The sequence below is a fragment of the Janthinobacterium sp. GW822-FHT07H10 genome (assembly GCF_058798675.1).
The window spans coordinates 1-112418 of record NZ_JBXAKS010000010.1; the positions used below are offsets into that span (position 1 = coordinate 1).

102 protein-coding genes and 2 tRNA genes (1 of these 104 running past the window's edge) are annotated in these 112418 nt (G+C 64.4%); 43 read left to right on the top strand and 61 right to left on the bottom strand.

Features of this window, described 5'->3' with window-relative positions:
* The 6 genes from AC1RDJ_RS20800 to AC1RDJ_RS20825 all read right to left on the bottom strand — a co-directional run.
* Nucleotides 1-242: thiamine pyrophosphate-binding protein (locus AC1RDJ_RS20800; protein WP_493028560.1), on the bottom strand; the 242-nt coding region annotated here is incomplete at its 3' end.
* Between the two features lie 226 nt (nt 243-468).
* Nucleotides 469-1479, bottom strand: a complete 1011-nt coding sequence (locus AC1RDJ_RS20805) for a porin (RefSeq protein ID WP_071324526.1) — start codon at nt 1477-1479, stop codon at nt 469-471.
* A gap of 82 nt (nt 1480-1561) precedes the next feature.
* Nucleotides 1562-2377: a thiazole synthase gene (locus tag AC1RDJ_RS20810; RefSeq protein ID WP_071324527.1), complete on the bottom strand. Its 816-nt coding sequence runs from the start codon at nt 2375-2377 to the stop codon at nt 1562-1564.
* Entirely contained in the window at nt 2374-3678 is a 1305-nt protein-coding gene (locus AC1RDJ_RS20815; RefSeq protein WP_493028562.1) for a D-amino acid dehydrogenase, read from the bottom strand. Before AC1RDJ_RS20815 ends, AC1RDJ_RS20810 begins: the two co-directional genes overlap by 4 nt.
* A 16-nt stretch (nt 3679-3694) precedes the next feature.
* Nucleotides 3695-4759, bottom strand: a complete 1065-nt coding sequence (locus AC1RDJ_RS20820; RefSeq protein WP_083411926.1) for a YeiH family protein — start codon at nt 4757-4759, stop codon at nt 3695-3697.
* A gap of 204 nt (nt 4760-4963) precedes the next feature.
* Complete coding sequence (locus AC1RDJ_RS20825) at nt 4964-5833, bottom strand: NAD(P)-dependent oxidoreductase (RefSeq protein WP_071324529.1); 870 nt, start codon at nt 5831-5833, stop codon at nt 4964-4966.
* Between the two features lie 263 nt (nt 5834-6096).
* Between AC1RDJ_RS20825 and AC1RDJ_RS20830 the strand changes: the two genes are divergently transcribed.
* Nucleotides 6097-6750, top strand: coding sequence for a PEP-CTERM sorting domain-containing protein (locus AC1RDJ_RS20830; RefSeq protein WP_493028563.1), 654 nt, complete (start codon nt 6097-6099; stop codon nt 6748-6750).
* 45 nt (nt 6751-6795) lie between these two features.
* Here AC1RDJ_RS20830 and hisC read toward each other — a convergent pair whose 3' ends face one another.
* The 6 genes from hisC to AC1RDJ_RS20860 form a co-directional block, all read right to left on the bottom strand.
* On the bottom strand, nt 6796-7854 hold the full coding sequence (gene hisC / locus AC1RDJ_RS20835; RefSeq protein WP_493028564.1) for a histidinol-phosphate transaminase: 1059 nt from the start codon (nt 7852-7854) through the stop codon (nt 6796-6798).
* Between the two features lie 220 nt (nt 7855-8074).
* Nucleotides 8075-8164: transfer RNA gene (locus tag AC1RDJ_RS20840), tRNA-Ser, on the bottom strand.
* A 269-nt stretch (nt 8165-8433) separates the two neighbouring features.
* Nucleotides 8434-8523 (bottom strand) — tRNA-Ser (locus tag AC1RDJ_RS20845).
* 111 nt (nt 8524-8634) lie between these two features.
* Nucleotides 8635-9924 carry a serine--tRNA ligase gene (serS, locus tag AC1RDJ_RS20850; protein ID WP_071324531.1) on the bottom strand — a complete coding sequence of 430 codons (1290 nt, stop codon included), beginning with the start codon at nt 9922-9924 and terminating at the stop codon, nt 8635-8637.
* 147 nt (nt 9925-10071) lie between these two features.
* Nucleotides 10072-10275 carry a hypothetical protein gene (locus AC1RDJ_RS20855; RefSeq protein WP_493028565.1) on the bottom strand — a complete coding sequence of 68 codons (204 nt, stop codon included), beginning with the start codon at nt 10273-10275 and terminating at the stop codon, nt 10072-10074.
* A 149-nt stretch (nt 10276-10424) separates the two neighbouring features.
* Complete coding sequence (locus AC1RDJ_RS20860; RefSeq protein WP_493028567.1) at nt 10425-11846, bottom strand: aminotransferase-like domain-containing protein; 1422 nt, start codon at nt 11844-11846, stop codon at nt 10425-10427.
* A gap of 180 nt (nt 11847-12026) precedes the next feature.
* On the opposite strand from AC1RDJ_RS20860, the gene AC1RDJ_RS20865 reads away from it, so the two are divergent.
* Complete coding sequence (locus tag AC1RDJ_RS20865; RefSeq protein WP_493028570.1) at nt 12027-12317, top strand: DUF2917 domain-containing protein; 291 nt, start codon at nt 12027-12029, stop codon at nt 12315-12317.
* Entirely contained in the window at nt 12314-13054 is a 741-nt protein-coding gene (locus tag AC1RDJ_RS20870; protein ID WP_493028571.1) for an NAD-dependent epimerase/dehydratase family protein, read from the top strand. Before AC1RDJ_RS20865 ends, AC1RDJ_RS20870 begins: the two co-directional genes overlap by 4 nt.
* A gap of 1 nt (nt 13055) precedes the next feature.
* On the opposite strand, the gene AC1RDJ_RS20875 is transcribed toward AC1RDJ_RS20870, so the two are convergent.
* The 3 genes from AC1RDJ_RS20875 to AC1RDJ_RS20885 form a co-directional block, all read right to left on the bottom strand.
* Nucleotides 13056-14363, bottom strand: a complete 1308-nt coding sequence (locus AC1RDJ_RS20875) for a replication-associated recombination protein A (RefSeq protein ID WP_493028572.1) — start codon at nt 14361-14363, stop codon at nt 13056-13058.
* A 69-nt stretch (nt 14364-14432) separates the two neighbouring features.
* Nucleotides 14433-15089, bottom strand: coding sequence for an outer membrane lipoprotein chaperone LolA (gene lolA / locus AC1RDJ_RS20880; protein WP_289889166.1), 657 nt, complete (start codon nt 15087-15089; stop codon nt 14433-14435).
* Between the two features lie 24 nt (nt 15090-15113).
* A complete protein-coding gene (locus tag AC1RDJ_RS20885; protein ID WP_071324537.1) occupies nt 15114-17468 on the bottom strand; it encodes a DNA translocase FtsK in 2355 nt (784 codons plus the stop codon).
* Between the two features lie 214 nt (nt 17469-17682).
* Between AC1RDJ_RS20885 and trxB the strand changes: the two genes are divergently transcribed.
* The 3 genes from trxB to AC1RDJ_RS20900 all read left to right on the top strand — a co-directional run bounded on the left by trxB (nt 17683) and on the right by AC1RDJ_RS20900 (nt 20071).
* Nucleotides 17683-18636, top strand: coding sequence for a thioredoxin-disulfide reductase (gene trxB, locus AC1RDJ_RS20890; RefSeq protein ID WP_034786153.1), 954 nt, complete (start codon nt 17683-17685; stop codon nt 18634-18636).
* 7 nt (nt 18637-18643) lie between these two features.
* The gene (locus tag AC1RDJ_RS20895; RefSeq protein ID WP_071324538.1) at nt 18644-19318 is read left to right on the top strand and encodes a Smr/MutS family protein; all 675 of its coding nucleotides are present in this window, start codon (nt 18644-18646) and stop codon (nt 19316-19318) included.
* 123 nt (nt 19319-19441) lie between these two features.
* The gene (locus tag AC1RDJ_RS20900) at nt 19442-20071 is read left to right on the top strand and encodes a trimeric intracellular cation channel family protein (protein WP_071324539.1); all 630 of its coding nucleotides are present in this window, start codon (nt 19442-19444) and stop codon (nt 20069-20071) included.
* Nucleotides 20072-20239: 168 nt separating this feature from the next.
* Here AC1RDJ_RS20900 and AC1RDJ_RS20905 read toward each other — a convergent pair whose 3' ends face one another.
* Both AC1RDJ_RS20905 and AC1RDJ_RS20910 read right to left on the bottom strand, forming a co-directional pair.
* Nucleotides 20240-20578 carry a P-II family nitrogen regulator gene (locus AC1RDJ_RS20905; protein WP_034758685.1) on the bottom strand — a complete coding sequence of 113 codons (339 nt, stop codon included), beginning with the start codon at nt 20576-20578 and terminating at the stop codon, nt 20240-20242.
* A 173-nt stretch (nt 20579-20751) separates the two neighbouring features.
* Nucleotides 20752-22368: an NAD+ synthase gene (locus tag AC1RDJ_RS20910; RefSeq protein WP_493028573.1), complete on the bottom strand. Its 1617-nt coding sequence runs from the start codon at nt 22366-22368 to the stop codon at nt 20752-20754.
* An 86-nt stretch (nt 22369-22454) separates the two neighbouring features.
* On the opposite strand from AC1RDJ_RS20910, the gene AC1RDJ_RS20915 reads away from it, so the two are divergent.
* On the top strand, nt 22455-23600 hold the full coding sequence (locus AC1RDJ_RS20915; protein WP_493028667.1) for a GNAT family N-acetyltransferase: 1146 nt from the start codon (nt 22455-22457) through the stop codon (nt 23598-23600).
* A 62-nt stretch (nt 23601-23662) separates the two neighbouring features.
* On the opposite strand, the gene AC1RDJ_RS20920 is transcribed toward AC1RDJ_RS20915, so the two are convergent.
* A complete protein-coding gene (locus tag AC1RDJ_RS20920) occupies nt 23663-24223 on the bottom strand; it encodes a DUF308 domain-containing protein (protein ID WP_083411929.1) in 561 nt (186 codons plus the stop codon).
* A gap of 213 nt (nt 24224-24436) precedes the next feature.
* On the bottom strand, nt 24437-24985 hold the full coding sequence (gene ppa, locus AC1RDJ_RS20925; protein WP_071324543.1) for an inorganic diphosphatase: 549 nt from the start codon (nt 24983-24985) through the stop codon (nt 24437-24439).
* A gap of 294 nt (nt 24986-25279) precedes the next feature.
* Here ppa and AC1RDJ_RS20930 point away from each other — a divergent pair, with 294 nt between their 5' ends.
* Together AC1RDJ_RS20930 and AC1RDJ_RS20935 are read left to right on the top strand one after the other, a co-directional pair.
* Nucleotides 25280-25636 (top strand): hypothetical protein, encoded by a 357-nt coding sequence (locus AC1RDJ_RS20930; RefSeq protein ID WP_493028574.1) that lies wholly within the window; start codon nt 25280-25282, stop codon nt 25634-25636.
* An 18-nt stretch (nt 25637-25654) separates the two neighbouring features.
* The gene (locus tag AC1RDJ_RS20935; protein ID WP_493028575.1) at nt 25655-28099 is read left to right on the top strand and encodes a membrane-bound PQQ-dependent dehydrogenase, glucose/quinate/shikimate family; all 2445 of its coding nucleotides are present in this window, start codon (nt 25655-25657) and stop codon (nt 28097-28099) included.
* Nucleotides 28100-28185: 86 nt separating this feature from the next.
* On the opposite strand, the gene AC1RDJ_RS20940 is transcribed toward AC1RDJ_RS20935, so the two are convergent.
* The 4 genes from AC1RDJ_RS20940 to hemC are packed head-to-tail and all read right to left on the bottom strand — an operon-like array spanning nt 28186 to nt 32317.
* On the bottom strand, nt 28186-29382 hold the full coding sequence (locus AC1RDJ_RS20940; protein ID WP_083411930.1) for a heme biosynthesis protein HemY: 1197 nt from the start codon (nt 29380-29382) through the stop codon (nt 28186-28188).
* 4 nt (nt 29383-29386) lie between these two features.
* Complete coding sequence (locus AC1RDJ_RS20945) at nt 29387-30535, bottom strand: uroporphyrinogen-III C-methyltransferase (protein ID WP_071324546.1); 1149 nt, start codon at nt 30533-30535, stop codon at nt 29387-29389.
* Nucleotides 30532-31314 carry a uroporphyrinogen-III synthase gene (locus AC1RDJ_RS20950; RefSeq protein WP_071326594.1) on the bottom strand — a complete coding sequence of 261 codons (783 nt, stop codon included), beginning with the start codon at nt 31312-31314 and terminating at the stop codon, nt 30532-30534. Before AC1RDJ_RS20950 ends, AC1RDJ_RS20945 begins: the two co-directional genes overlap by 4 nt.
* Entirely contained in the window at nt 31307-32317 is a 1011-nt protein-coding gene (gene hemC / locus AC1RDJ_RS20955) for a hydroxymethylbilane synthase (RefSeq protein WP_493028576.1), read from the bottom strand. Before hemC ends, AC1RDJ_RS20950 begins: the two co-directional genes overlap by 8 nt.
* 249 nt (nt 32318-32566) lie before the next feature.
* Here hemC and ppc point away from each other — a divergent pair, with 249 nt between their 5' ends.
* The 3 genes from ppc to AC1RDJ_RS20970 all read left to right on the top strand — a co-directional run bounded on the left by ppc (nt 32567) and on the right by AC1RDJ_RS20970 (nt 38574).
* Nucleotides 32567-35407: a phosphoenolpyruvate carboxylase gene (gene ppc / locus AC1RDJ_RS20960; RefSeq protein ID WP_493028577.1), complete on the top strand. Its 2841-nt coding sequence runs from the start codon at nt 32567-32569 to the stop codon at nt 35405-35407.
* Nucleotides 35408-35580: 173 nt separating this feature from the next.
* Nucleotides 35581-37341, top strand: a complete 1761-nt coding sequence (locus AC1RDJ_RS20965; protein ID WP_198043749.1) for a PAS domain-containing sensor histidine kinase — start codon at nt 35581-35583, stop codon at nt 37339-37341.
* 93 nt (nt 37342-37434) lie between these two features.
* Nucleotides 37435-38574 carry an HAF repeat-containing protein gene (locus AC1RDJ_RS20970; protein ID WP_493028578.1) on the top strand — a complete coding sequence of 380 codons (1140 nt, stop codon included), beginning with the start codon at nt 37435-37437 and terminating at the stop codon, nt 38572-38574.
* 55 nt (nt 38575-38629) lie between these two features.
* On the opposite strand, the gene rpoD is transcribed toward AC1RDJ_RS20970, so the two are convergent.
* Nucleotides 38630-41176, bottom strand: a complete 2547-nt coding sequence (gene rpoD / locus AC1RDJ_RS20975; protein WP_493028579.1) for an RNA polymerase sigma factor RpoD — start codon at nt 41174-41176, stop codon at nt 38630-38632.
* Between the two features lie 575 nt (nt 41177-41751).
* Here rpoD and AC1RDJ_RS20980 point away from each other — a divergent pair.
* The 3 genes from AC1RDJ_RS20980 to AC1RDJ_RS20990 are packed head-to-tail and all read left to right on the top strand — an operon-like array spanning nt 41752 to nt 43373.
* Nucleotides 41752-42252, top strand: a complete 501-nt coding sequence (locus AC1RDJ_RS20980; protein ID WP_071326597.1) for a ProQ/FINO family protein — start codon at nt 41752-41754, stop codon at nt 42250-42252.
* 9 nt (nt 42253-42261) lie between these two features.
* Nucleotides 42262-42909, top strand: a complete 648-nt coding sequence (locus AC1RDJ_RS20985) for a 3'-5' exonuclease (protein WP_493028580.1) — start codon at nt 42262-42264, stop codon at nt 42907-42909.
* A gap of 35 nt (nt 42910-42944) precedes the next feature.
* Nucleotides 42945-43373, top strand: a complete 429-nt coding sequence (locus tag AC1RDJ_RS20990) for an SMI1/KNR4 family protein (protein ID WP_493028581.1) — start codon at nt 42945-42947, stop codon at nt 43371-43373.
* Between the two features lie 22 nt (nt 43374-43395).
* Here AC1RDJ_RS20990 and AC1RDJ_RS20995 read toward each other — a convergent pair whose 3' ends face one another.
* Both AC1RDJ_RS20995 and AC1RDJ_RS21000 read right to left on the bottom strand, forming a co-directional pair.
* Complete coding sequence (locus tag AC1RDJ_RS20995) at nt 43396-43743, bottom strand: DUF4870 domain-containing protein (RefSeq protein ID WP_493028582.1); 348 nt, start codon at nt 43741-43743, stop codon at nt 43396-43398.
* 87 nt (nt 43744-43830) lie between these two features.
* Nucleotides 43831-45252 carry an aminotransferase-like domain-containing protein gene (locus AC1RDJ_RS21000; protein WP_493028583.1) on the bottom strand — a complete coding sequence of 474 codons (1422 nt, stop codon included), beginning with the start codon at nt 45250-45252 and terminating at the stop codon, nt 43831-43833.
* Between the two features lie 153 nt (nt 45253-45405).
* On the opposite strand from AC1RDJ_RS21000, the gene AC1RDJ_RS21005 reads away from it, so the two are divergent.
* Both AC1RDJ_RS21005 and AC1RDJ_RS21010 read left to right on the top strand, forming a co-directional pair.
* Entirely contained in the window at nt 45406-46140 is a 735-nt protein-coding gene (locus AC1RDJ_RS21005; RefSeq protein ID WP_232250935.1) for a c-type cytochrome, read from the top strand.
* On the top strand, nt 46137-47411 hold the full coding sequence (locus AC1RDJ_RS21010) for a c-type cytochrome (RefSeq protein WP_493028584.1): 1275 nt from the start codon (nt 46137-46139) through the stop codon (nt 47409-47411). The genes AC1RDJ_RS21005 and AC1RDJ_RS21010 overlap by 4 nt, the downstream gene beginning before the upstream one ends.
* A 49-nt stretch (nt 47412-47460) precedes the next feature.
* On the opposite strand, the gene AC1RDJ_RS21015 is transcribed toward AC1RDJ_RS21010, so the two are convergent.
* Entirely contained in the window at nt 47461-48096 is a 636-nt protein-coding gene (locus tag AC1RDJ_RS21015; RefSeq protein WP_492963316.1) for a class I SAM-dependent rRNA methyltransferase, read from the bottom strand.
* A 188-nt stretch (nt 48097-48284) separates the two neighbouring features.
* On the opposite strand from AC1RDJ_RS21015, the gene AC1RDJ_RS21020 reads away from it, so the two are divergent.
* Nucleotides 48285-49070: a head GIN domain-containing protein gene (locus tag AC1RDJ_RS21020; RefSeq protein ID WP_493028585.1), complete on the top strand. Its 786-nt coding sequence runs from the start codon at nt 48285-48287 to the stop codon at nt 49068-49070.
* 60 nt (nt 49071-49130) lie between these two features.
* Here AC1RDJ_RS21020 and AC1RDJ_RS21025 read toward each other — a convergent pair whose 3' ends face one another.
* Nucleotides 49131-49673 (bottom strand): YaeQ family protein, encoded by a 543-nt coding sequence (locus AC1RDJ_RS21025; RefSeq protein ID WP_071324558.1) that lies wholly within the window; start codon nt 49671-49673, stop codon nt 49131-49133.
* Between the two features lie 50 nt (nt 49674-49723).
* Nucleotides 49724-50605: a formyltetrahydrofolate deformylase gene (purU, locus tag AC1RDJ_RS21030; protein ID WP_071324559.1), complete on the bottom strand. Its 882-nt coding sequence runs from the start codon at nt 50603-50605 to the stop codon at nt 49724-49726.
* A 345-nt stretch (nt 50606-50950) separates the two neighbouring features.
* Between purU and AC1RDJ_RS21035 the strand changes: the two genes are divergently transcribed.
* The 3 genes from AC1RDJ_RS21035 (at nt 50951) to AC1RDJ_RS21045 (ending at nt 52909) form a co-directional block, all read left to right on the top strand.
* A complete protein-coding gene (locus AC1RDJ_RS21035; protein ID WP_493028586.1) occupies nt 50951-51460 on the top strand; it encodes a phasin family protein in 510 nt (169 codons plus the stop codon).
* Between the two features lie 35 nt (nt 51461-51495).
* Nucleotides 51496-51891: a KGG domain-containing protein gene (locus AC1RDJ_RS21040; RefSeq protein WP_071324561.1), complete on the top strand. Its 396-nt coding sequence runs from the start codon at nt 51496-51498 to the stop codon at nt 51889-51891.
* 505 nt (nt 51892-52396) lie between these two features.
* A complete protein-coding gene (locus tag AC1RDJ_RS21045) occupies nt 52397-52909 on the top strand; it encodes a YgjP-like metallopeptidase domain-containing protein (protein ID WP_071324562.1) in 513 nt (170 codons plus the stop codon).
* Between the two features lie 91 nt (nt 52910-53000).
* Here AC1RDJ_RS21045 and AC1RDJ_RS21050 read toward each other — a convergent pair whose 3' ends face one another.
* From AC1RDJ_RS21050 to AC1RDJ_RS21105, 12 genes are all read right to left on the bottom strand, one after another.
* Complete coding sequence (locus AC1RDJ_RS21050; RefSeq protein ID WP_071324563.1) at nt 53001-53597, bottom strand: PEP-CTERM sorting domain-containing protein; 597 nt, start codon at nt 53595-53597, stop codon at nt 53001-53003.
* Between the two features lie 368 nt (nt 53598-53965).
* Nucleotides 53966-54511 (bottom strand): LOG family protein, encoded by a 546-nt coding sequence (locus AC1RDJ_RS21055; protein ID WP_289889358.1) that lies wholly within the window; start codon nt 54509-54511, stop codon nt 53966-53968.
* 12 nt (nt 54512-54523) lie between these two features.
* Entirely contained in the window at nt 54524-55297 is a 774-nt protein-coding gene (locus AC1RDJ_RS21060) for a hypothetical protein (RefSeq protein WP_493028587.1), read from the bottom strand.
* 66 nt (nt 55298-55363) lie between these two features.
* A complete protein-coding gene (locus AC1RDJ_RS21065) occupies nt 55364-56035 on the bottom strand; it encodes a TetR/AcrR family transcriptional regulator (RefSeq protein WP_071324565.1) in 672 nt (223 codons plus the stop codon).
* Between the two features lie 141 nt (nt 56036-56176).
* A complete protein-coding gene (locus AC1RDJ_RS21070) occupies nt 56177-56854 on the bottom strand; it encodes a phasin family protein (protein ID WP_493028588.1) in 678 nt (225 codons plus the stop codon).
* 133 nt (nt 56855-56987) lie between these two features.
* Nucleotides 56988-60629, bottom strand: a complete 3642-nt coding sequence (locus AC1RDJ_RS21075) for an EAL domain-containing protein (protein WP_289889180.1) — start codon at nt 60627-60629, stop codon at nt 56988-56990.
* 302 nt (nt 60630-60931) lie between these two features.
* Nucleotides 60932-61891, bottom strand: a complete 960-nt coding sequence (locus AC1RDJ_RS21080) for an alpha/beta hydrolase (protein WP_493028589.1) — start codon at nt 61889-61891, stop codon at nt 60932-60934.
* Complete coding sequence (locus AC1RDJ_RS21085) at nt 61888-63528, bottom strand: GMC family oxidoreductase N-terminal domain-containing protein (protein ID WP_493028590.1); 1641 nt, start codon at nt 63526-63528, stop codon at nt 61888-61890. The genes AC1RDJ_RS21080 and AC1RDJ_RS21085 overlap by 4 nt, the downstream gene beginning before the upstream one ends.
* Before the next feature lie 10 nt (nt 63529-63538).
* Complete coding sequence (locus AC1RDJ_RS21090) at nt 63539-64063, bottom strand: hypothetical protein (RefSeq protein ID WP_493028591.1); 525 nt, start codon at nt 64061-64063, stop codon at nt 63539-63541.
* 72 nt (nt 64064-64135) lie between these two features.
* Nucleotides 64136-65356: an MFS transporter gene (locus tag AC1RDJ_RS21095; RefSeq protein WP_493028592.1), complete on the bottom strand. Its 1221-nt coding sequence runs from the start codon at nt 65354-65356 to the stop codon at nt 64136-64138.
* Between the two features lie 82 nt (nt 65357-65438).
* Complete coding sequence (locus AC1RDJ_RS21100; RefSeq protein ID WP_493028593.1) at nt 65439-66350, bottom strand: LysR substrate-binding domain-containing protein; 912 nt, start codon at nt 66348-66350, stop codon at nt 65439-65441.
* A complete protein-coding gene (locus AC1RDJ_RS21105) occupies nt 66347-67120 on the bottom strand; it encodes an RNA methyltransferase (RefSeq protein ID WP_493028594.1) in 774 nt (257 codons plus the stop codon). The genes AC1RDJ_RS21100 and AC1RDJ_RS21105 overlap by 4 nt, the downstream gene beginning before the upstream one ends.
* A 195-nt stretch (nt 67121-67315) precedes the next feature.
* Between AC1RDJ_RS21105 and AC1RDJ_RS21110 the strand changes: the two genes are divergently transcribed.
* Nucleotides 67316-68098 carry an inositol monophosphatase family protein gene (locus tag AC1RDJ_RS21110; protein WP_493028668.1) on the top strand — a complete coding sequence of 261 codons (783 nt, stop codon included), beginning with the start codon at nt 67316-67318 and terminating at the stop codon, nt 68096-68098.
* A gap of 193 nt (nt 68099-68291) precedes the next feature.
* On the opposite strand, the gene AC1RDJ_RS21115 is transcribed toward AC1RDJ_RS21110, so the two are convergent.
* From AC1RDJ_RS21115 to AC1RDJ_RS21130, 4 genes are all read right to left on the bottom strand, one after another.
* On the bottom strand, nt 68292-68450 hold the full coding sequence (locus AC1RDJ_RS21115; RefSeq protein ID WP_071324575.1) for a XapX domain-containing protein: 159 nt from the start codon (nt 68448-68450) through the stop codon (nt 68292-68294).
* Nucleotides 68447-68653 carry a DUF1427 family protein gene (locus AC1RDJ_RS21120; protein WP_071324576.1) on the bottom strand — a complete coding sequence of 69 codons (207 nt, stop codon included), beginning with the start codon at nt 68651-68653 and terminating at the stop codon, nt 68447-68449. The genes AC1RDJ_RS21115 and AC1RDJ_RS21120 overlap by 4 nt, the downstream gene beginning before the upstream one ends.
* Before the next feature lie 9 nt (nt 68654-68662).
* Nucleotides 68663-70513, bottom strand: coding sequence for an amidohydrolase (locus AC1RDJ_RS21125; RefSeq protein ID WP_493028595.1), 1851 nt, complete (start codon nt 70511-70513; stop codon nt 68663-68665).
* A gap of 71 nt (nt 70514-70584) precedes the next feature.
* Nucleotides 70585-71238: a hydrolase gene (locus tag AC1RDJ_RS21130; RefSeq protein ID WP_289889189.1), complete on the bottom strand. Its 654-nt coding sequence runs from the start codon at nt 71236-71238 to the stop codon at nt 70585-70587.
* A 217-nt stretch (nt 71239-71455) separates the two neighbouring features.
* Here AC1RDJ_RS21130 and AC1RDJ_RS21135 point away from each other — a divergent pair, with 217 nt between their 5' ends.
* Complete coding sequence (locus AC1RDJ_RS21135; protein ID WP_289889190.1) at nt 71456-71749, top strand: hypothetical protein; 294 nt, start codon at nt 71456-71458, stop codon at nt 71747-71749.
* A 2-nt stretch (nt 71750-71751) separates the two neighbouring features.
* Here the strand turns inward: AC1RDJ_RS21135 and AC1RDJ_RS21140 are convergent, their stop codons facing one another.
* The 3 genes from AC1RDJ_RS21140 to AC1RDJ_RS21150 form a co-directional block, all read right to left on the bottom strand.
* Nucleotides 71752-73911 (bottom strand): TonB-dependent receptor plug domain-containing protein, encoded by a 2160-nt coding sequence (locus AC1RDJ_RS21140; RefSeq protein ID WP_493028596.1) that lies wholly within the window; start codon nt 73909-73911, stop codon nt 71752-71754.
* Nucleotides 73912-73993: 82 nt separating this feature from the next.
* Complete coding sequence (locus AC1RDJ_RS21145; RefSeq protein ID WP_493028597.1) at nt 73994-75421, bottom strand: M56 family metallopeptidase; 1428 nt, start codon at nt 75419-75421, stop codon at nt 73994-73996.
* Nucleotides 75422-75424: 3 nt separating this feature from the next.
* Nucleotides 75425-75802 (bottom strand): BlaI/MecI/CopY family transcriptional regulator, encoded by a 378-nt coding sequence (locus AC1RDJ_RS21150; RefSeq protein WP_071324582.1) that lies wholly within the window; start codon nt 75800-75802, stop codon nt 75425-75427.
* A gap of 272 nt (nt 75803-76074) precedes the next feature.
* Between AC1RDJ_RS21150 and AC1RDJ_RS21155 the strand changes: the two genes are divergently transcribed.
* The 6 genes from AC1RDJ_RS21155 (at nt 76075) to AC1RDJ_RS21180 (ending at nt 80710) form a co-directional block, all read left to right on the top strand.
* Nucleotides 76075-77445 (top strand): DEAD/DEAH box helicase, encoded by a 1371-nt coding sequence (locus tag AC1RDJ_RS21155; RefSeq protein ID WP_493028598.1) that lies wholly within the window; start codon nt 76075-76077, stop codon nt 77443-77445.
* A 162-nt stretch (nt 77446-77607) separates the two neighbouring features.
* Nucleotides 77608-78390 (top strand): 2-oxo-tetronate isomerase, encoded by a 783-nt coding sequence (gene otnI / locus AC1RDJ_RS21160; RefSeq protein WP_493028599.1) that lies wholly within the window; start codon nt 77608-77610, stop codon nt 78388-78390.
* Between the two features lie 88 nt (nt 78391-78478).
* Nucleotides 78479-79282 (top strand): hypothetical protein, encoded by an 804-nt coding sequence (locus AC1RDJ_RS21165; protein ID WP_083411934.1) that lies wholly within the window; start codon nt 78479-78481, stop codon nt 79280-79282.
* Complete coding sequence (locus AC1RDJ_RS21170) at nt 79267-79728, top strand: hypothetical protein (protein WP_083411935.1); 462 nt, start codon at nt 79267-79269, stop codon at nt 79726-79728. Before AC1RDJ_RS21165 ends, AC1RDJ_RS21170 begins: the two co-directional genes overlap by 16 nt.
* 80 nt (nt 79729-79808) lie before the next feature.
* On the top strand, nt 79809-80228 hold the full coding sequence (locus tag AC1RDJ_RS21175; protein WP_071324585.1) for a VOC family protein: 420 nt from the start codon (nt 79809-79811) through the stop codon (nt 80226-80228).
* A 110-nt stretch (nt 80229-80338) separates the two neighbouring features.
* On the top strand, nt 80339-80710 hold the full coding sequence (locus AC1RDJ_RS21180; RefSeq protein ID WP_071324586.1) for a TraR/DksA family transcriptional regulator: 372 nt from the start codon (nt 80339-80341) through the stop codon (nt 80708-80710).
* A 273-nt stretch (nt 80711-80983) separates the two neighbouring features.
* On the opposite strand, the gene phbB is transcribed toward AC1RDJ_RS21180, so the two are convergent.
* The gene (gene phbB, locus AC1RDJ_RS21185) at nt 80984-81730 is read right to left on the bottom strand and encodes an acetoacetyl-CoA reductase (protein ID WP_289889199.1); all 747 of its coding nucleotides are present in this window, start codon (nt 81728-81730) and stop codon (nt 80984-80986) included.
* A gap of 232 nt (nt 81731-81962) precedes the next feature.
* On the opposite strand from phbB, the gene AC1RDJ_RS21190 reads away from it, so the two are divergent.
* Both AC1RDJ_RS21190 and AC1RDJ_RS21195 read left to right on the top strand, forming a co-directional pair.
* The gene (locus AC1RDJ_RS21190) at nt 81963-82283 is read left to right on the top strand and encodes a hypothetical protein (RefSeq protein WP_071324588.1); all 321 of its coding nucleotides are present in this window, start codon (nt 81963-81965) and stop codon (nt 82281-82283) included.
* An 85-nt stretch (nt 82284-82368) separates the two neighbouring features.
* A complete protein-coding gene (locus AC1RDJ_RS21195) occupies nt 82369-83235 on the top strand; it encodes a universal stress protein (RefSeq protein WP_493028600.1) in 867 nt (288 codons plus the stop codon).
* Between the two features lie 21 nt (nt 83236-83256).
* Here the strand turns inward: AC1RDJ_RS21195 and AC1RDJ_RS21200 are convergent, their stop codons facing one another.
* From AC1RDJ_RS21200 to AC1RDJ_RS21230, 7 genes are all read right to left on the bottom strand, one after another.
* Nucleotides 83257-83616 (bottom strand): hypothetical protein, encoded by a 360-nt coding sequence (locus AC1RDJ_RS21200; RefSeq protein ID WP_071324590.1) that lies wholly within the window; start codon nt 83614-83616, stop codon nt 83257-83259.
* Between the two features lie 185 nt (nt 83617-83801).
* Entirely contained in the window at nt 83802-84356 is a 555-nt protein-coding gene (locus AC1RDJ_RS21205; RefSeq protein WP_071324591.1) for a glycine zipper domain-containing protein, read from the bottom strand.
* Nucleotides 84357-84458: 102 nt separating this feature from the next.
* Nucleotides 84459-85202 (bottom strand): amino acid ABC transporter ATP-binding protein, encoded by a 744-nt coding sequence (locus AC1RDJ_RS21210; protein WP_071324592.1) that lies wholly within the window; start codon nt 85200-85202, stop codon nt 84459-84461.
* Nucleotides 85199-85891: an amino acid ABC transporter permease gene (locus AC1RDJ_RS21215; RefSeq protein ID WP_493028601.1), complete on the bottom strand. Its 693-nt coding sequence runs from the start codon at nt 85889-85891 to the stop codon at nt 85199-85201. Before AC1RDJ_RS21215 ends, AC1RDJ_RS21210 begins: the two co-directional genes overlap by 4 nt.
* The gene (locus tag AC1RDJ_RS21220; RefSeq protein WP_493028602.1) at nt 85891-86574 is read right to left on the bottom strand and encodes an amino acid ABC transporter permease; all 684 of its coding nucleotides are present in this window, start codon (nt 86572-86574) and stop codon (nt 85891-85893) included. The genes AC1RDJ_RS21215 and AC1RDJ_RS21220 overlap by 1 nt, the downstream gene beginning before the upstream one ends.
* A 114-nt stretch (nt 86575-86688) precedes the next feature.
* Nucleotides 86689-87519 (bottom strand): ABC transporter substrate-binding protein, encoded by an 831-nt coding sequence (locus AC1RDJ_RS21225; protein WP_071324595.1) that lies wholly within the window; start codon nt 87517-87519, stop codon nt 86689-86691.
* A gap of 110 nt (nt 87520-87629) precedes the next feature.
* Nucleotides 87630-89729, bottom strand: a complete 2100-nt coding sequence (locus tag AC1RDJ_RS21230) for a serine hydrolase domain-containing protein (protein WP_493028603.1) — start codon at nt 89727-89729, stop codon at nt 87630-87632.
* 185 nt (nt 89730-89914) lie between these two features.
* On the opposite strand from AC1RDJ_RS21230, the gene AC1RDJ_RS21235 reads away from it, so the two are divergent.
* Together AC1RDJ_RS21235 and AC1RDJ_RS21240 are read left to right on the top strand one after the other, a co-directional pair.
* The gene (locus AC1RDJ_RS21235) at nt 89915-91567 is read left to right on the top strand and encodes a histidine kinase (RefSeq protein WP_493028604.1); all 1653 of its coding nucleotides are present in this window, start codon (nt 89915-89917) and stop codon (nt 91565-91567) included.
* Nucleotides 91564-92265, top strand: coding sequence for a LytR/AlgR family response regulator transcription factor (locus AC1RDJ_RS21240; RefSeq protein ID WP_493028605.1), 702 nt, complete (start codon nt 91564-91566; stop codon nt 92263-92265). Before AC1RDJ_RS21235 ends, AC1RDJ_RS21240 begins: the two co-directional genes overlap by 4 nt.
* A gap of 15 nt (nt 92266-92280) precedes the next feature.
* Here the strand turns inward: AC1RDJ_RS21240 and AC1RDJ_RS21245 are convergent, their stop codons facing one another.
* From AC1RDJ_RS21245 to AC1RDJ_RS21255, 3 genes are all read right to left on the bottom strand, one after another.
* Nucleotides 92281-93153, bottom strand: coding sequence for a M90 family metallopeptidase (locus tag AC1RDJ_RS21245; protein WP_071324599.1), 873 nt, complete (start codon nt 93151-93153; stop codon nt 92281-92283).
* A 346-nt stretch (nt 93154-93499) separates the two neighbouring features.
* A complete protein-coding gene (locus AC1RDJ_RS21250; protein WP_010396453.1) occupies nt 93500-94000 on the bottom strand; it encodes a winged helix-turn-helix domain-containing protein in 501 nt (166 codons plus the stop codon).
* A gap of 296 nt (nt 94001-94296) precedes the next feature.
* A complete protein-coding gene (locus AC1RDJ_RS21255) occupies nt 94297-94491 on the bottom strand; it encodes a hypothetical protein (RefSeq protein WP_156894901.1) in 195 nt (64 codons plus the stop codon).
* Between AC1RDJ_RS21255 and AC1RDJ_RS21260 the strand changes: the two genes are divergently transcribed.
* The 8 genes from AC1RDJ_RS21260 (at nt 94490) to AC1RDJ_RS21295 (ending at nt 102469) form a co-directional block, all read left to right on the top strand.
* Complete coding sequence (locus AC1RDJ_RS21260) at nt 94490-94723, top strand: hypothetical protein (protein WP_071324600.1); 234 nt, start codon at nt 94490-94492, stop codon at nt 94721-94723. The two genes, AC1RDJ_RS21255 and AC1RDJ_RS21260, sit on opposite strands and share 2 nt — an antisense overlap.
* A gap of 449 nt (nt 94724-95172) precedes the next feature.
* Nucleotides 95173-96174 (top strand): ABC transporter substrate-binding protein, encoded by a 1002-nt coding sequence (locus AC1RDJ_RS21265; protein WP_071324601.1) that lies wholly within the window; start codon nt 95173-95175, stop codon nt 96172-96174.
* A 15-nt stretch (nt 96175-96189) separates the two neighbouring features.
* Complete coding sequence (locus tag AC1RDJ_RS21270) at nt 96190-97011, top strand: ABC transporter permease (protein ID WP_071324602.1); 822 nt, start codon at nt 96190-96192, stop codon at nt 97009-97011.
* 11 nt (nt 97012-97022) lie between these two features.
* On the top strand, nt 97023-97814 hold the full coding sequence (locus AC1RDJ_RS21275) for an ABC transporter ATP-binding protein (RefSeq protein ID WP_071324603.1): 792 nt from the start codon (nt 97023-97025) through the stop codon (nt 97812-97814).
* A gap of 243 nt (nt 97815-98057) precedes the next feature.
* Nucleotides 98058-99965, top strand: coding sequence for a sensor histidine kinase (locus AC1RDJ_RS21280; protein ID WP_493028606.1), 1908 nt, complete (start codon nt 98058-98060; stop codon nt 99963-99965).
* Nucleotides 99952-101298, top strand: coding sequence for a sigma-54-dependent transcriptional regulator (locus AC1RDJ_RS21285; protein WP_034758888.1), 1347 nt, complete (start codon nt 99952-99954; stop codon nt 101296-101298). Before AC1RDJ_RS21280 ends, AC1RDJ_RS21285 begins: the two co-directional genes overlap by 14 nt.
* 105 nt (nt 101299-101403) lie before the next feature.
* Nucleotides 101404-101712, top strand: coding sequence for a hypothetical protein (locus tag AC1RDJ_RS21290; protein WP_156894902.1), 309 nt, complete (start codon nt 101404-101406; stop codon nt 101710-101712).
* A 76-nt stretch (nt 101713-101788) separates the two neighbouring features.
* Nucleotides 101789-102469: a hypothetical protein gene (locus tag AC1RDJ_RS21295; RefSeq protein WP_156894903.1), complete on the top strand. Its 681-nt coding sequence runs from the start codon at nt 101789-101791 to the stop codon at nt 102467-102469.
* Nucleotides 102470-102726: 257 nt separating this feature from the next.
* Here AC1RDJ_RS21295 and pbpC read toward each other — a convergent pair whose 3' ends face one another.
* Together pbpC and AC1RDJ_RS21305 are read right to left on the bottom strand one after the other, a co-directional pair.
* Nucleotides 102727-104811 carry a penicillin-binding protein 1C gene (pbpC, locus tag AC1RDJ_RS21300; protein ID WP_493028607.1) on the bottom strand — a complete coding sequence of 695 codons (2085 nt, stop codon included), beginning with the start codon at nt 104809-104811 and terminating at the stop codon, nt 102727-102729.
* A 17-nt stretch (nt 104812-104828) separates the two neighbouring features.
* Nucleotides 104829-110582, bottom strand: coding sequence for an alpha-2-macroglobulin family protein (locus AC1RDJ_RS21305; protein WP_493028608.1), 5754 nt, complete (start codon nt 110580-110582; stop codon nt 104829-104831).
* A 471-nt stretch (nt 110583-111053) separates the two neighbouring features.
* On the opposite strand from AC1RDJ_RS21305, the gene AC1RDJ_RS21310 reads away from it, so the two are divergent.
* Nucleotides 111054-112079 carry an OmpA family protein gene (locus tag AC1RDJ_RS21310; protein ID WP_071324608.1) on the top strand — a complete coding sequence of 342 codons (1026 nt, stop codon included), beginning with the start codon at nt 111054-111056 and terminating at the stop codon, nt 112077-112079.
* Nucleotides 112080-112154: 75 nt separating this feature from the next.
* Nucleotides 112155-112418, top strand: the start of a protein-coding gene (locus tag AC1RDJ_RS21315) for a YihY/virulence factor BrkB family protein (protein WP_071324609.1). It continues 684 nt past the right edge of the window; the window shows 264 of its 948 coding nt (coding positions 1-264); its start codon is at nt 112155-112157; the stop codon falls past the right edge of the window.

Genomic DNA, 112418 nt, shown 5'->3' on the forward strand with positions numbered 1-112418 from the left:
GAGACGCGGGCGTAACCGTCGGCCATGTGACCGGCGCCCTGCTCGTGCACGACGGGGATCAAGCGGATGCCGGCCGGGGCGAAGATATCCATCGGGTCCATGAAGGCCGAGCCCATGATGCCGAACATGTCGGTCACGCCATTGGCGGCCAGGGTTTCCACGAACGCTTCGGACGGCGTCATCTTTTGCGGGCCCACTGGAATGGCAGCGGCGGCGGCTTTTTGGTCGGACAAATCGGTCATGGCTCAGTCTCCTTACAGTTTTATGAAAAATCGGTATATTTTGTTCCGATATTTGAAATACGTGTTCAATTTAACGGTTGCGAAATGCGCTGTCAATGAAAATTCATGAAAAATCGGACTGTTTCATTCCTGAATCCGGAATCCGTAACAAAGTCCCATTCCTGAAACAACAATGGCGGCTTATCCGCAACAGATAAGCCGCCACCGGTGCCGCCAGCCTGAGTCCTTAGAACTTCAGGCGCATGCCGGCCGTGAAGGCGCTCGAGTTATGCCCAGGCAAGGGCACGCTGCCGCCGCTGGAAGCATCGCCGACAAAGTTGGTGCCGGCGCCATCGTTGTTGATGCGGCCGTACGAGGTGTACAGATTCGTGCGCTTGGACAAGGCATAGGTATAGCCGATGGCCAGCTGGCGCCCGCCGCGGCGCGCGTTCGTACGGTCATCCTTGCGGATGTAGGACGCCATCACGCTGCCCGCCGCGCCCACGGGCGCCGACGCGCCCAGCATGTAGTTGCGGAAATCCGTGCCCGCATCGTCCTTGTCCGTCTCATACGCGGCGTGCAGCTTGGCGGCACCGAAATCGTAGGTGCCGCCCAGCAAGGTGACTTTTGCCGTGTTCAGCGGCGTGTCCTTGCGGTTGTCGTGCGCCAGCGTCAGTACAAGCGGGCCGTTGGCATAATCGATGGAAAAGTCGATGGTGCGACCCAGGGTATTGCTGTCCGGCTTTTCGCCGAGGCCGTACATGATGGCGGCCGACAGGCCGTTCACCTTCGGCGTCTCGTACATGATGGCGTTTTTCGTGCGCAGGGTGGCCACGCTCATCAGGTTGATCGAGGCGCCCGTCATGCCCGTCTCGAACGGGTCGATATTGTCCAGCGCGGTGAACAGCGGATTGTGCTGCAAGCCGATATTCACGGCGCCGAAATCGCCCGACAGGCCCACGTAGGCCTTGCGCCCGAACAAGGCGCCCTGGCGGTAGGCACCCGTGTCGAGATCGAGACCGTTTTCCAGCAAGAAGTTGGCTTTCAAATTGTTGCCCAGGTCTTCCGTGCCCTTGAAGCCGATGCGGCTGCCCGACTGCACGCCGGTGGCCAGCTTGGTGACGGAGCCTTCCGCGCCGCCATGCTCGGAGGTCAGGCCCGCGTCGAGCAAGCCGTACACGGTGACCGACGATTGCGCGCTGGCGCCGCCGGCGAAGAGTGTGGCCAGGACGGCCGCCGCTACGAATGTGTGTTTCATGTCATCTCCAGATATTGTGGTTTTTATGGGTGCTTCCAACAAGAATCAACAACGTGCTACAAATTGCGGCAAATGCGGCGGCTCAGGCGATCAGCCCGGCCATCGGCGACGAAGGCGAGGCGCTCATGGCGCCGGCCCTCCGCGGCATGCGCCCGGCCAGGTAGGCCTCGCGTCCGCCCTGCACTGCCAGTTTCATGGCGCGCGCCATGCGTATCGGTTCGCGCGCCGCCGCGATGGCGGTATTCATCAGGATGCCGTCGCAGCCGAGTTCCATGGCGATGGCCGCATCCGACGCCGTGCCGACGCCGGCGTCGACCAGCACGGGCACCGTGGCTTGCTCGATGATCAGCGACAGATTCCACGGATTCAGAATGCCCATGCCCGAACCGATCAATGACGCCAGCGGCATGACGGCGATGCAGCCGATCTCTTCCAGCATGCGCGCCTGGATGGGGTCGTCGCTGCAATACACCATCACCTGGAAGCCATCCTTGACCAGCTGCTCGGCCGCCTTCAAGGTTTCCGGCATGTTCGGGAACAGGGTCTTGTCATCGCCGAGCACTTCCAGCTTGCACAGCGGGTGGCCGCCCAGCAGCTCGCGCGCCAGCTGCAGCGTGTAGACGGCGTCGCGCGCGTTGTAGCAGCCGCCCGTGTTGGGCAAAATCGTGTATTTCGACGGCGGAATAAAATCAAGCAGGTTGGGCTCGCCCTTTTCCTGGCCGATATTCACGCGGCGTATCGTCACCGTGACGATCTCGGCGCCGCTCTCTTCGATGGCCAGGCGCGTTTCCTCGAAATCCCTGTACTTGCCCGTGCCGACCAGCAGGCGCGACTGGTAGGTGGTGCCGGCCAGGGTCAGGCCGCCCGGTGCTAGCCCGGGGATGGCGTCGTCTCTCATCGTGCTGCTCTCCTAAGTTGAATGAACGCGGCCCCCTGCGCGAGGGGTACGCCGCAAAACGCAAAATCGACGTCGGGCCGCCGTCCCGACACGAGGTCCGCCAGCGCCCTGCCCGCGCCGCAGCCCATGGTCCAGCCCAGGGTGCCGTGACCCGTGTTGAGGAACAGCTGGCGGTAGCGCGTGGCGCCGATGTACGGCACGTTCGAGGGCGTGAGCGGGCGCAGGCCGGCCCAGTAGACGGGGTCGCTGTAATCGCAGGCATGGGGAAACAGGGCCTGCACGCGGCGCGTGATGGCGGCGCAGCGCACGGGATTGAGGTCGCGCGTATAGCCGTTCAGCTCGCACGTGCCCGCCACGCGCAGGCGTTCGCCCAGGCGCGAAAACACCAGCTTGTGGCCATCGTCCGTCAGCGACACGGTGGGCGCTGCGGCGGGATCCAGTATCGGATACGTGGCCGAATAGCCCTTGCCCGGATACAGCATCAGGCGGATGCCCAGCGGCTGCAGCAGGGGCGCGGAAAAACTGCCCATGGCCACCACCACGGCGTCCGCGTGTTCCAGGCCGTGGCGCCCGTGCGCATCGATGCATTCCACGCCCGCGATGCGCTCGCCGTCCGCCAGCAGGCGCGTCACCGTCGTGCCGTACCGGAAATCCACGCCGGCCGCCGCCGCGCGTGCGGCCAGCGCCGTGGTAAACAAATGCACGTCGCCGGACTCGTCGCTGGCCGTGAAGTCGCCGCCCACGATCTGGCCGCGCGCATGGGCCAGGGCCGGTTCGATGCGGACCACGTCATCGGCGCTGAGCGTATTGCGCGGGCAGCCCAGTTCACGCAGCAGCGCGGCGCCCGCTTGCGATTTGTCAAACTCCTGTTCATCCGTATAGAAGTGCAGGATGCCGCGCTCGAGGTGGTCGTATTCGATGCCCGTCTCGCGGCGCAAGGCTTGCAGGCTCTGGCGGCTGTACTCGGCCATGGCGACGATCTGGCGCATGTTGCGCGACACGCGCGATGGCAGGCATTCGCGCAGGTAGTGCAGCGCCCACTGCCATTGCAGTGCATCCAGACGGGGACGGAACAGCAGCGGCGCGTCGTCCTTGCCCAGCCAGCGCACGACCTTGCGCAGGGTGGCGGGATTGGCCCACGGTTCCGCATGCGAGACGGAAATCTGCCCGCCGTTGCCGAAGCTGGTTTCCTGCGCGGCGCCCGCCTGGCGCTCGAGCACGCACACATCGTGGCCCGCCTGGCGCAAGTACCAGGCCGTGGCCGTGCCGATCACGCCGGCGCCGAGGACTAGGATCTTCATGGCGGGCCCGGTTCGCTCAGCGCGTCAGCAGCACGGCGATGGCGACGAAGGCGGCGATCCACACCGTTTCCATCACCAGCATGATGACGGGACGCCAGCCCAGCGAGGCCAGCGACTGGAACGAGGTTTTCACGCCCAGCGCGGCGATGGCGATGACGAGGCAGGCGCGCGAGGCATTGTTGATCCAGCCATTCACTTCCTGCGGAATCAGGCCCAGGCTGTTGGTAATGACGAGCCAGACAAAACCGATCAGGAAGAACGGCACCAGCGGCGGCGCGTCGACTTCACTCTTGCCATCCTTGCGCTTGAACATGATCGACAGGCCCAGCACGACGGGCACGAGGCAGGCCACGCGCGTCAGTTTGACGAAGGTGGCGACATCGCCCGTGTGGTTGCTGACCAGATAGCCGGCGCCCACCACTTGCGCCACGTCATGGATCGTGCCGCCGATAAACACGCCCGCCTCGGTCGGGTCAAAACCCAGCAGCCTGACCAGCAGCGGATAAACGATCATGGCCAGCGTCGACAGGGTCGTCACGCCGACCACCGTCAGCAGGGTGAACTTTTCGTTTTCCTTGGTTTGCGGCAGCACGGCCGAGATGGCCAGCGCGGCCGAGGCGCCGCAGATGGCGACGGAACCGCCCGACAGAATGCCTTCCGTGAGGGGGCGCTTCAGCCATTTGGCCAGCAGGTAGCCGAAACCCAGCGTCGCCACCAGGCCGCCGACGACGATCAGCAAGGGCGTCACGCCTACGGAAGCGATCTGGTTGAAGGTGATGCGCGCGCCCAGCAGGGCCACGCCCGTGCGGAGCAGCACCTTGCTGCAAAACTCGATGCCGGGCTTGCAGGTAGGGTCCGATGCCAGGAAGTGGAAGGCCAGGCCGAAGAACAGCGCATACAGCAGCTGCGGGCCGCCGTAATTGCTGGAAATGAAGGTGGCCGACAGCGCGATCACGAGCGCGATGGCCACGCCGGGCCAGCTGCGCAGCACGGCGCGGGGACGCCAGATGGCGACGGCGGATGACAGGTAGGGAATGTTCTTGTCGACAACGCGTGTTATCGCTGAGGAGTTGGTTTTCATGCGGGTCCGCTCATAATGTTTTAAAAATTGGGACATTTCATCTCGTTTTTTAATAATACACGATGAGCTAGCGAAGTCCATGCTTTTCCATGAAAATCGAAACCAGATGTTCCGGAAACTGACGTTTTAATGATGCCGGTGCCGTAAACGACAAGCGGCGCGGCCCTTGGAAGGGACGCGCCGCCGTGGCTGGCGTGTGAGAGATTACTTTTTGTTCAGGCGGGTAATCAGGCTGGACGTGTCGTAGCGGTTACCGCCCGCCTGCTGTACTTCGCCATAGAACTGGTCCGTCAATGTCGTCACGGGCAGGTCGCTGCCGTTGCGCCTGGCTTCGGCGAGGCAGATGCCCAGATCCTTGCGCATCAGGTCGACGGCGAAACCGAAGTCGAACTTGCGCTCGATCATGGTCTTGCCGCGGTTTTCCAGCTGCCACGACTGCGCCGCCCCCTTGGAAATGACGTCGACGACGAGGGCCGCATCGAGGCCCGCGTTTTCCGCAAAGGCGATGCCTTCGCTCAAGGCTTGCACGAGGCCGGCGATGCAGATCTGATTGACCATCTTCGTCAGCTGGCCCGAGCCGGAGGCGCCCATGTAGGTGACGGCGCGCGCGAACAGGGCGATGACAGGCTCGGCCCTTGCGTACGCTTGCGCATCGCCGCCCACCATCACCGTCAGCTTGCCGTTTTCCGCGCCGGCCTGGCCGCCGGACACGGGCGCGTCGAGGAAGAACACGCCCTTCTCTCTGGCTGCCGCATGGATGGTGCGCGCCGCCTCGGCCGAGGCCGTCGTATGGTCGATCAGGATGCTTCCTGGCGCCATGGCGGACAGCAAGCCGCCCTCCTCCAGGATGACCTGGTACAGGTCATTGTCGTTGCCGATACAGGTGAAGACAAACTCGGCGCCCGCGGCGGCGGCGGCCGGCGTGGCGGCGCTGCTGCCCTTGTATTGCGCGAGCCAGGCGGCAGCGCGTGCCGGGTTGCGGTTGTACACGGTGACGTCGTGCCCGCCTGCCGCCAGGTGGCCTGCCATGGGGAAACCCATGACGCCCAAACCGATGAATGCCACTTTTGCCATATTGTCCGTCCTGTCGATGAATGAATCCGATTATTGTTGCACAAATGGCCTGTGCCGGCAGCATGGCGCGGCCAGACGGCCGCCATGGCCGCACCGGCAGTGGCGCAGGGGAGACATCCGCATTTCAGCTATACAAGACGAAAATTATCATAAAGAAACTTTATGTTGCATTTTTTTCTAGCAAATACTATATTGAATTGGCATCAGGAAATCTCGGTTCACGGTGCCCCATCCTTTTCCCAACCCCTGTCAAGGAGTCGATCTTGCAAACTACATTTTCCCGCCTGAAAATCATGAGCGCCGCCGCCCTGCTGCTCGCCGCCAACGCCGCGCAGGCAGACATCACGGTCTTTACCAGCCAGTCCGCCTATCTGGCAGCGGTCGGCAATACCGGCGTCGATACCTTTGATGATTTGCCCATCGATGCGCTCGACGGCCCGCTGAGCCGCAGCGCGGGCAGCTACGCCTACACGGTGAGCAGCGTGGGCACCTCGCCCATCCTGTATGGCGCCGGCACGGGCAGCGACCACTGGCTGAGCACGAACGACCGCAACGACAGCGTGTTGTTCTCCAACTTTTCCGGTGCCGTACGCGGCGTGGGAGGATACTTCTTCGGCTCGAACTTTTCCGGCGAATATGCCGCCGGCCAGAACATCACCCTGACGGCCCGCAATGCGCTGGGCGAGCTACTCAGCTACGAGCTGGCCTTGCCGACGCAAGCCTCGTTTATCGGCTTCGTGTCGTCGGGCGCCTTCTCCGACCTGGCCGTCAGCACGGCCGGACAGATCGGCATCTGGCCAACCATCAATAACCTGACGGTGTCGGCCGTACCGGAGCCCGCCACTTGCGGCATGCTGCTGGGCGGCCTGGGCTTGCTGGGCTTCATGGCGCGCCGCCGCCGGGCCAGCCAGCAATAAACTGGCGCCTGGCACGGCTGCCGGCAGCCGTGCCAGGCCTTGCCCTCACGCCAGCAATGCGCGCAAGGCCGCCATCAGGGCCGCGCATTCGCCCACGTTGCCGATGCTGATGCGCAGATACTGGCTGATGCGCGGCGCGTTGAAATGGCGCACGATCACGGAACGGGCGCGCAAGCCGGCCGCCAGTTGCGCCGCGTCATGCCGCGGATGGCGGGCGAAGATAAAATTGGCCACGGAAGGCAGCACCTCGAAACCCAGCGCCGCCAGGTCCGCCGTCAGCTGTTCGCGGCTGGCGATCACGGCCTGGCGCGTCTGCTGGAAATACGCTTCATCGTGCAGCGAGGCGACGGCGCCGGCCAGCGCCAGCCGGTCCAGCGGATAGGAATTGAAACTGTTCTTCACGCGCTCGAGCGCCTCGATCAGGTCCGGGTGTCCCAGCGCGCAACCCACGCGCAAGCCGGCCAGCGAACGCGACTTCGAGAACGTCTGCACCACCAGCAGGTTCGGATAGCGCTCGACCAGGGCCACGGCGCTCTCGCCGCCGAAATCCACATACGCTTCGTCGACCACCACCACGGCGTCGGGATGCGCGCGCAGCAGGGTTTCCACGCCGGCCAGCGGCAAGTCCACGCCTGTCGGTGCGTTGGGATTCGGGAAGATGATGGCGCCGCACGGCCCCTGATAGTCTTCCGGACGGATGCGCATGGCGTCGTCGAGCGGCACGGTGCGGTAATCGATGCCGTACAGCTTGCAATACACGGGATAGAAGCTGTAGCTGATGTCCGGGAACAGCAGCGGCGCATCGTGCTTGAGCAAGGCCATGAAGGCCAGCGCCAGCACTTCGTCGGAACCGTTGCCGACGAAGACTTGATCGCTGCGCAGGCCGTGATAGGCGGCCAGGGTTTGCTTCAGTTCGCTGGCGGAAGGGTCCGGGTACAGGCGCAGGCTGTCGTTGCTGGCCTCGCGCAGCGCGGCCAGCACCTGCGGCGACGGGCCGTACGGGTTTTCATTGGTGTTGAGTTTGACCAGGTCGGGCAGTTTCGGCTGCTCGCCCGGGACGTAGGGGGTCAGCTCGCTGACGATGTTGCTCCAGAATCGGCTCATTGCATGTGGGGTCGGGGATGGGGATCGGGTAGATTACCATGGACTGATGGGGAGGTTGTTTGCGTCGGCGGAGGCGCTGGGCGTTAAAGCTTGAATGGAGGAAAAGACGCCTTGCGCTGCGCGCTTTGGGCGCTTTTTCTGCCTGGATTGGTGCGCTGGTGGCTCGCCTATATTGCGGGCATAAAAAAAGCTCCCTTGCGGGAGCTTCTCTTATGTATTCTGGCGGAGAGGGTGGGATTCGAACCCACGGTACGATTTAACGTACGCTTGATTTCGAGTCAAGTACATTCGACCACTCTGCCACCTCTCCGTTTACTGCGGTCTATTCATTCAAACTGGCGTGCCTGTTTGAACGAGGCGCTATTTTAGCATGGGCATTGTTCAGTTGGGTAGGGGTTTTATTGGTGATTTGCAACTGAAAGCGGGTAATTCACATCAACATCTGTTTGGACGATTCGGAGAGCCTCGCGCGAGTACGCGCTCGTCTTCGAATCCCACGCGTACGCCCCGCAGGGGCATACTCCTCTTCGCCGCCACAAATAAAAAAAGCTCCCTTGCGGGAGCTTTCTCTATTTGTTCTGGCGGAGAGGGTGGGATTCGAACCCACGGTACGATTTAACGTACGCTTGATTTCGAGTCAAGTACATTCGACCACTCTGCCACCTCTCCATTTGCTGCGGTCTTTTCCCGCATTGCTGCGAGAAGGCAAGATTATAGCAGCCGCTTGAAAAAATGGAAGGACTATTTTAAGCCTTCCATTCATGGGGCCGCCTGAAGCTTTTATGCCTTCAGATGCGTCAGGCCGCCCATGTACGGACGCAGCACTGGCGGGATTTCGACGCTGCCGTCCGCTTGCTGGTAATTCTCCAGCACGGCGACCAAAGTACGGCCCACTGCCAGGCCGGAGCCGTTCAGGGTGTGCGCCAGTTCCGGCTTGCCGGCGGCGTTGCGGAAACGCGCCTGCATGCGGCGGGCCTGGAACGCTTCCGTGTTCGACAGCGAGGAAATTTCGCGATAGGTGTTTTGCGCCGGCAGCCACACTTCCAGGTCGAAGGTCTTGGTGGCGGTGAAGCCCATGTCGCCCGTGCACAGCGACATCACGCGGTATGGCAGGCCCAGGCGTTGCAGGATGGTTTCCGCATGGCCGACCATTTCTTCCAGCACCTGGTACGAGGTGTCCGGATGCACCACCTGCACCATTTCCACCTTGTCGAACTGGTGCTGGCGGATCATGCCGCGCGTGTCGCGGCCATAGCTGCCCGCTTCCGAGCGGAAGCACGGCGTGTGGGCCGTCATTTTCAGCGGCAATTGGTCGAGCGCGAGGATTTCATCGCGGGCGATGTTGGTCAGCGACACTTCCGAGGTGGGGATCAGGTAGAAGGTCTCGCCCTCGCCTTCCACGCCGCCTTTTTTCACCGAGAACAAATCGGCTTCGAATTTCGGCAGCTGGCCCGTGCCGCGCAAGGAATCGGCGTTGACCATGTAGGGGGTATAGCATTCCGTGTAGCCGTGCTCGTCCACGTGCGTGTTGAGCATGAATTGCGCCAGCGCGCGGTGCAGGCGGGCGATGCCGCCCTTCATGACGGAGAAGCGCGAGCCGGTCAGCTTGGTGGCCACTTCGAAATCGAGGCCCAGCGGGGCGCCCACGTCGACGTGATCCTTGACGTCGAAATCGAAGGTGCGTGGCGTGCCGACCTTGCGCACTTCCACGTTGCCCGACTCGTCCGTGCCCACCGGTGCCGATTCGTGCGGCAGGTTGGGTACGGCCATGATGAATTCGCTCAGCTTGGCTTGCACGAGGGTCAGGGCCGCTTCGTCGGCTTTCAATTCATCGCCCAGGCCGGCCACTTGTGCCATCACGGCCGAGGTGTCTTCCCCCTTGCCTTTCAACATGCCGATTTGCTTGGACAGCGCGTTGCGCTTGCCCTGCAGTTCCTCGGTGCGCGTCTGGATCGCCTTGCGTTCGGCTTCGAGGGCATTGAAACCTGCCACGTCGAGCTGGAATTTGCGCGTTGCCAGGCGGGCGGCGACGGTGGCGATGTCTTTACGGAGAAGTTGGATATCTATCATGGGTGGATGGCGGTGCCGATGTATCGAAAGCATCCATTGTACCAAGACCCGTTCAGTTCTTTATGAGTTTTGCACACGGCTGGCCATCGTCATGGCAGCATGGCCGGGCACTCGCGCCCGCTTTACGGCTGGTGCTCAGGCTGGTACTTAAATAAAGGCGGCTTTTTCGGCGGCGGTCAGGCGGCGGGCGCTGACGGTGACGACGGGCATCTTGCTGTCGGCGGCCCTGGCGACCAGGGTCGACGTGGCGCTCACTGCCACCGTATTCGCGCCGGCGGTGGCGAAGCTGCTGCCGATGGCCAGGACGGCGGCGGCGACAAAGGCGATTTCCATGTTTTTCAGTGCGTTCATGATGTGACTCCTGGTTGGTTTGTTCGTTTAACTGCGCTTGGCATGGTGGTACTTTAGCCAATGGCCACGAACAAGGCCACCGGCTTGCGACCGGCGGCGAAAAACAGGGAGCGAACGGTGAAAAACGGGGACTGAAGCGAAAAGCGGCGCTACAGGGATTGCTTGACCAGCCGGCCCAGTCGGCCGATCGCCTGCTCGATGCGCGGCGTCCACGCATTGCCGCAATTGAGGCGCAGATAATTGCCGAACTTGCCCGAGGCCGAGAACAGCTGGCCCGGCATGAAAGCCACGCCGTCGGCGATGGCCTGCCCGTGCAGGGCCAGCGCATCGACTTGCGGCGGCATCTGCACCCACAGCACGAAACCGCCCTGCGGCTCGGACAGCATGCAGTCGGCCGGAAAGTGCACCGCGACGGCGTCGGACATGCGGGCGATGCGCTGCACCAGGGTGCGCCGCATCTTGCGCAACTGCTGGTCGTAGCTGCTACCTTCCAGAAAGTCGGCCAGCACGGCCTGGAAGAAATGGCTGGTGGCGCCGCTCGACACGGTTTTGAGCAGGGCCACCTCCTGCGCGAAGCGCCCGGCCAGCACATAGCCGACGCGCGAGGCGGGTGTGATGGCCTTGGAAAACGAGGAACACAATAAAACATTGCCGCTCGTATCGTAGGCCTTCACGGGCCACGGCCGCTGCGGGGCAAAGCACAGGTCGCCATACACGTCGTCTTCCACCAGCGGAATATTGAATTCCGATAGCAGGCCCGCCAGCCGCTTCTTGTTTGCTTCCGGCATGACGCTGCCCAGGGGATTGTTCGCGTTCGGCACGAACAGGCACGCTTGCACGAGTCCCGCGCGCAGGGCCAGCTCGAGCGCGTCGAGCGACGGTCCCGTCTTCGGGTCGGTGGGAATTTCCAGCGCCTTCATGCCCAGGCTTTCTATCATCTGCAGCAGCACGAAATACGTGGCCGACTCGATGGCGATGGTGTCGCCCGGCCTGGCGACGGCGCGCAGGCACAGGCTGATCGCTTCCGTGCAGGAATTCGTCACGACGATCTCTTGCGGGTCGAGCTTGCCCCAGTCCAGCGCGCGGCGCGTGACCTGGCGCAGGAAGTTGCCTTCGCTGATGTCGTAGCAGCTGACCTTGCTCAACAAGGCGGGCTCGCGCCGGGCCACGGCGCTGATGGTGCGCTGCATGCGCTTGATGGGCAGGATTTCATCGGGTGGCCAGGCCGTGCCCAGCTGCACCACGTCGCGCGTCTCGTTGTCCTTCAAGACGCGCATCAGCAGGTTGTTGATGCCGACAAAGGCCGGCTCCTTCAGGTGCTGGGCGTCGGCGCTGCAGGGCCGGCGCGGCGCGCGGTGGCGCACGAAATAGCCGGACTGGGGCCGCGCATCGACCTGGCCCCGGTCCTCCATCAGGCGCAAGGCTTGCATCACCGTGCTGATGGAGATGCGCTTTTGCTGCGCCAGGTGGCGGATCGACGGCAGGCGGTCGCCGGGCGCGAATACGCGCGAATCGATCAGCGCACCCAGCTCGTTGGCCAGGTGCTCGTACAGGTTCAGGTCGGCGCTCATGTTCATCCCTTCAGTATGCGGCTGCCGCGCGGGGCCGGCACAGATACAGTTGCCGAGTTTTTTGATAAGCACAGTGTACGGCAAAGAGCACTGTGATCATTACAATTTCGTTTTCCTGCATCTGTCATGGTTCGCCGCAAGGGCCTAAGCTGTTCCTGTCTGCACAACAGGAGCGATGCCATGCACACCGACTACGAACTCGCCAGCGCGCGGCCCCTGCGCCTGGAAAAAGCGCATGCCAAGGTGATCGAATGCGTGACGGGCACGGCGTGGATCACGGCCTATGCCCAGTTCGAGGATTGCGTGCTGCGCGACGGCGAGCGCTACACGATACCGAATGACGGCCTGGTGCTGGTCGAAGCCGTGGGCAGCGGCCGCATCCGCGTGCATGGGACTGCCGCACCCCGCCCCGCCCTGCTGCGCTGGCTGAACCTGGCACTGCCTCACACCTTAAATACTAGGAATACATGACTCAAGCACCACCATTGCGCGTCCTCGTCACGGGCGCCGCCGGCGTCATCGGCACCGTTTTCTGGAAGAGCCGGCACGGGGAATTCTCCCTGCGCCTGGCCGACCTGCACACTGACGGGCTGGCGCCAGCACCCTGCCCGTCCATCCAGCTCGACGTGGGCGACTACGCCGCCTGCCTGGCCGCCTGCGCCAACATCGACGTGGTGCTGCACCTGGCCGGCGTGCCGCACGCCGGCGCCGATTTCGATGCGCAGCTGCTGCAGCCCAACATCATCGGCACGCACAACATCTTCCGCGCGGCGCAGGCACAGGGCGTGAAACGGGTGGTGTTTGCCAGCAGCGCGCAAGCCATCGAAGGCTATCCGCTCGACGTGCAGGTGCACGAGCACATGCCGGCGCGGCCGGCCAATATGTATGGGGCCAGCAAGGCCTTTGGCGAAGGCGTGGCCTCCGCGTTCGCCCACCAGCATGGCATGACGGCGATTGCCGTGCGCATCGCCAACGTGGCGCAGTTTGCGCCAGGTCAACAGCACAGCGCGCGCGACATCGCCGCCTTCATCAGCGAGCGCGACGTGGTGCAGCTGCTGGCGCGCTGCATCGCCGCCGACGTGCCGCCCGGCTACCACGTCGTGCATGGCGTGTCGGACAACCGCTATAAACGGCTCTCCATCGCCGCGACGCGCCAGCTCGTCGGCTACGCGCCGCAGGACGACGGCTTTACACTACTGGGACTGTAATTCAGCCCTTGCCTGCTTTCCTGTCCAGCTCGCGCAACCAGGCCAGCTTGTCGGCAATCTTGCTTTCCAGCCCGCGCGGCACGGGCTGGTACCAGCCCGGTTCCGCCATGCCGTCCGGGAAGTAGGTTTCGCCGGCCGCATACGCATCGGGCTCGTCGTGCGCGTAGCGGTAGGCGTGGCCGTAACCGAGTTCCTTCATCAGTTTCGTCGGCGCATTGCGCAAGTGCACGGGTACTTCCTTGGATTTATCTTTCTTGACGAACGCCATGGCCGTGTTGAAGGCGTTGTAGCCGGCATTGCTCTTCGCGGCGATGGCCAGGTAAATCACGGCCTGGCCCAGGGCCAGCTCGCCTTCGGGCGAACCGAGGCGTTCATACGTTTCGGCCGCGTCATTGGCCATGGTCAGGGCGCGCGGGTCGGCCAGGCCGATATCTTCCCAGGCCATGCGCACGATGCGCCGCGACAAATAGCGGGGGTCGGCGCCGCCGTCGATCATGCGGCAAAACCAGTACAGGGCCGCGTCGGGATTCGAACCGCGCACGGACTTGTGCAGGGCGGAAATCTGGTCATAGAAATTGTCACCGCCCTTGTCGAAGCGGCGCGAATTCAATGTGAGTGCATTGTCGACGAAGGCCGCGTCTATCTTTGTCGTGCCCGTCGAGCTGGCGGCCGTCTCGGCCTGCTCCAGCAAGTTCAAAAAGCGCCGCGCATCGCCATCCGCATAGCCGATCAGGGTGTCGGCGGCCGCCTCGTCAAAGCTCAGATGCGTCAAGGCCGTGGACTGCGCCTTGGCCAGCAGCTGCTTCATCTCGTCTTCGTTGAGCGACTTCAACACATACACTTGCGCGCGCGACAGCAGCGCCGAATTGACTTCGAAACTCGGATTTTCCGTCGTCGCGCCGATGAAGGTCACGAGGCCCGATTCGACGAACGGCAGCAAGGCATCCTGTTGCGATTTGTTAAACCGATGGATTTCGTCGACGAACAATAAGGTGTGCTTGCCGAACTGGTCCAGGCTATGGCGGGCCTGGTCCATGGCTGCGCGGATATCTTTCACGCCGGCAAACACGGCAGACAGGGCGATGAATTCGCTGTCGAAGGCGTTCGCCATCAGGCGCGCCAGGGTCGTCTTGCCGACGCCGGGCGGACCCCACAAGATCATCGAATGGGCCTTGCCCGCCTCGAACGCGAGGCGCAGCGGCTTGCCGGCGCCCAGCAGATGCGTCTGGCCAATGACTTCGTTCAGGGTAGCCGGCCGCAGGGCTTCGGCCAGCGGCTGGCGCGGTGCGGTGGAAAAGAGATCCGCCATAATATTTACCGGGTAAGAATGCAAAGGCCCCGCACGATGCGAGGCCGGTCAAAAAACAGCATGAAAAACTTAGTTGTTGATCACATCCGCGCCCTTGGGCATCACGAATTTGAAATGGTTGGCGGACAGCGTCGGGTTTTTCTGGAAGTTCTTGAACGCCAACACCGACGTCTGGCCGAACGAGTCGCGCAATTCCATCGCTTCGGGCACGCCATTGCGCAAGCCGATGCTGATTTCATCGAAGGTCGTGTCCTTGGCCTTCGGCGTCGCTTTCAGCCATTCCAGGCCATCGCGCGTGCCCGCTTCGGCTAGAGTGAAGTTCTTTTCCAGGTCATTGCTGCCAAACAGGATGGCGGCCGGCGAGGAACCGAGGGCGTCTCCCAGTTTCTTCACCGTCACCTGGCTCAAGTCCTTGTCATAGATATAGAGCTGTTCGCCATCGGCTTGCAGCAGCTGCTCGTACGGCTTCAGATACGTCCAGATGAACTTGCCCGGGCGGGCGAATTCGAAGGTGCCGCTGGCGGGCGTCGAGACTTTCGCCTTGCCGCCGGCGTCCGCCTTCTTGACCTGGCGCTGCACGAACTCGCCCTTGGCCGACTTGGTGCCGGCGGCAAAGCTCTTGAATTGCTCGAGCGCGCTGGCCGAGGCGCTGGCCGCGAACAGCAGGCCGCAGGCGACACTGGCCGCGCCGATCATCATTTTTGCTGCGAAAGTCGTGCTCTTCATTCTTCGTATCCTTCGTATTGACTCTTATTCCGCACTTGCCGCCGGCACCAGGATTTCCCGGTTGCCATTGGATTGCATGGTTGACACTACCCCGCTCTGCTCCATCTGCTCGAGCAGACGGGCGGCGCGGTTGTAGCCGATGCGCAAATGGCGCTGCACCAGCGAAATCGAAGCGCGGCGGTTTTTCAGCACCACCGCCACGGCCTGGTCGTACAGGGCATCGGCCTCGCCGCCGCCCTCGCCCGCGGCACCGCCTTCGGCGCCGTCGCCTTCCAGGGTGCCGCCTTCGAGGATGCCCTCGATGTAGTTCGGTTCGCCCTGCAGCTTCAAATGGCTGACGACGCGATGCACTTCCTCATCGGATACAAACGCGCCATGCACGCGCATCGGCAAGCCCGTGCCGGGCGGCATGTACAGCATGTCGCCCATGCCCAGCAAGGTTTCCGCGCCCATCTGGTCCAGGATCGTGCGCGAGTCGATCTTCGACGATACCTGGAAGGCGATACGCGTTGGAATGTTGGCCTTGATCAGCCCCGTGATCACGTCTACAGATGGGCGCTGCGTGGCCAGAATCAAGTGCAAGCCGGCGGCGCGCGCCTTTTGCGCGATACGCGCGATCAATTCCTCGACTTTTTTGCCCACCACCATCATCAGATCGGCCAGCTCGTCGATGATGATGACGATGGTCGGCAGTTTTTCCAGCGGTTCCGGCGAGTCCGGCGTCAGGCTGAACGGATTCGGGATGTGTTCTTCGCGCTTTTTCGCGTCGGCAATCTTCGCGTTGTAGCCGGCCAGGTTGCGCACGCCCATCTTGCTCATCAGCTTGTAGCGGCGCTCCATCTCGTTCACGGCCCAGTTCAGCGCGTGGCCCGCCTGGCGCATGTCGGTGACGACGGGCGCCAGCAAATGCGGAATGCCTTCGTAGACGGACATCTCCAGCATCTTCGGGTCGATCAAAATCAGGCGCACGTCGAGCGGGTCGGATTTGTACAGCAGCGACAGTATCGTCGCATTGATGCCGACCGACTTGCCGGAACCGGTGGTGCCGGCCACCAGCAAGTGGGGCATCTTGGCCAGGTCGGCGACGACGGGCTTGCCGGCGATATCCTTGCCCAGCGCAATCGTCAGGCTGGACACGCCATCGTTGTAGACCTTGGAGCCGAGGATTTCCGTCAGGCGCACGATCTGGCGCTTGCTGTTCGGCAGCTCCAGCGCCATGTAATTCTTGCCGGGAATGGTTTCCACGACGCGGATCGACGTCAAGGACAGCGAACGGGCCAGGTCACGCGCCAGACCCACGATCTGGCTGCCCTTGACGCCCGTGGCCGGCTCGATTTCATAGCGCGTGACGACGGGACCGGGGTAAGCGGCCACTACCTTGGCATCCACGCCAAAGTCGGACAATTTCTTTTCGATCAGACGACTCGTGAATTCCAGGGTTTCCACGGACACCGTTTCCACCACGGGCGGTGCTTCATCGAGCAGGGACAGCGGCGGCAGCTTGCCATCGCCGAGTCCCTCGAACAGATGCGCCTGGCGCTCCTTTTCCACGCGCTCCGACTTCACGACGGTAACCACCTGCGGCTCGATCTTCATCGGTGGCGCGGCCACGTGCTTTTCCACGTGCTTGGCCCGTTCGATGACCACCACCTCGTCGCGGCGCACGGCGGCCACTTCGCCCTGGCGGCGGTCTTCGCGGTCCTGGTAGCGCAGCACGAACCAGTTGAACGCGTCTTCGATGGCGCCGCCGATGCGCTCGGCCACTTGCAGCCAGGACACATGGAAGAACAGGGAAAAGCCAAGGCCGAACAGCAACAGCAGCAGCAAGGTGGCGCCCGTGAAGCCGAAGGCCACATGGGCCGAGTGGCCGATCAGCTGGCCCAGCACGCCGCCCGGATCGCGCGGCAGCTGCACGTGCAGGCTCTTCGCCATGCGCAGGTATTCGAGGCCCATGCTGCCGATCAGCATGATGGAGAAGCCGACGATGCGGATCAGCATCTCGACATGGTGCTCGCGCTCCACCTCTTCCTCTTCCAGCAGGAAGCGCTTACTCAGGCGGCGGTAGCCATTCCACACGGTGCGCAGCAGCCACACGCACCACCACCAGGCGGAAAAACCGAAGATATACAGCAACAAATCGGAAAAGGTCGCCCCCAGCTTGCCGCCCAGGTTGGCCACCTTGTCGACGTTGGTGGCGTGCGACCAGCCCGGGTCGAGCTTGTTGAAGCTGGCCAGTATCAGCACGAAATACAGGGCAAACGCGGCCAGCGCGAACCAGCGCGCCTCGGACAGCAGCCGCACCAGCCGGTTCGGCAGGGGCCGGCGTTCGACCGGTTTACGGGTGTAACTATTCTGGGTGGCCTGGGCTGGTTTAGTCATTCTGGGAAGCGCTGCAAGGTGATAAATGTTTCTGAAAGGGAATTTCCCATAATAAGGATGTATTCTAAGCCATATATGCCGACCACGGCCCCACGATTCGTCGCCACAGGCGGCTTGGTCTATAATCCGGGATTGCTTGCGCAAGCGCAATACGCCCTTGTTCTTCGCGCGTATGCCCCCAATTCGGATAGACCACACTCATAGAGAAGCTCCCATGACTACTACCAAACACGCCCGCGTCTTGATTCTTGGTTCCGGCCCCGCCGGCTACAGCGCCGCCGTCTACGCCGCGCGCGCCAATCTGAACCCGATGCTGGTGACCGGCGTGGAACAAGGCGGCCAGCTGATGACCACCACCGACGTGGAAAACTGGCCAGGCGACCCGATGGGCGTGCAAGGCCCGGACCTGATGCAGCGCCTGTTGCAGCACGCCGAGCGCTTCAATACCGAGATCGTGTTTGACCACATCCACACCACCTTCCTGAATGAAAAACCGATCCGCCTGAAGGGCGACAGCCACGAATACACGTGCGACACCCTGATCATCGCCACGGGCGCGTCCGCGCAATACCTGGGCCTGCCGTCGGAAGCGGAATTCATGGGCAAGGGCGTGTCCGCCTGCGCCACCTGCGACGGTTTCTTCTACCGCAACCAGGAAGTGGCCGTCGTCGGCGGCGGCAACACGGCCGTCGAGGAAGCGCTGTACCTGTCGAATATCGCCAATAAGGTCACCCTGATCCACCGCCGCGACAAGTTCCGCGCCGAAGCGATCCTGATCGACCGCCTGAACGCCAAGGTTGCCGAAGGCAAGATCGTGTTGAAATATAACCACACTCTGGATGAAGTGACGGGCAACGAAGGCGGCGTGACGGGCCTGAACATCAAGTCGACCATCGACGGCAAGGTCGAGGCGCTGTCCGTGCACGGCGTCTTCATCGCCATCGGCCACAAGCCGAACACGGGCATCTTCGAAGGCCAGCTGGAGATGCACAACGGCTACATCAAGACCAAGACGGGCCTGGAAGGCATGGCCACGGCCACAAGCGCGCCGGGCGTGTTCGCCGCCGGCGACGTGCAAGACCATATCTACCGCCAGGCCATCACCAGCGCCGGCACAGGTTGCATGGCAGCACTGGACGCCCAGCGCTACTTGGAAGGCCAGGAGTAAGCGTCGCATGGCGTCGATGAAAGACTTTGCCGACCTGAAAGCGGTCAGCAAGCAGCTCAAGGAACAGGCGGACGCGCGCGCCCAGGCCGAAGCCGAGCGCATCAAGCAGGTCAAGGTGCAGGCCGTGGAGAGCAATCTGTTCAAGGCCAGCATCGGCGGCGTCAAGCGCCTGCCCGAATCGGACCGCTACGTGCCCAGCCTGCCCAAGGCGGGCGCGACAAGCGCCCAGCAGCCGGCGCGCAAGCTGACGCCGGAAGAGGATGATGCGGCCGTGCTGCGCGAGTCGCTGTCGGACTTGTTCGAAGTCGACCATTACCTGGAAAACGATCCGGCCCTGAACTACGCCCGCCCCGGCGTGGGGCCGGACGTGGTGAAGAAGATGCGCAAGGGCCACTGGCCCATCCAGGACGAGCTGGACTTGCACGGCTTGCGCCGCGACGAGGCACGCGACGGCATCGGCGCCTTCCTGAACCAGGCAACGCGGCGCAAGTTGCGCTGCGTGCGCGTGATCCACGGCAAGGGTTTCGGCTCGAAAGGCCAGGAACCCGTGCTCAAGTCCATGGTGCACAGCTGGCTCGTGCAAAAGGATGAAGTCATCGCCTTTTGCCAGGCACGCCGCTCCGAGGGGGGCGATGGGGCGCTCGTCGTGCTGCTCTCCGCAGCCTTGCAGCCCGTCCGCTAGGCTTGTCAGCAAGCAATTTCCATTCAGTCACCCGTTCCACACCGCACACGGCCCCGTTTGTCACCATTCGGGGCCGTGTCATGTTAACCTGTGACAATTATTTCCTGTCCTCGCGCTCCGCCCATGATGCCACCCCAATTGCCGCCTGGCTCGCTGATCAAGATCATCGAGGTCATCGCCATCCTGGTGGGCGCGTTTTCCGGTTTCATCGAAGCGCGCCGCAAGCGCATGGACCTGGTCGGCGTCTTCGTCGTGGCCTTCATCACGGCGTTCGGCGGCGGCACGCTGCGCGACATCCTGCTCGACAAGCGCCCCCTGTTCTGGGTCTCGCACCAGGAATACGCGATTCTGATCTTCGTGCTGGCCCTGACGGCCGCGCCCCTGATCCAGCACCTGCGCCAGATCGTCTCGGAACGCCTGATCGTCGTGGCCGACGCCATCGGCCTGGGCATGTTCGCCATCGCCGGGGTCGCTGAAGCGATGCGCGCCGGCATGCCGATCTTTATCGCCTCGATGATGGGCGTGATTACGGGGATCTTTGGCGGCGTGATGCGCGACATCGTGTGCAACGAAGTGCCGATGGTGTTTCGCGACGGTAAACCCTACGCCATCTGCGCCTTTTTCGGCTGCTGGGCCTATTTGCTGCAGATGCATTTCGGCGCCGAGCACGACTTCGCGCTGTGGACCAGCGCCAGCGGCATCACCATCTTGCGCCTGATCTGCTGGAAATTCGATATGCGGCTGGGGCGCTGACGGCGCTGATGCGTAATCCAGCAATATTACTGGCAACTCATGTCGGATTACGCGCACGCGCTAATCCGACCTACGGCCTGCAAGGATGCGCGATGAATCGCGCAGGTCGGATCAGGCTCAAAGAGCCGTCATCCGACAACATTGTTGGCGTTGCCCCAGCAAGAAAACTTAAACGGCGTCCGGCCCAGTTTCGCCCGTGCGGATACGGATGACCTGCTCCACGTCGCGCACGAAGATCTTGCCATCGCCAATCTTGCCCGTGCGGGCTGCCTTGATGATGGCGTCGACCACCAGTTCCGACACGCTGTCATCGACCACCACTTCCACTTTGACTTTCGGCAGGAAATCGACCACGTACTCGGCGCCACGGTACAGCTCGGTATGCCCCTTCTGGCGGCCAAAGCCCTTCACTTCCGTCACGGTCAAGCCCGTCACGTTCACATCGGCCAACGCTTCGCGTACTTCGTCGAGCTTGAATGGTTTGATGATGGCTGTAATCTGCTTCATGGCTTTCTCCTTATTGATAATCGTCAATTCTTAACTAGCTGGCTTAACGGGATCCTGCAAAACCGTAGCGAGCAAGTGCAATACCGGGTGGCGTAGCGGAGCCGCACTGGAGTACGGCGAGCAACGGCTACCCGGTAGTGAGCTGCGCAGCAGCTTGGGCGGGACTCCCCACGTTATTCATAAAACTTCGACGTAATGGGGTAGCGCCAGTCGCGGCCAAAGCCACGGTGCGTGACGCGGATGCCCACCGGCGACTGGCGCCGCTTGTATTCATTGATCTTGATCAAGCGCGTGACGCGGGCCACATCGGCCGGCGTGTAGCCAGCCTCGATAATCTCGGCGATCGGCCGATTTTCTTCCATATACAGCTGCATGATGCCGTCGAGCACGTCATATGGCGGCAGCGAATCCTGGTCCAGTTGGTCGGCGCGCAATTCGGCCGACGGTCCGCGCGTCAATATGCGCTCGGGTATCACGTCCGAGACGCTGTTACGGTAGGCGCACAGACGGTACACGAGGGTCTTGGCGATATCCTTGATGACGGCAAAGCCGCCCGCCATGTCGCCGTACAGGGTGCAATAACCGACGGCCATCTCGCTCTTGTTGCCGGTCGTCAGCACAATACTGCCATGCTTGTTCGACAGGGCCATCAGCAAGGTGCCACGGATGCGCGCCTGGATGTTCTCTTCCGTCGCATCTTCCGCCAGTCCCGCGAACTCGCCGGCCAGGGTGGCGCGGAAGGCGTCGAAAGTTTGCTTGATCGGAATTTCATCGTAGCGCACATCGAGGCGTTTTACCATGTCGCGCGAATCGATCCACGAGATATCGGCCGTGAACTGCGACGGCATCATGACGGCGCGCACCTTGTCGGCGCCCAGCGCATCGACGGCGATGGCCAGGGTCAGCGCCGAATCGACACCGCCCGACATACCGATCAGCACGCCTGGGAAGCCGTTCTTGCCTATATAGTCGCGCACGCCCAGCACCAGCGCCTGGTACACCTGCGCTTCCGTGCTCAACGGTGCAGCCAGTTGCTGCGGCACGGGCGTGGCGCCGTCGAATTCGACGAGCTGCAAGTCTTCCTCGAAATGGCGCAGCTGGGCGCAGATCGTGCCGGCCGCATCCATGACGAACGAGTCGCCATCGAAGATCAGTTCATCCTGGCCGCCGACCAGGTTGGCATACACGAGGGCCATGCCTTGCGCGCTGACGTTCTTGCGCATGGTTTCATAGCGCAGATGCTGCTTGTTCATATGGTATGGCGAGCCGTTCGGCACCAGCAGCACTTGCGCGCCGGCCGCGCGGGCGCGCATGGGCGCGTGCTCGAACCACGTGTCTTCGCAGATATTGATGCCGAAACGCACGCCTTTCACGCCAAACACGAAAGCCTGGTCGGACGAGGTGAAGTAGCGCTTTTCATCGAATACGGTGGTGTTCGGCAAGTCGTGCTTGCGGTAGGTACCCAGCACTTCGCCGTTCAACAGCACGGAGGCGGCGTTGTGGCGCACGCCCTTCTCGTCCTGCAGCGGCAAGCCCACCACCACGTGCAAATCCTTGAACTGGGCCAGGTCGGCAGCCAGCTCGGCAAACGCCTGCTGCGTTTTTGCGTAGAATGCATTGCGCAGCAACAGGTCCTCGGGCGGATAGCCGACCAGCGACAGTTCCGGCGTGAGCACGATATCGGCTCCCGCCTCGAACGCGCGGCGGGAAAGGTCGAAGATCTTGGCACGGTTGCCGGCCAGATCGCCGACCGTACTATTCATTTGAGCAATTGCGACTTTGACTGTCATGATGATGGATATTTCGCTTATTAAACAAGACGGTGGCGCACAGGCCGATGGTGGCGCCCCGAGAGTGATGAATGCACACTACAACAATGAATTATCGCACGGCTATCGTCTCTACCCTGGCTGAAATTGGCGAAGCGGCCTGGTCCGAACTGCTGGCGCGCCAGCTGGACGCCAATCCCTTCCTCTCCTACACCTTTTTGCACGCGCTGCACGAGTCCGGCTGCGCCAGCGCCGACACGGGCTGGCAGCCGAATTACCTCGTGCTGTGGCAGGGCGAGACCCTGGCCGCCGCCCTGCCCCTGTACCTGAAATCGCACTCGTATGGCGAATATGTGTTCGACTGGGCCTGGGCCGATGCATATCAGCAACATGGCCTCGAATATTACCCGAAACTGCTGTCGGCGATTCCGTTTACGCCCGTCAGCGGCACGCGCCTGCTGGCCCGCGACGGCCAGGCGCGCGCCGCCCTGCTGGCCTTCCTGCAGGCGCAGCAGCAAGCCAGCGAGGTCTCGTCCTGCCACATCCTGTTCCCGCCGGAAAGCGAGGCGCGCCAGCTTACGCAAGCCGGCTACCTGATGCGTAGCGGCGTGCAGTTTCACTGGCTCAATCCCGGCTACACGGATTTCGAACAATTCCTCGCCACCCTGGAACACAAGAAACGCAAGAATATCCGCGCCGAGCGGCGCAAGGTGAGCGAGGCCGGCGTGACCCTACGCCAGGTGCGCGGCGTGGACGCCACGGATGCCGACTGGAAGCTGTTCCACCGCTGCTACAGCAATACCTATGCGGAACACCGCTCCTCGCCCTATTTGTCGCTCGATTTCTTCCTGCGCATAGGTTTCAGCATGCCGCAGAACATTTTATTGGTGATCGCCGAGCGCGAAGACCGGGCCATTGCCGCCTCGCTGCTGATCCACACGGCCGACACCCTGTACGGCCGCTACTGGGGCGCGCTCGAACACGTGCCCTGCCTGCATTTCGAGACGGCGTATTACCAGCCGCTGGAGTTTTGCATCGCCAACGGCATCGCCACCTTCGAAGGCGGCGCGCAGGGCGAGCACAAGATGGCGCGCGGTTTCCTGCCGCAAAAGACGTGGTCCGCCCACTGGCTGGCGCACCCCGCGTTTGCCGACGCCGTGCAGCGCTTCCTCGAGCGCGAACGGGGCGGCATCGATGCCTACCTCGATGAATTGAACGAGCACAGCCCGTTTCGCGCGGCAGCGGCACCCTGAAAGCAAAAGCGCTCCCGGCCGGCTGGCGGGGAGCGCTCGTCATCACGCGTACGCAGACGGAATCAGGCGGCCGAGCGCCCCGAACTGCCGCCGAAGGCGCCATCCTTCTTCAGCTTGTAGGCGCGCCATGCCAAGGTCAGCAGCAAGATGCCCGTCAGCAAGGCATACACGCCGATCATCCACACGAGGGCGAAGGTGCCGGCGGCCGGAAACATGAGGATCAGGATGCCGAAGGCGATGGAAATGAGGGCATTGAGCACCAGCAGCCATTCGCCCTGGATGACCTTGCGCAGGCGGATCGCCAGCACGATATCGAACACGCCCGAGACCAGCGCATTGACGCCGATCATGACGATCAAGGCAAACGTCGTCAGCAGCGGGTTAATGATGGTCAAAATACCCACGGCCAGGCCGCAGATGCCCAGCAGCAGCAAGGCCCACCAGTCGCCGCCATGCTTGCGGTTGCTGAAGGCGCCGACGACGGAAACGCCGCCACCGAGCAGCGCATACACGGCAAACACGGTCAGCAACGACAATACCGTCACGCCGGGCCAGGCCAGGGTAATCGCACCAAAGGCGATCGCCGCCGCGCCGCGCAAGGCCAACACCCACCATGAGCGCATCAATAAATGCTCAGAATACATACCACCTCCCGGTTATCACTACAAATTAACTTTTCGATAATATTTTAGGCGTGAAAAAGCCATCATCCCCATCGGAAAGAGTTATGTTGTGGCAATAAAAAAGCGCACCCGGCCATCATAGCAGGGTGCGCTTTTTACTCGCACACGACAGAAAACCGGCGGCAAGCCGCGGTTGTCCGCGCAGCGTTTTAATTAGGAAGCAGCTTTTTCAGCATCGGCCTTGTAGGCGGCAACGCCGCCGAGGATTTCTTCCTTGGCCACTTCAGGACCATACCAGCCGTCGATCTTGACCCATTTGCCTTTTTCCAGGTCTTTGTAGTGCTCGAAGAAGTGCTGGATCTGGCGCAGGCGCAGTTCGTTCAGATCTTCCGGCTTTTGCCAGTGGCTGTAGATCGACAGCACTTTATCGACTGGCACGGCCAGCACTTTCGCGTCTTCGCCCGACTCGTCGGTCATTTTCAGCACGCCGATAGGACGGCAGCGCACGACCACGCCCGGGATCAGCGGGAATGGGGTGATGACCAGCACGTCGACCGGGTCGCCGTCCGGCGACAGGGTGTTCGGCACGTAGCCGTAGTTGCACGGGTAGTGCATGGCGGTACCCATGAAGCGATCGACGAAGATCGCGCCGCTTTCCTTGTCGACTTCGTACTTGATCGGATCGGCGTTCATCGGGATTTCGATGACGACGTTGAAATCGTTCGGCAGGTCGCGGCCGGAAGAGACGTTATTCAAACTCATGGATTTTCCTTATAGCGGATTGTGTTTTAACCGCGTAATTATAGCGAAGTACAGGGAGCTTGTGCGATGCAGCAGCGGCCCATCAGCGTTTTGCGCCTCCCGCAAGCAACAGCCGCGGGAGGCGCCCGCCGGTGCGCGCGGCCTGTCCCGTTCTTGCCATTCCTGTCCGCCGCAGCTGTTCAGCCAGGGAATAAACGGACTGCGGGAAATAATAAGTAAAAACACGTAAGTAATACTACCGCCGCCGATAATTAATACCAGAACCACTTTTTAAATTTTCATTTCAATATCATCATGCCGAAACAATGGTTATTATCATCGGCATTGCATTTCTTGCAGCCACTTATAACAACAGTTTCACCTTCACCAGTCCCGCAATGCCTCCGCATTATTACGCCGATGCTGCAAGATCCCTTTAACTCCGCGGCCAGCCGGGCTTCCTGCCCAGCGCAGCTCCTCTTCCAGCATAATATTTGCGCTTATTTGAAGAGTTTATTTGATTCAAATGACGACCCGCAAAAAAATAGCGCCAGCAAAAGAAAATCATCAGTTCTGATAAACTGTCACATTCTGGTGATTCCAAACTTTGTATATTCTGCAATCGACGCCTTCCCTGAATCCACTATGGCGCCATCAGCGCGCCACCGATAAATCCTTGCAAAAAGGAATATGATGATTCCCTCTTCCCGGCCCGGGCCTTTATTAAAGGTCACCGGCGTTATTTTCATTCTGTCTGGCCTCGCCCTGCTGGGCGGCGGCATCTGGCTGGCCAGTCTCGGCGGCTCCTGGTACTACCTGCTGGCCGGCATCGGCATGCTGGTTGCGGGCGTGCTCGTCTTCAAGGGCAAGCGCAGCGCACAGCCCTTCCTCGCTTTCTTGCTGACCGCCACCCTGATCTGGTCCCTGATTGAAGTGAAGTTCGACTGGTGGCAATTGCTGCCGCGCCTGGACATCTGGTTTGCCGCCGCCGTCTGGCTGCTGCTGCCCTTCGTCAGCCGCCGCCTGCATCCGCCCGCCGAGGGCGCGGCACAACAGGGACATGCCGGCAAGACCGCGCTCAGCGCCGCCGTGGCGCTGACCGTCGTCGCCGGCGTCATCGCCCTGTTCCAGGATTACCACGACCTGCATGGCGAAGTGCCGGCCGACAGCATGGCAGCCAGCGCCGCCGGCGATTTCGCGCCCGGCGTCGCGCACAATGACTGGTCCGCGTATGGCCGTTCCGGCTATGGCGACCGCTACGCGCCGGCGGCACAGATCACGCCCGCCAATATTTCTGGCCTGAAAGAAGCCTGGACCTATCACACGGGCGACTTCAAGGGACCGAACGACCCGGGCGAGATCGCCAACGAAGTGACGCCGCTGAAGGTCAATGACATGCTGTACCTGTGCACGCCGCACAACATCGTCATCGCCCTGAACCCGGACACGGGCAAGGAGCTCTGGCGCCACGATCCGAAGATCAACCGCGATGCAGCCAGCTACCAGCACATGATCTGCCGCGGCGTCGCCTACTGGGACGTGAACGCGGGCCGCGCCAGGGACAATCCGGCGCCGCAGGCTTCCACCATGGAATGCCCGCGCCGCATCCTGGCGCCGACCATGGACGGCACCATGATCGCCGTGAATGCCGATACGGGCGAGTCGTGCAAGAGCTTTGGCGACAACGGCGTCGTCAACCTGTACAAGAACATGGCCATGATCAAGCGCGGCTTCCTGATGCCGACCTCGCCGCCGGCCGTGGCACAGAACGTGGCCGTCATCGCCGCCAGCGTGACGGACAACCATTCGACGGAAGAACCGTCGGGCGTGGTCCGCGGCTACGATCCCGTCACCGGCAAGCTGCTGTGGAACTGGGACCCGGCCACGCCGGAAGATACGCAACCCTTCCCTGAAGGCAAGAACTACACCAACAACTCGCCCAATTCGTGGGGCGTGGCCAGCATCGATGAAAAGCTGGGCATGGTGTACATCCCGATGGGTAATGAAACCCCCGATACCTGGGGCGGCAACCGCAACAAGAACGGCGAGAAATACAACAGCGCCATCGTCGCGCTGGACCTGGCGACGGGCAAGGTGCGCTGGGCTTACCAGACCGTGCACCACGATATCTGGGACATGGATATCGGCGGCCAGCCGACCCTGGTCGACATCGACACGCCGAAAGGCAAAGTCCCTTCCGTCGTCGCCACGACGAAACGCGGCGACATCTATGTGATCGACCGCCGCGACGGCAGCCTGGTCGTGCCGGCGCCGGAAAAACCCGTGCCGACGAGCCATCCGGCCGCCGGCGACACCCTGTCGCCCACGCAGCCGTTCTCGGCCCTCACCTTCCTGCCTGAGCGCAACATCAGCGAAGCGGACATGTGGGGCACCACGCCGTTCGACCAGCTGGCGTGCCGCATCATCTTCAAGGAACGCCGCTATGAAGGCCCGTTCACGCCGCAAACGGCCGGCAAGGGTGCCGTCATTTCCCCTGGCCCCCTGGGCATCTTCGAATGGGGCGGCGCGGCCATCGACCCCGTGCGCCAGTTGTTGATCGTCAATCCCGACTACATGGGCTTCCTGGAAAAACTCGTGCCGCGCGCGGAAACGACGGCCAAGGGCGGCACCGGCGGCGAAATGGGCTTGCAGCCGCAGACGGGCGTGCCGTTCGCCGTGGAAATCAAGGCCTTCCTCTCGCCGCTGGGCTTCCCATGCCAGGCGCCGCCATGGGGCTATGTGGCCGCCGTCGACCTGCGCACCATGAAGAAAGTATGGATGCACAAGAACGGCACCACGCGCGACAGCGGTCCCTTGCCGATCCCGCTGCCGCTGGGCGTGCCCAGCCTGGGCGGCATGGTCACCACCGGTGGCGGCGTGACCTTCCTCAGCAGCACGCTCGACTACTACATCCGCGGCTATGACGTGCGCAACGGCAAGGTCATCTGGAAAGCGCGCCTGCCGGCAGGCGGCCAGGCCACGCCGATGAGCTATGTGTCGAACAAGTCGGGACGCCAGTTCGTCGTCGTCATGGCCGGCGGCCACGGTTCGCTGGGCACAAAGATGAGCGACACCCTGATCGCCTATGCCTTGCCGGAAGGTACGGCCGCACCGGCAGCGGGACAGAAGAAGTAAGGTAGTAGCGCACTCCGCCATGGAGTGCGCATAAAAAAAGCCGTTCAGTCTGCACTGAACGGCTTTTTGACGTCTGACACCTGCGCTTACAGGATGGTGGCCAGCGCGCACTGGCGGTAATGGGCGGCGGCTTGCTCCGTCTGCTGCAAGGCGTCGTGCATCTGCGCCAGCTTCAGGTGGGCGTCGCGCACCATCTGCGGCTCGTTCGCATCCGACAGCGCCTGCTCCAGGTGGCGCTGGGCCTTGCCCCAGAGTTTTTGCTTGAGGCACAGGGAGCCGAGGGTCAGCGCCAGTTCCGCGTCCAGCGGACGCTGTTTCAGCCACTGTTCGCAATGCTCGATCTGCAGCAGCAGGGCCGGCGTTCCGGCCGGCGCGGCCGCTTCGCGGTAGGCGCGCACGACGCGGTCGTCCCAGTCGGCGGCCAGCGATTCTTCGCACACGAGGCGCGCTTCGTCGTGCAGGCCGCGCGCATTCAGGGCCGTGGCGGCGCGGCAGGCGATGTAGGGCTTGACGCGGTCCGCGTTCGGCACCGTGGACCAGACGCGCAGCAGCGACTCGGCGTCATGCGACGGGTCGGACAGCAAATGGTCGTAGGCCAGCTCGCGCAGGCGCGAGGACAGGGCCGGATGCAGGGCGCGGTGCTTGTCGAGCGAACGCACGAGGCGCAGCACTTCGGGCCAGTTCTTCGCCTGCTGCTCGGCCTTGAGCGACCATTGCAGCGCGTGGATATGGCGCGTGCCGCTGGCGTTCAGTTCGCGCACGGCGGCCAGCGCCGCTTCCGGCTGGTGGTCGTCGACCAGCAATTCCGTCACCGTCATCAGGCGCGCCGTCTTCAGGCTGGCATCGCCTTCGACGCGGGCCAGCCAGCTGTCGCGGCGTTCGGACTGGCGCATGCGGTGCGCGGCGCGCGCGCCGATCAGCGCGGCCAGGCCGGCGTTTTCATCGAGTTCGGCGGCGCGCAAGGCGGCTTTTTCCGCATGGCCGAAACGGCCTTCGAACAGGGCTTTCAAGGCTTCGCGCAAGCCCTTGTTGCCATCGCGTTCACGCTTGCGCTGGCGGTAGGCCGCCACTTGCGCCGGCATGCGCACGGTGGCGCGCACGGCGCGCACCAGCAGGTACAGCAGCACGAACAGCAGCACCTGCAGCAGCAGGAAGAAGTTCAGCGACAGGTCGATGCGGTACGGCGGATAGAACAGCACCACGTTGCCGGGGTTGAAACGGGCCGTCACGGCGATACCGATCGCCGCGGCCATCAGGGCGAGTAACCAGAGAAATAGACGCATGGGCTCAGGACTTCGCTTTGTAGTTGCGCACAGCCGTCAGGCTGTCGGACAAGGTCGGCATTTCGATGGCCAGGTTGCTGGCCTGCACCTGGCGCAGCAGGGCTTGCGCCGTCTGCGTGCTCTTGGCGCGCGTATCGAAATACTTGGCCAGCGCATCCTGGGCGGCGATCAAGTCGTTGCGGAAGGCCGTTTCATTGCGCGACAACAAGGCCATGCGCGCATTCAGCAGGCGCAGCTTGACGTTTTCGCGCAAGAAGTACGATTGCGTCGGCGACAGCATCAGCGCTTCCGGCGTATCGACTCTGCGGATGCGGATCAGCTGGCGCACGTCGTTCCACATGTCGCCGCTCCACGTATTCCAGCCGTCGCGCACTTTTTGCAGCAGCGGTTCCGGCGCCGGCGGTCCCACCAGCTTGCCGGCGGCGTCGCGCACGGGCTTGGCCTTGCCCGGCTTTTCCGGCGCGGCCGGCAGGGCCGGCGTTTCGTCGGACAGCATCGGCAGGGAGTCGATCTGGGCGATCACGGCATCGAGGCGCAGGGCCACGCCCGTCGAATCGACGCTGGGCAGGGCCTTGAGTTTTTCCATGTCGCGGCCGATGGCGCGGCGGATGGTGATGAATTGCGGCTTGTCGGAACGCGACAGGCTGCGGTCCGCGTTCTGCAGGGCGATCAGCGCGCCCGGCACGTTGCCGGCCAGCTGCAGCTGCTGGCTGGCCGTCGACAGCACTTGCTCGATTTCCGTCAGCGCCCACTCGTCGCGGTTCTTCGACAGGTCGTTATACAGTTGTTCCAGCGCCAGCTGCTGGCTCTGGGTTTCGCTCTGGCGGTTTTCCAGCGCGCCCACCTTGATTTGCAGCTCTTTATTACCTTCTTGCACGTTGCGCGCCAGCACGCCCGTTTCGGCATTGCTGACATCGCCCTTTTGCAGGCGCTTGGCCACTTCTTCGCGCAGGTTGCGGATCTGCTTGCTGGTCGACCAGCTTTGCGCAGCCAGCAGCACCGCCAGTACGATGACGGCGATGCTCATGGGCTTTTGCAGCTGCTCGATCAAGCTCGGCGCGCGGCCGGCAGGTTGGTCGGCCGCCTGCGGCGCCGTCTTCACGGTGCTGCCAGGCGTGGCATTTGGTTCGGAGAGTGTAGGCATTTCGTTCATGGTCGTGATTGTAACGCGGCGAGCACTCCTGCGTCGCCTGATCCTGTCAAGGTGACCCGGGCAAAACCCAGGGTGGCCGCCGTTTGGGCAATGCGGGCATGTGGCACGATCAGATGCTGTTGTTGCATTTTCACAACAGCCGTCTTTTCACCGCCCAATTCATCGAGCAGCGCCAGCAAGCCGCGCAGCGCTTCCGAGCTGGTGATGATCCAGTCGTTATTATGCTGCAACAAGTTTTCCAGGGTCGCCCGCAAGGCCGGCGTCAGCTTGGGCACCTTGCGGCGGTAGGCCGTGACGAACTCGACGGTGGCACCGGCCGCGCGCAAGCCGTCGGCCAGGTAATCGCGTCCACCGTCGCCGCGCACGATCAGCACGCGCTTGCCGCGCAGGGCCGGCAAGTCCAGCGCCAGCAGCAGGTGCTCGGAATCGCTGCGCGCCGCGTCGAGCGGGCTGGTGATCGTGGCGTTGGCGTCCGTGACGCCATGCGCGGCCAGCGCCAGGCGGCTGCCCTCGCCCACCACGGCCAGCGGCAAGCCGGCCGGCCAGGCGCGCAAGTGCGCAAAGACGCAGTCGATGGCGTTCGGCGAGACGAATGCCACCAGGTCATAGTCGGCCAGGCGGGCCAGCACGGCCAGCAGGTGCGCGCATTCCCGCTCGCCATCGAGCGCATGGATTTCCAGCAGCGGCAATCGCGTCACCGGCAAGCCCAGCGCCGCGACCTTGGCGGCCAGCGGCCCCGCCTGCGCCGCGGGCCGCGTGATCACCACGCTGTCAGGCATGCGGCGCCAGGCCTTCATGGTTGTCGGGAGTGATAGCGCACGAAGCGAGGATGCCGGCGGCGTCCTGCCCGCGCAGCAGCTCGGCCACCTGCTCGCCCAGCAGTTCCGGCGCGGCAGCGGCGCCAGTCACGTCGGCGCTGGCCATGCGCGCGCCATCGGGCGTGGCGACCATGGCGCGCAGGCGCATGCTGTCGCCGTCGACGGTGGCAAACGCGGCCAGCGGAATCTGGCAGCTGCCGCCGAAAATCTTCGACACCTTGCGCTCGGCCGTGACGGCTTGCGCCGTGGCCGCGTGGTTCAGCGGCGCCAGCAGGGCCGCCAGGTCGACGCCGTCGGCGCGCTGGCCGCGGATCTCGATCGCCATGGCGCCCTGGCCGGCGGCCGGCAGGCTGTCTTCCGGCGCCAGCACGGCGCGGATGCGCGACGCCAGGCCCAGGCGCTTCAGGCCGGCGGCGGCCAGGATGATGGCCGCGTAATCGCCACGGTCGAGCTTGCCCAAACGCGTGTCGAGGTTGCCGCGCAGCGGCAGGATGGTCAGGTGCGGGAAGCGCGCGGCGATCAGCGACTGGCGGCGCAGGCTGCTCGTGCCCACGACGGCGCCGTGCGGCAGCTCGGCCAGGCTGGCGTAATCGTTGGAGACAAAGGCGTCGCGCGGGTCTTCGCGCTCGAGGATGGCGGCCAGCGCAAAGCCTTCGGGCAACTCCATCGGCACGTCTTTCAGCGAATGCACGGCCAGGTCGGCGCGCCCTTCCTCCATCGCCACTTCCAGTTCCTTGACGAACAGGCCCTTGCCGCCTACCTTGGACAAGGCGCGGTCGAGAATCTGGTCGCCGCGTGTGGTCATGCCGAGAATTTCGACGCTACACTGCGGATACAGTGCGGCCAGGCGCGCACGCACATGCTCGGCTTGCCACATGGCAAGACGGCTCTCGCGCGACGCGATCACCAGGCGGGCGGGAATGGTCGGCTTCAATTCGTTCGGGGTCAATTCGGATGCTTTCAAAACAAGTTCTTTCGCGGTCATTGTCATTGTCGTTGCGATTGTCGCTGCGATTGTCGTTGCCAGATATCAATTCGTATCGAAATGGGCTCTGGCGTCGCTATAATCGTTATCCCTTTGCCTAGAAGGCCAAGTCAGGCTAGCGTCCATGTTGAAGACCACAAATTTTATCATGCGCCCCCTCCCCCCTGCGGCTAAACGCCCGGTGCGATCCTCATTCCCTTGCTTTTACACCTACTTTGGCTCTTTATTATGCTCAATGACGCCGTAGCACCCGAAACCGCCGCCCCGGTCCCTGCCGACAAGGACGCGCCGCTGAAAGAAGATATCCGCCTGCTGGGCCGCCTGCTGGGCGACGTGCTGCGCGAACAGGAAGGCGACGCCGTCTTCAACGTGGTGGAAACCATCCGCCAGACCTCGGTGCGCTTCCGCCGCGAAGCGGACGCGGACGCGGCGCTGGAACTGGACGCCATGCTGAAGGAACTGAGCCGCGAACAGACGATTTCCGTCGTGCGCGCCTTTTCCTACTTTTCGCACCTGGCCAACATTGCGGAAGACCAGCACCACATCCGCCGCCGCCGCGCGCACCTGCTGGCCGGTTCGCCCGCGCAAAAGGGCAGCGTCAGCTTCGCGCTGAAAAAACTGCACGCCGCCGGCGTGCCGCGCAAGACGGTCGACACCTTCTTCCAGGACGCGCTGATCGCGCCCGTGCTGACGGCCCACCCGACGGAAGTGCAGCGCAAGAGCATCCTCGACGCCGAGCACGACATCGCCCGCCTGCTGGCCGAGCGCGACCTGCCGCTGACGCCGAAGGAGCGGCACGCCAACATGCAGCTGCTGCGCTCGCGCGTATCCACGCTGTGGCAGACGCGCATGCTGCGCTATTCGAAGCTGACGGTGGCCGACGAGATCGAAAACGCCCTGTCCTATTACCGCATCACCTTCCTGCGCGAGCTGCCGGGCCTGTACGACGACATCGAGGACGACATCGCCGCCGAATATCCGAACGGCGACGGCACGATCGAGCCCATCAATGCCGCCTACGTGCAGATGGGCAGCTGGATCGGCGGCGACCGCGACGGCAATCCGAACGTCAACGCGGGCACCATGCAGCATGCGCTGGCGCGCCACGCCACCACCATCCTCGACTTTTACCTCGACGAAGTGCACACGCTGGGCGCGGAACTGTCCGTCTCGACCCTGATGGTGGGCGTCAGCGGCGAACTGCAGGCGCTGGCCGACCAGTCGCCGGACGCCTCGCCGCACCGCAGCGACGAACCGTACCGCCGCGCACTGATCGGCATCTATGCGCGCCTGGCCGCTACCGCGCGCGCCCTGGGCGCCACCAACATCCTGCGCAAGGAAGTGGGGCCGGCCGCCGCCTACCCGGACGCGGCCGCGTTTGTCGCCGACCTGCGCACCATCGTCGCCTCGCTCGAAGCGCACCATGGCGCGGCCCTCGTGCGCCCGCGCCTGGCCACGCTGGCGCGCGCGGCCGACATCTTCGGCTTCCACCTGGCGTCGCTCGACATGCGCCAGACCTCCGACGTGCACGAGCGCGTGCTGGCCGACCTGTTCGCCAAGAGCGGCGTGGCGCCCGACTATGCGGCCCTGGCGGAAGACGCCAAGGAAGCGCTGCTGCTGAATGAACTGGCGCAGCCGCGCCTGCTGTACTCGCCCTACATCGCCTACGACGCGGAAACGGATTCCGAGCTGGCGATCCTGCGCGCGGCGCGCGACATCCGCCAGCGCTACGGCGCGCGGGCGATCCGCAACTACATCATCTCGCACACGGAAACCGTGTCCGACTTGCTGGAAGTGTTGCTGCTGCAAAAAGAAACGGGCTTGCTGCGCACCGACTGGCATGCTGGCGAGAGCACGTGCGAGCTGATGGTCATTCCCCTGTTCGAAACCATCCCCGACCTGCAGCGCGCGGCCGGCATCATGGGCCGCGTGATGGCCTTGCCCCTGGTCCGGCAATTGATCGCCAAACAGGGACAGTTGCAGGAAGTCATGCTCGGCTATTCCGATTCGAACAAGGATGGCGGCTTCCTCACGTCGAACTGGGAACTGTACAAGGCGGAACTGGCGCTGGTGGCCGACTTCCGGAAGGCTGGCGTCAAGCTGCGCCTGTTCCATGGCCGCGGCGGCACGGTGGGCCGTGGTGGCGGCCCCAGCTACGAAGCCATCCTGGCCCAGCCGCCGGGCACCGTCAACGGGCAGATCCGCCTGACGGAACAGGGCGAGATCATCGCCTCGAAGTTTTCCAACGCGGAAATCGGCCGGCGCAACCTGGAATTGCTGGTTGCCGCCACGCTGGAAGCGAGCCTGGCGCCGCAAGAGGTCAACCCGGCCCGCAACAGCCAGCTGGCGCGCTTCGAGGGCGTGATGGCGGAACTGTCGAACCTGGCCTACAAGGCCTATCGCGACCTCGTGTATGAAACGCCGGGGTTTACCGAGTATTTCTTCTCGGCCACGCCAATCGCCGAAATTGCCGAGCTGAACCTCGGTTCGCGCCCCGCCTCGCGCAAGGCCAACCAGCGCATCGAAGACTTGCGCGCCATTCCCTGGGGCTTTTCCTGGGGGCAGTGCCGTTTACTGCTGCCGGGCTGGTTCGGCTTTGGCAGCGCCATCCACGCCTGGATCAATGACGGCGAGACAGCGTCGAAGGACGACAAGATCGCCACCCTGCGCGCCATGTACGCGCAGTGGCCGTTCTTCGCCACCCTGCTGTCGAACATGGACATGGTGCTGGCCAAGACGGACCTGGCGATTGCCTCGCGCTACGCGGAACTGGTGGCCGACCAGGGCTTGCGCGAGCGCATCTACAAGCGCATCACGGACGAGCATGGCACTACCCTGCAATGCCTGGAGCTGATCACGGGCAACACGGAACGCCTGGCCGGCAACCCGCTGCTGGCCCGCTCCATCCAGAACCGCTTCGCCTACCTCGACCCGCTCAACCACTTGCAGGTGGAGTTAATCAAACGCAACCGCGCACTGTCGGCGGAAAGCAAGATCGATGAACGCGTGCACCGCGGCATCCAGCTGTCGATCAACGGCGTGGCGGCCGGCCTGCGCAACACGGGCTAGGACAGCCAGACGGGCAAGAAAATGGGGCCGGCGCAGCCAGGGCCGGCCCCTTGATTTCCTGCTGGAAAAATATTCTCAATAAAACAACAATTGGTATTACACTAGCGTCGAATACTTTTCCCACTCCGGCGCCACGCGCACCGCAGCGGCCAACCATGACGCCAGGAGCGCGGATGAGTAAATGGTCGATTGAAACGCTGAGTGCCGCATGTGCCGCGCTGATCCTCATCATGCTGGGCTGGCTTGCGGGCGCGGCCTGGCAAGCCCTCGACTTCTGGGAACACGTATGGCTGGCCTTGCTGCTGCTGGCCGCCGCCAGCATCGCCCTGTGGCTGCTGCGCCGGCTGCGCACCCATCTCGTCAGCACGCGCCAGCAGCTCGACGCCAGCGCCATGCGCTACCGCGACCTGGCCGAGACGGCCCAGGACGGCATGTGGCAAACGGATGCGCAAGGCCAGATCCTGCACGTCAACCAGCGCCTGGGCCACATGCTGGGCGTCCCCCTCGACCAACTGCTGGGCCACTCCATGGACGAGTTCTATGACGAGGCCACCTTGCAACGGCTGTGCCCGCTACGCCAGACGGCGGGGCAGAGTTGCATGGGAGAACTCCACTACTGGCATACGGACGGCACGGAGCGCTGGGCCATACTCAGCGGGCGCCGCCTGTACGACCGGCACGGCACCCTGACGGGCGCCCTCGTGCTTGCCAGCGACATCACCGAACAAAAACGCGCCGAACACGCGCTGAGCATCGCCCATGCGGAACTGGAAAGCCGCGTGGCCCTGCGCACGGCCCAGCTGCAGGACGTGAATGCCCGCCTGTCCGCCGAGATCGCCATGCGCGCGCAGACGGAAGCGGCGCTGGCGCGCAGCGAGGAACGGCTGCAGGACATCATCTCGATGATGCCGCTGTCGCTGTTCCTCAAGGATGCCGAGTCGCGCATCGTGCTGATGAACCAGGCCTGCGAACAGCAATGGGGCGTGTGCTTCCAGGACATCGCCGAAGGGCGCGACATACAGCACTTTCCCAGCGACCAGAGTGCGGGCTTCCACACGGCGGACCGGGAAGCGTTTGCCAGCCGTAGCGTGGTGATCCGCGAAGAGCTGGTGTGGAACGCCCAGCTGCAGGAAAACCGCCTGGTGCAGACGCACAAGAAACCCGTGTTCGACGCCGAAGGCCGGCCGCAGATGATCATCGCCATGGCCATCGACATCACCGACAGCAAGCGCAACGAGGAAAACCTGCAGCGCTCGCTGGCCCAGCTGCGCGAACTGTCCGACCACCAGCAGACCATCAAGGAAGAGGAGCGCCGGCGCATCGCGCTCGACATCCACGACGACCTGGGGCAGAACCTGATGGTGCTGCGCATCGACGTGTCGCTGCTGCATGCGCGCACGGCGGGCACCCATCCGCGCCTGCACAGCCATGCGCAGCGCGTGCTCGACACCATCGACGCCACCATCCGCTCCGTGCGCACCATCATCAACGACTTGCATCCGAGTACCCTGGAGCTGGGCCTGGGCCCGGCCGCCGAATGGCTGATACGCCAGATGGAAGGCCGCGGCGCCATCCGCTACCGGCTGCACATCGCCAGCGACGCGCCCCACCTGGGCCTGGACCAGCGCCAGACGTCGGCCATCTTCCGCGTCCTGCAGGAATCGCTGTCGAACATCGTGCGCCACGCGCAAGCGAGCGAAGTGGAAGTGGCGCTGGCGCAGGAACACGACGCGATTCTGCTGCGCATCAGCGACAACGGCATCGGCATGCAGCCGGGCGACGACGGCAAGCGGGCCGCCTTCGGCCTGAAAAGCATACGCGAACGCGTGCACGCGCTGGGCGGCGAGCTGCGCATCGACAGCCAGGCGGGCCAGGGCACGGCGCTGGCCATCCACCTGCCGCAAAGCAGGGAGCGCGTGGCGGACGTATCGTGATGAAACGCGAAATATTACTAAAAATAGTAGCAAATTAGGTATGCAATGGCGGCGTAAAAAAGTATAGTGAGTTTTTTCTTTGAGGAAACTATCATGCCGCCACGCCACTCCCGCGCTTGCGCCCCGCTCCTCGGCCTGTTCCTGCTGGCGGCCATTCCCGCCGCCAGCGCCGCCATCCATGCCGAACACGGCTTTGGCGAAAAAGACGGCAATGGCAGCATCGCGTCCGACCTGAACCCGGCGGGACTGGTGGCCGGCATCATCATGGAAGAAGCGGGACGGCGCCGCGCCGTCACCTACCAGCATGGCCAGATCCGCGAACTGGGCACCCTGGGCGGCGATGAAGGCTTTACCAAGGCCATCAATGCCCATGGCGTGGTGGTGGGGTCCTCGCAAACGGCCAGCGGCGCCTGGCACGCCTTCCGTTATGACGTGGCGGGCGGCATGCGCGACCTCGGCACCCTGGGCGGCAGCAGCAGTTACGCCACGGCCATCGCGCGCGACGGCACGGTGGCCGGCTATGCCGATACGAGCGGCGGCGATTTCCACGCCTATGTGACGAAAGCCGACCACAGCCTGCAAGACCTGGGCACCCTGGGCGGCGCCAGCAGCTATGCGAGCGGCCTGAACAATCATGGCGTGGTGGTGGGCACGGCCCAGCGCGGCGATGGCTACCGCCGCGCCTTCATCTACCGCCCCGGCACGGGCATGCAGGAAATCGGCACCCTGCCGGGCGGGCGCATCAGCTCGGCCACCGCCATCAATGACGCGGGCCTCGTCGTGGGCGCCGCGGAAACGGACAAGCGCCGCTGGCATGCGTTTGCCTGGGATGGCCGGCGCATGATCGACCTCGGCGCCATGATCGGCCAGGGCGACAGCTACGCCACGGCCGTGAATGCGGCGGGACACGTCGTTGGCAGCGTCAGCATCAATGGCTTCGAACCGATGACCTTTGTGTACAAGGACGGCGTGATGACGGTGCGCCGCCGCGACGACGGCCTGTACCTGACCAACAAGATCACGGACGCCGGCCTGGTGGTGGGCGCCGTCTACACGGGACACAAATTCCAGGCCTTCGCCGTGCCATCGCAGGCGGCGCCGGCGCCGCCGCGCCGCAACCCGCTGGACTGGTTCTTCATGACCGTCCTCGCCGCCGCCAGCGGCGCGGTCCTGTACCGCGCGCGGCGCCACTTCCGCGCCGGCCTGCTGGGCCAGCGCCGGCACCTGCTGTAACGCGGCATCGCTACAGACGAAAAAAAAGAGGCTTGCGCCTCTTTTTTTTGACTGCTTAATTCTGCGTCAAGAAAGTCTTCAATTTATCCGAACGCGAAGGCTGGCGCAGCTTGCTCATGGCTTTCGCTTCGATCTGGCGGATACGCTCGCGCGTCACGTCGAACTGCTTGCCCACTTCTTCCAAGGTGTGGTCGTTCGACATTTCCACGCCATAACGCATGCGCAGCACTTTCGCTTCGCGCGGCGTCAGGGAGTCCAGCACTTCCTTGATCACGTTGCGCATCGACGCGTGCAGCGCGGCGTCCAGCGGCGCCAGGGTGGTGTTGTCTTCGATGAAGTCGCCCAGTTGCGAATCGCCATCTTCGCCCATCGGCGTTTCCATGGAAATCGGCTCTTTCGCGATCTTCATGATCTCGCGCACCTTGTTTTCCGGCATTTCCATCTTGACGGCCAGGGTCGCCAGGTCCGGCTCGCTGCCCGTTTCCTGCATGATCTGGCGCGAGATGCGGTTCATCTTGTTGATCGTTTCGATCATGTGCACCGGCACGCGGATGGTGCGGGCCATGTCGGCGATCGAACGCGTGATGGCCTGGCGGATCCACCATGTGGCGTAGGTCGAGAACTTGTAGCCGCGGCGGTATTCGAATTTATCGACCGCCTTCAGCAAGCCGATGTTGCCTTCCTGGATCAGGTCGAGGAATTGCAAGCCGCGGTTGATGTATTTCTTGGCGATCGAAATCACCAGGCGCAAGTTGGCCACCGTCATTTCGCGTTTCGCGTGACGGGCGCGCTTCTCGCCGGCCGCCATCTGCTTGTTGATCTTGCGCAAGTCAGCCAGCGGCAGGGCCACGCGCGCCTGCAGGTCGATCATCTTCTTTTGCAGTTCCTTGACGGCAGGCACGTTGCGGCTGAGGATGGCGCTGTACGGATACTTGCAGTCGACTTCGCGGTCGACCCATTCCAGGTCGCATTCGTTGCCCGGGAAGACCTTGATGAAGTGGGCGCGCGGCATGCCGCATTTGTTCACGCACAGTTCCAGCACGGCGCGCTCGATGTGGCGCACTTCTTCCATCTGGCCGCGCAGGGTGTCGCACAGCTTTTCCACGACCTTGGCCGTGAAGCGGATGCCCAGCAGTTCCTGCGAAATGGCTTCCTGCGCCTTGATGTAGGCTTTCGAGTTGTAACCCTCGGGCGCCTTGCGCATCTTGTCGTACTGCGTCGAAATGACGTTGAATTTCTCCAACGCATTCTTTTTCAGCTGGGCCAGCTGTTCGCTGGAGAAACCGGCCGCGCCGCCATTGGCGTCGCCGTCCTCTTCCTCGGCTTCTTCTTCCTCTTCCTCGTCGTCACCGCTGGCGGCGGCGGGCGCGGCGGCAGCGGCCGGCGCCGGGGCATTGCTTTCGTTCAGGTCGACAAAGCCGTCGACCACTTCATCGACCTTGATTTCGTCGCGCGCGATTTTTTGCGACAGCGCAACGATCTCGCCGATCGTCGTCGGGCAGGCGGAAATGGCCTGGATCATGTCCTTCAAGCCGCCTTCGATGCGCTTGGCGATCTCGATCTCGCCTTCGCGCGTCAGCAGCGCCACGGCACCCATTTCACGCATGTACATGCGCACGGGGTCGGTGGTGCGTCCAAAGTCGGAGTCGACCGTCGACAGCGCCGTGGCGGCAGCCGCTTCCACTTCATCGTCGCTGGTGACGGTGGCGACGTTGTCTGTCAGCAACAGGCTTTCCGCGTCAGGGGCGCGCTCGTAGACGGCGATGCCCATGTCGTTGAACGTGGCGATGATGCCTTCGATCGCTTCCGGATCGATGATGTTTTCCGGCAATTGGTCATTGATCTCGGCATAGGTGAGGAAGCCGCGTTCCTTGCCCATGTTGATCAAGCCCGTGATTTGCTTGCGGCGGCGTTCCAGGTCCGCTGCCGAGGCTTCCGGATCGCCCAGCGCATCGGCCAGGCCGCCCTTGGCCTTGCGGTCGCGCGCTTTCGACACGGCCTTCAGCTCGGCCCGTTCGACGGCGTTCAGTGCCGCCACTTCATCGTTTTCCGGCGTGAATTCGCTGGGTTTACGGCCACGGCGGCCCGGTACCTTGACGGTCGGCAGGAAGTAATTCGACGTATCGATGGCGGCCAGGGCGTCGGCATCCGTGGTCTTGCTGACCACTTGCGCACCGGTGATGATGGTCACGGGCGCCGCTTCCGGCTTGGCGCGCACGACTTTCGAACGGGCAGCCGTCACGACCTTATTCGTGGCGGCGCTTTCGCTGACCTTGCGCGGCGCGGGCGCGGCCTTGGCGCTCGGGGCGACCTTCACGCTAGGCGCCTTGGCGGGCGCCGCTTCTACGGCCTCGGCAGCGTCGGCCACGGGCGCGGCAGGCGGTGCTTCCGCAGCCGCGTCGGCCGGCGGCACGGCAGCCAGGCGCGAGCGGCTTTTCTTCACCACGGTGACGACGGTCGGCGCCGTCGTGACGGTAGCTTCCGGATTCGCTTGCGCATTATCGATGAAGTAAGATAAAGTCGTTTTCGGTACGGCAAGTGGCGCCGCGGCTGGGCGAGGCGCCTTGGCGGACAACGTTAAAGTTTTTGGCGTATTCTTCATGAGATATCTCTTAATGCGAGACCAGATGGTGTCGGCGCGAAGTGAATGATTCCACCTAAGCCTGCGAAACCGGACTCGATGGAGCGTGTTGTTGCGGCTGCCGTCAAAGGCAGCGGCGCCTGTCTATCGGAGCGTTCAAAGCCCGCGCATCCCGTAACGGGAGCGGCGGGGCCGAAGCCGGGTCAGATAAATAAGCGATGTACATTGCGGAATGAAAAAAAGCCCGTACCAGAACGGGCTTGAATCTATTGTTGTTCAGTGAAGACACAGCGGAGAGCAAGATTATGCACGAAGGCCAGTTATCTGGATAATTGATAAGCGAAATATCCGATATCAAAAATATCAATAATGATGGCCCTGCACCGCACTGCTCCTATCCCCTGCACACCTGAGCCAGACCGTTAAAACAGGGTCCAGTCATCAGCGCAAGCCGACATTATACACATTTCCCGTCTTTCGCGCTGTGTGCGAGCAGGCGTGCCCATGCATATCGCGGGGCAAGTTGCCAAAAAAGACAATGCACTTGCCTGTGGCGCGTGCTATGCTCCCCTTTTATAGCCCAACCAATGATGTCGATGACCAGCTCCACGCCAGACCAGCAAGCCACCACTCCTGACACGCCAGTCGATGCAGCCCCAGCGGCGGCACCGGCCGCCACGGCCACTGCGGCGCCCGCCGGTTTGACCGCGCGCGCCCTGCTGAAGCAGTTCCAGGAGCAATTCCCGCCTTTCCGCGATTGCCTGCCCTTGTCGATCGGTATCGACAAGCAGATCCTGGCGCGCCTGCCGGAGCTGGACCGCAAGCTGATGCGCACGGCGCTGGGCATCCACACGGGTTCGCTGCGCTACCTGCGCGTGATGGAAAAAGCCAAGGTACGCTACGACCTCGACGGCACCGCCGGCGCGGAAGTGACGCAAACCCACCGCGACCACGCCACGCAAGTGTTGCAGCAGCGCTTCAAGAAGGAAGCCGAGCGCAAGAAAGCCGAGCGCGACGCGGCCGCCGCCGAAGAGGCGAACCGTTTGCGCCTGGAAAAACTGAATCAGCTGACCGCGAAATTCTCGCGCAAAGGCTGATCCGGTTTCATGGACACAGCCGCCGCGCCGCCACTGCCGCCCTACCAGGGAATCGAACTCGACCATGTCAAGCTGGTGCGCACCAGCGATGACGCACAGGCGGCCATGGCCGCCCTGCTGGCAGCCGATGCCATCGGCTTCGACACGGAATCGAAGCCGACCTTCGTCAAGGGCGAGTCGTCCACGGGGCCGCATCTGATCCAGCTGGCCACCGACGACATCGCCTACCTGTTCCAGGTGGGCAGCACGCCGGCACCAGCCCTGGCCGAACTGAAAGCCATCCTCGAATCGACCACGACCCTGAAGGTGGGCTTCGGCCTGTCCGACGACGTCAAGCGCCTGCGCACCAAGCTGGGCATTGCTCCGGCACAAGTGCTCGACCTGTCCGTCGCCCTGCGCGGCGGCCAGCGCAACGACCTGGGCGCGAAGACGGCCGTGGCCAAGTTCTTCGGCCTGCACCTGCAGAAATCGAAAAAAATCTCCACCACCAACTGGGCCACCTCGCGCCTGACGGAAAAGCAGATCCTGTACGCGGCCGACGATGCGCAAGTGGCGCTGCGCGTGTACCGCCGCTGGATCGCCGACGGCGGCAAGGTCGCGCCGCAAAAAACCGCGCGCGCCAGCACGCCGCCATCCGCCCCGCCCGCGCCAGCCTGAGCCAGCCTCGCTGGCCGCTACAGCCGCACTGTATCATGCGCAAAAACACCTCCATCGGCACCACCCCGGCAGCGATCGCCGCCGCCGAAGAGGCGCTGGGCCGGACGCTGCCCGCATCCTACGTGCAATGGCTGCTGGCGAACAATGGCCGCGCGCTGGGCGCCTTGTGCGTGTTTCCCGTCTACGACGCGGCCAATGCGCGCAAGACGTGGGAATCGATCGAGCGCCATTACCGCGCGGACTGGCGGGAATGGCTGGAGATGGTGGGCGGGAATGCCAGCGATGCCGATAGCCTGCTACCTTTCGCCCAGTTCGGCACCGGCGATTACTATTGCTTTGACTATGCGCAAACGGGTTCGGCAGGCGAACCCGTGGTCGTGCTGTGGTCGCACGAGACAGGCGCCGCCACGACGGTGGCGCCCGACTTCGCGGCATTCCTCGCGCTGCCCGGCCGCCCCGGCTGAAGCGGGGCGGCGCGGCACGGTTTTACTTGACCGGGCGCCAGGTCAGCGGATAGCGGTAGACGATGCCGTTGCTGGCCTTGACGGCGGCAATGATGGAAAACACCAGATTGCCCAGCGCCACCAGCCAGAACAGGAAGATGCCGATGATGACGAAGGTCAGGATGAAGCACAGGATGTACCAGAGGATCAGGGTGATCTGGAAATTCAGCGCTTCCTTGGCATTCTCGGCCGAGAACTTGTCCGCATCGTCCTTCTTGATCAGGTAAATGATCAGCGGCGCCACCCAGCTGGTGAACAGGCCGCCAATATGGGACAGGATGGCGATCGTCGTATCCTGCGTACGACCCACTTCCGGCTGCGAGTTATCCATTATCTTTCCCATCATTAGTTATAGATACATCAATATAACAGTAATATTTCTTTTTGGAATGAAACACGTGCTGACGGAAGGGATTTTTTATTCCCCGCCAGGCTGCGCCCGCGCCAGCCGTCCCAGGGTGGCGATGGCCTCTTCCAGCCGTGGCGTCCACGGGTGGCCGTAATTGAGGCGGATGCAGTGGCGAAATGCGCGCGTGGCGGAAAAGATGGGACCGGGCGCGATGCTGATGCCGGCCGCCAGCGCGCTGCGGTGCATGGCCAGCGCGTCGACGCTGGCCGGCATCTCGACCCAGACGAAATAGCCGCCCTGCGGGCGCGTGACGCGGGTGCCCGGCGGAAAATGCACGGCGATGGCTTGCAGCATGGTGTTTTGCTGCGCCGCCAGGGTCAGGCGCAGCTGGCGCAAATGGCGGTCGTAGCCGCCCTGCGCCAGGTAATCGGCCAGCGCCATCTGCAGCGGGATCGGCGCCGACAGGCTGGTGGTCAGCTTCAATCGCTCGACCCGGCGCGCATGGCGTCCTGCCACGGCCCAGCCCAGGCGGAAACCGGGCGCCAGGGTCTTGGAAAACGAGCTGCAATGCATGACCATGCCCGCGCTGTCGTAGCTTTTCGTCAAGCCCGGACGCTGCTTGCCGAAATACAGCTCGCCATACACATCATCCTCGATCAGCGGCACGCCGTGGCGCGCCAGCAACGCCACCAGTGCGCGCTTCTTTTCCGGCGGCATCAAACTGCCGAGGGGATTCTGGAAATTCGTCATCAGCCAGCACGCCTTGGGCTGGTGGCGCTGCAGCAACTCTTCCAGCGCCGCCAGGTCGACGCCGTCGCGCGGGCTGGTGGCGATCTCGACGGCCTTGAGTTCCAGCCGCTCCAGCGCCTGCAGGCAGGCATAGAAGCTGGGTGATTCGATCAACACCGTGTCGCCAGGCCGCGTGACGGCTTGCAGGCACAGGTTCAGCGCTTCCAGCGCGCCATTCGTGATGACGATATCGTCGCTGGAAACGAGCACGCCGTCGAGCTGGTAGCGCAGCGCGATCTGGCGCCGCAGTTCCGCATTGCCCAGCGATAAATCCGTGACCGTGCTCCACGGGTCGAGGCGGCGCATGCTGGCCGAGACGGCCCGCGCCAACTTCTCCATTGGAAACAAATCGGGGCTGGGAAACGCCGAGCCGAACGGCACGATGTCGCGCGCGCCGACGGCGCCCAGCACTTCAAACACGAGGTCGCTGACATCGACCGTGGTGCTGGCGTCGAGCGGACGGGAACTGTCCGGCTCGGGCGCCAGCGCGGCGCGCTGCGGCGCCACGTAATAGCCGGAGCGGGGTCGCGAGACGATCATGCCGCGCGCTTCCAGTAAATAATATGCCTGGAACACGGTCGACGGACTGACGCCGCGCCGCGCATGTTGCTGGCGCACGGATGGCAACTTGTCACCAGGCAGCAACAGCTGCGTGCTGATCATGGCGGCGACCTCCTCCGCCAACTCTTCATAGCGTTTCAACCGTGCTCCCTCAAACTGATCCGTAGTTTTATTGCAAAACTGATCCTGTCCCAATCACAGCGCCCAGTATATGCTAGGGTAACAACATCCGGGCAGCAACACCGGCACGCGCCATCGACCGACGAGACAGCTTATCTTCCCATGCCACTTTCCATGCGACTTTCCCTGCCACGGCACACCCTCTGCATGCTGGCCTTGGCCATCGCGCTGCCCACCCTGGCGCTGGCCGCGCCCGCCACCATTTCCGCCAGCCACGACAGCCTGGAACAGCGCATCAAGGCATGCACGGCTTGCCATGCGCAACAGGAAAAGCACGACGCCTTCTTTCCCCGCATCGCCGGCAAGCCGGCCGGCTACCTGTACAACCAGCTGCTCAATTTCCGCGAAGGACGGCGCCAGTATCCGATGATGAACTATATGGTGGAGCACTTGCCGGACGCCTACTTGCGCGAAATCGCCGACTACTTTGCGGCACACCACCCTGCCCCGCCGCCGGCCCAGCCCAGCAATGCCGGTGCGGCCGCCCTGGCGCGGGGCCGCCAGCTGGTGCTGCAAGGCGACAGCGGCAAGAAGATTCCCGCCTGCATCGCCTGCCATGGCGAAAAGCTGGCCGGCGTGGCGCCCGCCATCCCCGGCTTGCTGGGCTTGCCGCGCGACTATATCAACGCCCAGTTCGGCGCGTGGAAGAACGGCAAGCGCCGCGCCCACGCGCCCGACTGCATGGCGCAAGTCGCCGAACGCCTGTCGGACGCGGACGTGGGCGCCGTCTCGGCCTGGCTGGGCACGCAAGTGGCCAGTGCCGACGCCCGCCCCGCGGAAAACATCGCCGTGCCGCTGCCGCTGCACTGCGGCGGCGTGCCGGGCTCCGGCGCGCAGGTGGCGCCATGAAGAAATGGCCGATCGCGATTGCCGGCGTCGCCATCGTCGCGGCCGGCGCCAGATTCCTGCTGTGGCCCGCGGACGACGTCGGGCCGCCGGCCGCCGCCAGTACATTGGGAAAAGAGCAGCTGGTCGCGCGCGGCGCCTACCTGGCCAAGGCGGGCGACTGCATGGCTTGCCACACGACGCGCGGCGGCGTGCCGTACGCCGGCGGACGCGCCTTGCAAACGCCATTCGGCAAGGTGATGTCGCCCAACATCACGGCCGACAGGGAAACGGGCATCGGCAGCTGGACGGCCGACGACTTCTGGCGCGCCATCCATAACGGCAAATCGAAGGATGGCCGTCTGCTGTATCCGGCCTTTCCGTACACCAACTACACGAAGGTGCAGCGCGAAGACAGCGACGCCTTGTACGCGTATTTCCAGAGCGTGCCGGCGCACAGGCAGGCCAGCCTGCCGCACGAACTGCGCTTCCCCTACAACCAGCAGATCGCGCTGGCCGCCTGGCGCGCGCTGTATTTCAAGCCGGGCGTGTACCAGCCGCTCACGACGCACAGCATGGAGTGGAACCGCGGCGCCTATCTGGTGCAGGGCCTGGGCCACTGCAGCGCCTGCCATAGCAGCCGCACTACCTTGGGCGGCAGCGACGACGGCCTGTCGGGCGGCCTGATCCCCATGCTGGGCTGGTATGCGCCTTCGCTGACGTCGGATGCGGAAGCGGGCCTGGGCGACTGGGACACGGCGCATATCGTGGAATTGCTGCAAACGGGCGTCTCGCCGCGCGCCACCGTCTTCGGCCCCATGGCCGAGGTGGTGCGGCAAAGCCTGCAGCACATGAGCGGCGCCGACGTGCAGGCGATGGCCGTGTACCTGAAAAGCCTGCCCGGCCCGGCCCGGCCGGCGCCGCGCACGCCGCGCGACGCGTCCGAGCAAGGTCGGCAGCAACTGGCGCTGGGCGCGAAATTGTACGAGGCGCAATGCGCGAGCTGCCACCAGGCCGACGGCAAGGGCGTGCCGCCCGGCTATCCGCCATTGGCCGGCAACCGCGCGCTGACGACGGTCTCGGCAGTGAACGCCATCCGCCTCGTGCTCAACGGCGGCTTCGCGCCCGGAACAGCCGGCAACCCGCGCCCCTACGGCATGCCACCGTTCGGCCCCGTGATGGACGACCGCGAGGTGGCGGCCGTGGTCACCTACCTGCGCGCCTCGTGGGGCAATGATGCGCCGGCGGTGTCGGCCCTGGAAGTCAATAAATACCGCAGCGTGCCGCTCGAGTAGCAGACGTCAAAAAGCCGGCTCGCGCCGGCTTTTTTGTCTACCGCCATTCTCAGCGGAACTTGCTCTTGTGTCCCGTCTTCAGGTCCAGCGCATAGCGCACGCCGTTATCCGTCAGCATGACTTCGTCGGGCGGTTCCTCGCCGGCCAGCGCGCCGTCGATCAGCGGCAAGCCTTCGCCCTTGCGCATCAGGTCATCGCAGCGCTCGTACACGTTCGCGCAGCCCGTGGAAGCCATCAGCGATTGCACGATGGCCACTTTCCACGCGTCGACGCCGCCGGCGTTGAATTCGCAGATCAGATAGCCTTGCGCGCCGCCGAACAGCTGCACCACCAGGCCCGGCAAGCCCTCGTCCTCTCCCTTGATCAGGGTCAACAGCTGGTTCTCGCCCGCCTTCTTGATGGCTGGCAGCTTTTTCTCGATGGCGGCCTTGACGCGGCGCTTGATCAGCGCGTGGTCGACGGGCTCGTCTTCCTTGAAACTCCAGATGCGGGCGCGGATCTGCGACTTCGAATTGTAGGCGGCGCGGGCGATGAACTGCTTCGACGAGCTCTGCACGATGGCCGTCGAGCCGGGCTTCATTTTTTCCTGCGGCTTGCCTTCGACTTTTTCAATCGCGGATGCGTAGATCCACGATTGGCCCAGCAAGCTCTTTTCCTTGCCCTGTTTGATGGTGATGATCAGCATGTAATTCCAGTAGTGTGAGCGGCGCGTGCCGTTCGTCGTATGTCCAATACCGGCATGATACCTCATGCCATCCTGTCGCATCCTCCTGCATTCTGTGCCGCCAGCATTGCCGTCTGTCGCAGCGCGGTACGCAAACGCGGCCCGCTGGCATACCATGCACGCATACCAATTCTAAACAGGGAGCAAGAATGACACACGCAATTTTCCAACCCCGCCATCGCCGCGCCGCAGGCGCCCTGCTGCTGGCCGCCTGCGCCCTGGCGGTTCCCGCCGCGCCGGCGCTGGCGTCGCCGCTGGACTGGATCTCCGGCAACAGCATCCAGGGCAGCGGCAAGCTGCAAAAGCAGACGCGCGAAGTGGGCAGTTTCCACGGCGTGGCGCTGAATGTGCCGGGCACGGTCGAATTGCGTATCGGCAACACGGACAGCGTCACCATCGAGGCCGACGACAATATCCTGCCGCTGATCGACACGGCCGTGGAAAACGGCACCCTGCGCATCCGTCCCGGCAAGCGCAACGCCAACTTCCGCCAGAGCAGCCTGACCATCGTCATCCAGGCGCGCCAGGTGGAGCGCATCAGCGTGGGCGGTTCGGGCAACATCACGGCAACGGGCTTGCGCGCCGAAAAACTGCGCTTCGACGTGGGCGGCTCCGGCTCCATCAACGCGCGCGACCTCGACAGCCGCATGACCTCCATTTCCATCGGCGGCAGCGGCAGCTTCAAGGCCAGCGGCAAGACGGAGCAACTGACCGCATCGATCGGCGGCTCCGGCAATATCCAGGCGGGCCGCCTGGCCGCGAACGACGTGCAGGTGAGCATCGGCGGCTCGGGCGAGGCGGAAGTGTGGGCCAAGGATGACTTGACCATCAGCATCGGCGGTTCGGGCGAAGTCAGCTACTACGGCGACCCGCGCATCAGCCGCAGCATGCAGCGTTCGAGCAGCATCAAGCGCCTGGGCAGCAGCCCGAACTGAGCATGATCAACGACAAAAGCCCGGAACGCTCCGGGCTTTTTCATGGGTAACGACCGAACATCAGCGCGCCGGCTTCACCGGTTCGCGGTCGATCTGCACCGTATTGACGCTATCGGTCAGCCAGATCTGGCCATCCTGGATCGTGCATTGCAGCTGCATGGTGCGCTGCGCCAGCTTGCTCATGTCTTGCGCCGCCTCGGATGGCAGGTTGATCACGGTCAAGTTCTTCGCCCGTTCCAGTTTATTGGCGATCTGCTTCCACCAGATGTGGCTGGTGGAGCCATAGCTGTAGACGATCACTTGCTCGGAACGTCCGCACGCCTTCAGGATGCGCTTTTCGTCGGGCTGGCCCACTTCGATCCACAGCTGGATGGCGCCCGTCAAGTCCTTCTGCCACAGGTCCGGCTCTTCCGTGTCGAACAGGCCCTTGGTGAAGGTGAGCGCCTCGTTGGCGTGGATGGCGAACGCCAGCAGGCGCACCATCATGCGTTCGTCCGTCTCGGACGGGTGGCGCGCCAGGGTCAGCGCGTGATCCTGGTAGTAATTGCGGTCCATGTCGGCGATCTGCAGATCGGCTTTGAAGATTGTTGCTTTAAGGGCCATCGTGTTTCTGTCTCGGTAATCAATAAGGTAAGTAAATGCTGCCCGCCAATTTAGCGGAAGACGACCGTCTTGTCGCCATTTTTCAGGATGCGGTGCTCGACGAACCATTTCACGGCGCGCGCCAGCACCACGCATTCGACGTCGCGGCCGATGGCCGTCAGCGTGTCGGCATCCATCGCGTGGTCGACGCGTTCGACATCCTGCTCGATGATCGGGCCTTCGTCCAGATCGCCCGTGACGAAGTGCGCCGTCGCGCCGATCAGCTTGACGCCGCGGTGATGCGCCTGCGCATACGGCTTGGCGCCCTTGAAGCTGGGCAGGAAGGAATGGTGGATATTGATGGCGCGCCCGTCGAGCGCCTGGCACAGGCCCGGCGACAGGATCTGCATGTAGCGCGCCAGCACCACCAGGTCGATGCGGTGGGTCTCCATCAGCTCGATGATCTTCGCTTCCTGCGCCAGCTTGGCCGCCTCCGGCGCGCCGGTCGCCAGCGGCAGGTGGTGGAACGGAATATTGTAGCTGGCCGCCAGCTGGTAGAACTCCATGTGGTTCGAGACGATGGCGGGGATTTCCACGTTCAGCAAGCCGCTCTTGTAGCGGAACAGCAAATCGTTCAGGCAATGGCCGATCTTCGACACCATCAGCATGACGCGCGGCTTGACGCGCGCATCGTGCAACTGACCGTGGAATTGACCGTTGAGCTGCATGGTTTGCGACAGGGCGGCAAAGTCGGCGCGCAGCTGGGCGTCGCTGACGGCGCCGTCTTCCAGCGCGAAATGCACGCGCATGAAGAACAGCTGGGACTCCTGGTCGCCGAACTGGGCGGAATCGAGGATGTTGCAGCCGTGTTCGGCAAGGAAGCCGGACACGCGGTGCACGATGCCGCGCTGGTCCAGGCAGGACAGGGTCAGGATGTATTCGGGATGCGTCATGGTCGCGAAAGTAGGCAAAAAGTAGGGCAATGCTCGGCTCAGCCACGCGCGCCGGCCATCGGCTGCGCTGCCGCGAGCCGGCTATTGTCGCACGGCTGGGCTTATAAACCGGCATTTTCCGCGCAGCCGGCATGGGAGCGCCCGGCAGGCGTGCCATTTCACCGCCATTTGATCTAGCGCAAAGTCCCCGCATTTTTCTACCTGCCAGCGACCATCCCCCCCATAAACCGGCATCTGGCGTGGAACCTGGCGCGCCGTCCGGCGTCTATCCCTTTGCTTGTTGCAGCATACGTCGCATCCGGTGCACCGGGTGTTTCTCGGACCAGATTTTCATTGAGGTAGAACATGTTCACAGACAGTATCACTCCCAGTCTCAGCCCCGCCCTGAAGTCCCACCTGGAAGCTCAGCTCAACTTCGCCACCGAACTGTCGCGCAAGCTGTTCGACACGACGCAGAAAATGAGCGAGCTCAATCTGCGGCTGGCACATGACCTGCTCCAGGAATGGAGCCATGCCAGCCAGCAGCTGCTGTGCGCACGCGACACTGGCGAGTTCATGTCGGTGGTTTCCCGGCTGCAACTGGGCAGCGACAAGCTGCGCCAGTACCAGCAGCAATTGGGCAATCTCGTCGCCAACGCCAATGTCGAGATGAACCGCACGGCGGAAACCCACATACCCGAGGCCAGCCGCACGGCCGTGGCCTTCGCCGATGAACTGGTGCGCAAGACGGCCGAAGAAACGGAGAAAGCCACGCAGCGCCAGCGCGAATTGATCGAAAAAATGCAGGTCAGCGGTCATCGCGACGGCGCTGGCCACAGCCGCGACACCAGCAGGCAATCCGACCAGGCACATTGACTACCTGATTTCCACTCGATAGCAAGGAGAGCAACATGGCTAGCAATCAAGGTAATGAACAAGGCAAGGGGGCTGGCAGCAGCCAGAAGGCGGGCGAATCCGGCAAAGGCACGAGCAAGCGTGGCTTTGCCGCCATGAATGAAGAGCAGCAGCGCGAAATCGCCAGCAAGGGCGGCCAGGCGGCGCACCAGAAAGGCACCGCTCATGAGTTCGATTCGGAAGAAGCGCGGCGGGCCGGGCAAAAAGGCGGCGAAGCCGTCAGCCGCAACCGCGAACACATGGCGGAAATCGGCCGCAAAGGCGGCGAGAGCCGGCAATCGGCCCAGCGCGCCAATGAAAGCCGCGGCGGCACGGCGGCACGCGGCGGTAGCGCCGAGCAGCCATCCCGGGCGGGCAGGCCCGGCAGCAAGGACGAGGACGACAAGGGCTGAGTTGCCCCGAGGCTTGAGGCGTCCTTGCCGCACGGCTCGGTAATACGGGCCGTGCCGTACGCAGGTACGGGAGCGGGAATGGCGGCGGCGCGCAATGGTGTGTCAGCGTCGCCGCGCGCCGCCGTGCGCCCAGGAAGGCCGGGATGCCCACGGGTAAGCCTTGACGGGATGCCGGGAACGTCTGGACGTTCCTTGACACGACGGAGTAGCGTGATTTCCTTGACATGACGGGGAAACATGAATGAGGAAGGAGCATGACGGTGCCACAGTGGCACGCCTGGCGGGGGTGACATTCTGCGGATAAGGTTGCATCCAGGTAGAGTTATATTTCAGCAAGGTTGGAGATAGCTGCGGCGAAGGAAGACTGATACGGATGAGCTCGACCAAGAGCCCGGCCCGATGGGAGCCGGATGGACAGGAGCGTGCCTGGCAGTAGCCAGGCCCAGCGCAGGGCGCCACGCTGTGGTACATTCTCGCCTCGACCGACCGACCCGCCCTTCCCCGCATGCAGCCATCCCTGAAATACCTGAGCGCCTATTCCGAGCAGACGCTATCGCAAGTGCAACAGCTGATCGCACAAGACAAGCTGGGCGAAGTGCTGCTGAAACGCTATCCGAGCGCGCATGACGTGCGCAACGACAAGGCGCTGTACCAGTACGTGCAGGATTTGAAAAATGAATTCCTGCGCAACGCCGAACCCATCAACAAAGTGGCGTTCGACAGCAAGATCCATGTGATCCAGCATGCGCTGGGCTTGCATACGTCCATTTCACGCGTGCAGGGCGGCAAGCTCAAGGCCAAGCACGAAATCCGCGTGGCCACCATGTTCAAGGAAGTGCCGCTGGAATTCCTGCGCATGATCGCCGTGCACGAGCTGGCGCATGTGAAGGAAAAACAGCATGACAAGGCTTTCTACAAGCTGTGCACGTATATGGAGCCGCAATACCACCAGTACGAATTCGATGTGCGGCTGTACCTGACCCAGCTCGACCTGTCCGGCCAGCGCCTGTGGTCATGATGGCCGGCGCCTGTCCGCATAAAAAAAGCCGCCCGGTCAAACGGGCGGCTTTTTAATTGCTGTGCTGGCCTGGCCGGCACGGCGCTCAAGCTCAGGCAGCGTTCTTGCGGCGGCGCAGGAAAGCCAGCACGCCCAGGCCGCCCAGCAGCATGCCGTAGGTTGCCGGTTCCGGCACGGGGCTCACGGTGGCCGTGATATTGTCGACCTGGAAGGTGTGCAAGGCGCCTTCGCGCCACGTTGCCGACAGCAGATTGTTGAAACCGGTGAACGAATAGTCGCTGAAGCTGTGGCTGCCATCGAGGCTGAACGTCTGGGTCACCGTGCCGCCGCCCACTTGATGGCCGACAAAGGTCACGTCAAAGGAACCGGGCAAGCTGACGAAGTCGGCCAGGCTGATCGAGCTCAGCGAGAAGGCGGCGCCGTCGGCGCGGCTCAACGTCGTCGTCGACAGGGCCGTCGCACCGAGGCCGGCCGAACCGGCATAGGCGAAGCTGCTCTGGTGCGCCGAGCTCAACAGACCCAGGAAGCTGCTGTCGAAATTGTAGCCGCCTTCGGAGTAGGAGTTGAAGACGGAACCGAAGATGCCAGGATGTTCCAGCGAATCGAAGCCGATGGTGGTCGTTTGTGCCTGGGCACCGCCGGCGGCGGCGAGAATGGCGGCGACAGCGGTCGCGCGCAAGAGGGTCATGGGTTTCAAAATAGCATCCTTTCGAGATGATGAAGTAGCGTGGCTGTGGCAACTTGAAACGGATCGGCACCTTTTTTTGGGAGTCTGTACAACGCTCGTCGGTGTCCGATATTCCTAACTTTTGAACAATACCAGTAGACCACACTCATGCTTAAAAAGCATCTTCATTTTCAAAAAAACATGCCACCAGAGAAATATTATGGACATATTTTTATTAATTAATTCATTGAGCCCGATCAATTTTCCCGTGCGGAAATAAAAAAGCCATGCACTGCGCAGTGCATGGCCCTTGTCACATTGTAGGAAAAACAGCCAGCGACGGCGCGGCGCCGGGCACCCGACGGCACCCGCACGGCCAGCCCGCAAGCTTACGGCGCGCACTCCTTCAGCCGCTGCACCAGCGCGGCCGGATCGGCATCGCTGTTCAGGAAGGCCGCATGGTGCGGGCGGATGAAGCCCTGCTCCTTGCCGTTCTGCACGAAGGCGATCAAGCCATCGTAGAACCGGTCGACATTGAGCAGGCCGATCGGCTTGGCGTGCAGGCCCAGCTGGGCCCAGGTCAGCATCTCGAACAGCTCTTCCAGCGTACCGTAGCCGCCAGGCATGGCGATGAAGGCGTCGGCCAGGCTGGCCATCATGGCCTTGCGTTCATGCATGTCTTTCACGATGAACTGGCGCGTCAAGCCCGTGTGGCCCACTTCGCGCTCGACCAGCTGGGTCGGGATCACGCCCGTCACCTCGCCGCCCAGACGCAACACCTCATCGGCGATGACGCCCATCAGGCCGACATTGCCGCCGCCATACACGAGTGAAATATTTTCCGCCACCAGCACGCGTGCCAGTTCGCGCGCCGCTATCGCATAGTCCGGGGTCACGCCCGCATTGGCGCCACAGTAGACACATAAAGCCTTGATCACAGCATTCCCTTACTCTTTCAGTTCATCAATCGCAGCCTCGACTTCGAGGCGCTCCTTGGCGTCGACCGCCACGCAGTCGGCCGCCAGTTCATACAGGGCCAGCGCTTCCGCCAGCTTTTTCTTTCCATCGAGCATATTCAAGGCGCGCGCATACTCGCTGTGGGCCAGCGCCGAATGGGGCGTCAGCGCCAGCGCCGTCTTGAAATGCTGGTAGCCGTCGTCCTTGTTGGCGCCGTACGTCAGGCTGCCGATCATGGCGCCGACCTTGTCGATAATTTCCGTATGATAAATCCCAAACGCGATATGCGCTTCGGCATGCATGGGCGCCAGGGTCATCGTGCGGTCCAGGCTGTTGCGCACGCGCGCGCCCATGCCCTGCGCCAGGGCCTTGACGACGGAGGTGCCCAGCGCATAGCGGCCCAGGCTGTAGGCATGCCAGTAATAGCCGGCCGGATTGTCGGGCTGCTCGCTTTGCTGGCGCTCGCACCGTTCCGCCACCTCCTCGTACAAGTCCAGCTTGTGGCTGTCGCTCAACTCCAGATGCGTGGCGTAGATGCAGGTGGCCTTGTGCGCCACCGCATAGCCGGGCACGCCGATGGCCAGGCCCAGCCTCGCGGCCTTTTCGAAGTCGCCCGCATGGAAGGCCAGCCAGGCCTGCAGCAAGCCGGCGTGCCGGGGAAACGGCTCGACATCGCCCGCATGCAGGCGCGGCCAGGCCGCTTCCAGGCTGTGTTCCGTGTACACATAGGCTGCGTCAGGATAAGGGAATTGTTTCCAGGCCATACCATGTCTCCCGTGAATAACGTCCGGACCGCGCTACCGGCAACGCTGGCGCGCCGGCAACCCCCGTCAGTCGTTTTTAAGTTTGGTCACATACTCTTCCGACAACTTTCGAAACAACAGATGCGTTTCATTGCGCAGGTACGGCCCGATCAGCGACAGCACCTGGTAGCAGCCGCGCGCCAGCGCATCGGACATCGATTGCTGCTCGCTGTACTTGCGCGGGTTGCGCACGTATTCGTACGATAGCCAGTAGGTGGCGACGACCACCATATTCGTCGCCATCGCGCCGATTTCCATGTCCGACGCCTCGAGCGACTGTTCGCTGCGCAAGTCTTCGCACAGCTGCGTGGCCACCTTGATCTTGTGCGCCAGGATCAGCTTGAAATGCAGTTCCAGCTTGCGGTTACGCGACAGCAAATCGTTGAGGTCGCGGTAGAAGAAGCGGTAGCGCCAGATCAGCTCGAACATCAGGTGCAGGTACAGCCAGACGTCCTCGATATTCGAGCGGCGCCCGTCGGGCACGGTCAGGATGCGTTCGATCTCCGCCTCGAACTGGACGAAGATCGAGTTGACGATATCGTCCTTGTTGCGAAAGTGGTAGTACAGGTTTCCCGGCGAAATATTCATCTCTTCCGCGATCACGGTGGTCGTGATATTCGGCTCACCAAACTCGTTGAACAGGCGCAGCGACAACTCCAGGATGCGTTCGCGGGTACGACGTGGTGCTTTTTGTAGCATGGCGGGCAATCTCTCTGTGTTCTGCCTCAAGCATACCACCTAAGATAGCCAGAATGAAACACTCGGCCCGACGGCGCCGGTGTAAACGGAGCGACAAAAAAAAAGCCTGCGCGAGCAGGCTGGACGGGATACGGCGCACGCTCAGGCCGGCGGCGCCTTTTTCTTCGCCGCCGGTCTGGCAGCGGCACCCGCCGCGGCCTTGACCACAGGCTTGGCGGCGGGTTTCGCTGCCGCCCTGGCCGCCGGTTTCGCCGGCGCCTTGACGGCGGCCGCCGTCGCCACGGCCTTGGGCGCCGCCTTCACGACCGGTTGGGCGACCAGCTTGGCGGCCGGCCTGGATACCACTTTCACGGCCGGCTTCGCCACGGCCTTCGCCTTCGGCGCGGCCTTGGACGCGGACCTGGCCGCCGCCTTCGCCGCTGGTGGCGCCTTGCCGGACAGCGCCAGCACCTGCTGGCTCAGGGCATCGATCTTCGCATGCAGCGCGGCGATGTCATGCTGCATGGGCACGCCGATGGTCGCCAGGGCGCGCGCGACGCGCTCCTCGAACACCTGCTCGAGCTTGTCCCAGGAACCGCTGGCCTGCTTGCCCACGCCATCGGCCAGCCTGCTCACGCTGTCGCTGACGCCGGAAACCTTGTCTTCGGCCCGTTTCTGGAATTGCGTGCCTTCCTGGACCAGCTTGGAAAAGACGCGGCCGCCCTCTTCCTGCGCCTTGGCGAAGGCGCCGAGGCCGGCTTGCCAGATCTGCTGCGCGGACGAGCGCACGGCGCTTGCCAGCTCCTTGTCTTCCGCCAGCTCCTTCAATTTCTTCACCATCGTCAGCTCCCGTCATAAAAGACCATGCCACTTCATCGATGCTTTTTATTCTAGTGAGCAAAACTAGAGACGGGAGTCTAATTCGATAGAGATGCGCTTCTAAACGTGCGCCAGCGCACGCCGGTGCCCTGCCTCAGGCGGCCGCTTTCACGGAGCCGTGCAGCAAGCCATGCAGGCGGAAGCCTTCGCGGATATTCTCGCGCAGGACGGCGCCCTTCCACGGCTTGGTGTAGAAGCGGTCGACGGCGCCGCGGTTGATGGCCGCCATGATGGGAGTGAGGTCGGCAAACGCCGACAGCATGATGCGGAAGGTGTCGGGGCACAGGTGCTTGACGCGCTCCATGAATTCGGTGCCGCTCATGAGCGGCATGCACTGGTCGCACAGGATCACCTGCACCTTGTGGCGCGCCAGGATGTCGAAGCCCTCGGCCGCCGTCTGCGCCGTCAGGATGCGGTAGCCGTCCTGCGCCAGGAAGTCGCTGAGCACATCGAGCATGAAGACATCGTCGTCGACGATCAGCAGGGTTTGCTGCTCTTCGCTGCCGGCGTCCTGCGGCGCCTGCAGCAGCTTGCCGCCCATCAGCATCTGTTCGAATTCTTCCTGCGGCACGGGGCGGCTGAAATAATAGCCCTGCATCTCGTCGCAGCCGTGGCGGCGCAGGTAGGCCAGCTGCGCATCGCTTTCCACGCCTTCGGCGATCACCTGCAGCTTCATGCTGTGCGCCATGCTGATGATGGCCAGCACGATGGCCGCGTCGTCCGGGTTGCTCGTCACTTCGCGCACGAAGGCGATGTCGATCTTCAGCTTGTCGATGGGGAAACGCTTCAGGTAGGCCAGGCTGGAATAGCCGGTGCCGAAATCGTCGATGGAAATCTGGATGCCCAGCGCCTTGAGGTTGCGCAGCACGGCGATGGTTTCCTCGGCATTCGACATCAGCGAGCTTTCCGTCAGCTCCAGTTCCAGCAGGTCGGGCGCGATGTCGTGCTTGCGGATCGCCTTGAGCACCTCTTCCTCCAGCCCGCCGACGAAGAACTGGATGCCCGACACGTTCACCGACAGGTGCACGGGGCCGATGCTGCTGGCGCCCCACTCGCTGATCTTCTTGCATGCCTCGTCGAGCACCCAGTTGCCGACCCGCACGATGAGGCCCGTCTCTTCCAGCAGGGGGATGAACAGGGCCGGCGAGACCATGCCGTGGCCCGGCCGGCGCCAGCGTATCAGCGCCTCGGCGCCGCTGATGCGGCCCGAAATGATATGCACCTTGGGCTGGAAGAAGAGCACGAATTCCTCGTTGTCGATGGCGCGCCGCAGGGCGTTTTCCATGTCCAGGCGGGCCATCGACTGCGCATTCATCTCCGCCGTGAAGAAGCGGAAGGCATCGCGCCCCGCTTCCTTGGCGCGGTACATGGCCGTGTCGGCATACTGGATCAGGGTGTCGGCGTCGACGCCATCGTCGGGATACACGGAAATGCCGATGCTGACCGTGACCGTCACCTCGTGGCCCTGCAAGTCGAAGGGCTTGCGCATCGCTTCGCGGATCTTGTCGACCACGCCCACGGAGTGCTGGGCGCCTTCGGGCAGCACCAGGATGGCGGCAAATTCATCGCCGCCGAAGCGCCCGATGGTGTCGCGCACGCGCAGGCAATCGACCAGGCGGCTGGAAAACTGGCGCAGCAGGTCGTCGCCGATGGTGTGGCCGAGGGTGTCGTTCACATTCTTGAAGCGGTCCACGTCCATGAACAGCACGGCCACGGCCCACTGGTGTTCGGCCGCCTGCACCAGCGAATGCGTGAGCGAGGCGTAGAACTGGCTGCGGTTCGGCAAGCCCGTCAGGGTATCGAAATGGGCCAGCTTCATCAGGCGCTGTTCGGCGTCCTTGCGCTCGGTGATGTCGCGCGCCACGGCCACCAGGATCCAGCTCTGGCCCGAGCGCAGGGTGCGCCGCTGCACTTCCACCGACAGCGGCGAGCCATCCTTGCGCTGCAGCTGCAGCTCCGTCATGGGGCCGCCCTGGTCGCCCGCCAGCAGCTTGTTGTACAGTTCTTCCAGCTGCGCCTCTCCCTCGTGTGCGCGGCCCGGTCCCACGCGCAGGAAATCCTCGCGCTCGAAGCCGAGCATGCGGCACGCCGTCTGGTTGACGTCGACAAAGCACATGCCGGCGCGGTCGACGAGGAAAATCGCGTCCGCCGTGGCATCCATCGCCAGGCGGAAGCGGCGCAGGTCTTCATCGAGGCGGATGCGCGCCGCCATGTCCAGGGTCAGCTGTTCATGGTGACGCTTGATTTCGTCATACAGCAGCAGGTTGTCGTAGGCGACGGCGATCTGCGCCGCCACCGTGGCGGCGACGCGCTCGTCGACTTCGGAAAATTCATTCGCGCCCAGCTTGTCGACCAGGTACAGCCAGCCGTGGCTGCGCTCGCGCGAGGCGATGGCCACGCCCAGGAACGAGTGCACGGGCGGGTGCGTGTCGGGCAGGCCCAGCGCCGTGGGATCGCCTTTCAAGCCATTCACCCGGTAGGGCTGGCGCTGCTCCAGCAAGCGGTTCAGGATGCCCGTGCGCGGCGCGCTGGCGATGCGCTCGAGGTTTTTCTCCGTGCCGCACGAGGAAAAATAGCTGAGCTTCTCGGCGCCCGGCTCCAGCACGCCGATGCACGCGTATTTCGAGACGCAGATATTCTGCGCCACCTTGCAGCCCGCTTCGATCAGCGCGCGCGGATCGCGCTCGGCGCCCAGTTCGATGCCCAGCTCGATCAGCGCCGTCAGGCGCAGGCTCACGGCTTGCAGGCTGGCCAGCGAGCGCGACAGGCGCTCCGTCATGATGGCCAGGTCTTCCGGCATGGCCGCCTGGCCTTCGCCCTGGCTGGCCAGCTGCGAAATCTGCTGGCTGCTCGATTCCAGCTCGTCGAGGTAGCCGCTGACCTGGTTGTCGATGCCGGCCAGCTTGCCCGCGGCGGCCGGCGCGCGGGCCAGCTGGCCGGCATCGGCGGCGGGCGGCGCGGTCGCGGCCGGAGCGACCAGTCCCAGCGCCTCGTTCACGGTGCGCACGATGACATCGGGATCGGACGGCTTGGGCAGCACCCAGCGCACGCCGCACGCCTGCGCCAGCAGTATCGCTTCCTGTTCGCGGTAGGTGGCCGTATAAAAGATGATGGGCACGTCGGCCAGCGCCGGATCTTCATGCACGCGCGTGACGAATTCGTAGCCGTCCATGTTCGGCATGAGGATGTCGGAAATGATCAGGTCCGGCCGCTCGGTACGCATGATTTCCAGGCCTTCCGTGCCATTCCCCGCTTCCAGCAGGCGGTGGCCGCCATAGCCCAGCAGCGCGGTGAGGAACTCGCGGTTCAGCACATGATCGTCAACGATCAGGATAGTGGCAATGTCGTTTTTAACTGGCGTCGACGGCGCCCCGGGTAAAAAAGATTCGAGTTCCGCAACGAACAGGTCGGGCTCGATCGGTTTGCCGATATAGCCATTGAAACCGGCTTCGAGCAGGCGCTCGCGGTCGCCCACCATGGCCAGCGCCGTCACGGCCAGGGCCGGAATCTTGCGCAGCAGCGGGTCTTTCTTCAGCTCGGCCACCACGCCATAGCCGTCGAGCTTGGGCAAATGCACGTCGCAGATGATCAAATCCGGCAACTCGCTGCGCGCCATGCGCACGCCCTCTTCGCCGTCATAGGCGGCCAGCGGCGTGTACCCGAAGGCGCGCAGCAGGTACACCATCAATTCCATATTGGTGGCGTTATCTTCGATGATCAGGATACGTGCGGACAATTAGCACCCCCCATAAAAACTGCGTTGATCCATTTTTTGCTTGCGCCCATTTTCCGCTTGCGCGCGTAACATAACAATCCTACAACATCTTGCCATAGATTCCGGTAAAAATCTTGTCCGTGGATTTCAGCGGGACGGCGCAGGCAGACGCGGCAATCAATTTCCCGGCGGCTACTTCCTGACGTTAGCTTAATACAGTACGTCTGTGGAAAACAGTAATTTCTGGCCCCGATATCGTTAAATACAGGCAACAGCAGAGTTAAAAGCGACAGTCTTGCCATGCAGACAAAACGCCACGTTGCTCAGCCAAAATGGGGGGTACAAGGGGCCTTGACGACTTCGCACTTGATAGTGATTTCAGCCAGCACCCGGCGCAGCACGCGCGCGTCGCTGGCCAACGCCACGTGGCCGATGCCGCCCAGGGCGATATTGCGCGCACCAGGCAGGTGCGCGGACGATTGCGGCGCAACGATATTGTCGTGGTGCGAGTAGATCGACGTGAACAGCGCGCGCACCGCGGGCGGCTCGCCGGCGGCCAGCTGCGCCAGCCAGCTGTCCGGCTCATCGTTGAGGCGGCGCATCTGGCGCGCATTGGCGCCCGCCGCCAGGTTGGCCAGCCGCGTGCCGTGGTGCGGCGTGCCGATGGTGATGACGCGGGCCACACGGGCCGCGCCATGGCGGCGCAGCCAGGCGCGCGCCACCAGGCCGCCCATGCTGTGCGCCACCACGACGACTTGCGCGCTGCCCGTGCGCGCGCACAGCGCCTCGACGGCCACCTCCACCTGGGGCACGAAGGCCTCGATATCGGCGCCGATCGGTTCCAGGTCGACGGCGTCGTGCGCGATGCCGGCGCGCGCCAGCATGCCGCTCAGCCGCGTCCAGTAACCGCGGTTGCACACATAGCCGTGGATCAGCAGCACGGGCAAGCCCCCGGATGGCGCGGCGGCGTCCAGCACAGCCAGGCGCGGACGCAGCATGCCCCAGGACGACGTCCACAGGGTGGCGCGCAGCTCGCCGAAAAACAGGCGCGCCGCGCCCAGGGCGCCCAGCTGATACTCCGGCGGCACGGGACTGCCGAAGCGCCGGCTTTGCCGGAAATTGCGCAGCACGATCAGCGCCCGCACGGCCAGCAGCAGCGCCAGCGCCAGCAGCACGGCCACGGCGGGCGACGCGACGCCCCAGGCCCGCATGGCCAGGCAGGCCACCCCCAGCACGGCCAGCACTTGCAGCAGCATCAGCCAGCGGAGGATGCGCGCGATCATGCGGCGGCGGATGCGGGCATGGGCACGGGCGCCGGCTTGCCCGTCAGTTCCTGCGCCAGGCCGCTGGCCAGGCGCGCCGCCAGCGCATAGATGGTCAGCTGCGGATTGGCGCCGATCGAGGTGGGGAACAGCGAGCCGTCGTGCACGGACAGGTTGCGCACGCCGTGGTAGCGGCCATCGGCGCCCGTCACGCCCAGGCGCGCATCGTCGGACATGGCGCAGCCGCCCATCACGTGGGCCGACACGACGCGCGCCAGCAGGGCCTTGAGCGGCAAATCGCCGATGGCCTGCTTCGCCTGCGTCCAGCTGGTGTAGTGGCCGGCCATTTCATGCACCGGATACACGCTCTGCGCGCCGGCGGCGAACTGGATTTCCGCCATCGACAGCAGCGCGCGCCGCACGCCATCCCAGAGGAAGGGCGTGAGCGGATAGTCGAGCACGGGCGCGCCGAAGCTGTCGACCGACACGCTGCCGCCGGCCGAGTCATGGTGAAAGCCGTCGCGCAGCAGCGCCAGCAAGGCATGCGCATGGGGGAATTCGCGCATGATGCGCGCGTGCTCGTCGCCGAAGCCGCCCATGGTGGTGGCCATCAGCAGCGGGTGCAGCGGCGGCGCCTCGAGCTTGTAGCCGATGGCGCCGTCGATGGGCGCCACATGCAGGAAATGGTCGGAATAAATCGTCTGCGGCGCACCCGCATAGGCGTCGACGCGCTGCGCGAACAGGCCCGCCGAAATCACCGTCGGATGCAGGAAGGTGCGCCGGCCCAGCAAACCGTGCGGGTCGGGCGCCTGCGAGCGCAGCAGCAGCGCCGGCGAATTGATGGCGCCGCCGGCCAGCACGAAGTGTTTGGCGCGCACCGTGATGCGCACGCCCGTCGGCGCCTGCCCGGCAACGTCGAGCGCCGTCACCTGCAGGCTGTCGATGCGCTCACCCTTGAAAAGGAAGCGCTCGGCGCGCGCATGCACGAGCAGGGACGCCCCCAGCGCCAGCGCCGCGGGGATCGTCGTCACCAGCATCGACTGCTTGGCGTTCGTCGGACAGCCCATGCCGCAGTAGCCGAGGTTCCAGCAGCCGTTCACATTGCGCCGGATGGCGGCCGTGGGGATGCCCAGCGCCGTCGCGCCACGGCGCAATAAGTCGTTGTTTTCATTCGGCGGCGCGGCCCAGTCGCTCACGTGCAGGCGCCGCTCCATCATGGAGAACCACGGCGCCATCGCGTCCACCGAATAGCCGGCCAGGCCGAAATGGCGCTGCCAGTATTCGAGCGTGCCGGGCGGCGTGCGGAAGCTCGAAGTCCAGTTGACGGTGGTCGAGCCGCCGACGGTGCGCCCCTGCAGGATATTGATCGCCTTGTCGCGCGTCTTGCGCGCGGCCGATTCCTGGTACAGGGCGGGATAGGCGTCGGCCTCGCGCATCTTGAAGTCTTGCGAGGACTTCAGGCCGCCCTCCTCCACGATCAGGACGCTCAAGCCGGCCAGCGCGAGGATTTCCGCCGTCACGCCGCCGCCGGCGCCGCTGCCGATGACGACCACGTCGGCTTCCAGCGTGCGGTCGGCGGCCACGGTGCTGGCGTCGATGACTTTCCAGCCGGCGGCAATGCCGGCGGCGACGGGATCGGGTATGGGGGATGTGCTCATGGTGGCCTTGTCAGCTCAGTTCGGGCAGCGGGCCCGGATAGCCGATGGCGGCCCAGTGGGCGGCATCGGCATACCAGGCGCCGAGGATCAGGTCATGCAGGGCCAGGTACGCCGTCTGCAGGGTGGCCAGGCGGTGCGTGCGCCACGACTGCAAAAAGGCGCTGACCTGGGCCGGGTCGGCTTCGCGCCAGCCGCCTTTCACGCCGGCGACGAAGCGCCGCGCCGGCGCCAGCGCCAGCAAGCCGAACAGGTCCTGCACTTCCTGCTGCGCCGCCAGCGGCAAGCCGAGGATGGCCGTGCGCACGCCGACGATGGCGCCGTCGAGCGCCGCGGCCCGCGCGCCAGCGTCCTGCGGCAGCGCGCCGCCCAGCATGGCCGGCACGATGGCGGCCAGCGCCGCGCGCGCCTCGCCGTCGAGCACGAAACGCCCGGGCGGCGCAGGCCCGCGCACCGCGCGGTACGCGGCGCCGCCGGCCGCCAGCGTACAGGCGCCGATGAGGCCCAGCTTCAGAAACGATCTGCGTCGCATACCCATGTCTCCCCTTGTTTTATCCTGCCTTTTGCAAGCCAGTGTACGCCAAAGAACGCAGGCTTCCGCGCGCAAAAACTAGAGCGGCGCGTCTAGTTTCCGGCACTGCAGCCACAGCACCAGCATGGCCAGCAGCGCCGCCAGCGCGCCGCCCAGGGCGATGCTGGCCAGGCCGAAGGCGACGATCAGCATGCCGCCCAGCGCCCCGCCGGCGGCCGTGCCCAGGTTGAAGGCGGCGATGTTCAAGCCGGCCGCCACGGCGTCGCTGCCCGGGCAATGCTGCTGCGCCAGGCGCAGCAGGCGCATGGTGGACAGGGTCACGAGGGCGAAGAACAGCATGCCCAGGCTGCCGCACAGGACCAGCAAGGCGACGGGCTGGCCGCGCAGCAGATAGAAGAGCGATAAATTGAGCGCCAGCGCGGCCAGGGCCAGCACGGCGGAACGCTGCGCGTCGGCGCGATCCGCGCACCAGCCGCCCAGCAGGTTGCCGCCGATGGCGCACACGCCAAAGCACAGCATGGCGGCGCCCAGCCAACCCGCACCGAGCCCGCCCAGCTGCAGCAGAAATGGCGAGACATACGTGAAAAAGCTGAAGGTGGCCACGCTGACCAGCGCCGCCACGCCGGCCGCCAGCAGCAGCGGCGGGCGCAGGATGGCGCGCAGACTGGCCAGGGCCGACACGGCCGGCGCCTGCTGGCGCGCGCGCGGCATGGCCCACAGCAGACCGGCGCCGCCGCACAGGGCCAGCGCGCCGATGGCGGCAAACACCGAACGCCACGACGACACGGCGCCCAGCCAGGTTCCCAGCGGCACGCCGCCGGCCAGCGCCAGGGTCAGGCCCAGCCAGACGATGGATAGCGCCCTTCCGGCGCGGCCCGGATCGACCAGGCTGGTGGCCGCGTGCGACGCGACGGCCATGAACACCCCGTGCGCGAGGCCGACGGCAAAGCGCACGCCCAGCAGCACGCCCAGGCCCGGCGCCATCGCCATGGCCACGCTGCCCAGCGCCAGCACGATCATCGTGGCCGCCAGCACCTGGCGGGTGGGCCGGCGCGCCAGCACGGCCGTCAGGATGGGCGCGCCGATGGCCGCCCCCAGCGCATACGCGGCGATCGCGCCGCCGGCCGCCGCCACGCTGGCGTGCAGGTCGCGCGCCATGCCCGACAGCAGGCCGGCGGCGATGAATTCGGACAGGCCAAAGGCAAAGCTGCACAGGGACAGCAGGTAAATAGCGGGCGGCAGCGCCGCCGCGGCGCGCGCGGCGGCAGGCGCAGGAACAGGGGGGGAAGCAAGGGACATGGCGGTTCCAGTACAGGCAAAGCGCCATGCTGGCCCCTGGGCCATCATCTGTAAAATATCTTTTTTATCTTAGAATGAGACTTCATGCGTCTCGCTGGGTAACGGACCGCCGCAGCTGCGCCAGCAGCCGTTCGCGCACGGGAGAAATGCGCTGCGGGTCCCACGCCATGTACAGGTCGAGCTGGCGCAGCGCCTCGGGCGCGTCGCTCTCCAGCGGCAGCATGTTCACGCCGGCTGGCGCGCACGCGGCCAGGCTGGCCGGCAGCAGGGCCACGCCGAAGCCGGCCGCCACCAATCCCAGCACCGTTTGCAGGCGGCGCGCCTGCTGCACCACGCGGGGCACGAAACCCGCATGCAGGCACAGGCTGGCCAACTGGTCGTGGAAACCCTGGCCCAGCTCGCGCGGCGAAGCGACGAAATCATCGCCGGCCAGGTCGGCCAGATCCACGCGCGCCTGCCCCGCGCAGCGGTGCGCAGATGGCAGCGCAATCACGATGTCTTCGCCGGACAGGCGCTCGAAACGCAAGCCCGGCGTGCTGCGGCCGGGCGCGCGCAGCAGGGCGATATCCACGTCGCCCCGCTCCAGCCACTCGACCTGCTGCTGCGTCGACGCTTCGCGCAAGGTGAATTGCACGGCCGGCGAGGCGGCGCGGAAGGCGCGCAAGGCCTCGAGCACGCGGGCGTAGGGCGTGATGTGGATAAAACTCAGGCGCAAGTGCCCCTCGATGCCCTGCGCCACGCGGCGCGTGGCGGCCACGCCTTCTTCCAGTGTCAGCAGCACCTGGCGCGCCGTGGCCAGGAAGGCCGTGCCGGCTGGCGTCAAACTGACCTTGCGGTTCGTGCGCTCGAACACGGGATAGCCAAGCGCCTCTTCCAGGCGCAGGATTGCCTGCGACAGGGGCGGCTGCGCCATGTGCAGCCGTTCGGCCGCGCGGCGGAAATTCAGTTCCTCGGCGACGGCGATGAACTGGCGCAGCAGCCGGGTTTCTATCATGGGCCTTTTTTCGCCATCGCCAGGATATGCCGCGCGATGCCGCGCAGGATATTGACTTCTTCCGTCTCCAGCCCCGTGCGCGAAAACAGGCGTTTCAACCTTGGCATGAGCTTTTTCGGATTCTCGGCATCGAGGAAATCGATGGCAACCAGCGCCTCCTGCAAATGCGCGTACATGCCGTCGACCTGGGCCAGGCTGGCCGCGTCGCCATGGAAACCGACCGCGCTGGCCGCTGGCGCCTCGCCCGATGCATCGAGCGCCGCCACGCGGCACTCATAGGCGACGACCTGCGCCGCCTGCGACAGGTTCAGCGAGGAATACTCGGGATTGGCGGGGATGTTGATCAGCACGTTGCACTGCTCGACGATCTCGTTGGGCAAGCCGAAGCGCTCGTTGCCGAAGATGACGGCCGCGTGCAAGTCCGTGCCGGCCGCCAGCTGGGCCGCGATGGCGCGCGGCGCCGTGACGGGCGGCGAGAATTCGCGCAGGCGGGCCGAGACGGCCGCCGCGTAATTGCAGCCCTCGAGCGCCTCGGCGATGGAACTGACGATGCGCGCGCCGGCCAGGATGTCCTGCGCGCCGCTGGCGAAAGCCACCGCTTCCGCATCCGTCAAGGCATCGGGAAAGCGCGGGTTGACCAGCACCAGATCGGAAAAACCCATCGTTTTCATGGCGCGCGCGACGCCGCCAATGTTGCCAGGACGACTAGTTTCGACAAGAATAAATCGCAGGCGTTTGAAAAGAGACGTGTTGATTTCGGGCAGATTCATTTAAAATAGCGCTATTGCGCGGTATCGATACAGGAAATTTCGGAAAACGGAGCCACAAAACGCTGACTCCAGGCCGGGATTTTAACCACTTCGGCACCGCTCCGCTCTTTAATTCATTCTTGCACTCCATCGTACCGGCGCCGAAAGGCGACGCTGGGCGGTCGCGTGCTTTTAACGGAAGCTCACATGCACCCAATGCTCAATACGGCGATCAAAGCCGCCCGCCGCGGCGCCGCCGTCATCAATCGCGCCTCTTTTGACCTCGACCGCGTCGTCGTCACGGAAAAACAACATAACGATTTCGTCACCGACGTCGACCAGGCGGCCGAACAAGCCATCATCGAGGTGCTGTCCAAAGCCTACCCGGATCACGCGATCCTGGGCGAGGAATCGGGCGCTTCCGCCAACACGCACGACGAGAATGAATATCAGTGGATCATCGATCCGCTGGACGGCACCACCAACTTTATCCACGGCTTCCCGCAATACTGCGTCTCGATCGCGCTCGCGCATCGCGGCATCGTCACGCAAGCCGTCATCTATGACCCGGTACGCAACGACCTGTTCACGGCCACCAAGGGCGCCGGCGCCTACCTGAACGAAAAACGCATCCGCGTCACCAAGCTCGACCGCATCTCGAACGCCCTGCTGGGCACCGGCTACGTGGCCGGCAGCGCCCGCGCGCTCGACGAATACCTGAAGATGTACCAGATCATGGGCGAACGCAGCCAGGGCGTGCGCCGCGCCGGCTCGGCCGCGCTGGACCTGGCCTACGTCGCCTGCGGCCGCCTGGACGGTTTCTACGAAAAAGGCTTGAAGCCCTGGGATATCGCCGCTGGCGCCCTGATGATCACGGAATCGGGCGGCATCGTCGGTGAATTCAACGGCGAGTCGGAATATCTGTACAAGGGCGACGTCATCGCCGCCAGCCCGAAGATCTTTGGCCAGATGATTACGCTGCTCACGCCTTTCGCCTGATACGCCTTTCGCCTGATAACACCCGACAAAACCTGCTGCGCGGCGCGCCTTGCGGCCGGCGATGCCCACTGTACTGAAGTACAGTTGCGCTGCCCGGCCACAATTCATCGCCGCTCGCGACAGTTTTGCAGCTGTGCTGTAACGCCTGTGCAGGCAGTCAGAAAAAAACCGGCCTTGGCCGGTTTTTTTGCATTCACAGGCTGATTTGCCCCGCCACGACAAAGCCCAGGGTCATGGCCACCACCATCGCCGCACCCGTCGGCGTGGGCGGCGTGGGCGACGGCAGGTCGAACCAGCGGCACACGGCCCCCACCAGCAAGCCCAGTACCGATCCGGCCAGCATGACGTTCATGGCGCACCCCGCTGCTCTCGCTGCGCTTCTTCTGCGCGGCGCTGCAGGTACAAACCCGTCAGCCAGTAGCCGCAGCTGGTCAGGAACACCAGCAGCGCGGCGCCCAGCACGGGCGGCGCCGGCACGGGGATATGCGCCAGCTGGCAGACGAAACCCACGACAAAGGCCAGCAGCAGGCCCAGCATCACTTTCCGGTAGCGCATGTCACTCTCCTAGAAGGCGAAGCAGCTGCAGCCGAGCGTGCCCCAGAAGCCGGAAAAGTCGGAAATCGGCACGGCCGACTTGCGCGCCCGGTCGTGGGCATGCGCATGCACGCCGCAGGCGCCCGCGCACTGGTGCGGCATGGCGGCCTGCGCCGGCCTGGCCGCGGGCCGGTAATGGCCGGGCACCGTGCGCACGGGCGACCACTCGGGCAGCACGGGAATCGCCGGCGGCGCCAGGGACGTGAATTCCGCCTGGCCGTAGACGACCTTGCCGCCCACCATGGTCAGCACGGATTCGATGGACTTGATCGCTTCTTCCGGCACGCTGAAGTAATCGGCCGACAGCACGGACAGGTCGGCCAGCATGCCGACACGGATGCGCCCCTTCTTGCCATGCTCGCTAGAAAACCAGGCGCTGCCCGCCGTCCACAGCTCCAGCGCCGTGTCGCGCGATAATCTCCCCGCCGCATCCGTCAGGGCCAGGCCGCCCACGGTGCGCCCCGAGACCAGCCAGTACAGCGCCGTCCACGGGTTGTAGCTGGCGACCCGCGTGGCGTCCGTGCCGCCGCCGACGGGCACGCCGGCATCGAGCATGCGCTGCACGGGCGGCGTCGCCTTCGCCGCGTCGGCGCCATAGCGCTCGACGAAATACTCGCCCTGGAAAGCCATGCGGTGCTGGATGGCCAGGCCGCCGCCCAGCGCCTTGACGCGGTCGATATTCTTCGGGCTGATGGTTTCCGCATGGTCGAACAGCCAGTGCAGGCCGCCGAACGGCGTGTCGCGGTTGACCTTTTCAAAGACGTCGAGCATGCGGCTGATCGATTCGTCGTAGGTGGCGTGCAGGCGGAACGGCCAGCGCTGCTCGACCAGGTGACGCACGACCTTTTCCAGCTCGTCTTCCATGCCGGCCGCCAGCTCGGGGCGCGGCTCGAGGAAATCCTCGAAATCGGCGGCGGAAAAGACCAGCATTTCGCCGGCGCCGTTGTGGCGGTAAAAATCCGTGCCGTCGCCGGGCTTGATCATGCCCGTCCACTTCTGGAAGTCCTGCAGTTCGGCGCCCTTGTTCTGCGTGAACAGGTTGTAGGCGATGCGGATGGTCAGCTGCTCCTTTTGCGCCAGCTCGTCGACGACGGCGTAATCCTCGGGATAGTTCTGGAAGCCGCCGCCCGCGTCGATGGCGCTGGTCAGCCCCAAGCGATTCAGTTCGCGCATGAACTGGCGCGTGGAATTGACTTGCAATTCGAGCGGCAGCTTCGGGCCTTTCGCCAGGGTCGCATACAGGATCATGGCGTTCGGCCGGGCGATCAGCAGGCCGGTCGGGTTGCCGGCCGCGTCGCGCACGATTTCGCCGCCCGGCGGATTCGGCGTATTTTTGTCGTAGCCGACGGCGCGCAGGGCGGCGCGGTTCAGCAGGGCGCGGTCGTACAGGTGCAGGATGAAGACGGGCGTGTCCGGCGCGGCCGCGTTGATTTCATCGAGCGTCGGCATGCGCTTTTCCGCGAACTGGAATTCCGTCCAGCCGCCCACCACGCGCACCCATTGCGGGTTCGGCGTGCGCAAGGCCTGCTCCTTGAGCATGCGCAAGGCGTCGGCCAGCGAGGGCACACCTTCCCAGCGCAGCTCCAGGTTGTAGTTCAAGCCGCCGCGTATCAGGTGCAGGTGCGAGTCGTTCAGGCCGGGAATCACCGTGCGGCCATCGAGGTCGATCACCTGCGTGGCGGGACCGCGATGGCGCATCACCTCCTCTGCATCGCCGACGGCGAGGAATTTGCCATCGGCGATGGCGACGGCGGACGCCATCGGCTGCGTCCTGTCGACCGTGTGGAAGCGGCCATTGAGTAAAATCGTGTTTGCGTGCATGGGAACTCCCGTATCAGGTGAAAGACACGGCCCCACCCATGGGCGGCAGGCCGTTCGATATCAATGAAAGATCAATGGCCTTCGCTGGCGTTGAACATGGATTTGGCGTAGATCAGGCCCAGGCCATAGCCGCCGCCGTGCGCCACGGCCGTCGCCACCGTCTCGTTGTAGGTCTCGCCACGGGCCCAGTCGCGCTGCAGTTCCAGCAAGTATTGCACGGACGTCAGCGGCTGCGCGCCCGCCTGTATCATGCGCTGCATGGCCATCGCATGCGCTTCGTCCGAGACGTCGCCGCTGGCGTCGGCGATCACATAGACGTCGAAGCCCTGCTCCAGCGCCGACAGCGCGGGGCCGACGATGCAGACGGAAGTCCACAGGCCGGCCAGCACGATCTTGCCCTTGCCGTAGCCGTTCACCTTGTCGGCGATGCGCGCATCTTCCCAGGTGTTCATGGTGGTGCGGTCGATCGGCGCCTGCGCGGGGAAGACGGACTGGATTTCATCGAAGATGGGGCCGGAGAACGATTTGGCGGCCACCGTCGTCAGGATCGTCGGCACCTTGAATTCGGCCGCCGCCTTGGCCACCAGCGCCGCATTGTTGCGCAGCAGGGCCAGGTCGATCGAGCGCGTGGCAAACGCCATCTGCGACTGGTGGTCGATCATGATCAGGGTGTGATCGTCGGCGGTCAGCAGTTTTTGTGCGGCTTGGGCGGTAGCGATAGGCATGATGTTTTCCTTAGTGAAAATAATTGAACATGAAAAAGAGATGTCGTTGTACGGCGATCCTGCACCTGCCCTTGCGTGACGCTGTGTGTGCCGGGCCAGTGCTATGCAGTATGGACGAGATACTTTGAAAACAAAAACGGAAAGAATGCCAAGCTATGTTCGATTTTTTCGATGATATAAAATAGCCGCAATACAGCCGCACGAGAAAGGGAAGAACATGGGATTTGAATTCAGGATCGCGGCCCGCCTGACACCGGGTCAGCGCCAGCACATCGCGCAGCTGCTCGATACGCTGCCGCAGGCGCGGCGCAGGCACGATGGCGGTCCGGCGTGGGAACTGCGCATGGCTGGCAATACGGGCGCCATGCCGAACGTCGATGTCGCGCTGGACGCCGGCGGCCTGTCCGTCTGCCAGTACGGCGCGGCGGACGCGTGGCATGGCCTGCCCGCCCTGCGCGGCTACCTCGATGCGCAGGGCGTGGCGTATGCCGTCGAAGAGGTGGACGACTAGGCCTACAACGCCCCTTCCAGCATCACGCGCAGGGTGCGGTAGCTGCCCGTGTCGACCGTGCGCAGCATGCTGCCCGCGCCATCGGCATACCAGCTGCGCGTGCGGTAGCGCTGCCCCAGCAAATTGGCGCCCGACAGGCGCAAGCGCAGCCTGTCGCTGAACCGCCACAGCGCGTACGCATCGAGTTCGCGCTTGGCGCCCTGGTAGGCCAGCAGCGCGCTGGACGTGCGCGAGCGCCCGCCCGCCTGGTAATGCAGGTTGCCGCCCACGGTCAGCGGCATGCCGGCCAGGCGGTAGTCCGCACCGAAGTTGGCGCTCCACGGCAGCTGGCTGTCGAGATGGTTGTCCGGGCCGGCGATGGCGTCCACCCGCGACCAGTTGCGCGCCACGTTGGCCCGCAGGTCGAGCGCGGGCGCGCCGGCAAGCAGCGCCGCCAAGGGCAGCTTCGCTTCGAGTTCGATGCCGCGCACCAGCGCCCTGCCATGGTTGACGGGCGTGACCACCCAGCGCCCGTCGTTCCGGTACAGGCGGTCCAGCATCACGCCGTCGATGCGCCGCACGCTGGCGCTGGCGCCCAGCATGGCGCCCTCGCCCAGGTAGTATTCGTAGGCGGCGTCCAGCCCCCATGCCAGCTCGGGCCGCAGGGCCGGATTGCCCTGGTTGTCGGGATTGGTGGCGCTGTTGCCATTGTCGACCGTGTAGCGGCGCGGCATCAGCTCGAAAATCTCGGGCGCCTTGTAGGTGCGCGTGACGGCCAGGCGCAGCTGGTCCTGGCCGCGCAGCTTCCACAGGCTTTGCAGCAAGGGGCTCCACACTTGCGAGCCCACGTCGACGGGCGCGCCGCCGCCCGTGGCGCTGGCCGTGCGCAAGGCTTCCCAGCGCAAGCCCAGATACAGCGACCAGCGCGGCGAGAATTCCCACTCGTCCTGCGCGAACAGGGCCAGGCGGCGCACGCTGGCCGTGTAATCCTCGTCCGAGAGCTCGGGCGGCGCGCCCGGCGCGAACTGCTGCTCGCGGCGAAAATCCTGGCGCCGGCGCCAGCCCGTGTCCCAGCCCGCCGCCAGCGTGTGCTGCGCGCCCAGCGGCCGGCGATAGCTGCCGCTCGCCTGCACGCCCACTTCGTCGACGCCCGAATCGACCAGGTGTGTCGAGCGCAGCGCGCCGTCAAGGCCACGTCCCAGGAAGACGAAATCGTTGGCGCGGTGGTGGAAGCTGGCGCCCAGCTTGACGTCGAGGCTGGCGCCGCGCGCGAGCTTGCGCAGCCATTGCACGTCGCTGCGCGCGGTGCCGCTGTCCTGTGCGAAATCGTTGTCATTGTCCGGATACGCACTGGGGCCGCCCAGGTACGCCACCTCGCCCGCATGGCGACGGCTGGACAGGCGCCTGATATTCAACAGGCTTTGCCAGGCCAGGCTGCCCTCGCCTTCCAGCGCCCACTGCAGGCGCGGCGCCAGTTCGATGCTGTCGACGCTGACGCGCTCCCGCTGCGGCGTGCGGCGCAGCACGCCGGGCGCGCCATCGGCGTCAAACTCGCCGCTCCACTCATCGATGGCCGCGCGGCGTCCCGTGTGGCTGACGGTGCCGGCCAGCACGTACGACAGCGCCTCCGCCTTGTCCGCCAGCTGCATGGTGGCGCTGCCGGCCGGCATGCCGTGGCTGGCCGATGCGCCCAGCTTGAACGTGCGTTCGCGCCGCGCGGCCGCCTTCTTCAGCACGATGTTGATGGCCCCGGCGATCGCCTGCGTGGAAAACTCGGCCGTGGCGGCGCGCATGATTTCCACGCGCTCGACCAGCTCCGGGTCCAGCGCATCGAGCGAAAAGCCGGCCGGCACGGGCACGCCGTTGAGCATGATCAAGGTATAGCCCTGGCCCAGCCCGCGCATCTGGATTTGGCCGCCAGTGGCGCCTGCGGCGCCGCCGGGCGCGCCGCCGATGGACAGGCCGGGCAGGCGCTTCAACGCATCGGCCAGGCTGCGCTCGCCCTGGCGTATCAATTCATCGTGGCCGACGACGATGCGCGCCACCGTGTCGTCGCGGCGCTGGCCCGCCGCGTCGGCCTTGACGCTGACGGACGGCACGACGGGAAGGGCAACGCCATCATCGGCACGCGCGTGCGCCGTCAACGGCAGCGCGAGACTGCACAGCAATATACTGAATCGCATGGGGGGTTCCGGAAAGGTGATGGGGTGCCGGGCGGCGCGCATGGCGCCGGCCCGGCGGGAGCATGCGGCCTGGCCGCGCCGGCTAGCGTCCGAACTGCTCCTTGCGCATGCGCAAGGCGCGCGCCGAGGCATTCGCGTCGAGACCGTCCAGCCACTGCTGCGGATCCTGCAAGCGCCCGTTGCGGGTGACCTGGAAATGCAGATGCGGCCCCGTCGCCAGGCCTGTAGCGCCCACCGTGCCGATGGCCTGCCCTGCCGTGACGGCCATGCCGGTCGTGAGCGCGACCCGGTCAAGATGGGCATACAGGGACTCGACGCCACCGCCATGGTCGATGCGGACGGCCTTGCCAAGGCGCGCATCTTCGCTGACGCTGGCGATGCCGTCGCTTGCCGCGTGCACGGGCGTGCCGCGCCTGGCGCCCAGATCGATGCCGCTATGGCCGTGTGGCGTCAGCTGGCGAACCACGCCAAAGAAGCCGGTCACGCGCATGACGTCCAGGGGATTGCGCCACGCCGTGGACGCCGTGGACGGCGCGGCAAGCATGGCTGCCGGCGTGGTGGCCACGGTCCACGCCAGCGCCGGTTGCAGCGCCAGGCTGGCCGCGCCGATAGCGCACAGCAGCAGCGCCGTCAGTGCCCGCAGGGCCGGAGGCAGGCGATCCTGCCCGTTACGCATCAGCACCAGGCGCTCGGCCATGCGGCCGCCGCCAAACGCCAGTCCCGGCAGCGGCTGCGTCTGCAGGCCCAGCTGCCTGACCAGCGCCGCCGCATATTGCTGGCGCTGATGCGGGGGCCGGCCGGCCAGTACCTGGCGGTCGCAACCGAGCTCCTGTGCCCAGGCCAGCTTGCCTGCCAGCCAGCGCGCGGCCGGATTGAACCACAGCAACGCCTGCAGCATGGTGGCCAGCAGCAGGAGCAAGGGGTCGTGGCGGCGTGCATGGGTCAGCTCATGGGCGATCACCAGCTGCTGCTGTTCCGGCGTAAATTGCGCCAGGTGCGCCGGCAACAGCAGACGGGGACGCCATACGCCCACCAGCATCGGCGAGATCGGCGCGTCCACTTCCAGCACGTCCATGCCATGCAGCCGGCGCCGCTGCGCCAGCTCGAGCAGCGTGCGCAACATGGCGCGGCCACGCTGCCAGCGCCAGGCCGTGCAGGCGACGCCCAGCAGATAGATCAGCCCCCAGGCGGCCGGCACCAGGGTCAGCCAGGCAGTGCCGGATGGCAGCCCGGCAGCTGGCGCATCCATGGCCAGCGCCACGCCGGGCGCCGCGCCAGCCAGGGAAACGGGCACACTCAGTTCGGGCACCACGCTCAGCTGCCGCGCGTCTGGCAGCAGCGGCAGCACAAACGCGGCGGCCAGCACCAGCTGGGCGCCCAGCCACACGCTGCGCTGCGCCGCCAGCACGGGCCAGCGCCGTTGCGCCAGGTGCAGCAAGCCTTGCAGCAGCCAGCCGGCGAGCAGGCTGGCGACCGTTGCCTGCAACACAGTCAGGGTAAACAAGCTCATCGCTTACTCCTTGGGGTCGGCCGGCCAGTCGTGCAGCATCTGTTCCAGCGCGGCCAGTTCCTGCTGGTCCACCAGCTTGCTGCCCGTAAACATACTCACCGGCAAAGGACTGTCGATCTCCATCACGCGGCGGCCAAAGTCGTGGGCAAAGGCGGCCAGCGTAGCCACCTTGTCCACGTTCGCTTCATACACGAGCACGCCATGCACGCTGCGCTGCACCAGCATGGCCTTTTCCAGCATGCGCTCGAGCGTCTTGCGCGTCGATGAAAACGACCAGCCCAGCGCTTCTTCCACCCGGGCATGCAGTTCGCGTGCCGACAAGGGCTGTTCCTTCCATAAAGCTTTTAATAACGACAGTTCGGTAACGGATGGCGTGGCCATGGAATTCCCCTCATGTGACGAATTAGACAATTATGCGACACGCGTCGCATGCATGCAAGCGAAACTTGCGACACGTGTCGCACAAGCGGCCCGCCGCCACGTCCGCGACTTGCAAACTTGAAACAGTTGGAACGCTTTTTTGCAAGGCTGTTATACTTCGCGTGTGCGGCACATATGACCAGTCCCCTTGCCGCTGTCTTTCGACCCCTAATCTGATTGCCTGCGACTGGCGCCCCACGATGGCGACAGGCCGATCTCACAATAAAGTTACCATGTCCTTTTCCTCCCTCGGATTGTCCGACGCTATCGTACGTGCCGTTACCGAACACGGCTACACCGTGCCGACCCCGATCCAGTCGCAGGCGATTCCCGCCGTGCTCGCTGGCGGCGACTTGCTGGCCGGCGCACAGACCGGTACCGGCAAGACGGCCGGCTTTACCCTGCCCGTGCTGCACCGCCTGTCGACCGACGCCAATGGCGCTGCCATCACCAGCAACACCTCGACGCGCCCGATCCGCGCGCTGATCCTGGCCCCGACGCGCGAACTCGCCGCGCAGGTCGAGGAAAGCGTGCGCGCCTACAGCAAGTACACCAAGCTGAACTCGGCCGTGATCTTCGGCGGCGTCGGCATCAACCCGCAAATCAAGCAGCTCAAGCATGGCGTCGACATCCTCGTCGCCACGCCGGGCCGCCTGCTCGACCACATGGGCCAGGGCACCGTCGACCTGTCGAAAGTGGAAATCCTGATCCTCGACGAAGCCGACCGCATGCTCGACATGGGCTTCATCCGCGACATCAAGAAAGTGCTGGCCGTGCTGCCGCCGAAACGCCAGAACCTGCTGTTCTCGGCCACCTTCTCGGAAGAGATCAAGGCCCTGGCCGACGGCTTGCTGAACAAGCCAGCCATGATCGAAGTGGCGCGCCGCAATTCGACCGTGGAAGTGATCAAGCAAAAGATCCATCCGGTCGACCGCGACAAGAAACACCCGATGCTGTCCTACCTGATCAAGTCGAACAACTGGACGCAAGTGCTGGTCTTTACGCGCACCAAGCACGGTGCGAACAAGCTGGTCGAGCAGCTGGGCGCGGACGGCATCGGCGCCCTGGCCATCCACGGCAACAAGAGCCAGTCGGCCCGCACGCGCGCGCTGTCCGAGTTCAAGGATGGCACCTTGCAAGTGCTGGTCGCCACCGACATCGCCGCGCGCGGCATCGACATCGACCAGTTGCCGCACGTCGTCAACTACGACTTGCCGAACATTCCGGAAGACTATGTGCACCGCATCGGCCGCACGGGCCGTGCCGGCGCCAAGGGCGAAGCCGTGTCGCTGGTCTGCGTGGATGAGCACGAAATGTTGAAAGACATCGAAAAGCTGATCAAGCAAACCCTGCCGCGCGAAGTCATCGTCGGTTTTGAACCGGACCCGACGGCACGTGCCCAGCCTGTGCAATTGCGCAGCGGTACCGGCGGTCACCGCAACAACAGCCGCGCCCCAGCTGGCGCCGTCGTGCGCGTGAAAACCGGTGGCGGCGGCGCCAAGCCACGCAGCGCCGGCCCATCGGGTGGCGGTGGCGGCGGCAACCGCAGCGGCAATGCGCCACGCTCGGCGGCCAATCACCGCTCCGGCGGCCGCGGCCGTTAAAACGCGGCCTGCAAGCCGCTACGCTTTCAGGCGGCGTCTGTCTTTCTCAAAAAGACGACAAAAACCGTTCCAGGACTTGCTTCTGGAACGGTTTTTTCATGCACGCCACCATTTGGCGATTTGGGCTAGGATAGTGTTCATCGTCCTCTTCGCGCCCAGACCATGCCGAACTTCGCCGCCAACCTCAGCCTGCTGTTTACCGAACTGCCCTTCCTCGAGCGCTTTGCCGCCGCGCGCAAGGCGGGCTTCGATGCCGTGGAATTCCTGTTTCCGTATGCCGTCGAGGCGCGCCAGATCGCGGCGCGGCTGGAGCAGCACCGCCTGCAGCTGGCCCTGTTCAACCTGCCGCCCGGCGACTGGGAGCGGGGCGAACGGGGCGTCGCCTGCGATCCGCGCCGGGGCGAGGAATTCCGCGCCGGCGTGCAGCTGGCGCTCGAGTATGCGCTGGCGCTGGGGGCGAAGCAGTTGCACTGCATGTCCGGCATCGTGCCGGCCGGCATGAGCCTGGAACGGGCGCGGCAAAGCCTGATCGGCAACCTGCAATATGCGGCCGACGCCTGCCGCCCGCATGGCATCAATATTCTGATCGAGCCGATCAACCGCTACGACATGCCCGGCTACTTCCTCAACCATAGCCAGCAGGCGGCCGACATCATCGCCGACTGCCAGCGCGGCAACATCTTCCTGCAATATGACATTTATCACATGCAGCGCATGGAAGGCGAACTGAGCAACACCATCCGCGCCCTGCTGCCCCTGATCCGCCACATCCAGATCGCCGACACGCCGGGCCGCCACGAGCCTGGCACGGGCGAGATCAACTACCGCCACCTGTTCCGGCTGCTGGACCAGGTCGGCTACGCGGGCTGGGTCGGCTGCGAATACCGTCCCGGCGGCGATACCGTGGCCGGCCTGGGCTGGCGCGAGCAGTTGACGGCCGGCTGATCGCCGCGAGCTTGCGCCCGCACAAGGCGCGCGGGGCCGGCCCGAACCACAATACCTTTCCATACAGTATTCCCTGTCGAGAGGTGCCGTGTCCGCCCTGCCCGTCCGCCTTGGCGCCATCGCCATCCTGCCACTGCTGCTGATGTTGCTGTCCGGCTGCGCCACGCACACGCCACTGGCGCAGGTGCGCGCCCTGGCCGCCGGCGACGCCGCCCTGACGACCTTCAATGAACTGTCGCAGCGCCACGTGGACAGCTACCAGCGCGCCCGTCCCTACCTGTCGCCCGCCGAGGATGCGCGCGAGCGCCTGCTCGACGCCCAGCGCCGCGCCGCGCAAGCCGATGTGGCGCGCCTGGCGCAGGCCGTGCGGCTGTACCTGCAGGCGCTGGGCCGCCTGGCCCATGCCGATGCCTACGACGTGCAGCCCGAACTGGCTGGCGCCGGCGCCGCCATCCGCGCCTGGCCCGGCAGCGGCATCGACGACCGCCACGTCAGCGCCTACACCTTGTTGCTGCAGCAATTGTCCCGCCTGGGCGGCACGGCCAGCCAGCAGGCGCGCCTGGCGCAGGTGCTGCACGACGGCGACGCGCCGCTGCAAGCGCTGCTGGCGGCGCTCGATAGCCTGCTGGTGCTGTACGACAAGAGCGGCGACAACGAGCGCGACGTGGTGCTCGGCTTGCTGGACGTGGAAATCGCGTATGCGGACACGCCGCAGCAGCGCCTGCTCGCCGTGCTGGCGAAAAGCATGCAACAAAGCAAGAGCGAAGAATACCGGCAGGCCGGCCTGCGCCATACCGTGGCGCGCCGCCAGCTGGCGGCACTGGCGCGCGAACATGCGCGCCTTGCCATGATGGCCACGACAGCCACGGAGACGACATGGATGGATCGGTAGGCAGCGAACGCCGCGAGGCGGCACTCAGCAGCGCCATGCGCGTCGAGCAGCTGGCCGACAGCCTGTCGCAGGCGGCCGTCACCCTGCATGGCGCCGTCATGCGCGCCATCCGCAAGCGCGCCAGCCAGGGAGACAAGGCCATCAGCCACAGCCAGGCGCAAGCCGTCTTCGCGCTGGAAGTGGCCTTGCGCCAGCAAGCCAACGAGCTGTATGCCGATGCCGCCGGACACACCGTCGCGGGCCTGGACACGGCGCAGCGCCAGCTCAGCGGCCTGCTCGATACGGTACGCCTGAGCATTGCCCGCAACGACGACGTGCGGCACTGGATCAGCCTGGCCACGAGTTTGTTGCACATGGGCAGCGCCGTCCTGGCCGGCAATCCCGAGCGCATCCTCGGCGCCTTGGTCAAGGTGCGTGAGCGGCTGCAAGAGATGGCGCCGGACTGATTGAAATCGGCCGGACAGCGCCTATACTGTGACGTCCCCGCATGGCAATCCTGTCAACGGGGCGACCAGAGGAGACCAACATGCGTATCGAACCGTATTTGCAATTCAATGGCAATTGCGCGCAAGCGCTGGACTACTACCGCCAGCACCTGGGCGGCGACAACCTGTGCCTGATGCCGTATCGCGGCTCGCCGGCCCAGGACCAGGTCAAGGAAGACTGGTACGACAAGATCATGCACGGCTCCGTGCAGCTGGGTTCCACCATGCTGATGGGCTCGGATGGCGGCTGTACCGAGGATGGCGCCAAGGGCATGCACGGCTGCTCGATCTGCCTGAGCGTGGACACGCCGGCGGAAGCGGAACGCGTCTTCTCCGCGCTGGCGCGTGACGGCACCATCCAGATGGCGCTGGAGGAAACCTTCTGGGCACAGCGCTTCGGCATGCTGAAAGACCAGTTCGGCGTCGCCTGGATGATCAACTGCGAAAAAAAACCAGCATAGAATGCGCCGCCGCCACCTGCGCCGCCTCAAACGCGGCGCGGGTGCTGGCGCAAGCAGACCGGCCAATCTTGGACTACCATAACAGGAGAGACTCCTACCGGGTGACGGTCATGAATGGATTACCGCAAGACCAGCTACAGCGCCTGCGCGGCGCGCTGGAGCAGCGCAAGCTGGCGCTGCTGGAACAAATCGAGAACGAAACGGCGGAAGCGGACGCGCGCGCCTCGCTGCTCAATGAAATCGAAGCGTCGCCTGCCGACAATGCCAGCGTGCGCACCCTGAACGCCCTCGTCAGCGAGGCGGCCGAACACAATCTGGCGCAGCTGGCCATCATCAAGCACGCGCTGGCCAAGTTTGCCGACGGCAGCTATGGCCTGTGCGACAACTGCGGCGAAGCCATCGGCCTGTCGCGCCTGAACGCCCGCCCGGAAGCCCGCCTGTGCATCGATTGCCAGACGCGGCTGGAAAAAGCGCAGCGCTGAACCGCGCCCGCAGCGCCCCTTCATGTCTCCTGGCGTCACCTTGCAACAACGCAACAGGGCAAGGTATCGCTGCCCTGCCCCGTTGTTTTCCTGCCCAGAACCTCTTCCTGTGGAGAGCGTTTCCTGCCGACTTTCCTGCTGACATCAGCGGCCGATGTACTCCTCTACGGGAACAGGCTCTTGCTGCCATCGGCCACCCGCCAGCGTCTGCGCGCCGGCCTGGGCGGCCGCGTCTCCTCCACTGCCATTACCCTGCTGCAAGCATGTTGCCGATCAGCTCATGTGCTGGCCGCCATTGATGGCGATATTCGCGCCCGTCACGAACGCCGCCTCGTCCGACGCCAGGTAGGCCACCAGCGCGGCCACCTCGTCCGGCTCGCCCAGGCGGCCCAGCGGGATCTGCGGCAGGATCTTCGTTTCCATGATGTCGGCGGGCACGGCCGTCACCATCTGCGTGCGCAGATAGCCGGGCGAGACCGTATTGACGGTGATGCCGTGACGCGCCACTTCCAGCGCCAGCGCCTTGCTGAAACCATGCACGCCCGCCTTGGCGGCCGCATAATTGCACTGGCCAAACGCCCCCTTCTGGCCATTGACGGATGAAATGTTGATGATGCGGCCCCAGCGGTTGGCCAGCATCGGCTCGAGCACCTGCTTGCTCATGTTGAACAGGCTGTCGAGATTGGTGCGCATGACGTCGGCCCAGTGCGGCAATTCCATCTTGCGCATGCTCTGGTCGCGCGTGATGCCCGCATTGTTGACCAGCACATCCACGCGGCCGAACTGCGTCACGACCTGGCCGACGGCGTCGCTGCAGGCGGCGAAATCGGTGACGTCGACGGGCAGCGCCTGGAAATGATAGTGCTGCGCATGCTGCCCCGCCAGCCAGTCCTTCACGCGCGGGTTGTCCGGCGTATGCGCGGCCACGACGGCAAAACCCGCATCATGCAGGCGCCGGCACAGGGCCGTGCCCAGGCCACCCATGCCCCCCGTGACCAGCGCTACCTTTTGTTCCTTCATTGCTGTCTCTCCCCGCTTGTTATGGTTGTTCTGCGTGGGGTCAAGTGTAGGTGGCCCTTTTGAAAGCGGCATTGCGCCAGATCAAAGGCTCAGCCTGCATATTGCAGCGTTCGTCTGCGCTGTCTCCATACGCAGGAAATTGCCAAAATCATACTACACCGTGAGGTGATGGCACCTCGACAGGCGGGTCTTGCAGACCTTGCTTGACGGCAGGAATCACAGGGAGAACGCGATGGAAATCCAGGACGACACTGAAGCATTGAGGGACTTGTTCAACGACATCAATCCCGGCATGAGCGACGTGGAATCGGTGCATCAGGCAGAACTCGATCCGCAGCATGCGCTGGCCCTGATGGCCAACCCCAAGGCGGCGCTGAAGGCCATGGGCATCCCCGTCAGCGATGCCTCGCAAGTGCAGGTGACCATGAAGAACCGCGCCAGCCGCGCCATGCTCGAGGTGGCGCAAAAAGCGGCGCAACTGCGGCGCATCATCGTCATCGTGATTCATTACCGCAACTGCGACGCCGACATCATCATCATCGCCATGAGCTGAGCGCCACCGGCCGGCCGCAGTCGTGCGCGGCCGGTGCCCCGGACTGTGCCAGAATGGGTGTCACTCCACAGCGAGAGGCTACGTCATGACCTACAAAACCGTGCTGCTGCACATCGACGACAGTGCCGGGCGCGGCGCCCGCATCGAAGCGGCCGCCAGCATTGCCCAGGCTTGCGGCGGCCACCTGACGGGCGTGGCCCTGACGGGCGTGTCGCGCCTGCTGTACCAGAACCAGCCCGACCTCGACGCCGACCCGAACCTGGCGCTGCACTTGAATTTCCTGCGCGAACGGGCCACGCGCGCCCTCGATGGTTTCGAGCAACAGGTGCGCACGGCCGGCGTCGCCTCGTTCGAACAGCGCGTGGTTGACGACGAGGCGGCAGGCGGCATCAGCCTGCTGGCCCGCTATGCGGACCTGGTGGTGATCAGCCAATACAATGCCAAGGATAAATCGCCATCCGTGATGCGCGACTTTCCCGCCTACGTGCTGCTGCACTCGGGGCGGCCCGTGCTGATCGTGCCGTACGCGCCGCCACTGCCCCTGCTGGCGCCGCCGGCGGCCGCGCGCAATGTGCTCATTTCCTGGAATGCCAGCAAAGAAGCGAGCCGTGCCGTGAGCGCCGCCCTGCCCCTGCTGCAGCGCGCCGGCCAGGTCCACGTGGCCATCTTCGACGCCCAGGTGCATGCGGCCGAGCACGGCGAACGGCCGGGTGCGGAACTGACGCAATACCTGGCGCGCCACGGCGTGGAAGCGCGCGTGCACCTGCTCGATGGGGGCGGCGTGCGGCGCGGCGATATCGGCGAAGCCCTGCTGTCGCAGGCGGCCGACCTGTCGGCCGATTTGCTGGTGATGGGGGCGTACGGGCATTCGCGCCTGCGCGAAACCATCCTGGGCGGCGTCACGCGCACGATATTGCACAGCATGACCATCCCCGTGATGATGGCGCACTAGGGTCCGTTGCGAGGCAGGCGGCTAGCCACCTTGCCAGGGCAGGCTGCGGATCTTCGCCACCTGGCGCTGCGCCAGCCACTGCCACAGCTGCAGCGCGTCGCCCTGCGGCAGGGCCGACATGTGGCGCGGACTGGCCAGGGCGATCTCGCAATCGCGGTCCGACCATTCCTCGAAAGTGACTTCTCCTCCGCTAGCGACCTCGACTTGATACATCAAGCCATCGTCGTAGCCAAAGCGCAACAAGACGGCGGCCGGGCTGCCGTCCGGCGTGGCTGCGCCGCCACGGTAGACCTCGGCTAGCGCATCGGCCAGCTGTGCCGGCGAGGGCGCGCAGATGTCGCGCCCATCGGCCCGTGTCAGAATGAACCATGCCTGTGTCATGACGCGCCCTCCTATCCATACTCGTTAGCATGCGAGGCAAGTATTACGGGCAGTCACCCTGGTCCACGCCACGTCAGGCGCACGGAAACTATCCCTGTCGGCATTGATTACCAATACTAACAAGAATAATACCTAAAATTCGTGCAGCGCGGCATTTATGCATTTTCCGCGGCAGACACGCCGATTCACGCCACCAGCACGGGAATGCTGAGCGGATCGAAGTCGTGCCAGTCGCCATTCGCGATCGTGCCTTCGGCCTCCTCGATATGCTCGGCGCCGAGCCGGTGCAACGCCTCGAGCGCCCGCTCGCGTTCGTCCAGGCCGCCCAGCGCCACGGCGATCAGCATGCCCGGATGTCGGGGCTGGCGGCCATTCTCGCCATTGCCTTCCGGCTCGCCCGCCTCTTTCATCTTGTTAAAACTGTACAGCGAACCCACGTGGGCGCCCACCAGCGCGCCCACCACCGGACCCAGCGGTCCCGTCGCCAGCGTGGTGGCGGCGCCGATGCCGGCGCCCACGGCGGCCCCCACGGCCACGCCTTCCACCACGCCTGCGGGCGTCTCCCTGGCGCCCGGCGAGATGTCGCGGTCGCCGCCGAGCGCATGCAGATCATGCTGGCCCGGCTGGTTGACAAAGAAGGCGCTGATGCGGCTGTCGGGAAAGCCCGCCTGGTTCAGGGCGGCGCGCGCGGCGTCGATCTGCTCCTGCAACTGAAAATGACCTGCGATGATGCGTGACATGATACGGCCCTCCTGGTCGGCTGCGGGCGCACCACGCGCCACCTGCCTAGCGTGCGCCTGCCGGCCGCGCAATACCGTTCGCTTACGCACACAGCCGCTCAATCATCCCGGCACGCCAAACGGCGTGCGGATATCGGACAGGAATTGCCGCGTACGCGCATGCTGCGGACGCGCAAAGAACTCCCCGGGCGCGCCCCGTTCCAGCACTTGCCCGTGATCCATGAACCAGACCCGGTCCGCCACCTCGCGCGCAAAGCCCATCTCGTGCGTGACGCAGACCATGGTCATGCCATCGCGCGCCAGGTCGCGCATCACTTGCAGCACTTCGCCCACCATTTCCGGGTCCAGCGCGCTGGTCGGTTCGTCGAACAGCATCAGCGGCGGCTGCATGGCCAGCGCGCGGGCGATCGCCACCCGCTGCTGCTGGCCACCGGACAGGGCGGCCGGCATGGCCTGCGCCTTGTGCGCCAGGCCCACCCTGTCGAGCAGGCCCAGCGCCCGCTCCTCCGCTTCCTTGCGCGTCAGGCCACGCAGGCGCTGCGGCGCCAGCGCGCAGTTGTCCAGCACGGATAAATGGGGGAACAGGTTGAATTGCTGGAAGACAAAGCCGATCTGCGCCCGCAAGGCATTCACGTCCAGGCCAGGCGCATGGATATCCTGGCCGGCCAGCGTGATGCGCCCCGAGGCGATGGCTTCGAGCCGGTTGATGGTGCGGATCAGCGTCGACTTGCCCGAGCCGGACGGGCCGCACACGACCAGCACCTCGCCCTTCGCCACATGCTCGCTGATGCCGTTCAGGGCGTGATAACTGCCATAGTATTTGTTGACATTGTCAAAGGTAATCATGCAGCCGCTTTCAAGACACGGGCCTGGCGCCGCTCGAGCCAGAAGGCGGCACGCGACAGGCTGAAACACAAAACAAAGTACGTCATGCCCAGCAGGAAATACACTTGCACGGGCTTCGTCAGCACCAGGCCATTGACTTGCGAGGCGATGAACGACACCTCGGCCAGGCCGATGATGTAGCCGAGCGAGGTTTCCTTGATGGTCGAGACGAACTGGTTCACCAGCGACGGCAGCATGTGGCGCAGCGCCTGCGGCAGCACCACCGTGCGCATGCTGTCGACGTAACCCAGGCCCAGCGAGCGCGTCGCTTCCACCTGGCCCGCGGGCACGGCTTGCACGCCGGCGCGCACGATTTCGGCCAGGTAGATGCCGTCGAAGATGACGAGGGCGGCCAGCATGGTGCCGAATTGCCCGCTTTCATGCCCCGTGATGCTGGGCAGGAAAAAGTACGCCCAGAAGATGACGAGCAGCAAGGGAATGCCGCGCACCACATGGATCAGCGCGGCCACGGGCCAGCGCAGCGCCCGCCACGGGCTGATGCGGGCCAGGCCCAGCAGCAAGCCCACGGGCAGGCTGAGCACCAGCGCCAGGCTGGCCAGCAGCACCGTCAGCGCCAGGCCGCCCAGCGGCCCCTCCGGATAGCGTCCGACGAGAAAATACAGCCAGTAATCGTGCAGCAATTCCAGCATCAGGCCACCTTTTTCTGCAGCAGGGCCGCCACGCCGGCGAGCAGCAGCGAGACGGCCAGGTAGGCCGCGCTGGCAAAGACAAACGCTTCCACGCTGCGGAACGAGGCCGCTTCCACGCGCTGCGTCTGGTACATCAGTTCGGCCACGCCGATGACGGTGGCGATGCTGGTGTTTTGCCACAGGTTCAGGGTTTGCGACAGCAGCGGCGGCGCGGCCAGGCGCAGCGCCTGTGGCAGGATGCACAGGCGCATGGCGGCAAGGAAACTGAAACCCAGCGCCCGGCCCGCCTCGAATTGCTGGACGGGGATGGCGCGCAAGCCGCTGCGCAAGTCTTCCGCCATGTAGGCGGCCGTGTACAGGGTCAGCGCCGTGATGGCGCTGACGGCTTCGATATTGCCGGCATACAAGCGTTCCTTCCATGCATCGGGCAACAGCTCGGGCGCGCCGAAATACCAGAACAGCAGGTGCGCGAGCAGCGGCACATTACGCATCAGCTCGACATACGCGGCGCCCACGGCGTTCAGCAGCCGCGACGGCGCCAGCCGCAGCACGGCCACGCCGCAGGCCAGCGGCAGGGCCAGCAGCAAGGTAATGGCCATCAGTTGCAAGGACAGCAGCAAGCCGGACACCAGCCAGTCGCGGTAGTCGCCGGACAGCAAAAAATTCAGATCAAATTGGAGCATGATGGTGAAATATCATTGATGCCTGAGAAAACCGTAGCGAGCGGCAGTGATTGGTGGCCGGGAAGCGCCACCGTGCCGCGGCACGGGGCACGGCGCGCCGCATGGCGAGTTTGCTCAGGCGTCGATCTTGTCCGAGTCAATCTTGAAGCTGCGTTTCTGGAACTTCACATTGCTCGTCGGCCCATACCATTTGAAAAACAGCTGCTCCGCCTCGCCCGACTTTTCCAGTCCGCGCAGCACCTTGTCGACGGCCGTCTTCAGGCCTGCCTCGCCCTTGCGTATGCCGAAGGCAAACACTTCCTGGCTGATGTTTTGCGGCAGCACCAGGTAATCCTTTTGCGCGGCGCCCAGCTTGGCGTAATTGTTGAGCAGGGACACTTCATCGTCGACATAGCCGACGCCCTTGCCCTGCTGCAAACCCAGGTAAGCCTGGCCCGCCGTCTCGAACGTCACCACGTCCACGCCGGGCACGGCCTTGCGCAGATTCGGTTCCTGCGTGCCGCCCTTGACGGTCAGCACTTTCTTGCCGGCCAGGCCCGCGATGGTCGTGATATTGCTGCTCTTTTTCACCAGCACGCGCTGGCCCGTGTAAAACGTCGACAGCGAAAAATCGATCAGCGCCTCGCGCTCCTTGTTGTGCGTCAACGATGCCGTCAGGATATCGATGCGGCCCTGCTGCAGTTCGGGGATGCGGGCGGCCACGGCCAGTTGCTTGATCACCGGCTTGACGCCCAGGCTCTTGGCGATGGCGCGGCACAGATCCACTTCATAGCCGACCAGCTGGCGCGACTTGGCGTCGATGAAGCTGTTCGGCTCGTCCGTGCCCAGGGTGCCGCAGACCAGCTCGCCCTTCGCCTTGATGGTGGCCAGCTGGTCCGCTTGCGCCACCTGCGTAAAGGCGATGCTGGTGAATAACAGGGCGGCGAAGTGAAGACGGGTCTGCATGGAATTCCTCTGGTGGCGTAATGAATGCCGCCATTAGACCGCAGCGCCCTTATTTCCAAAAAGGAATCTTTTCACCCTTGCTTATGAGCAAATCATCTAAGCGCCATCCATCAGGGTGCGGCCGCGGGCGGCGCTTCCAGGCGGGCGATGGCGGCCGTGGCGCCGACGGCGCCCGGATAACGGGGATCGAGCCGCAATGCCTGGCGGTATGCCTCGACGGCCTGCGCGCGCAGGCCTAGCTCGACATAAAACTCGCCCAGGCTGTCCTGCAGATTCGCGTCGCGCGGATGCAAGGTCGTCGCCGCCTGCAGCACGGCCATGCCCTGCGCGACGGCACCGCCGCTCTTCAGGCGGTAGGCTTCCAGGTTCAGCGCCGCGGGGCCGGCCGCGCCCAGCGGGTCGCGGGCCAGCGCCTCGCGCAGCGCGGCAAGGGCCGGTTCCGTGTTGCCGCTACGCAGCAAGGTCAAGCCCAGCAGCGCGTGCGCGCGGTCGCTGAGCGGATACAGGGCCACGGCCAGGCGGCTGGCCGCCAGCGCCGCCTGCGCTTCGCCGCGCGCGGCCGATGTTTGCGCCCGGTCCAGCAGCTCGGGCACGAAGTCGGGATAGGCACGCTGGCCGCGGAAGGCCGTCTGCAGCTTGCCGTCCAGTTCGGCGATGGAAGCGGGCGCTGCCGGCCAGGCGATGGCGGCAGTGCGGTCCCAGCTGCCGGCCAGGCTGGCGATGGATTGCTCGAAGGCGGGCGCGAAGCGGGGCATGGCGGCGGCAGGCGCGCCCTGCGACAGCACGATGTAGTCGCGCACAAACGCCAGCGCGCCGCCGTGGGCGTACTTGTCCAGGTCGACACCGGACTGCCGCAACGCTTCAGCCATGGCGGCGCCGGCCGCCAGGAACACGCGTCCCCCCGCGGGATGGCGGGCCGCGTCGATGAAGGCGCGCGCCGCCTGGGCGTCCGGCGCCAGGGCCTGAGCGTTGATTTGCATGAATGCCTCGCGCGTGGCGGCCGCATCCGCGTAAGGCTGGCGCGTGCGCTCGGCATACGCCCGTCCCTCCTCGAACAGGCCCTGCGCCACCTGGTAATCGCGCTGCGCGCCGGCCTCGGCGATATACGTCTTCAGCTGCCACGGCTCGCCCGTGACCACCTCGAACAGGCGCTGCACGAACGCTTCCGGATTGATGCGCTCGAGATTGGCGGCGACGGCGATGGTCAGCTGGCGCGAAGGAAAGCTGAACAGGTAGGTGACGGTTTCCGGCTGCTGGCCGCCGTGCGCGATGGCGTAACGGCCGCCCGTGGGGAGCATTTCCCAGCCCATGCCATAGTGCGTCAAGCGGCCCGCGCGCGTGGCCATCGGCTGCAGCATGGTGGCCACGCTGGCCGCCGACAGGATCTTGCCTTCATGGATGCCCTTGCCGAAGGCCAGCATATCGGGCACGCTGGCGCGCGTGCCGCCGGCCGAAAAGCGGCTGCTGATGTCGACGAATTCCGAATTTTTCCACTCCTTGCCGGCCAGCCGGTAGCCGCGCACGCGGTGCGCGATCACGGCGTCGGGGTCGTCCATCACGGTGGCGTCCATGCCCAGCGGCCCCCACACGTGGCGCCGCATGTAGCCGCCATAGCTTTCGCCCGAGGCGCCCTCGATGACGGCGCCCAGCAGGTTGTAGCCATAGCTGGTGTAGCGGAAGCGCGTGCCCGGTTCGGCGATCAGGTCGAACTGCTCGAAGACGGCGATGGACTGGCGCGTATCCTTGTGCTCCTTGAAATGCTGCTCTACCCGGCTGTCGCGGTAGGCATCGATGCCGCCCAGGTGGCCCAGCAACTGGCGCACCGTCACGGGAAATGGCTTCACGGGGAAATACGGCACATAGGTTTGCACGGACGCATCGAGGTCGACCTTGCCCTGTTCCACCAGCTGCAGGATGGCCACCGCCGTCATCGGCTTGGTGACGGACGCCAGGCGATAGCTGGACTGGGCCGTCGCCGGCACCCGGTTTTCCAGGTCGGCATAGCCATAGCCCTTCACCCATTCCATCTGGCCCTGGGTAAAACCGACGGTCACGCCGGGGATGCGCTCCACGTCCATGCGCTGGGCCACCCAGCCATCGAAGGCGGCCAGGCGCGTGGCCAGCGCGGGAGTGGGGGCGGAGGCGGCCTGGGCCACGCCGCACACCAGCGCCAGCGCGCCGGCGACACAGCTATATTTTTTGTTTTGCATAGTCATGCTTCCATGGTGAGGGCCGCGTCCATAGCGCGGCGCTGCTTCATGGTAAGTGCCTTTTACGCACCGTTCACCCAGCTTTTTCCGGGCCGTGCACGAAATGCACGTGGCCCGCATGAACGGCACCGGATTATCAAAAAACGTCGCGAAATAGTTGCAAATAAGCAGCTACAATGCCCGCCATGCTCCCTTTCCTACACGCCCTGCTGCGCTGCTGCCTCGCCTGCTGTCTGGCCCTGCCCTCCTGTGCCCTGGCCACGGAGCTGCTATCGCTCGACGGGGGCTGGCGCGCCTGCGGCACCAGTCCGGCGGCGCCCGCCGCCTCGCTGCAGCAGCTGGTCAAGCCGGGGCTGCTGCTGTGCGCGGAACGCGAGCTGGTTCTGGCCGCCACGCCGCCATCGACGCAGCTGCTGGTGCTGTCGGCGCTGGCCGCCAGCGAGCTCTGGCTAGATGATATCCGGATCGGCCGCAATGGCCAGCCCGCGCGGCAGGCCGCCGGGGAAAGCGCGGGCGACATCGATTTCGCCATTCCCCTGAGACCACAGCAGCTGGCCGTGGGCAAGCACCATCTGCGCCTGCTGCTATCGACGCAGCACGTGCCGGCGCGCCTGACATCGCCCTTCTACGGGCTGTACCTGGTGGACCGGCAGGATTACCGCGCGGCCCAGACATGGTACAGGCTGCCGCCGCTGCTGCTGGCCGGCGCGCTGGGCGCCGCCGCCCTGCTTTTCCTCGCCTTGAGCGTGCTGTACCAGCGGCACCGGCACTGGGCCATGTTTGCCGCGCTGTGCCTGGTGGCGGCGCTGCTGCTGGTGGCGGAAATCTGGCGCAGCTTTGCCGGCTACGCCTATCCCCTGCACCTGCCGCGCCTGTATGCCGTCACCGGGCTGACCTGGCTGTTTTCCACCCTGCTGCCGCTGTATTTTCATGCGGCCTACCGCCTGCCGCACTGGCCGCTGGCCGCCGCCCTGCTGCTGGCGTGCGTCGCGCTGGCCGGCGCGCTGCCCGCCCATTTCGACAGCCGCTGCTGGCTGATGTTCCTCGTCGGCCTGGTCGCCAGCCTGGGATGTAACTTGGCCGCCCTGTGGCGCCGCCTGCCGGGCAGCCGCGGCGGCACGCTCATCGCGCTGGCCTCGTGCGGCCTGTTCGCCCTGACCGGCAGCCAATTCGCCGAAGGCGGCTTCGCCCTCGTCGTCTGCTTCCTGCTGCTCTCCCTGTGCGCCCAATTGCTGGCGCAGCTGCTGCGCGAACGCGACGCTGCCGCGCGCGCGCAGCAGCTGGAAAACCAGCTCTTGCGCAAGAGCATGCAGCCGCACTTCCTGATGAATTCCCTGAGCCTGATCAGCGAACTCAACGCGCAATCGCCGCAGGCGGCGGAAGCGTTCATCGAGGCGCTCGGCGCGGAGTTGCGCATGCTCAACGAGTACGCGCAACAGCCCAGCATCGCCCTGACGCAGGAACTGGCCCTGTGCCACAATTACCTGAACATCATGAGTACCCGCCTGCAGCAGCCGTGCAGCCTGCAGCTGGCAGGCGATCCGACTTCGATCACCGTGCCGCCCGCCACCTTGCTGACGGCGCTGGAAAATGCGTTCAGCCACAACCGCTACCGCCACGGCGCCATCTTCGAGCTGCACCTGGAAAACCGGGCGAAAGCGCACATCCTCACGCTGACCCTGCCTGCGGGCGAACCGCGCCAGCATGCGGGCGGCGGCATGGGCGAACAGTACATCCGCACCAGCCTGCATGCCGTGTTTGGCGACAGCGCCCGCTATGCCCGCGAGCAAGATCAACAGGGCTGGCGCCTCACGTTCACCGTGCCGGCGGCGCCATGAAGGTCTTGATACTGGAAGATGAACCGCTGATCGCGCAAGGCCTGGCACGCGAGGTACGCGCGCATTTCGGCGCCCGCCTGGCGGCGCTGGCGCTGCATGACACGGTGGAACAGGCGCTGACCGCCTTGCGGCACGGCGATTATGATTTGCTGCTGCTGGACTTGCACCTGCACGGCGCCGACGGCTATGACTTGCTGCGCCAGGCCGGCAGTGCCGCGTTCCAGACCATCGTCGTCTCGGCCCACGCGGAACGCTCGATCACGGCGTTCGACTTCGGCGTGCTCGACTTTGTTGCCAAGCCCTTCAGCCGCGAGCGCCTGCACAAGGCCTTGCAGCGCTACACGGACCGCGCCGATCCGGCGGCGCCGCGCCCCGCTTCGCTGGCGGTGAAGAAACGGGGGGCGCTGGAGTGGATCGCCGTGGCCGAGATCGACCATGTGCAGGCCGATGGCCACTACAGCAACATCGTGCTGCGCAGCGGCGAACAGTGCTTCCACGATTTGGCGATCGACAAGCTGATGGCCCTGCTGCCGCCCCACTTCCTGCGCGTGCACCGCTCCTACATCGTCAACAGCCTGGGCTTCAAACGGCTGCACATCGGAGCCGGTGGCAAATATGCGCTCGACACGCAGACGAGCACGGGCATTCCCGTCTCGCGCAGCAGCTATCCCCTGCTGAAGCAGCGGCTGCTGGGCTGACGCTCCGCGTCGCCCCTACCAGTGCGGCGCGTAGTTGGGAAATGGCGAAGCCATGTGCTCGGGTTCCACCGGCGGCGCCATCCAGTCGCGCGGGTCGACCTTGTAGTACTGGAGGAATTGCGCGTACAGCTCTTCATGGTGCTCGGCCATCTGGTATGGCTTTTCAAAGAAGGTTTCCGTGGCCACGGCAAAGAATTCGGCCGGATTCGTGGCGCCGTAATGGTCCATCACGCTTTGCTGCTGGTACATGGCGTCGTGGCGCAGGTTGTCGAAGTCGCGCGACAGCACCGTAGCCCAGCTGCGGTAGCTCGACACATTCGGCAGGTAGGGCGCGCCATTCGCGGCACCCGATTCGCTGTCGAGCTGATGCGCAAACTCATGCAGCACGACATTATGGCCATCGGTCCAGTCCGCCGCGCCGCGCTGCACATGGTCCCAGGCCAGCACCACGCGGCCATCGCCCCACGATTCGCCCAGTAAACCATTGGCCGATGGCGTGACGACACCACCCGGCCCCACCTCATTGCGCGTGACGATGAATTCGTTCGGATAGACGAGGATGGTGTCGAGTTCGGGATACACCTGGGTCTGGCGATTGAGCAGCAACAAGCAGGCCTGGCCGGCGATGGTGTAGCGCATCTCGTCCGTGATATCCAGGCCGCCGCAACCGACGAATTTCTTCTGGTACAGGAACTGCACGACGAGACGGCGCAACTGCTCCTGCAGCGGGGCCGGCATGCGCGTATACACGGGAATATTTTGTTCCAGCACGGCCAGGCCTTCCGGCGGCAAGGGCTTCGCCAGCGCCCGCTTCAAGCGCCAGCGGGGAAACCACAGCGAAAAGACGATGGCGGCCGTGACGAGGGCAATCCACAGCAGCGGGTTCATGCGGACACCCGTTCCAGGCAGTGCACTGGGGAAATCAATAACAAGGCGGCGTAGGCAGACAAGGACAAGCTCCTTCGAATGAACCCCGCATCGGGACGGGCGGGCAGTCCAGCCCACATGGGGTTGATTAACATCTTTTCAATCCACCAAGATCAACGGGCCGGCTCCAACGCCAAAAGCCGGGTTGCAACCCGGCTTTCATTCTTTCATTACAACGTTCCAACGCCTGACAAAACCGTAGCGAGCGGCGATGATTTGTGGCTAAGAAGCGCAACCGTACTCTAGTACGTAGTACGGTGAGCATCGCAGGCCGCAAAGCGCGCCGCGCAGTAGGTTTGGTCAGGCCTTATTCTGCAGCTTTCTGCTGCGGCGCACCAAACAGGGCCGCCACCAGCGGATCGCGCGTCACGGGACCACGGTTGACGCGGATCGCGTAATGCGTGTCATCGGCCAGGATGTGGAAGTGACGGCCGCTGCCTGCCATGCTTTGCTCGCGCAGGCCGGGACGGTCCTTGCGCGGTGGCGCGCCTTCGCGTTTTGGCTGGACGATGGCGGCCAGGAAGGCGCGCACGCGCTCAGGGTCCGGCGTCAACTGGTACACTGCCTTGCCCAGATAGGTGGCCGTGCCTTCGATGTAGCGTGCCAGCTCGATCACGCCCGCTTCGCGCAGGTCGCGGATGTATTTGCGGGCGCCCGATGGCGAAAACTTGAGGAACCAGGCGATTTCATCAGCCAGCATCTCGTGCAGTGACAGTTCGCCGATCAGCTTTTGCATGTTTTCAATACGGCGCAGGGTGGCCGACGTCGAACGCACGCGCTCGATCGGTGCCATGGAAATGGGATTCATGCGCTCCGGGGGGATAGGGGCCGCACGTTCGACCATTTGCGAGCCTTTTTCGGGGCTACGAAGTTCCTGGTGCGCTGCCTTTAATTCGCTCTTCACGTGAGACTGAGTCATTGCATGCATTTGAATACTCCTTTTAAACGATTGCCGGTAGCCCGGATTGTTAAATTCTTGGCAATTTTTATGCCAGAAAGCCACAAATCCTGGGCGTCTGACCACAGAATGCCAGCCTGATCTCCCTCGGTCTGTGCGTTAACGAACATTAGAAGCAAGAAAGTGAAAAATATTTCCTCAGTGAATTATTTCTCTTGCGCATCTTCAATCCCGCGCTCTCGCCCGCCGCACCTGAATTCGGCGCAAAGGTGCGCTGAAGGTGAAGTGGCGAACAGAAGCGTCGGCACTCTTGCAATAAATTCAAGGCTCACGCATGGCGTCGCCATCTGGCTTGCCGCCTGCATCGCGATACTCTTGATACTTGCAAAGGAAACCATCATGAAAATAGCTGCTCTGCTGGCCGCCGCCGCCCTGCTCTCCCTGTCCGCGTGCAAGAAACCCGCCGAGGCGCCGCTGCCTGAAACGGCACCCATGCCCAGTTCCGCGCCACAAGTGCTGCCGGCCCCGCTTCCTGCCACGCCGGAAGCGGGGCCCGGCAACGTCACGCCGCCCGCGCCCCTGACCGACCCCGCCACCGCACCGGCGTTGCCGCCAGCCACGGCGCCGAAATAAGGGCGCTGGCGCCAGGGCGCCGGCACGGCTAGCCGCCGACAGGCTGCCCGTGCCGCGCCCCCCCCTACTCCACGGGGGAGTTACGCGTTGCCAGCTGGTTCTGCAACGCGTTTTTTTACGATTGGAGTCGGCCGCGCCATTTAGGTTCACCCGCATTTGCCCGCGCTTATCCCCTGCTTGCCGTCCCCCGTCCTCGCCCAGGCGCCCCGTCCCGCCCCGCCAGCCATGCGGAAATCCGCACGCCATTTCCCGCCACCGTGCGGAAAAGCGGAATCTGGATATTTCCTCATTTCAATAGATCCAAATTAAGCCTTTATAAACAATCACTTGCAATAAACGCCAAAATGCGCTCCACTGGCACGGAAGATGCTTCTATATTTTCATAACCGCCGCCAGAGCGGCAGCCTCATCGAATATAAAAACCATCTACCTTTTTTGGAGACAACAGCATGGCAAGCACCTTCCGCATCTCATCCTTCCTGAACACCAAGGCCCTGGCCGTCGCCGTCGCGCTGGCCGCGCAATTCCCGCTGGCCGTCCACGCGGCCGACGTCGTACGCCTGGGCAACCTGAAATTCGCCCATTACGGCGCCGTCGCCTATATGAAGGAAATCGCGCCGAAATACGACCTGAAAATCGAAGAGCGCATCTTCGCCAAGGGTCTCGATATCGTTCCCGCCATGATCGCCGGCGAAGTCGACGTCTCGGCCAGCGCGCTGGAAGCGGCCATCACGGGCCGCGCCACGGGCTTGCCCGTCTACCTGGTCGGCGGTTTCGCCAAGGGCGGCGTGCAGATCGTCGGCCGTCCCGACCTGAACATCAAGGGCATCGCCGACTTGAAAGGCAAGAAAGTCGGCGTCACGCGCGGCGGCCCGCAGGAAATCCTGCTGTTTGCCGAATTGTCGAAAGCCAAGCTGACCTGGTCCGACAAGCCGGGCAAGGACGTGCAGATCCTGTACATGGGCTATCCCGACCTGAACCAGGCCCTGCTGACCAAGGATATCGACGCCATGAGCCAGTCCGAGCCGTACTCGACGCAGGCCATCCACAAGAAATACGGTTCGGCCATCATGAAGCCGTATGACACCCCGCTGGGCGAGCCCGTGCGCGCCCTCGTGATGACGGAAAAAATGTACAAGGAAAAACCGGCCGTGGCGCAACGCTTCATGGATTGTTTCGTCGCCGCCACCCGTGCCTTCCTGGCCGACCCGAAACTGGCGGAAAAATACGTGCGCGAATCGATGTTCAAGAACCAGATCACGACCGAGGATTACCGCGACGCCATCGACAACGCCATCTTCACGGAAGACATCACGCAGAGCCACGTGCAGCTGACCACCGATTACATGGTGAAATTCGGCGTGGGCCGCATGGCCAAACCGCCTGCCGCCAAGGATTGGGTCAAGCTGGACCTGCTGGAAAAAGCCAAGAAATCCTACGCCCCACGCTGATCGGAAAGTCTCACCATGAATATGCAAATGATGAAACGCTTCGCGCACGGCGCCATCGTGCCCGTGGCCGTGCTGCTGCTGTGGCAGGCGCTGTCCACGTTCGGCTGGATCAATCCGCAAATCCTGCCCTCGCCCGTGGCCGTGCTCGTGAAGTGGTATGAATACCTGATCCCGATGGAAGCATACACGCCGGAAGCGGGCAATTACCTGGTGTGGATGTTCTCCGGCGAACTGCCGCACGACGCCTGGGCCAGCCTGTCGCGCGTGCTGGGCGGCTTCGCCATCGGCGCCGGCCTGGCCTTGCCGCTGGGCTTGCTGATGGGCACCAACAAGACCATCTATAAACTGTTCGACCCGCTGGTGCAGGTGCTGCGCCCGATTCCGCCGATCGCCTACATCCCGCTGGCCATCCTGTGGTTCGGCCTGGGCAATCCGCCAGCGTTCTTCCTGATCAGCATTGGTTCCTTCTTCCCCGTGCTGATGAATACCATCGCCGGCGTGCGTCAGGTCGACGGCATCTACATCCGCGCCGCGCGCAACCTGGGCGCCAGCCAGATGACCATGTTCCGCCGCGTCATCCTGCCGGCCGCCACGCCCTACATCCTGGCCGGCGCGCGCATCGGCATGGGCACGGCCTTCATCGTCGTGATCGTGGCAGAAATGATCGCCGTCAACAGCGGCCTCGGTTTCCGCATCCTCGAAGCGCGCGAATATTTCTGGTCTGACAAGATTATCGCCGGCATGTTTACCATCGGCCTGTTCGGCCTGGCCATCGATATTGCCATGAATGCCCTGAATAATCATTTGCTGCAGTGGCACCGCGGCCTGGAACACTGAGAGGAACGGCCATGACCACGATCAATATCAATGCAGTCAACAAGATCTTCACCACGGGCGGCAGCGACGTCATCGCGCTGAAAGACATCAATCTGGAAATCGCCAGCGGCGAGTTCATCTGCCTGCTGGGACCGTCCGGCTGCGGCAAGTCGACCCTGCTCAACGCCATCGCCGGCTTTTCGCAGCCGACCTCGGGCCAGATCCTGGCCGGCGGCAAGCTGATCACCGAGCCCGGCCCCGACCGCGGCATGGTATTCCAGGAATACGCGCTGTTCCCCTGGATGACCATCGAGAGCAATATCGCCTTCGGTCTGGAAATCGCCGGCAAGACGCCAGCCGAGATCAAGGAGCGGGTCGACATGCTGCTGAGCATGCTGGGCTTGACGGAATTCCGTGCCCGCTATCCGAAAGACTTGTCGGGCGGCATGCGCCAGCGCGTGGCGATTGCCCGCGTGCTGGCCCTCGATTCGCCCATCATGCTGATGGATGAACCGTTTGGCGCGCTGGACGCCTTGACGCGGCGCAACCTGCAAGATGAATTGCTGAAAATCTGGAAAGTCTTCGGCACCACCATCGTGTTTGTCACGCACTCGATCGAGGAATCGATCTACCTGGCCGACCGCACCATCGTCATGACCTACCGTCCCGGCACCATCAAGCGCGACGTGGCCATCGAACTGCCGCGTCCGCGCGATCCGAGCGACCCGGAGTTCAACCGCCTGAAGCGCATGCTGGGCGAGATGGTGATGGAAGAGCAGCAGCGCCATCACAATGCGGAAACCATGGCCAGCACCGCCGATTAGTGGCTGCTTGCGTCTGATCAAACCTGCTGCGCACCGGTCCAGGCGGCCTGCGATGCTCACCGTACTTGATTGGTACGGTTGCGCTTTTCGGCCGCCTCGCCCTTCTGCCCGCTACGGTCTGGTCGGACGCCGCAAGCTTGCATGTCAGTCATGCATCGGGATGCATCCATTCGGGCGAATCCCGCCGTACACTACAATACCGCCTTAGCCGCACCCCGCGCTTAACCCGACACACGGAGCACCATGGCATTCGGCAAATGGACCCTGAGACCAGCGCTCGCCCCCCTGCTGGCCGCAGGCTCGCTGGCCGTGCTGACGTGGGCGTCGTATGCCTGGGTCAAGCAGCGCCAGCTCGATGAATTGCACCGCACCCTCGATTCGCGCGCGGAACTGTATGCGGCGTCCATTGGCGGCGCCCTCAACAAATACGAATTCCTGCCCCTGGCCGTGGCGCAAAGCGATGCCGTGGCGCAACTGCTGGAGCAGCCCGACGCCGCCAGGGTGGCGCAGATCAATGCCTACCTGATCGACATGAACCGCCGTGCGGGCGCCTTTGCCGTCTACGTGCTCGACGACAAGGGCACGACCCTGGCATCGAGCAACTGGCAGGAAGCCAGCTCGTATGTGGGCGTCAACTACGGCTTCCGTCCCTATTTCAAGAACGCCATCGCGGGCGGCATCGGCCGCTTCTACGGCATCGGCGCCTCCACCTTCGAGGCCGGCTACTTCATTTCGCAGCCCGTGCAGCGCAACGGACGCATCCTCGGCATCGTCGCCGCCAAGGTCAACCTGGACTGGATCGAACAATCGTGGCGCACGCCGGGCGCGGGCGAGCAGATCTGGGTCAAGGATGCGAATGGCGTGATCATCCTGGCCACCACGCCCGCCTTCAAGTTCAAGACGCTGGCGCCGCTGGCGCCGGCCGCGAAGAACGATATCAGCGCACAGCGCCAATTCCTGCAGGAAAACCTGCCCATCCTGCCGCACCGCGTGCAGCGCCAGTTTGCCGATGGCGCCAGCGTCATGACGCTCGAGCGGCCTCAGGCGGGCGATATGCCGGCCCTGTCGGGCAGCGCCGACTACCTGGCCGTCAACCGCGCGCTCGGTCCGCTGCAATGGCAGATCACCGTGCTGGCCGAACTCGACCAGGTCAACGCGGCGGCCCGCAATGCGGCCATCGCCGCCGCGCTGGGCTGGGCCCTGCTGCTGCTGGCCCTGATGTATGCGCGCCAGCGCCGGCGCCGCATCGCCGAGCGCCTGAACGCGCAGCAGACGCTGGCGCGCGCCTATGAACAGCTGGAAATCAAGGTCGAACAGCGCACGGCCGACCTCGTGCACGCGAATGGCCGCCTGCAAGCGGAGGTGAGCGAGCGCGAACGGGCTGAGCAGACCCTGCGCTACGCCCAGGCGGAACTGGTGCAAAGCGGCAAGCTGGCCGCCATCGGGCAGATGGCGGCCGGCGTCACGCATGAGCTCAACCAGCCGCTGGCCGCCCTGCAAACGTTTTCCGACAATGCCAAGGTGTTCCTGGCACGGGGCCGCATCGACGATGCGCTCGACAACCTGTCGACCATTTCCGACCTCGTCAAGCGCCTCGGCTACGTGACGTCGCAGCTGAAGGGCTTTGCCCGGCGCAGCGACGATGCGCGCAAGCCCGTCAGCGTGCGCCAGGCGTTTGCGCAAACCATGCTGCAAATCCGCACGCGCAAGAATTCGCAGCGCCTGACCCTGCATGAAAGCTGGCTTGAGGACGACATCATCGTGCTGTGCAACGCCATCGGCCTGGAACAGGTGTTCAGCAACCTGATCACCAACGCCATGGATGCCGTACCGGAAAGCGCGCCCGTGCAGATCTGGCTCCAGGTGCGCCGCGAAGGCGCACTGGCCATCATCCATATCACCGATAATGGCCCCGGTATCCCGCTGGCGTCGCTGGACAAGATCTTCGACCCCTTCTATACCACCAAGGAACACGGCCTGGGACTGGGCCTGTCGATCAGCGCCGGCATCCTGCGCGCGGCCGGCAGCGCGCTGGCCGTGCGCAACCGCAGCGCCGCGGAAGGGGGCGGCGCGCAATTTACCATCACCCTGAGCTGCGACCCGGGGGAGAACAAGATAGAGACGAAGGAAACAGGGAATGCACGAGAATAATTTTGAGGGCATGCAAGTGCTGCTGGTGGAAGACGATGCCGTCGTGCGCAAGGGCGCCCGGCAATCGCTGGAACTGGCGGGGCTGCAAGTGACGGCCGTCGCCACGGCCGAGGAAGCGCTGCCCTACCTGGTGCCCGAATTTGCCGGCATTTTATTGAGCGATATCAAGCTGCCCGGCATGGATGGCCTGAAACTGCTCGATATCGCCGTGGCGCAGGATGCCAGCCTGCCCGTCATCCTCGTCACGGGCCACGGCGACGTGTCGATGGCCGTGGGCGCCATGCGCCGTGGCGCGTATGACTTCATCGAAAAACCGTTTTCCGCCGACCTGCTGGTGGAAGTGTGCCGCCGCGCGCTCGATAAACGCCACCTGGTGCTGGAAAACATGAACCTGCGCCGCCAGCTCGAGCAGCGCGTCGGCATCGAGGCGCGCATCGTGGGGCGCAGCGCAGCCATGGCCAAGGTGCGCCAGCTGGTGCTGAACCTGGCGCCGAAATCGGCCGACATCATCATCCTCGGCGAAACGGGGACGGGAAAAGAGCTGATTGCGCGCTGCCTGCACGACTTCAGCGAGCGGCGCGACCACCCGTTCGTGGCGATTAACTGCGGCGCCCTGCCCGAATCGATCTTCGAATCGGAACTGTTCGGCCACGAGGAAGGGGCGTTCACGGGCGCCCAGCGCCAGCGCATCGGCAAGATCGAATACGCGAACGGCGGCACCCTGTTTCTCGATGAAATCGAAAGCATGCCGCTGGCCCTGCAAGTGAAGCTGCTGCGCGTGCTGCAGGAGCGCCAAGTCGAGCGCCTCGGTTCGAACAAATTAATTTCCGTCAATTTCCGCGTGATCGCCGCCGCCAAGGAAGACTTGAATGTGCTGGCCGAGCAGGGCAAGTTCCGCCCCGACCTGTATTACCGCCTGAACGTGGCCAGCCTGACCCTGCCCGCGCTGCGCAACCGGCGCGAGGATATCCCGCTGCTGTTCGAATTCTTCGTGCTGCAGGCGGCGCTGCGCTATGGCCAGCCGGCAGCCCTCGTCAGCGGCGAGCTGATCGCGTCCCTGATGGCACAGCGCTGGGCCGGCAATGTACGCGAGCTGCACAATGTGGCCGACCGTTTCGTGCTGGGCTTGCTCGACGATACCCTGAGTCCGGCCGGCTGCCGCGAAGCATCGCTGGCCGAACAGGTCGACACTTTCGAGATTTCCATCATCGAGGAAGCCTTGCGCCGCCACAATGGCAACGTCATCGACGCGGCCGCCAGCTTGAATATTCCGAAGAAAACCCTGTACGACAAGCTCAAGCGCTTCGATATCTCGACGGAGCAGTTCCGTTGAACTGAAGCAAATAGCCGACACCGGCATGAGGCGGCGTCCTACCCGTGCAGGCGGACAGATGTGTGAGAATGCAAGCTCATACTCTTATTTGCACAGGATACCGCCATGAAAACCGCCGCTCTCTTGCTGGCCGCCACCCTGATGACGGTCGGCGGCGCCTGGGTGCAAGCCCAGTCGACGACGAATCTGAACCAGACGGGCAACCACACCAACAACCGCAACGATCCGGGCCAGCAATCGGACGCATCCGACAAGCTCGACAACAAAGGCAAGCTGGTTCACGACGCCAAGCCCGGCAAAACGCGCACGGACAAGCGCAGCCGGCGCGGCAAACCCGTGGCCACGCCGGACACTCCGGCAGCCAGCGGACCCGCCACCACGCCCCCAGCGACGCCGACCGTACCGGCCCGCTAAGCCCCGCCTCCAGCGCTGCGCCACATTGCTCCACGGCACGCTATCATCACGCCTTTTCAAGATAGCCAGGATGACAATGAAAGCAGCATGGTGTGGAATGGTGGCGGCCAGCGTATTCGCGGCCGCCAGCGTACAGGCGGCGCCCACGGTGGGCGAATGCATGGAACTGACGACGGGCGTCAAGTTCAGCAAGAACAATGGCGACGCGCAAGTCAACGTCGAAGAAATGTTCGAGGGCAAGAAACTCAAGGGCACGCAGCTGATCCTCGACGGCGGCGCCTTGCTGGCCACGTCCTACCAGGATATCCGCGATGGCCAGGTCTTCCTGACGGGCACGATCCATTACAACGAAGACGGCACCGTGCGCAGCAAGAACGTCTACGCGCCGCAGTCCGCCATCCCCGCCAACATGCGTCGCGGCCAGGAAGTGCGCGTGCAGTTCACGGACACGCAAACGAACACCCACTATCCGCTGGCCGGCCTGTCCGACAAGATCACGACCTCGACGCGCACGGATCAACGCGATTTCTCGATCACCTTCCTGGGCTGGGAACGCCTGGAACTGGGCGGGCGCCGCTTCCCCGACGCCTGCAAGTTCGAACTGCGCGACGTGGGCGGCAAGAGTAAGGGCAAGAGCGGCGAATACGTCTGGTATGCGCAGGGTTTCGGCGTCATCATGATGGACAAGCTGGACAAGGATGGCGATGTGCAGCCGGCCTACCGCATTGCATTGACGAACATCATCAGCGCGCCATAAGTATTTTTTGACAATGCTTCGCCGGAATCGGCACATACCCTTCTAGTCAGGAAAGCATGTGCCGATCGAACCTGGTGGTGGTCCATGCGGCCCGTCATGGCGGTCGCCGCCGCTACCACCCTGTTTCTGCTCGACGGCGCACAAGTACCGCACACGAATCCGCGCGCGCGGCCGGTCGTTCTGCATCTGGATGGGCTTGTTATGGGGTGCCCGCCAGTGGCGGACAAAAAACTGGCCAACAGCACAAGCCACGGTGCCTAATTCAGCTGCGCCAGCGCATTGCCCCGCACCTGGAACGCGACCTTCACCACCGTCTTGCCGTCGCCGTCGACAAGGGCCAGCGCATGCTTGCCCGGCACGGGGCGCCAGCTGACGCTGTCAAGAGCCGCGCCCAAATCCTTGCCGTCAAGCACCCAGCGCAAGCCCTGGCTGCCCTGCGCCTGGAAGAACACGCGCTGCAAGGCGGGCGGGATGTCGGGGTCGATGGCGAGGATGCTGTCCTCGGCCGGATACACGATGGCGGGCGGTCTCAGCGTGTCGCCCACGACGGCGATGACGGCGCTTTCCGTTCCCGCGATAAACCATTCGCGGCGCGGCGCTTCCAGCGCGGGCTGGTACGCCACCATCTGCTGCAGCACGCCGGACGGCGCCTTCGGCGCATGGCTGGGCACGTTCTTGTGCAGATAATCCATGACGTCGCGCCACACGGGTGCGGCGCCCGTCACGCCGGACACGTCCCACATGGGCTTGCCATCGAAATTGCCCACCCAGACGCCCACCGTGTAGCGCTCCGAGTAACCCATGCACCAGTTGTCGCGCATGTCCTTGCTCGTGCCCGTCTTGACGGCGCTCCAGAAATTCGTCCCCAGCTCGTTGCGCAAGCCGAAGGTCATGCTGCGCGCGGCGCGGTCGGCGAGGATGTCGCTGACGATGAAGGCGGCGCCCGGCTCCATCACGCGGCGCCGGTCCCTGCCTGCCTGGCCCGGCTGCAGGCTGGCCGTGCTGTAGCTGCCGCCATTGGCCAGCGCGCGGTAGGCGTTGGCCAGTTCCAGCAGGGTCACCTCGGACGAGCCCAGCGCCAGCGAGGGACCATAGTATTCAGCCGGCTCCGTCAAGCTGGACAGGCCCACGTCCTTGAGGCGGTTGTAAAAGCCGTCCTGCCCCGTCAGCAGCACCGTGCGCACGGCGGGAATGTTCAGGGAACTGGCCAGGCTGGTGCGGGCGCTGACATGGCCCTTGAAATTGCGGTCGTAGTTTTGCGGCGCATACATGCCGGACGCCGTGGCGACGTCGAGCGGCGTGTCGTCCATGACGGACGCCGCCGTCATCAGGCGGCGTTCGATGGCCAGTTCATACAGAAACGGTTTCAGGGTGGAACCGGCCTGGCGCAGGGCCGTCACGCCATCGACGTGGCTGCCGCCCGCATTGCCCACATAGGCGAGGATCTCGCCGCTGCGGTTGTCGAGCACGACGATGGCGCCATCGTTGACATTGCGCTCGCGCAAAGATGCCAGCTGCTGGCGCAGATTATCCTGGGCAAAACGCTGCAGCGGACCGTCGAGCGTACTGCGCACGGAGACGCCCGACTGCTTGAGCAGCTGCTGCGCCACCTGCGGCGCCGGCGCCAGGTCGGCATACAGGGCCGTGCGCTGCAAGGCCGTCTGCACGCGCTGGCCGATCAGCTGGCAGCTGCTGTCCATGCGCGCTTCCTTGGCCAGCGCGCAGGCACGGCGCGTGACGGTGGCCAGCGGCGCGTTCGGCGCGCGCACGAGGCTGGCCAGGATGATGCCGTCCGTCTGGTTCAGGCCCGACGGCGCCTTGCCGAACAGGCTGTACGAAGCGGAGGCGATGCCCTGCAGCTCGCCGCGGAACGACACGAGGTTCAGATACGCCTCGAAAATCTGCGCCTTGCTCCAGCTATCCTCGATGGCTTGCGCCGCGCGCATCTGCTCCCATTTCTGGCGCAGGCTGCGCCCGCCCGCCTGCGCCTGCAGGTCCGCGTCGAGCTGGCCCGCCAGCTGCATGGTGATGGTCGAGGCGCCCCGGGGCTTTTTCGCAAACAGATTGTCCCAGGCGGCCGTGGCCAGCGCCGACAGATCCACGCCGCCATGGCGCATGAAGCGCTGGTCTTCGGCCAGCAGCACGGCCTGCTGCACGGCGGGAGAGATGTCGGCCAGCGGCACCCACGGCAGGCGGCGCGCCTTCATGTCCACGCGCAAGGATTGCAGCGGCGCGCCGCTGCGGTCGAGCAACTGCGCTTCCGAGCTGCGGTAGGCGGCCTGCACCTGGCCCGGCGTCAGCACCGCTTGCGCGAAGAGCGGACCGGATAGCATGCAGCCCATAACAAAAATCAACTTCTTCACTGCCCCACCTGCACATTCGCATTTGGCGACTCGCCAAACATCTCGGGCGAATACATGGCTTCGATGCGCGTGGCCGGCAGGCTGAAGTCGCCCGCATTGTTCAGGCGCACCGTGTATTCCACGCTCCAGTTGCCCTTCGGCACGAAGGCGTAGTACGCGCGGAAGGCGTCGAAAGCCCGTTCCTCGAACGTGGGCCAGACCCAGCCCGTGGATTTTTCGCCGGCCGTCAGCAGCTGCGAATCGCGGTCCAGGCCATTGCCCAGCACCGTGGCGCTGGCCGGGATCGGGTCGTCGACCACCACCCAGCTCATGTCCGCCTGCGCCGACAAGTCGAGGCGCACGCGGTAGACGTCGCCGCGCGACCATGCGCCCGCCGTCTTCTGTTCCACGGGCGTAATGGTTTTCCTGATCCTGTAGCCGCTGGAGACGGGCGCCTTGAGCGGGATGGCGGCTAGGCTTTGCACGGTGGCCCACGGTTTGCCCGTGCCGCTGTGCGCCAGGCCCAGGGTGTCCATGCCTTTCGGCCACGCCTGCAGCACGGGGCCCACTTTCGCCGCGCCATTCCACACGAGCGCTTGCGTATCGCCGCCCAGCTTCACGGCGCTGGCGCCCGTCACGGGCGTCGCTTCGAACTTGGCGGAGAACTTGGCGATGGCCAGCGTGCCCCAGGCATTCGCCACCGTGGTATCCCAGCGCCCCTTCTTCTGGCGGCCCATGCTGCCGCGCACGAGGCGGCCGATGTCGTCCTTCCACGCCGGGTCGTCCAGCACGGCCAGCAGCAGGCGGTTGGCGTTGACGTCGCCGGACACCATCAGCCACCACCAGTTATCCTTGCGTTCGGTGGAAAAGCCCATGGTCGTGCCCTGGAAATTCAGGCGCGAGCGCAGGATCTGCTGCGCCTCGGCCAGTTGCGCATCGCGGCGCGCCAGGCCTGGCGTGCGTTGCAGCAGCAAGCTCCAGTCGATGACGGCGGACGTCGGCCACAGGTTCGGGTTGATGCTGATGCTTTCCAGCGCATCGGGCGGCACCTTGTTCGAACGCGACAGCGCTTCCAGCGCCGCCAGCTTGCGCACGGCCAGGTCGGTCGTGGCCAGCGCCGAACGGCGCACGATGCGGCCCTGCACGAAGGCCGTCAAGGCTTCTTCCATGCGGTTCTTCGTCTGTTCGGGAATCGCATAGCCGGCTTCCGCAGTTGCCGACAGCACATACGCCGTCAGGCTGTCGCTGCCTTGCTCCATGATGGGGAAGTATTTCAGCATGCCGTCGCCATCGAGGTAGGCGGGCAGGCTGGCGGCCAGCCTGTTCCACGCCTCCTGGTCTTGCAGGGCGATGGCTTTCGACGTGTTTTGCTCGAAGCAGGTGTACGGATACGCGGCCATGTATTCGCGCACGCCGGGCAGCTCGCCGCCCAGCCTGGCCGCAAAGCTGGTCTGGATGCCGCCACGGCCCGGCAAGGCACCGGCCGGCATCTGCACGGACATATTGATGGGCTTCTCGATCTGCAGCAAGGTGGCCTGGTAGGTGCGCACGGGCGTGGCCTGGCCCACCTTTTGCGTGATTTTCAGCTTGTCCGTGTGCTTGCCCGCCTTGGCATTGATATCCCACACGACCGTTTGCGCGCCGAGCGGCACCTGGTAATCCCAGCCTGTCTCGCGCGCTTCGCCTGCCGCCAGGGTCAGGTTCTGGCGCGGCAGCGCCTTGCCCGCCGCCGTGGCATTCAATTCCACGCTCAGCGAGGCAGCCGAGGTGTTGCGGACCGTAAAGCCGGCACGCAGCTGGTCGCCTTCGCGCACGAGGGTCGGCAAGCCCGACATCAGGATCAGGTCTTGCGAACTGCGGATGTCCGTGCTGCCCGTGCCAAACAATTCCTTGCCGGCGCTGGCGACGGCGACGATGCGGAACGCCGTCAGCGAGTCGTTCAGCGGTACTTGCACGGTGGCTTCGCCCTTGGCGTCGAGCTTGACGGTGCCCTTCCAGAACAGCAGGGTATCGAACAGTTCACGGCTGGCGCCCTTGCCGCCACCACCGCCGGCCGGAAATGCCTTGCGGCCGAAGTGGCGCTTGCCGATCACCTGCATCTGCGCCGTCGCCGTTTCCACCTGCAGGCTGCGCTGCGCCATCATGGTATCGAGCAGCTTCCAGCTATCGTTGGGCATCAATTCCAGCAAACCCGTGTCGACGGCCGCCAGCGCTACTTCGGCGCCGACCGGCAACGACTTGCCATCGGCGCGGCGCACGCGCACGGACACTTCCGCCTTGTCGCGCGTCTGGTAGACCTCCTTGTCGGATACCACCATCACGTTCAGTTCATGCGCCTGCCACCCCACGTTGAGCGGCGCGATACCCATCTTGTAGGCCGGCTTGCCCAGGTCGACCAGGGCCGTCGGCTGCACGCCATCGACCCGGCCCCGCACGACAAACACGGACACATACACATTCGGCGCGTAATTCGGTTTGACCGGGATAGCCACCACCGGTTCCCGGCCATTGAGCTGGCGCACATAGGTGTCGAGGATGCCTTCGCGCTCGACCGTGATCAGGGCCGTGCCCGAGCGGAACGGCATGCGCACCTGCAAGCTCGCTTCCTGGCCCGGCTCATAGCGTTTTTTTTCAGGCAAGACGTCGATGCGGTCATTGTCGCTGGCGTTGAACCACCAGTCGCCGCTGCCGGCCACCCAGGTTTCGCGGTTGGCGACGGCCGTGTTGCCGGCGCCATCCTGCGTGCTGGCGCGCAGAATCAGGTTGCCGCTGGCGGGCGCCCTGACGTCGCAGATCAGCAGACCCTTGCCATCCGTCCTGCCATTGCAGGCCGGGCCCAGCTTGACCACTTCGCTGCTGTTTTCATACGCATAGAAGCCGCCGATCAAACGCCGGCGGTGCGAATAGCTGTTGCGCTGGAAGAAATCGACGGCGACGGCCGCATTCGCCACGGGCTTGCCCGCGGTCGACAGCACGGCCACCGTGAACTTGAATTTATCCTTGCTCAAGTCCCACGCGTCGGGCTTGATGCCGATCACATAGTTTGACGGCCACAGCGGCACGCGCGTGGCGACGGACGCCGTCTCGCCATTCGCATCCTGGAAAGCCATTTCCGCCACCAGGTCGCGCGGCGTGGACAGCTGCGGCAGCTGGTCGATGACGATGCGCGCGCCGCCCGCCTTGTCCAGGCTCAGGCTTTGCGTGCGCGCGGCGGCCGCACCGGCGCCGGCACGCCCGCCATTGCCTTCATCCTGCCATTCGCCTTCGTCGTCGTCATAACCGGTGCCCTGCTTGACGAGGCCTTCCTTCACGTCGCCATTGCTGAAGCTGTAGTCGGGATAGTCGGCAAAGGAAACGCTCTTGTCCTGCAGTACCGTGCGCAGCTTGACGGGCGCGTTGGTGGCGGCGCCGCCGGCCAGATACGTGATTTGCGCATCGAGGGCCAGCTGCTTCGCCTGCACGGCCGGCGCCTTCGGCCCCTGCAGCACGGCTTTCATGGTCGGCACGCGGAATGCCTCGACGCGGAAACTGCCGGAGGGCCGGCCCGCCATCGTCACGCTGTATTCGCCCTGCTTGGCGTCGGCGGGAATCACCCAGTCGCTTTCCGCCGTGCCGCTGGCGGACCAGCGCAACGGCAGCTGGTAGTTCTGGTCGCTGCCCTGGTGCGTGATGACGACGGAGGTGGCGCTGCCGGGACCGTTGTTCTTGTCGACCAGGCCGATGCCCTGGCCCGTGTGCTTGCGGATGAAATGCTTCATGTGCACGGTTTCGCCGGCACGCAGCAGGGTGCGGTCGAATACGGTTGCCAGCAGGGTGTTGTCGGCGCGCGTATCGTCCGTCGGCAAATTGAAACGCCAGGCTTCGATGCCGCCCACCCAGTCCGACAGGGTAAACGTCATGTCGCCGCCGCTGCGCGCACTGATAAAGTAGCGGCCATTATTCTTGCAGCTGGAATTGGCCAGCTCGCCGGCTATCTGCGCCACGCCGTCCGCCCCCGTGGCGCCTTGCCACAGCAGCTTGCCGGCGCAGTCGCGCACGGCCACTTGCGCCTTGGCAACCGGGGCGCCCTTGTCGAGCGACGTCACCCACACCAGCGACGATTGCGCGCCATGCTTGAAGTGGGCCGCCAGATTCGTCACCAGCGCGGCCGTGCGGATATACGCGGTGGTCGGCTTGCCCAGCAGCACTTTGCCGAGGATGGGGCTGGCCAGCTCGACCACGTAAAAACCGGGCTTCTGCAAGGGGATGCCGATCACTTCAAACGTCTTCCTGCCATCGGGACGCGGCAGGCTGAGGGGCCGCGTGCCGGCCGCATCCGCCAGCACGGATTTGCTCATGTTGCCCGCATATTGCGCGTACGGCTGCCAGTATTCGCCCGCGTCGCCATTGCCGGCTAGGCGCTGCATCCACTCGATGATGAACTTGTCGTCATTGTCGGGCACGCGCAAGGTGGCGCCCGTGGCAGCCTGCGCCGATGCCGATTCCCTGGCGATTTCCTTGCCAGTGAGCACAGGCTCGATATTGCGCACCGTCACGGGCAGCAAGCCGTCGCCCTTGGCTTCGATGATGCCGAACGGGGCCGGGAATTTCAGCAGCGGCGGCTGTTCGCCCGTGCGCACCGTCATGGGAAAGCGCGCGCGGTTGAGCAAGGCGCGGCCGGCGTCATCCGTCAGCTTCGGCGGCAAGTTCAGGATGAAGCTCGCTTGCACGGGAAATGGCCCGTTGAAGGTGGCGCCGTTCAGGAATTCCGCCTTTTCTTCCTCTTTCGCGAGCGTCGGCGCATACGTCTTGCCGCCTCCCGTCAAGGTCATGGCGCGCACCAGCGATGCTTTCACGGGCGCGGAAAACTGCACGCGCATGGGCAGGAACGGGATGCACTGCTCCTTCGGGTTGCTGCGCTCGCAGCTGAACTTGGCCGTGAAGTCGGGCCGCGTGCGGAAATTCAGGCTTTGCGCCTTCTCCGTGGCGATGCCGCTGGCGCTGGCGATGCCCTCGCCCCACACCAGCGACACCTTGGCGCTGGCGGGGAAGCTGCGCTTGCATTGCAGCACGGTGACGGGCAGCGGCGGCGCGCCCTTGCTGGCCACGGGCATGCCCACTTTCCACACCGTCCCCCGCTTCTTGAAATACATGGTCAGGTAGCGATCGAGGAAGCTTTTGCGCAGGGTCAATACCTGTTCCAGTTCCTTGCCCTTGAGCAGCCGCACGGGAATCTTTTCATTGATGCCATCGGCGCGGCAATATGCGTTCGCGGCGACGCTGGCCTCGTCCGGCGCGGCGTCCAGGCCCAGCACGAAGATCTGGTTTTCATCGATATACGGCTGGCCGTCATACGGTACGGCCTCGACGATGGCTGGCCCGCCCGTGGAAAAGCGGTAGGCCGCCGTTCCCTGCACGGGCTTGCCCTGCAAATCCTGCAGACCTGGTTTCAAGGTAAACCGGCAAGCCACGCCGGCTGGCAAGTCGCGCTCGAAATCGTAATTCCAGTTGCGCTCGTCAGCCCAGCGTCCCGCGCCCGCCACGACGGCAGGCTCGGCCTTGCCGCAATCGATGGCGAACGGCGCGGGCAAGCCCATGTCGCCGAACGGCACCATCGGCGTGGCGAACTGGGCCCGCACCTGGCGCACGGCCTTGACCGTGCCGCTCGGTGAAAACAGCGTCACGCCGCCATCGGCCCAGGCCGGCATAGGCGTGCCCAGCGAGAGCAACAGACAGAGGGCGGCGATATTGCCAGGCAAGCGGAACGAAAGCGGGGGAATGGCCTTAGGCACGAGTGACTCCTTGATGAAAAGTGGCGGAGCTGGCTGCGGCACGCAAAAGTTGCCCAAGAGAAGCCCAGGAAAACAACAGAACGCGGCAGGAATACAACATCAATGTAATATTAGTTATCAAGCTCATCATTGTTGCTAATATACAGTGGCATGCTGGTAACAAGTCGTACGATTGCCTCTTGCGCCAAGGTCAGGGATTGACGATTTGTTACGACAATCCCCCGAGGCAAATTAGTTTTTTTCAACATCAGAGTATTTGTCGTGAATCTGCAACACCATTGATATACAACAATGCTTTGTGCGCCAACGCACCGACCGCTTGAACCTGGAACCGTATTCTCTAGTCCAACAGCAGTGCATTTATCGCAAGAAGGACGCACCTGGAATTGTTGTCCGTTAGCAATAGCATGTCTAGCATGATGTCGTATTGATGCCGTAGAGAAAATCTCTTATCAACGTTGGGAGTTACTTGTGAATAATCTAAAAAAAATCGCCGTTGCCGCCGCAGTACTGTGCTCCGCCCTCGGCGCACAGGCCCAGGAAATCAATCCCTCCTGGTATATTCAACCTAGTCTCAACGCACTCAAGCCAGATTCCGACTTTGCCACCGACAAAACAGGTTATGGCGCAGGCTTGCGCTTTGGTAAGCCTGTTTCCCAGGACTGGGATATCCAGCTGGGCACCACGTATGCCCGTTCCAAGGATGGCAGCCAGCGCTACCAGCAAAACACGCTGGGCGTAGACGGCCTGTACCTGTTCTCGCGCAAGGCCTTCCGCCCCTTCCTGCTGGTCGGTGCCGGTATGCAACGCGACAAGGACACCAGCCTCGCCTTCGGTGAACGCACCAAGAGCTCGCCGTACGCCAGCGTGGGCCTGGGCTTCCAGTCCAGCATCACCGAGCAGCTGTCGCTCCAGGCTGACGTGCGCAATGTGCACGGTTTCCTGCGCGGCAATACCTTCGACCCGAGCAGCAAGTCCAACAACTACTACGTCACCGTGGGCCTGAACTACGCGTTCGACAAACCGCCTGCACCGCCAGCACCGCCGCCACCGCCGCCAGTGCGTGAAGAAGTCGTCGTCGTCGTGCCGCCACCACCGCCGCCACCGCCGCCACGCTTTGAAAAGGTGACGATGTCGGCCACGGAACTGTTCGCGTTCGACAGCGCCAAGCTCGGTCCGACACAGACCAAGCTCGACGAAATCGCCCGTGTGCTGAACGCGTCGCCGGACGTCAACAACGTCGTCATCAGTGGTTATGCCGACCGCATCGGTTCGCCCAAGTACAACCTGAAACTGTCGCAGCAACGTGCTGATGCAGTCAAAGAATACCTGGTCGCCCACGGCGTGGCCGCCAACCGCCTGACGGCCGAAGGCAAGGGCTCGACCAATCCGGTCGTCACGTGCGATAACAAGAAACGTGCCGACCTGATCAAGTGCCTGGAACCTAACCGCCGCGTTGAAGTGGAACAAATCACCATCGAACGCCGCGTACAGTAAGCATTACCAGTGGCACGCCACTAGTTACTAGTTAAAAAAAGGGGCTGCGGCCCCTTTTTTTCATTGAAAGCCACCATGAATTTCACTACCCGCTATCCGAAACTGGCCAGCCTGGCGCCACTCAGCAAGCAGATGCGCAGCGTCATCGTCTGTTCCGTCACCGAATGGCTGGAACATCGCGCCTCGAGCAAGGGCGCCGCCCTCGCCTACTACACGCTGTTTTCCATCGCTCCCATCCTCGTGCTGGTGATCGCCATCGCCGGCTTCTTCTATGGCCCGGCCGCCGCGCGCGGCGAACTGATGGGACAATTGCAGGGCTTGCTGGGCACGCAGGGCGCC

Excerpts from the sequence above, each read along its gene's own strand:
- AC1RDJ_RS21265 (WP_071324601.1), top strand. The coding sequence starts at position 95,173 with ATGGCAAGCACCTTCCGCATCTCATCCTTCCTGAACACCAAGGCCCTG.
- AC1RDJ_RS20990 (WP_493028581.1), top strand. The coding sequence starts at position 42,945 with ATGCGCAAAAACACCTCCATCGGCACCACCCCGGCAGCGATCGCCGCC.
- AC1RDJ_RS21175 (WP_071324585.1), top strand. The coding sequence starts at position 79,809 with ATGCGTATCGAACCGTATTTGCAATTCAATGGCAATTGCGCGCAAGCG.
- AC1RDJ_RS20985 (WP_493028580.1), top strand. The coding sequence starts at position 42,262 with ATGGACACAGCCGCCGCGCCGCCACTGCCGCCCTACCAGGGAATCGAA.
- AC1RDJ_RS21290 (WP_156894902.1), top strand. The coding sequence starts at position 101,404 with ATGAAAACCGCCGCTCTCTTGCTGGCCGCCACCCTGATGACGGTCGGC.
- AC1RDJ_RS21100 (WP_493028593.1), bottom strand. The coding sequence starts at position 66,350 with ATGATAGAAACCCGGCTGCTGCGCCAGTTCATCGCCGTCGCCGAGGAA.
- AC1RDJ_RS20945 (WP_071324546.1), bottom strand. The coding sequence starts at position 30,535 with ATGAACGAAATGCCTACACTCTCCGAACCAAATGCCACGCCTGGCAGC.
- AC1RDJ_RS20910 (WP_493028573.1), bottom strand. The coding sequence starts at position 22,368 with ATGACAGTCAAAGTCGCAATTGCTCAAATGAATAGTACGGTCGGCGAT.
- AC1RDJ_RS20930 (WP_493028574.1), top strand. The coding sequence starts at position 25,280 with ATGCCGAAACAATGGTTATTATCATCGGCATTGCATTTCTTGCAGCCA.
- AC1RDJ_RS20935 (WP_493028575.1), top strand. The coding sequence starts at position 25,655 with ATGATGATTCCCTCTTCCCGGCCCGGGCCTTTATTAAAGGTCACCGGC.
- AC1RDJ_RS20950 (WP_071326594.1), bottom strand. The coding sequence starts at position 31,314 with ATGCCTGACAGCGTGGTGATCACGCGGCCCGCGGCGCAGGCGGGGCCG.
- AC1RDJ_RS20855 (WP_493028565.1), bottom strand. The coding sequence starts at position 10,275 with ATGAACGCACTGAAAAACATGGAAATCGCCTTTGTCGCCGCCGCCGTC.
- AC1RDJ_RS20900 (WP_071324539.1), top strand. The coding sequence starts at position 19,442 with ATGATGCCACCCCAATTGCCGCCTGGCTCGCTGATCAAGATCATCGAG.
- AC1RDJ_RS21140 (WP_493028596.1), bottom strand. The coding sequence starts at position 73,911 with ATGCGATTCAGTATATTGCTGTGCAGTCTCGCGCTGCCGTTGACGGCG.
- serS (WP_071324531.1), bottom strand. The coding sequence starts at position 9,924 with ATGATAGATATCCAACTTCTCCGTAAAGACATCGCCACCGTCGCCGCC.
- AC1RDJ_RS21255 (WP_156894901.1), bottom strand. The coding sequence starts at position 94,491 with ATGATGGTTTCCTTTGCAAGTATCAAGAGTATCGCGATGCAGGCGGCA.
- rpoD (WP_493028579.1), bottom strand. The coding sequence starts at position 41,176 with ATGAAGAATACGCCAAAAACTTTAACGTTGTCCGCCAAGGCGCCTCGC.
- AC1RDJ_RS20895 (WP_071324538.1), top strand. The coding sequence starts at position 18,644 with ATGGCGTCGATGAAAGACTTTGCCGACCTGAAAGCGGTCAGCAAGCAG.
- AC1RDJ_RS20865 (WP_493028570.1), top strand. The coding sequence starts at position 12,027 with ATGCACACCGACTACGAACTCGCCAGCGCGCGGCCCCTGCGCCTGGAA.
- ppa (WP_071324543.1), bottom strand. The coding sequence starts at position 24,985 with ATGAGTTTGAATAACGTCTCTTCCGGCCGCGACCTGCCGAACGATTTC.
- AC1RDJ_RS20915 (WP_493028667.1), top strand. The coding sequence starts at position 22,455 with ATGAATTATCGCACGGCTATCGTCTCTACCCTGGCTGAAATTGGCGAA.
- AC1RDJ_RS21065 (WP_071324565.1), bottom strand. The coding sequence starts at position 56,035 with ATGCTACAAAAAGCACCACGTCGTACCCGCGAACGCATCCTGGAGTTG.
- AC1RDJ_RS21215 (WP_493028601.1), bottom strand. The coding sequence starts at position 85,891 with ATGCTGGAATTGCTGCACGATTACTGGCTGTATTTTCTCGTCGGACGC.
- AC1RDJ_RS20815 (WP_493028562.1), bottom strand. The coding sequence starts at position 3,678 with ATGAAGATCCTAGTCCTCGGCGCCGGCGTGATCGGCACGGCCACGGCC.
- AC1RDJ_RS21035 (WP_493028586.1), top strand. The coding sequence starts at position 50,951 with ATGTTCACAGACAGTATCACTCCCAGTCTCAGCCCCGCCCTGAAGTCC.
- AC1RDJ_RS21210 (WP_071324592.1), bottom strand. The coding sequence starts at position 85,202 with ATGATTACCTTTGACAATGTCAACAAATACTATGGCAGTTATCACGCC.
- AC1RDJ_RS20825 (WP_071324529.1), bottom strand. The coding sequence starts at position 5,833 with ATGGCAAAAGTGGCATTCATCGGTTTGGGCGTCATGGGTTTCCCCATG.
- AC1RDJ_RS20820 (WP_083411926.1), bottom strand. The coding sequence starts at position 4,759 with ATGAAAACCAACTCCTCAGCGATAACACGCGTTGTCGACAAGAACATT.
- AC1RDJ_RS21050 (WP_071324563.1), bottom strand. The coding sequence starts at position 53,597 with ATGACCCTCTTGCGCGCGACCGCTGTCGCCGCCATTCTCGCCGCCGCC.
- AC1RDJ_RS20980 (WP_071326597.1), top strand. The coding sequence starts at position 41,752 with ATGACCAGCTCCACGCCAGACCAGCAAGCCACCACTCCTGACACGCCA.
- AC1RDJ_RS20805 (WP_071324526.1), bottom strand. The coding sequence starts at position 1,479 with ATGAAACACACATTCGTAGCGGCGGCCGTCCTGGCCACACTCTTCGCC.
- AC1RDJ_RS21040 (WP_071324561.1), top strand. The coding sequence starts at position 51,496 with ATGGCTAGCAATCAAGGTAATGAACAAGGCAAGGGGGCTGGCAGCAGC.
- AC1RDJ_RS21105 (WP_493028594.1), bottom strand. The coding sequence starts at position 67,120 with ATGAATCTGCCCGAAATCAACACGTCTCTTTTCAAACGCCTGCGATTT.
- AC1RDJ_RS21230 (WP_493028603.1), bottom strand. The coding sequence starts at position 89,729 with ATGCAAAACAAAAAATATAGCTGTGTCGCCGGCGCGCTGGCGCTGGTG.
- AC1RDJ_RS20810 (WP_071324527.1), bottom strand. The coding sequence starts at position 2,377 with ATGAGAGACGACGCCATCCCCGGGCTAGCACCGGGCGGCCTGACCCTG.
- AC1RDJ_RS21015 (WP_492963316.1), bottom strand. The coding sequence starts at position 48,096 with ATGCTGATCATCACCATCAAACAGGGCAAGGAAAAGAGCTTGCTGGGC.
- AC1RDJ_RS20965 (WP_198043749.1), top strand. The coding sequence starts at position 35,581 with ATGAGTAAATGGTCGATTGAAACGCTGAGTGCCGCATGTGCCGCGCTG.
- phbB (WP_289889199.1), bottom strand. The coding sequence starts at position 81,730 with ATGAAGGAACAAAAGGTAGCGCTGGTCACGGGGGGCATGGGTGGCCTG.
- AC1RDJ_RS21020 (WP_493028585.1), top strand. The coding sequence starts at position 48,285 with ATGACACACGCAATTTTCCAACCCCGCCATCGCCGCGCCGCAGGCGCC.
- AC1RDJ_RS21285 (WP_034758888.1), top strand. The coding sequence starts at position 99,952 with ATGCACGAGAATAATTTTGAGGGCATGCAAGTGCTGCTGGTGGAAGAC.
- AC1RDJ_RS21005 (WP_232250935.1), top strand. The coding sequence starts at position 45,406 with ATGCGACTTTCCCTGCCACGGCACACCCTCTGCATGCTGGCCTTGGCC.
- AC1RDJ_RS21275 (WP_071324603.1), top strand. The coding sequence starts at position 97,023 with ATGACCACGATCAATATCAATGCAGTCAACAAGATCTTCACCACGGGC.
- AC1RDJ_RS21130 (WP_289889189.1), bottom strand. The coding sequence starts at position 71,238 with ATGCCTATCGCTACCGCCCAAGCCGCACAAAAACTGCTGACCGCCGAC.
- AC1RDJ_RS21270 (WP_071324602.1), top strand. The coding sequence starts at position 96,190 with ATGAATATGCAAATGATGAAACGCTTCGCGCACGGCGCCATCGTGCCC.
- AC1RDJ_RS20970 (WP_493028578.1), top strand. The coding sequence starts at position 37,435 with ATGCCGCCACGCCACTCCCGCGCTTGCGCCCCGCTCCTCGGCCTGTTC.
- AC1RDJ_RS21060 (WP_493028587.1), bottom strand. The coding sequence starts at position 55,297 with ATGGCCTGGAAACAATTCCCTTATCCTGACGCAGCCTATGTGTACACG.
- AC1RDJ_RS21200 (WP_071324590.1), bottom strand. The coding sequence starts at position 83,616 with ATGACACAGGCATGGTTCATTCTGACACGGGCCGATGGGCGCGACATC.
- AC1RDJ_RS21070 (WP_493028588.1), bottom strand. The coding sequence starts at position 56,854 with ATGGTGAAGAAATTGAAGGAGCTGGCGGAAGACAAGGAGCTGGCAAGC.
- AC1RDJ_RS21090 (WP_493028591.1), bottom strand. The coding sequence starts at position 64,063 with ATGGGTATGCGACGCAGATCGTTTCTGAAGCTGGGCCTCATCGGCGCC.
- AC1RDJ_RS21115 (WP_071324575.1), bottom strand. The coding sequence starts at position 68,450 with ATGAACGTCATGCTGGCCGGATCGGTACTGGGCTTGCTGGTGGGGGCC.
- pbpC (WP_493028607.1), bottom strand. The coding sequence starts at position 104,811 with ATGGGCTGCATGCTATCCGGTCCGCTCTTCGCGCAAGCGGTGCTGACG.
- AC1RDJ_RS21280 (WP_493028606.1), top strand. The coding sequence starts at position 98,058 with ATGGCATTCGGCAAATGGACCCTGAGACCAGCGCTCGCCCCCCTGCTG.
- AC1RDJ_RS21295 (WP_156894903.1), top strand. The coding sequence starts at position 101,789 with ATGAAAGCAGCATGGTGTGGAATGGTGGCGGCCAGCGTATTCGCGGCC.
- AC1RDJ_RS20870 (WP_493028571.1), top strand. The coding sequence starts at position 12,314 with ATGACTCAAGCACCACCATTGCGCGTCCTCGTCACGGGCGCCGCCGGC.
- AC1RDJ_RS21025 (WP_071324558.1), bottom strand. The coding sequence starts at position 49,673 with ATGGCCCTTAAAGCAACAATCTTCAAAGCCGATCTGCAGATCGCCGAC.
- AC1RDJ_RS21155 (WP_493028598.1), top strand. The coding sequence starts at position 76,075 with ATGTCCTTTTCCTCCCTCGGATTGTCCGACGCTATCGTACGTGCCGTT.
- otnI (WP_493028599.1), top strand. The coding sequence starts at position 77,608 with ATGCCGAACTTCGCCGCCAACCTCAGCCTGCTGTTTACCGAACTGCCC.
- AC1RDJ_RS21095 (WP_493028592.1), bottom strand. The coding sequence starts at position 65,356 with ATGTCCCTTGCTTCCCCCCCTGTTCCTGCGCCTGCCGCCGCGCGCGCC.
- AC1RDJ_RS21225 (WP_071324595.1), bottom strand. The coding sequence starts at position 87,519 with ATGCAGACCCGTCTTCACTTCGCCGCCCTGTTATTCACCAGCATCGCC.
- AC1RDJ_RS21180 (WP_071324586.1), top strand. The coding sequence starts at position 80,339 with ATGAATGGATTACCGCAAGACCAGCTACAGCGCCTGCGCGGCGCGCTG.
- trxB (WP_034786153.1), top strand. The coding sequence starts at position 17,683 with ATGACTACTACCAAACACGCCCGCGTCTTGATTCTTGGTTCCGGCCCC.
- AC1RDJ_RS20995 (WP_493028582.1), bottom strand. The coding sequence starts at position 43,743 with ATGGATAACTCGCAGCCGGAAGTGGGTCGTACGCAGGATACGACGATC.
- AC1RDJ_RS21135 (WP_289889190.1), top strand. The coding sequence starts at position 71,456 with ATGGGATTTGAATTCAGGATCGCGGCCCGCCTGACACCGGGTCAGCGC.
- AC1RDJ_RS21085 (WP_493028590.1), bottom strand. The coding sequence starts at position 63,528 with ATGAGCACATCCCCCATACCCGATCCCGTCGCCGCCGGCATTGCCGCC.
- AC1RDJ_RS20860 (WP_493028567.1), bottom strand. The coding sequence starts at position 11,846 with ATGAGCGCCGACCTGAACCTGTACGAGCACCTGGCCAACGAGCTGGGT.
- AC1RDJ_RS21195 (WP_493028600.1), top strand. The coding sequence starts at position 82,369 with ATGACCTACAAAACCGTGCTGCTGCACATCGACGACAGTGCCGGGCGC.
- AC1RDJ_RS21125 (WP_493028595.1), bottom strand. The coding sequence starts at position 70,513 with ATGCACGCAAACACGATTTTACTCAATGGCCGCTTCCACACGGTCGAC.
- purU (WP_071324559.1), bottom strand. The coding sequence starts at position 50,605 with ATGACGCATCCCGAATACATCCTGACCCTGTCCTGCCTGGACCAGCGC.
- AC1RDJ_RS21250 (WP_010396453.1), bottom strand. The coding sequence starts at position 94,000 with ATGAATCCCATTTCCATGGCACCGATCGAGCGCGTGCGTTCGACGTCG.
- AC1RDJ_RS20905 (WP_034758685.1), bottom strand. The coding sequence starts at position 20,578 with ATGAAGCAGATTACAGCCATCATCAAACCATTCAAGCTCGACGAAGTA.
- AC1RDJ_RS20940 (WP_083411930.1), bottom strand. The coding sequence starts at position 29,382 with ATGCGTCTATTTCTCTGGTTACTCGCCCTGATGGCCGCGGCGATCGGT.
- AC1RDJ_RS21205 (WP_071324591.1), bottom strand. The coding sequence starts at position 84,356 with ATGTCACGCATCATCGCAGGTCATTTTCAGTTGCAGGAGCAGATCGAC.
- AC1RDJ_RS20885 (WP_071324537.1), bottom strand. The coding sequence starts at position 17,468 with ATGACTAAACCAGCCCAGGCCACCCAGAATAGTTACACCCGTAAACCG.
- ppc (WP_493028577.1), top strand. The coding sequence starts at position 32,567 with ATGCTCAATGACGCCGTAGCACCCGAAACCGCCGCCCCGGTCCCTGCC.
- AC1RDJ_RS20920 (WP_083411929.1), bottom strand. The coding sequence starts at position 24,223 with ATGCGCTCATGGTGGGTGTTGGCCTTGCGCGGCGCGGCGGCGATCGCC.
- AC1RDJ_RS21010 (WP_493028584.1), top strand. The coding sequence starts at position 46,137 with ATGAAGAAATGGCCGATCGCGATTGCCGGCGTCGCCATCGTCGCGGCC.
- AC1RDJ_RS21145 (WP_493028597.1), bottom strand. The coding sequence starts at position 75,421 with ATGAGCTTGTTTACCCTGACTGTGTTGCAGGCAACGGTCGCCAGCCTG.
- AC1RDJ_RS21120 (WP_071324576.1), bottom strand. The coding sequence starts at position 68,653 with ATGCGCTACCGGAAAGTGATGCTGGGCCTGCTGCTGGCCTTTGTCGTG.
- AC1RDJ_RS21260 (WP_071324600.1), top strand. The coding sequence starts at position 94,490 with ATGAAAATAGCTGCTCTGCTGGCCGCCGCCGCCCTGCTCTCCCTGTCC.
- lolA (WP_289889166.1), bottom strand. The coding sequence starts at position 15,089 with ATGAAGAGCACGACTTTCGCAGCAAAAATGATGATCGGCGCGGCCAGT.
- AC1RDJ_RS21220 (WP_493028602.1), bottom strand. The coding sequence starts at position 86,574 with ATGCTCCAATTTGATCTGAATTTTTTGCTGTCCGGCGACTACCGCGAC.
- hisC (WP_493028564.1), bottom strand. The coding sequence starts at position 7,854 with ATGAGCCGATTCTGGAGCAACATCGTCAGCGAGCTGACCCCCTACGTC.
- AC1RDJ_RS21240 (WP_493028605.1), top strand. The coding sequence starts at position 91,564 with ATGAAGGTCTTGATACTGGAAGATGAACCGCTGATCGCGCAAGGCCTG.
- AC1RDJ_RS21150 (WP_071324582.1), bottom strand. The coding sequence starts at position 75,802 with ATGGCCACGCCATCCGTTACCGAACTGTCGTTATTAAAAGCTTTATGG.
- AC1RDJ_RS21080 (WP_493028589.1), bottom strand. The coding sequence starts at position 61,891 with ATGATCGCGCGCATCCTCCGCTGGCTGATGCTGCTGCAAGTGCTGGCC.
- AC1RDJ_RS21045 (WP_071324562.1), top strand. The coding sequence starts at position 52,397 with ATGCAGCCATCCCTGAAATACCTGAGCGCCTATTCCGAGCAGACGCTA.
- AC1RDJ_RS21110 (WP_493028668.1), top strand. The coding sequence starts at position 67,316 with ATGCTCAATACGGCGATCAAAGCCGCCCGCCGCGGCGCCGCCGTCATC.
- AC1RDJ_RS21235 (WP_493028604.1), top strand. The coding sequence starts at position 89,915 with ATGCTCCCTTTCCTACACGCCCTGCTGCGCTGCTGCCTCGCCTGCTGT.
- AC1RDJ_RS20875 (WP_493028572.1), bottom strand. The coding sequence starts at position 14,363 with ATGGCGGATCTCTTTTCCACCGCACCGCGCCAGCCGCTGGCCGAAGCC.
- AC1RDJ_RS21170 (WP_083411935.1), top strand. The coding sequence starts at position 79,267 with ATGGATGGATCGGTAGGCAGCGAACGCCGCGAGGCGGCACTCAGCAGC.
- AC1RDJ_RS21245 (WP_071324599.1), bottom strand. The coding sequence starts at position 93,153 with ATGAACCCGCTGCTGTGGATTGCCCTCGTCACGGCCGCCATCGTCTTT.
- AC1RDJ_RS21190 (WP_071324588.1), top strand. The coding sequence starts at position 81,963 with ATGGAAATCCAGGACGACACTGAAGCATTGAGGGACTTGTTCAACGAC.